Source organism: Cyanobium sp. Alchichica 3B3-8F6, from assembly GCF_024346435.1.
Classification (GTDB): Bacteria; Cyanobacteriota; Cyanobacteriia; order PCC-6307; family Cyanobiaceae; genus Cyanobium_A.
The window spans coordinates 55155-165118 of record NZ_JAGQCZ010000003.1 but is presented as its reverse complement, the minus strand read 5'-3'; the positions used below and the strand labels follow the sequence as shown (position 1 = coordinate 165118).

At 66.8% G+C, this 109964-nt stretch carries 106 protein-coding genes, 1 tRNA gene and 2 pseudogenes (2 of these 109 cut by a window edge); 61 read left to right on the top strand and 48 right to left on the bottom strand.

All coding sequences use genetic code 11. From position 1 onward, the window contains the following. The 4 genes from ureC to KBY65_RS04090 form a co-directional block, all read left to right on the top strand. Positions 1-1253 carry the 3' portion of an urease subunit alpha gene (gene ureC / locus KBY65_RS04105; protein ID WP_094558906.1) on the top strand. It extends 460 nt beyond the left edge of the window, so only the last 1253 of its 1713 coding nucleotides appear in the window; its start codon lies off the left edge, out of view; its stop codon occupies positions 1251-1253. A 91-nt stretch (positions 1254-1344) separates the two neighbouring features. Then, positions 1345-2796, top strand: coding sequence for a circularly permuted type 2 ATP-grasp protein (locus KBY65_RS04100; RefSeq protein WP_094558907.1), 1452 nt, complete (start codon positions 1345-1347; stop codon positions 2794-2796). Continuing rightward, complete coding sequence (locus tag KBY65_RS04095) at positions 2790-3749, top strand: alpha-E domain-containing protein (RefSeq protein ID WP_094558908.1); 960 nt, start codon at positions 2790-2792, stop codon at positions 3747-3749. The genes KBY65_RS04100 and KBY65_RS04095 overlap by 7 nt, the downstream gene beginning before the upstream one ends. After that, complete coding sequence (locus KBY65_RS04090) at positions 3734-4639, top strand: transglutaminase family protein (RefSeq protein ID WP_254988312.1); 906 nt, start codon at positions 3734-3736, stop codon at positions 4637-4639. Before KBY65_RS04095 ends, KBY65_RS04090 begins: the two co-directional genes overlap by 16 nt. On the opposite strand, the gene KBY65_RS04085 is transcribed toward KBY65_RS04090, so the two are convergent. The 4 genes from KBY65_RS04085 to KBY65_RS04065 all read right to left on the bottom strand — a co-directional run bounded on the left by KBY65_RS04085 (position 4596) and on the right by KBY65_RS04065 (position 9009). Then, positions 4596-5072: a redox protein gene (locus KBY65_RS04085; RefSeq protein ID WP_094559194.1), complete on the bottom strand. Its 477-nt coding sequence runs from the start codon at positions 5070-5072 to the stop codon at positions 4596-4598. The genes KBY65_RS04090 and KBY65_RS04085 overlap by 44 nt on opposite strands. Before the next feature lie 161 nt (positions 5073-5233). Then, complete coding sequence (gene cobA / locus KBY65_RS04080; RefSeq protein ID WP_254988311.1) at positions 5234-6022, bottom strand: uroporphyrinogen-III C-methyltransferase; 789 nt, start codon at positions 6020-6022, stop codon at positions 5234-5236. Continuing rightward, on the bottom strand, positions 6019-7383 hold the full coding sequence (locus KBY65_RS13860) for a CbiX/SirB N-terminal domain-containing protein (protein ID WP_094558911.1): 1365 nt from the start codon (positions 7381-7383) through the stop codon (positions 6019-6021). Before KBY65_RS13860 ends, cobA begins: the two co-directional genes overlap by 4 nt. Before the next feature lie 78 nt (positions 7384-7461). After that, on the bottom strand, positions 7462-9009 hold the full coding sequence (locus KBY65_RS04065) for a ferredoxin--nitrite reductase (RefSeq protein WP_255000605.1): 1548 nt from the start codon (positions 9007-9009) through the stop codon (positions 7462-7464). A 249-nt stretch (positions 9010-9258) separates the two neighbouring features. On the opposite strand from KBY65_RS04065, the gene KBY65_RS04060 reads away from it, so the two are divergent. From KBY65_RS04060 to KBY65_RS04040, 5 genes and pseudogenes are all read left to right on the top strand, one after another. Beyond that, positions 9259-10299, top strand: a complete 1041-nt coding sequence (locus KBY65_RS04060) for an anthranilate phosphoribosyltransferase (protein WP_254988353.1) — start codon at positions 9259-9261, stop codon at positions 10297-10299. Between the two features lie 162 nt (positions 10300-10461). Next, positions 10462-11778 (top strand): CmpA/NrtA family ABC transporter substrate-binding protein, encoded by a 1317-nt coding sequence (locus tag KBY65_RS04055; RefSeq protein ID WP_094558914.1) that lies wholly within the window; start codon positions 10462-10464, stop codon positions 11776-11778. Between the two features lie 66 nt (positions 11779-11844). Next, entirely contained in the window at positions 11845-12675 is an 831-nt protein-coding gene (ntrB, locus tag KBY65_RS04050; RefSeq protein ID WP_094558915.1) for a nitrate ABC transporter permease, read from the top strand. A gap of 1 nt (position 12676) precedes the next feature. Continuing rightward, positions 12677-13477 (top strand): annotated as a pseudogene (locus KBY65_RS04045) (nitrate ABC transporter ATP-binding protein); the annotation flags it as partial. A gap of 5 nt (positions 13478-13482) precedes the next feature. Next, entirely contained in the window at positions 13483-14316 is an 834-nt protein-coding gene (locus KBY65_RS04040; RefSeq protein ID WP_094558917.1) for an ABC transporter ATP-binding protein, read from the top strand. A gap of 30 nt (positions 14317-14346) precedes the next feature. Here KBY65_RS04040 and KBY65_RS04035 read toward each other — a convergent pair whose 3' ends face one another. Then, complete coding sequence (locus KBY65_RS04035) at positions 14347-16491, bottom strand: molybdopterin oxidoreductase family protein (RefSeq protein WP_255000604.1); 2145 nt, start codon at positions 16489-16491, stop codon at positions 14347-14349. A 32-nt stretch (positions 16492-16523) separates the two neighbouring features. Between KBY65_RS04035 and KBY65_RS04030 the strand changes: the two genes are divergently transcribed. Further along, positions 16524-17027 carry a nitrate reductase associated protein gene (locus KBY65_RS04030; protein ID WP_254988308.1) on the top strand — a complete coding sequence of 168 codons (504 nt, stop codon included), beginning with the start codon at positions 16524-16526 and terminating at the stop codon, positions 17025-17027. A gap of 18 nt (positions 17028-17045) precedes the next feature. Here the strand turns inward: KBY65_RS04030 and cynS are convergent, their stop codons facing one another. After that, a complete protein-coding gene (gene cynS / locus KBY65_RS04025) occupies positions 17046-17501 on the bottom strand; it encodes a cyanase (protein ID WP_094558919.1) in 456 nt (151 codons plus the stop codon). 73 nt (positions 17502-17574) lie between these two features. Here cynS and KBY65_RS04020 point away from each other — a divergent pair, with 73 nt between their 5' ends. After that, positions 17575-18168, top strand: a complete 594-nt coding sequence (locus tag KBY65_RS04020; RefSeq protein WP_255000603.1) for a molybdenum cofactor guanylyltransferase — start codon at positions 17575-17577, stop codon at positions 18166-18168. 33 nt (positions 18169-18201) lie between these two features. On the opposite strand, the gene KBY65_RS04015 is transcribed toward KBY65_RS04020, so the two are convergent. Continuing rightward, positions 18202-18621: a nucleotidyltransferase domain-containing protein gene (locus KBY65_RS04015; RefSeq protein ID WP_094558921.1), complete on the bottom strand. Its 420-nt coding sequence runs from the start codon at positions 18619-18621 to the stop codon at positions 18202-18204. A 49-nt stretch (positions 18622-18670) separates the two neighbouring features. Between KBY65_RS04015 and KBY65_RS04010 the strand changes: the two genes are divergently transcribed. Then, on the top strand, positions 18671-19744 hold the full coding sequence (locus KBY65_RS04010) for a GTP 3',8-cyclase MoaA (protein WP_255000602.1): 1074 nt from the start codon (positions 18671-18673) through the stop codon (positions 19742-19744). Between the two features lie 61 nt (positions 19745-19805). On the opposite strand, the gene KBY65_RS04005 is transcribed toward KBY65_RS04010, so the two are convergent. The 3 genes from KBY65_RS04005 to moaB all read right to left on the bottom strand — a co-directional run bounded on the left by KBY65_RS04005 (position 19806) and on the right by moaB (position 23189). Next, complete coding sequence (locus tag KBY65_RS04005) at positions 19806-20339, bottom strand: HPP family protein (protein WP_255000601.1); 534 nt, start codon at positions 20337-20339, stop codon at positions 19806-19808. Next, positions 20336-22591, bottom strand: a complete 2256-nt coding sequence (locus KBY65_RS04000; RefSeq protein WP_409996619.1) for an FdhF/YdeP family oxidoreductase — start codon at positions 22589-22591, stop codon at positions 20336-20338. Before KBY65_RS04000 ends, KBY65_RS04005 begins: the two co-directional genes overlap by 4 nt. Positions 22592-22664: 73 nt before the next feature. Continuing rightward, positions 22665-23189 (bottom strand): molybdenum cofactor biosynthesis protein B, encoded by a 525-nt coding sequence (gene moaB, locus KBY65_RS03995; protein ID WP_094558923.1) that lies wholly within the window; start codon positions 23187-23189, stop codon positions 22665-22667. Between the two features lie 67 nt (positions 23190-23256). Between moaB and KBY65_RS03990 the strand changes: the two genes are divergently transcribed. Both KBY65_RS03990 and KBY65_RS03985 read left to right on the top strand, forming a co-directional pair. Beyond that, positions 23257-23517, top strand: a complete 261-nt coding sequence (locus tag KBY65_RS03990; RefSeq protein WP_254988305.1) for a MoaD/ThiS family protein — start codon at positions 23257-23259, stop codon at positions 23515-23517. Next, positions 23510-23986, top strand: coding sequence for a molybdenum cofactor biosynthesis protein MoaE (locus KBY65_RS03985; protein WP_254988304.1), 477 nt, complete (start codon positions 23510-23512; stop codon positions 23984-23986). Before KBY65_RS03990 ends, KBY65_RS03985 begins: the two co-directional genes overlap by 8 nt. A gap of 9 nt (positions 23987-23995) precedes the next feature. Here the strand turns inward: KBY65_RS03985 and KBY65_RS03980 are convergent, their stop codons facing one another. The 4 genes from KBY65_RS03980 to moaC are packed head-to-tail and all read right to left on the bottom strand — an operon-like array spanning position 23996 to position 26343. Then, positions 23996-24277 carry a type II toxin-antitoxin system YafQ family toxin gene (locus KBY65_RS03980; RefSeq protein WP_094558926.1) on the bottom strand — a complete coding sequence of 94 codons (282 nt, stop codon included), beginning with the start codon at positions 24275-24277 and terminating at the stop codon, positions 23996-23998. Next, positions 24274-24543, bottom strand: a complete 270-nt coding sequence (locus KBY65_RS03975; RefSeq protein WP_094558927.1) for a prevent-host-death protein — start codon at positions 24541-24543, stop codon at positions 24274-24276. The genes KBY65_RS03980 and KBY65_RS03975 overlap by 4 nt, the downstream gene beginning before the upstream one ends. A gap of 44 nt (positions 24544-24587) precedes the next feature. Beyond that, the gene (locus tag KBY65_RS03970; RefSeq protein ID WP_255000598.1) at positions 24588-25838 is read right to left on the bottom strand and encodes a molybdopterin molybdotransferase MoeA; all 1251 of its coding nucleotides are present in this window, start codon (positions 25836-25838) and stop codon (positions 24588-24590) included. Further along, a complete protein-coding gene (moaC, locus tag KBY65_RS03965) occupies positions 25831-26343 on the bottom strand; it encodes a cyclic pyranopterin monophosphate synthase MoaC (protein ID WP_255000597.1) in 513 nt (170 codons plus the stop codon). The genes KBY65_RS03970 and moaC overlap by 8 nt, the downstream gene beginning before the upstream one ends. A gap of 107 nt (positions 26344-26450) precedes the next feature. On the opposite strand from moaC, the gene KBY65_RS03960 reads away from it, so the two are divergent. The 5 genes from KBY65_RS03960 (at position 26451) to KBY65_RS03940 (ending at position 32256) form a co-directional block, all read left to right on the top strand. Further along, positions 26451-26933, top strand: coding sequence for a hypothetical protein (locus KBY65_RS03960; RefSeq protein WP_094558930.1), 483 nt, complete (start codon positions 26451-26453; stop codon positions 26931-26933). Between the two features lie 70 nt (positions 26934-27003). Next, positions 27004-28278 carry an MFS transporter gene (locus KBY65_RS03955; RefSeq protein WP_255000596.1) on the top strand — a complete coding sequence of 425 codons (1275 nt, stop codon included), beginning with the start codon at positions 27004-27006 and terminating at the stop codon, positions 28276-28278. Positions 28279-28314: 36 nt separating this feature from the next. Then, positions 28315-30459: a polyphosphate kinase 1 gene (ppk1, locus tag KBY65_RS03950; protein WP_255000595.1), complete on the top strand. Its 2145-nt coding sequence runs from the start codon at positions 28315-28317 to the stop codon at positions 30457-30459. Positions 30460-30662: 203 nt separating this feature from the next. Continuing rightward, positions 30663-31577, top strand: a complete 915-nt coding sequence (locus KBY65_RS03945) for a sigma-70 family RNA polymerase sigma factor (protein WP_409996618.1) — start codon at positions 30663-30665, stop codon at positions 31575-31577. 4 nt (positions 31578-31581) lie between these two features. Further along, entirely contained in the window at positions 31582-32256 is a 675-nt protein-coding gene (locus KBY65_RS03940; protein WP_255000594.1) for a diacylglycerol/polyprenol kinase family protein, read from the top strand. Here the strand turns inward: KBY65_RS03940 and KBY65_RS03935 are convergent. Beyond that, the gene (locus tag KBY65_RS03935) at positions 32249-33331 is read right to left on the bottom strand and encodes a 3-deoxy-7-phosphoheptulonate synthase (RefSeq protein ID WP_255000593.1); all 1083 of its coding nucleotides are present in this window, start codon (positions 33329-33331) and stop codon (positions 32249-32251) included. The two genes, KBY65_RS03940 and KBY65_RS03935, sit on opposite strands and share 8 nt — an antisense overlap. 118 nt (positions 33332-33449) lie before the next feature. On the opposite strand from KBY65_RS03935, the gene acnB reads away from it, so the two are divergent. Continuing rightward, positions 33450-36065 (top strand): bifunctional aconitate hydratase 2/2-methylisocitrate dehydratase, encoded by a 2616-nt coding sequence (gene acnB, locus KBY65_RS03930; protein ID WP_255000592.1) that lies wholly within the window; start codon positions 33450-33452, stop codon positions 36063-36065. Between the two features lie 102 nt (positions 36066-36167). Continuing rightward, complete coding sequence (locus KBY65_RS03925) at positions 36168-37724, top strand: B12-binding domain-containing radical SAM protein (protein WP_254988293.1); 1557 nt, start codon at positions 36168-36170, stop codon at positions 37722-37724. Positions 37725-37739: 15 nt separating this feature from the next. Here KBY65_RS03925 and purU read toward each other — a convergent pair whose 3' ends face one another. Beyond that, on the bottom strand, positions 37740-38615 hold the full coding sequence (purU, locus tag KBY65_RS03920; protein ID WP_255000591.1) for a formyltetrahydrofolate deformylase: 876 nt from the start codon (positions 38613-38615) through the stop codon (positions 37740-37742). 134 nt (positions 38616-38749) lie between these two features. Here purU and psbQ point away from each other — a divergent pair, with 134 nt between their 5' ends. The 3 genes from psbQ to pstS are packed head-to-tail and all read left to right on the top strand — an operon-like array spanning position 38750 to position 41439. Then, positions 38750-39271 carry a photosystem II protein PsbQ gene (gene psbQ, locus KBY65_RS03915; protein ID WP_255000590.1) on the top strand — a complete coding sequence of 174 codons (522 nt, stop codon included), beginning with the start codon at positions 38750-38752 and terminating at the stop codon, positions 39269-39271. Positions 39272-39323: 52 nt separating this feature from the next. Further along, positions 39324-40391 carry an NAD(P)/FAD-dependent oxidoreductase gene (locus tag KBY65_RS03910; protein ID WP_255000589.1) on the top strand — a complete coding sequence of 356 codons (1068 nt, stop codon included), beginning with the start codon at positions 39324-39326 and terminating at the stop codon, positions 40389-40391. A gap of 55 nt (positions 40392-40446) precedes the next feature. Beyond that, a complete protein-coding gene (gene pstS, locus KBY65_RS03905) occupies positions 40447-41439 on the top strand; it encodes a phosphate ABC transporter substrate-binding protein PstS (RefSeq protein WP_094558938.1) in 993 nt (330 codons plus the stop codon). Positions 41440-41454: 15 nt separating this feature from the next. Here pstS and dnaK read toward each other — a convergent pair whose 3' ends face one another. Further along, on the bottom strand, positions 41455-43368 hold the full coding sequence (gene dnaK / locus KBY65_RS03900; RefSeq protein WP_254988290.1) for a molecular chaperone DnaK: 1914 nt from the start codon (positions 43366-43368) through the stop codon (positions 41455-41457). 113 nt (positions 43369-43481) lie between these two features. On the opposite strand from dnaK, the gene KBY65_RS03895 reads away from it, so the two are divergent. The 4 genes from KBY65_RS03895 to KBY65_RS03880 all read left to right on the top strand — a co-directional run bounded on the left by KBY65_RS03895 (position 43482) and on the right by KBY65_RS03880 (position 45835). Continuing rightward, positions 43482-44393, top strand: a complete 912-nt coding sequence (locus tag KBY65_RS03895) for a shikimate dehydrogenase (protein WP_255000588.1) — start codon at positions 43482-43484, stop codon at positions 44391-44393. A 27-nt stretch (positions 44394-44420) separates the two neighbouring features. After that, entirely contained in the window at positions 44421-44882 is a 462-nt protein-coding gene (locus KBY65_RS03890; RefSeq protein WP_094558941.1) for a Tic20 family protein, read from the top strand. A gap of 78 nt (positions 44883-44960) precedes the next feature. After that, positions 44961-45323: a 30S ribosomal protein S6 gene (gene rpsF, locus KBY65_RS03885; protein ID WP_255000587.1), complete on the top strand. Its 363-nt coding sequence runs from the start codon at positions 44961-44963 to the stop codon at positions 45321-45323. Between the two features lie 263 nt (positions 45324-45586). After that, positions 45587-45835 (top strand): hypothetical protein, encoded by a 249-nt coding sequence (locus tag KBY65_RS03880; protein ID WP_094558943.1) that lies wholly within the window; start codon positions 45587-45589, stop codon positions 45833-45835. Here the strand turns inward: KBY65_RS03880 and KBY65_RS03875 are convergent. Together KBY65_RS03875 and KBY65_RS03870 are read right to left on the bottom strand one after the other, a co-directional pair. After that, entirely contained in the window at positions 45832-47040 is a 1209-nt protein-coding gene (locus KBY65_RS03875; protein ID WP_254988285.1) for an argininosuccinate synthase, read from the bottom strand. The genes KBY65_RS03880 and KBY65_RS03875 overlap by 4 nt on opposite strands. A gap of 18 nt (positions 47041-47058) precedes the next feature. After that, on the bottom strand, positions 47059-47286 hold the full coding sequence (locus KBY65_RS03870; RefSeq protein ID WP_255000586.1) for a hypothetical protein: 228 nt from the start codon (positions 47284-47286) through the stop codon (positions 47059-47061). An 80-nt stretch (positions 47287-47366) separates the two neighbouring features. Here KBY65_RS03870 and KBY65_RS03865 point away from each other — a divergent pair, with 80 nt between their 5' ends. The 3 genes from KBY65_RS03865 to KBY65_RS03855 are packed head-to-tail and all read left to right on the top strand — an operon-like array spanning position 47367 to position 49046. Continuing rightward, the gene (locus KBY65_RS03865) at positions 47367-47642 is read left to right on the top strand and encodes a DUF3134 domain-containing protein (protein WP_094558945.1); all 276 of its coding nucleotides are present in this window, start codon (positions 47367-47369) and stop codon (positions 47640-47642) included. Between the two features lie 55 nt (positions 47643-47697). Next, positions 47698-48786, top strand: coding sequence for a phospho-N-acetylmuramoyl-pentapeptide-transferase (gene mraY / locus KBY65_RS03860; protein WP_255000585.1), 1089 nt, complete (start codon positions 47698-47700; stop codon positions 48784-48786). Positions 48787-48809: 23 nt separating this feature from the next. Continuing rightward, a complete protein-coding gene (locus tag KBY65_RS03855; RefSeq protein WP_254988282.1) occupies positions 48810-49046 on the top strand; it encodes a hypothetical protein in 237 nt (78 codons plus the stop codon). On the opposite strand, the gene KBY65_RS03850 is transcribed toward KBY65_RS03855, so the two are convergent. Beyond that, the gene (locus tag KBY65_RS03850) at positions 49043-49216 is read right to left on the bottom strand and encodes a cytochrome B6 (RefSeq protein WP_198953804.1); all 174 of its coding nucleotides are present in this window, start codon (positions 49214-49216) and stop codon (positions 49043-49045) included. The two genes, KBY65_RS03855 and KBY65_RS03850, sit on opposite strands and share 4 nt — an antisense overlap. 69 nt (positions 49217-49285) lie before the next feature. On the opposite strand from KBY65_RS03850, the gene purT reads away from it, so the two are divergent. Together purT and KBY65_RS03840 are read left to right on the top strand one after the other, a co-directional pair. Further along, positions 49286-50485 carry a formate-dependent phosphoribosylglycinamide formyltransferase gene (purT, locus tag KBY65_RS03845; RefSeq protein WP_255000584.1) on the top strand — a complete coding sequence of 400 codons (1200 nt, stop codon included), beginning with the start codon at positions 49286-49288 and terminating at the stop codon, positions 50483-50485. Between the two features lie 67 nt (positions 50486-50552). After that, positions 50553-51596 carry an LCP family protein gene (locus KBY65_RS03840; protein ID WP_255000583.1) on the top strand — a complete coding sequence of 348 codons (1044 nt, stop codon included), beginning with the start codon at positions 50553-50555 and terminating at the stop codon, positions 51594-51596. Here the strand turns inward: KBY65_RS03840 and KBY65_RS03835 are convergent. From KBY65_RS03835 to recN, 5 genes are all read right to left on the bottom strand, one after another. Continuing rightward, positions 51593-53317 carry an HAD family hydrolase gene (locus KBY65_RS03835; RefSeq protein ID WP_315860028.1) on the bottom strand — a complete coding sequence of 575 codons (1725 nt, stop codon included), beginning with the start codon at positions 53315-53317 and terminating at the stop codon, positions 51593-51595. The two genes, KBY65_RS03840 and KBY65_RS03835, sit on opposite strands and share 4 nt — an antisense overlap. Before the next feature lie 9 nt (positions 53318-53326). Beyond that, complete coding sequence (locus tag KBY65_RS13920; protein WP_315860027.1) at positions 53327-53731, bottom strand: glycosyltransferase; 405 nt, start codon at positions 53729-53731, stop codon at positions 53327-53329. A gap of 124 nt (positions 53732-53855) precedes the next feature. Beyond that, positions 53856-56855, bottom strand: coding sequence for an excinuclease ABC subunit UvrA (gene uvrA, locus KBY65_RS03830; RefSeq protein WP_255000582.1), 3000 nt, complete (start codon positions 56853-56855; stop codon positions 53856-53858). 39 nt (positions 56856-56894) lie between these two features. Continuing rightward, positions 56895-57863 (bottom strand): oxidoreductase, encoded by a 969-nt coding sequence (locus KBY65_RS03825; protein WP_255000581.1) that lies wholly within the window; start codon positions 57861-57863, stop codon positions 56895-56897. Positions 57864-57893: 30 nt separating this feature from the next. After that, positions 57894-59582, bottom strand: coding sequence for a DNA repair protein RecN (recN, locus tag KBY65_RS03820; RefSeq protein WP_255000580.1), 1689 nt, complete (start codon positions 59580-59582; stop codon positions 57894-57896). A 120-nt stretch (positions 59583-59702) separates the two neighbouring features. Here recN and KBY65_RS03815 point away from each other — a divergent pair, with 120 nt between their 5' ends. The 8 genes from KBY65_RS03815 (at position 59703) to purF (ending at position 71018) form a co-directional block, all read left to right on the top strand. Further along, positions 59703-61583, top strand: a complete 1881-nt coding sequence (locus KBY65_RS03815) for an ABC1 kinase family protein (protein ID WP_255000579.1) — start codon at positions 59703-59705, stop codon at positions 61581-61583. Between the two features lie 31 nt (positions 61584-61614). Next, positions 61615-62232, top strand: a complete 618-nt coding sequence (locus tag KBY65_RS03810) for an alpha/beta hydrolase (RefSeq protein ID WP_255000578.1) — start codon at positions 61615-61617, stop codon at positions 62230-62232. A gap of 86 nt (positions 62233-62318) precedes the next feature. Next, complete coding sequence (gene thrC, locus KBY65_RS03805; protein ID WP_255000577.1) at positions 62319-63377, top strand: threonine synthase; 1059 nt, start codon at positions 62319-62321, stop codon at positions 63375-63377. Positions 63378-63777: 400 nt separating this feature from the next. Further along, the gene (dnaN, locus tag KBY65_RS03800; RefSeq protein WP_254988268.1) at positions 63778-64923 is read left to right on the top strand and encodes a DNA polymerase III subunit beta; all 1146 of its coding nucleotides are present in this window, start codon (positions 63778-63780) and stop codon (positions 64921-64923) included. A gap of 5 nt (positions 64924-64928) precedes the next feature. Further along, the gene (locus KBY65_RS03795) at positions 64929-65720 is read left to right on the top strand and encodes an RNA methyltransferase (RefSeq protein WP_255000638.1); all 792 of its coding nucleotides are present in this window, start codon (positions 64929-64931) and stop codon (positions 65718-65720) included. A 149-nt stretch (positions 65721-65869) separates the two neighbouring features. Then, the gene (locus KBY65_RS03790) at positions 65870-66982 is read left to right on the top strand and encodes a hypothetical protein (protein ID WP_255000576.1); all 1113 of its coding nucleotides are present in this window, start codon (positions 65870-65872) and stop codon (positions 66980-66982) included. 65 nt (positions 66983-67047) lie between these two features. Beyond that, positions 67048-69432, top strand: a complete 2385-nt coding sequence (gene purL / locus KBY65_RS03785; RefSeq protein WP_255000575.1) for a phosphoribosylformylglycinamidine synthase subunit PurL — start codon at positions 67048-67050, stop codon at positions 69430-69432. A 71-nt stretch (positions 69433-69503) separates the two neighbouring features. Next, entirely contained in the window at positions 69504-71018 is a 1515-nt protein-coding gene (gene purF / locus KBY65_RS03780) for an amidophosphoribosyltransferase (protein ID WP_255000574.1), read from the top strand. On the opposite strand, the gene KBY65_RS03775 is transcribed toward purF, so the two are convergent. The 3 genes from KBY65_RS03775 to queG all read right to left on the bottom strand — a co-directional run bounded on the left by KBY65_RS03775 (position 71015) and on the right by queG (position 75539). Continuing rightward, positions 71015-73510: a DNA topoisomerase (ATP-hydrolyzing) subunit A gene (locus KBY65_RS03775; protein ID WP_255000573.1), complete on the bottom strand. Its 2496-nt coding sequence runs from the start codon at positions 73508-73510 to the stop codon at positions 71015-71017. The two genes, purF and KBY65_RS03775, sit on opposite strands and share 4 nt — an antisense overlap. Before the next feature lie 76 nt (positions 73511-73586). Further along, positions 73587-74519: a tetratricopeptide repeat protein gene (locus tag KBY65_RS03770; protein ID WP_409996621.1), complete on the bottom strand. Its 933-nt coding sequence runs from the start codon at positions 74517-74519 to the stop codon at positions 73587-73589. Positions 74520-74591: 72 nt separating this feature from the next. Then, positions 74592-75539 (bottom strand): tRNA epoxyqueuosine(34) reductase QueG, encoded by a 948-nt coding sequence (queG, locus tag KBY65_RS03765; RefSeq protein WP_094558959.1) that lies wholly within the window; start codon positions 75537-75539, stop codon positions 74592-74594. A gap of 47 nt (positions 75540-75586) precedes the next feature. On the opposite strand from queG, the gene KBY65_RS03760 reads away from it, so the two are divergent. From KBY65_RS03760 to KBY65_RS03730, 7 genes are all read left to right on the top strand, one after another. Beyond that, a complete protein-coding gene (locus KBY65_RS03760; RefSeq protein ID WP_255000570.1) occupies positions 75587-76237 on the top strand; it encodes an HpsJ family protein in 651 nt (216 codons plus the stop codon). Positions 76238-76294: 57 nt separating this feature from the next. After that, entirely contained in the window at positions 76295-77020 is a 726-nt protein-coding gene (locus KBY65_RS03755; protein WP_254988370.1) for a DUF502 domain-containing protein, read from the top strand. Positions 77021-77035: 15 nt separating this feature from the next. After that, positions 77036-77677 carry a transcription antitermination factor NusB gene (gene nusB, locus KBY65_RS03750; RefSeq protein WP_254988372.1) on the top strand — a complete coding sequence of 214 codons (642 nt, stop codon included), beginning with the start codon at positions 77036-77038 and terminating at the stop codon, positions 77675-77677. Between the two features lie 7 nt (positions 77678-77684). Next, positions 77685-79238 carry a signal recognition particle-docking protein FtsY gene (gene ftsY, locus KBY65_RS03745; RefSeq protein WP_255000569.1) on the top strand — a complete coding sequence of 518 codons (1554 nt, stop codon included), beginning with the start codon at positions 77685-77687 and terminating at the stop codon, positions 79236-79238. Between the two features lie 68 nt (positions 79239-79306). After that, positions 79307-80707 (top strand): PP2C family protein-serine/threonine phosphatase, encoded by a 1401-nt coding sequence (locus tag KBY65_RS03740; protein ID WP_255000568.1) that lies wholly within the window; start codon positions 79307-79309, stop codon positions 80705-80707. Positions 80708-80755: 48 nt separating this feature from the next. Beyond that, complete coding sequence (argH, locus tag KBY65_RS03735) at positions 80756-82150, top strand: argininosuccinate lyase (RefSeq protein ID WP_094558965.1); 1395 nt, start codon at positions 80756-80758, stop codon at positions 82148-82150. 58 nt (positions 82151-82208) lie between these two features. After that, the gene (locus KBY65_RS03730) at positions 82209-82721 is read left to right on the top strand and encodes an RNA recognition motif domain-containing protein (protein WP_094558966.1); all 513 of its coding nucleotides are present in this window, start codon (positions 82209-82211) and stop codon (positions 82719-82721) included. Here the strand turns inward: KBY65_RS03730 and dusA are convergent. Beyond that, positions 82718-83743 carry a tRNA dihydrouridine(20/20a) synthase DusA gene (gene dusA, locus KBY65_RS03725; protein WP_255000567.1) on the bottom strand — a complete coding sequence of 342 codons (1026 nt, stop codon included), beginning with the start codon at positions 83741-83743 and terminating at the stop codon, positions 82718-82720. The two genes, KBY65_RS03730 and dusA, sit on opposite strands and share 4 nt — an antisense overlap. A gap of 98 nt (positions 83744-83841) precedes the next feature. Between dusA and KBY65_RS03720 the strand changes: the two genes are divergently transcribed. Further along, positions 83842-85053 (top strand): NAD(P)/FAD-dependent oxidoreductase, encoded by a 1212-nt coding sequence (locus KBY65_RS03720; RefSeq protein ID WP_255000637.1) that lies wholly within the window; start codon positions 83842-83844, stop codon positions 85051-85053. A gap of 9 nt (positions 85054-85062) precedes the next feature. Here the strand turns inward: KBY65_RS03720 and KBY65_RS03715 are convergent, their stop codons facing one another. Genes KBY65_RS03715 through KBY65_RS03705 form a run of 3 tightly spaced genes read right to left on the bottom strand, consistent with a single transcriptional unit; the run spans position 85063 to position 89209 of the window. Continuing rightward, positions 85063-86322, bottom strand: coding sequence for a type II secretion system F family protein (locus KBY65_RS03715; RefSeq protein ID WP_255000565.1), 1260 nt, complete (start codon positions 86320-86322; stop codon positions 85063-85065). A gap of 21 nt (positions 86323-86343) precedes the next feature. Then, positions 86344-87423 (bottom strand): type IV pilus twitching motility protein PilT, encoded by a 1080-nt coding sequence (locus KBY65_RS03710; protein WP_255000564.1) that lies wholly within the window; start codon positions 87421-87423, stop codon positions 86344-86346. A 7-nt stretch (positions 87424-87430) separates the two neighbouring features. After that, positions 87431-89209 (bottom strand): GspE/PulE family protein, encoded by a 1779-nt coding sequence (locus KBY65_RS03705; protein WP_255000563.1) that lies wholly within the window; start codon positions 89207-89209, stop codon positions 87431-87433. Between the two features lie 88 nt (positions 89210-89297). On the opposite strand from KBY65_RS03705, the gene grpE reads away from it, so the two are divergent. From grpE to rsgA, 4 genes are read left to right on the top strand one after another with little or no spacing between them, the layout of a single operon-like run. Continuing rightward, entirely contained in the window at positions 89298-89990 is a 693-nt protein-coding gene (gene grpE, locus KBY65_RS03700) for a nucleotide exchange factor GrpE (protein ID WP_255000562.1), read from the top strand. After that, positions 89990-91111 (top strand): molecular chaperone DnaJ, encoded by a 1122-nt coding sequence (gene dnaJ / locus KBY65_RS03695; protein WP_094558972.1) that lies wholly within the window; start codon positions 89990-89992, stop codon positions 91109-91111. The genes grpE and dnaJ overlap by 1 nt, the downstream gene beginning before the upstream one ends. Then, the gene (locus KBY65_RS03690) at positions 91108-91368 is read left to right on the top strand and encodes a sulfurtransferase TusA family protein (RefSeq protein WP_233128380.1); all 261 of its coding nucleotides are present in this window, start codon (positions 91108-91110) and stop codon (positions 91366-91368) included. The genes dnaJ and KBY65_RS03690 overlap by 4 nt, the downstream gene beginning before the upstream one ends. Then, positions 91358-92476: a ribosome small subunit-dependent GTPase A gene (gene rsgA, locus KBY65_RS03685; protein ID WP_255000560.1), complete on the top strand. Its 1119-nt coding sequence runs from the start codon at positions 91358-91360 to the stop codon at positions 92474-92476. Before KBY65_RS03690 ends, rsgA begins: the two co-directional genes overlap by 11 nt. Here rsgA and KBY65_RS03680 read toward each other — a convergent pair. The 3 genes from KBY65_RS03680 to murC are packed head-to-tail and all read right to left on the bottom strand — an operon-like array spanning position 92451 to position 95204. Next, a complete protein-coding gene (locus KBY65_RS03680) occupies positions 92451-92792 on the bottom strand; it encodes a YbaB/EbfC family nucleoid-associated protein (RefSeq protein ID WP_094558974.1) in 342 nt (113 codons plus the stop codon). The genes rsgA and KBY65_RS03680 overlap by 26 nt on opposite strands. A gap of 35 nt (positions 92793-92827) precedes the next feature. Beyond that, on the bottom strand, positions 92828-93739 hold the full coding sequence (gene murB, locus KBY65_RS03675) for a UDP-N-acetylmuramate dehydrogenase (RefSeq protein ID WP_094558975.1): 912 nt from the start codon (positions 93737-93739) through the stop codon (positions 92828-92830). 4 nt (positions 93740-93743) lie between these two features. Continuing rightward, complete coding sequence (gene murC / locus KBY65_RS03670; protein WP_255000636.1) at positions 93744-95204, bottom strand: UDP-N-acetylmuramate--L-alanine ligase; 1461 nt, start codon at positions 95202-95204, stop codon at positions 93744-93746. A gap of 191 nt (positions 95205-95395) precedes the next feature. On the opposite strand from murC, the gene gap reads away from it, so the two are divergent. Further along, the gene (gap, locus tag KBY65_RS03665; protein ID WP_094559209.1) at positions 95396-96418 is read left to right on the top strand and encodes a type I glyceraldehyde-3-phosphate dehydrogenase; all 1023 of its coding nucleotides are present in this window, start codon (positions 95396-95398) and stop codon (positions 96416-96418) included. 63 nt (positions 96419-96481) lie between these two features. Here gap and KBY65_RS03660 read toward each other — a convergent pair whose 3' ends face one another. Continuing rightward, on the bottom strand, positions 96482-97513 hold the full coding sequence (locus tag KBY65_RS03660) for a peptidylprolyl isomerase (protein ID WP_255000558.1): 1032 nt from the start codon (positions 97511-97513) through the stop codon (positions 96482-96484). A gap of 186 nt (positions 97514-97699) precedes the next feature. On the opposite strand from KBY65_RS03660, the gene efp reads away from it, so the two are divergent. After that, positions 97700-98260: an elongation factor P gene (gene efp / locus KBY65_RS03655; RefSeq protein WP_094558977.1), complete on the top strand. Its 561-nt coding sequence runs from the start codon at positions 97700-97702 to the stop codon at positions 98258-98260. A 5-nt stretch (positions 98261-98265) separates the two neighbouring features. Continuing rightward, positions 98266-98751: an acetyl-CoA carboxylase biotin carboxyl carrier protein gene (gene accB, locus KBY65_RS03650; protein WP_094558978.1), complete on the top strand. Its 486-nt coding sequence runs from the start codon at positions 98266-98268 to the stop codon at positions 98749-98751. 18 nt (positions 98752-98769) lie between these two features. On the opposite strand, the gene pdxA is transcribed toward accB, so the two are convergent. Both pdxA and KBY65_RS03640 read right to left on the bottom strand, forming a co-directional pair. Next, the gene (gene pdxA / locus KBY65_RS03645; protein ID WP_255000556.1) at positions 98770-99819 is read right to left on the bottom strand and encodes a 4-hydroxythreonine-4-phosphate dehydrogenase PdxA; all 1050 of its coding nucleotides are present in this window, start codon (positions 99817-99819) and stop codon (positions 98770-98772) included. Between the two features lie 108 nt (positions 99820-99927). Continuing rightward, positions 99928-100878, bottom strand: coding sequence for an SDR family NAD(P)-dependent oxidoreductase (locus KBY65_RS03640; protein WP_255000555.1), 951 nt, complete (start codon positions 100876-100878; stop codon positions 99928-99930). A gap of 35 nt (positions 100879-100913) precedes the next feature. Here KBY65_RS03640 and KBY65_RS03635 point away from each other — a divergent pair, with 35 nt between their 5' ends. After that, entirely contained in the window at positions 100914-101177 is a 264-nt protein-coding gene (locus KBY65_RS03635; protein ID WP_143592817.1) for a hypothetical protein, read from the top strand. On the opposite strand, the gene KBY65_RS03630 is transcribed toward KBY65_RS03635, so the two are convergent. Next, positions 101123-101545, bottom strand: a complete 423-nt coding sequence (locus tag KBY65_RS03630) for an HNH endonuclease (protein WP_094558981.1) — start codon at positions 101543-101545, stop codon at positions 101123-101125. The two genes, KBY65_RS03635 and KBY65_RS03630, sit on opposite strands and share 55 nt — an antisense overlap. Before the next feature lie 74 nt (positions 101546-101619). Between KBY65_RS03630 and KBY65_RS03625 the strand changes: the two genes are divergently transcribed. Continuing rightward, the gene (locus KBY65_RS03625; protein WP_255000554.1) at positions 101620-103209 is read left to right on the top strand and encodes a DEAD/DEAH box helicase; all 1590 of its coding nucleotides are present in this window, start codon (positions 101620-101622) and stop codon (positions 103207-103209) included. Between the two features lie 5 nt (positions 103210-103214). Here KBY65_RS03625 and KBY65_RS03620 read toward each other — a convergent pair whose 3' ends face one another. Both KBY65_RS03620 and KBY65_RS03615 read right to left on the bottom strand, forming a co-directional pair. After that, positions 103215-103496 carry a hypothetical protein gene (locus KBY65_RS03620; RefSeq protein WP_094558983.1) on the bottom strand — a complete coding sequence of 94 codons (282 nt, stop codon included), beginning with the start codon at positions 103494-103496 and terminating at the stop codon, positions 103215-103217. Positions 103497-103596: 100 nt separating this feature from the next. Next, positions 103597-104049, bottom strand: a complete 453-nt coding sequence (locus KBY65_RS03615) for a DUF6554 family protein (protein ID WP_233128383.1) — start codon at positions 104047-104049, stop codon at positions 103597-103599. A 144-nt stretch (positions 104050-104193) separates the two neighbouring features. Between KBY65_RS03615 and KBY65_RS03610 the strand changes: the two genes are divergently transcribed. Continuing rightward, the gene (locus KBY65_RS03610) at positions 104194-104451 is read left to right on the top strand and encodes a hypothetical protein (protein WP_094558984.1); all 258 of its coding nucleotides are present in this window, start codon (positions 104194-104196) and stop codon (positions 104449-104451) included. A 44-nt stretch (positions 104452-104495) separates the two neighbouring features. Further along, positions 104496-104741 carry a hypothetical protein gene (locus tag KBY65_RS14030; RefSeq protein ID WP_369802005.1) on the top strand — a complete coding sequence of 82 codons (246 nt, stop codon included), beginning with the start codon at positions 104496-104498 and terminating at the stop codon, positions 104739-104741. Between the two features lie 454 nt (positions 104742-105195). Here KBY65_RS14030 and KBY65_RS03600 read toward each other — a convergent pair whose 3' ends face one another. The 7 genes and pseudogenes from KBY65_RS03600 to KBY65_RS03575 all read right to left on the bottom strand — a co-directional run bounded on the left by KBY65_RS03600 (position 105196) and on the right by KBY65_RS03575 (position 109644). Further along, entirely contained in the window at positions 105196-105669 is a 474-nt protein-coding gene (locus KBY65_RS03600) for a DEAD/DEAH box helicase (RefSeq protein ID WP_255000553.1), read from the bottom strand. A 6-nt stretch (positions 105670-105675) separates the two neighbouring features. Further along, positions 105676-106398: a DEAD/DEAH box helicase family protein gene (locus KBY65_RS14025; RefSeq protein WP_409996620.1), complete on the bottom strand. Its 723-nt coding sequence runs from the start codon at positions 106396-106398 to the stop codon at positions 105676-105678. Between the two features lie 309 nt (positions 106399-106707). Then, positions 106708-107245, bottom strand: a pseudogene (locus tag KBY65_RS14020) (TOTE conflict system archaeo-eukaryotic primase domain-containing protein); the annotation flags it as partial. Between the two features lie 123 nt (positions 107246-107368). Then, the gene (locus tag KBY65_RS03590; protein WP_255000550.1) at positions 107369-107650 is read right to left on the bottom strand and encodes a type II toxin-antitoxin system RelE family toxin; all 282 of its coding nucleotides are present in this window, start codon (positions 107648-107650) and stop codon (positions 107369-107371) included. Further along, positions 107640-107894, bottom strand: coding sequence for a type II toxin-antitoxin system Phd/YefM family antitoxin (locus tag KBY65_RS03585; RefSeq protein ID WP_254992760.1), 255 nt, complete (start codon positions 107892-107894; stop codon positions 107640-107642). The genes KBY65_RS03590 and KBY65_RS03585 overlap by 11 nt, the downstream gene beginning before the upstream one ends. A 466-nt stretch (positions 107895-108360) precedes the next feature. Beyond that, a tRNA-Gly gene (locus tag KBY65_RS03580) sits at positions 108361-108432 on the bottom strand. 60 nt (positions 108433-108492) lie between these two features. Next, on the bottom strand, positions 108493-109644 hold the full coding sequence (locus KBY65_RS03575) for a pyridoxal-phosphate-dependent aminotransferase family protein (protein ID WP_255000634.1): 1152 nt from the start codon (positions 109642-109644) through the stop codon (positions 108493-108495). A 75-nt stretch (positions 109645-109719) separates the two neighbouring features. Between KBY65_RS03575 and cbiD the strand changes: the two genes are divergently transcribed. Further along, positions 109720-109964 carry the 5' portion of a cobalt-precorrin-5B (C(1))-methyltransferase CbiD gene (gene cbiD, locus KBY65_RS03570; protein ID WP_255000549.1) on the top strand. The gene runs 937 nt beyond the window's last position, so 245 of the gene's 1182 nt are visible here — the first part of the coding sequence; its start codon is at positions 109720-109722; its stop codon lies beyond the right edge, outside the window.

The following is a 109964-nucleotide window of genomic DNA, read 5'->3' as shown; positions in this document are numbered from 1 at the left end:
CCACCCTGCTGGGCGGCGGCACGGGCCCGGCCACCGGCACCAACGCCACCACCTGCACCCCCGGCGCCTTCCACCTGGCCCGCATGCTGCAGGCCGCCGAGGGGCTGCCGGTGAACCTGGGCTTCTACGGCAAGGGCAACGCCTCCACCCCCGAGGCGCTCGAGGAGCAGGTGCGGGCTGGCGCCTGCGGCCTCAAGCTGCATGAAGACTGGGGCACCACCCCGGCGGCGATCGACTGCTGCCTCACGGTGGCCGACCAGCTCGACGTGCAGGTGTGCATCCACTCCGACACCCTCAACGAGGCGGGTTTCGTGGAGGACACCATCCGGGCCATCGGCGGCCGCACCATCCACACCTTCCACACCGAAGGGGCCGGCGGCGGCCACGCCCCCGACATCATCAAGATCTGCGGCGAGGCCAACGTGTTGCCCAGCAGCACCAACCCCACCCGGCCCTACACGGTGAACACCCTCGAGGAGCACCTCGACATGCTGATGGTGTGCCACCACCTGGATCCCAAGATCCCGGAGGATGTGGCCTTCGCCGAATCGCGCATCCGCCGCGAAACGATCGCCGCCGAAGACATCCTCCACGACCTGGGCGCTTTCTCGATCATCGCCAGCGACTCCCAGGCCATGGGCAGGGTGGGCGAGGTGATCACCCGCACCTTCCAGACCGCCCACAAGATGAAGGTGCAGCGCGGCCCGCTGCCGGAAGACAGCTCACGCAACGACAACACGCGCCTGAAACGCTACATCGCCAAAACCACGATCAACCCGGCGATCGCCCACGGGCTCGACTCCCAGATCGGCTCGGTGGAGGTGGGCAAGCTGGCCGATCTGGTGCTGTGGAAGCCGGGCTTCTTCGGCGTGAAACCGGAGCTGGTGATCAAGGGCGGCTCGATCGTGTGGGCCCAGATGGGCGATGCCAACGCCTCGATCCCCACACCTGGCCCGGTGCACGGCCGGCCGATGTTCGCCGCCTTTGGCGCGGCCCTAGCCCCCAGCTGCCTCACCTTCTTGAGCCAGGCGGCCCTCGATGCCGATGTGCCCCGCCAGCTGGGCCTGAAGCGGCCCTGCGTGCCGGTGGTGAACACCCGGAGCGGCATCGGCAAGGCCGCGATGAGGAACAACACTGCCCTGCCCAAAGTGGAGGTGGACCCCCAGACCTACGAGGTATTCGCCGACGGCCAACTGCTCACCTGCGAGCCCGCCGAGGTGCTGCCGATGGCCCAGCGCTACTTTCTTTTGTAGCGAGATCTGCTGTTGCTGATCTTTCGTAGCAACCCACACCGGCACTGACCCCCACGGCTGGACATGATCCCGCCACGCCCAGTGGTCCGGCATGTTTACCGAATACAAACCCAGTGGGGGCTACGACGAATACTTCAGCGCCGTCGATGTGCCGCGCAGCGCCCTGAGCCCCCTGCTGTCCTCCCTGGGCCAACTGGGCCTCGATGAACTCAACCGCAACCACGCCGCGGCCGGCGTGCTGCTGCGGCGCCTGGGGGCCACCTTTCGCCTCAACGGCTCCGGCAGCCATGTTGGTGAGCGCATCCTTCCCTTCGACCCCCTGCCCCGCCTGATCAGCAGCGGCGACTGGCGGACCCTGGAGCGAGGCCTGTTTCAGCGCCTCGAGGCCATTGACCTCTTCTTGGCCGACGTCTACGGGCCCCAGCGGATCCTGGGCGACGGCGTGATTCCCCGCGAAGACGTCGAAAGCTCCCAGGGCTGGCGCCCCCAGCTGCAGGGATTCGAGCCGCCCCTGGGCCGCTGGTGCCACATCTCCGGCCTGGATCTGGTGCGCGACGGCCAGGGCACCTGGCGCGTGCTGGAAGACAACCTGCGCTGTCCCTCAGGCGTGGCCTACTTCCTGGAAAACCGGCGGGTGATGAAGCGGATGTTCCCGAGCCTGTTCTCAGGGCGCACGGTGCAACCGATCGACGACTACCCCTCCCACCTGCTGCAGACCCTGCGGGAGCTCGCCCCCTGGACCGACACCCCCAAGGTGGTGCTGCTCACCCCCGGGGTGTTCAACAGCGCCTATTTCGAGCACAGCTACCTGGCCCAACAGATGGGCATCCAGCTGGTGGAAGGGCGCGATCTGGTGTGCCAAGACGACCGGGTGTGGATGCGCAGCACTGCCGGCCTCGAACCGGTGGATGTGATCTACCGGCGCATCGACGACGACTTCCTCGATCCAGCGGTGTTCCGCAGCGATTCGATGCTGGGAGTGCGCGGCCTGATGTCGGCCTACCGGGCCGGCCGGGTGGCGATCGCCAATGCGCCCGGCACCGGCGTCGCCGACGACAAGCTGATCTACGCCTACGTGCCGGAGATGATCCGCTACTACCTGGGCGAAGAACCGATCATCGAAAACGTGCCCACCTATCTCTGCTCCCGGGAGGACGACCGCACCTATGTGCTGGCCCACCTGGGTGAGCTGGTGGTGAAGGCGGTGGCCGAGGCCGGCGGCTACGGCATGTTGATTGGCCCCCATGCCAGTGGCGAGGAGATCGCTGAATTCGCCGCCAAGATCCAGGCCGATCCCCGCAATTACATCGCCCAGCCCACCCTGGAGCTCTCCACCGTTCCGTCGTTGAGCGAGGGCGAACTGTTCCCCTGCCACGTCGATCTGCGGCCCTACGTGCTGCGCGGCAAGGGGGCCTGGGTCAGCCCCGGCGGCCTCACCCGCGTGGCCCTGCGCCGGGGTTCGCTGGTGGTGAACTCCTCCCAGGGGGGCGGTTGCAAGGACACCTGGATCGTCAGCGAGAACGAGGAGGCCTTGCCATGCTGAGCCGCGTTGCCGATTCGCTCTACTGGATCAACCGCTACGTGGAGCGAGCCGAAAACATCTCGCGCTTTGTGGAGGTGAGCGAAGCCATGGCACTCGACTGCCCGCCCGGCAGTGCCGAGCCCTGGTTGCCCTTGGTGGATGCCAGTGGCGAACGGGAGCTGTTTGATCGCCTCTATCCAACCGGTGGAGCCGACCAGGTGGTGGAGTTTCTGGTGCGGGCCGAGGACAACCCCAACAGCGTGGTGAACTGCATCGCCATCGCCCGGGAAAACGCCCGTCAGATCCGCGAGGTGATCACCACCGAAATGTGGGAGCAACTCAACGACATCTATTGGACCCTGCTCGACAACGAGGGCTTCTGGAAGCAGCCGCCCCAGGAGCAGCTGCGCGACATCCGCCGCGCTTGCCAACTCTTCTATGGCATCACCGATGCCACCCTCAGCCGCGACCTCTCCTGGCAGTTCAGCCGGCTGGGACGGGTGCTGGAGCGGGCTGAAAAAACGACCCGCATCCTCGATGTGAAGTACTTCCTGCTGCTGCCCTCCCCCGATGAGGTGGGTGGCGTGCTGGATGAACTGCAGTGGATCTCCCTGCTGCGCAGCGCCGGGGCTTATCAGATGTTCCGCCAGTCGCGCCAGCAGGCGATCGAACCCAAAGCGGTGGCGTCCTTTCTGCTGCTCGACCCGATCTTCCCGCGGTCGGTGCGCTACTGCCTCGAGCGCATCAACGAAGCCCTCAAGATCGTGCGCGGCCAAGCAGTGCCTGGGGCTCCGGATGATCTGGAATGCCTCAGTGGGCTGACCCTGGCCCGCTGGAGCTACACCTCCATCGACGAGCTGATCGCCGGAGGACTGCATGAATCGATTGACGCCCTGCAGAGCGACCTCAACCGACTCCATGATCTGATCGAGCAGCGCTACTTCATCGCCGAGCCCGCATGCGTGCCCGCGTAATCCACACCTTCACCTACCGGTACAGCGCACCCGTGCTGCTGGGACCACACCGCTTCTGCCTGAAGCCCAGGGGCCATGGATTCCAGCGACTGTTGGATTTCCAGCTGGCCATCAGCCCGGAGCCGGGGCGGCTCTATCCCCTAGTGGCGGCCAGTGGTGATGAGATTTTGCGGGCCCGCTTCAGTGGTGCCGCAGACGCCTTCACCGTGCGGGCCAGCAGCCTGGTGGACACCGAAACAGCGCCGCTGCTGCAGGCCTGCCTGGAAGACAACGAGCCGCTGCTGCCCTATCCGGTGGGCCATCTGAACGGCGACCTGGCCGGCAGCCTCGAGGGCTGGCTACCCAATGGCCAGCACGATCCCGCGGCGGTGGACGTGGCCCAGGAAGCCCTGATGGGGAGCGATCAGCGGGCCTTGATGTTTCTGCAGCAGCTGGTGGAAATGATCCAAGACCGGGTCAAATACACCCAGCGCCACGTGGGCCCCGCCTGGCCTGCCGGGCGCACCCTCAAGGAGCGGGTGGGCTCCTGCCGCGACCTGGCCATGCTGATGGTGGAATCCTGCCGCTGCGTCGGGCTGCCGGCCCGCTTCGTGAGCGGCTACCACCTGGTGGAGCCGAAACCCGAGCGCTACGACCTACACGCCTGGGCGGAGGTGTACCTGCCCGGCGCCGGCTGGCGGGGCTTCGACCCCAGCGGCATAGGTGTGATCGACGATCGCTACATCACCCTGGCCACCTCCTCCAAGCCCGAACTCACGGCCGCCATCACGGGCAGCTTCTCCGGCCCCGCCGGCGTTGAAAGCGCCCTGGAGTGGAGCATTGAAGCGGAGATTGAGGAGCCGGCGCTTACCAGCTCACTCCATGCAACTTCGGCAGGGGTGCCGTCTTGAAGGTGGTGGCAAACAGCCGGGGAATGCGACGGCTGTTGTAAACGCGGAATTCGCGCAGCACCGATGCACCCTCCTCGCGCACGGCCTGGTTGAGCACCACCGAGCCATCGTGATCGGACACCGAGCGATGGAAGGTGCCGGGGGGAATGCGCAGGATGTCGCCACCGGTCTCGAGGCGCACGATGTGGAAGGGATAGTTCCAGCCGAAATTCACCAGATAAAAGGTGCGCCCGCCATGCAGGGCCAGCAGGTTGTCCTCCTGGTGGGGATGCAGATAGAACTGCCAGGCACCAGTCTTCTCCTCATCGGGGGGGCTAACCGCCGGACCGGAGTGGATCACCAGATCGCGGGCATTCGAGCTGGCGACGGTGATGTCGAAAAAGCGAACTGCCGGGGTATCGCGAAACTTCTCATAGGGGACCAGCTCAAACATCGGCGCCGTCTTGGGGGTGGCGGACATGGGAAGAGGTGCCGACCAACCGGCACCAAAGCAATGGCTTAATGAACCGTACGACCCCTGATCCCGGCCGTTGCATCGACTACCCAATCCCCGTTCCCACAGGCCAGTTCCCTGGCTGGTTGCGCGTGGCTGGCTCAGAAGGGGATCGGCATCTCCACCGCCGCCGGCTCGGGAGCACAGGACGCCACCCGTTGATTCACCACTTCCCCGATCACCACGATCGAGGGGGAGGCCAACTCCGCGCGGCACACCTCAACCGCCAGCTGGGCCAACTCGGCAATCACCCAGCGCTGGCCGCGCACCGTGCCCTGTTGCACCGCAGCAGCGGGCGTCGACGGATCGAGGCCACCGGCGATCAACTCTTCGCAGATGTGGGGCAGGTTGTGCAGCCCCATGTAGATCACCAGGCCGTCGCTGCTGCGGGCTAGGCCGCGCCAGTCGACGCTGGGCCGGGCCTTGTCGATCTCCTCATGGCCGGTCACAAACGTGACGGAGCTGCCGGCCCGCCGGTGGGTCACGGGAATGCCCACGTAGGCCGGAGCAGCGATGCCCGCGGTCACCCCCGGCACCACCTCCACGGGCACCCCCTGGCGCTCCAGGTGGGCGGCCTCCTCACCGCCGCGGCCAAACAAAAACGGATCGCCGCCCTTGAGGCGCACCACGCAGCGGCACCGGCCCGCCAGCTCCACCAGCACCGCATTGGTGGAGGGCTGGGGCACCGAGTGGTGGCCGCGGCGCTTGCCCACGAAATGCTTCTCGGCGCTGTCCGGCACCAGGGCCAGCACCTCGCGCGGCACGAGCGAGTCGTACACCAGCGCGTCGCACTGCTGCAGCAGGCGCTGGGCCTTCACCGTGAGCAGATCGGGATCCCCCGGGCCCGCCCCCACCAGATACACCGTGCCCGGCGGGTTGGCGCCGCTCATGGCAGGGCCTCCAGCTCGGCCAGCAGCAGCTGACGAAAGCGAGCGCGCTGCAACAACGGCGGACCCACCAGGGAGGCGAGGCTGTCGGTCAGCCGGTTGGCGGCCAGGGCCAGGGGCAGCAGGGGCGGCGGTGCTGGAGCGCCGGCGATCGGGGCTGGGATCAGGCTGCTCAGGAGACCCTCGCCACTGGGGTCACTGTATGAAGCGGGCACGCAGCGGGCGCCGGTGCACGCCTCCAGATGGGCGAGGAAACGCCGGGCCAGAGGGCCCTCCAGGGGATGGTGCAGCAGCAGGGGCTGGGGGGGCGGCTGAGCGGGTGGCTGGGCCGCTCGCTCGCACAGCTCCGCCATCTCGGCGGCCAGGGCGCGTTGCCAGGCGGGCCAGGCGCCTAAGAAAGGCAGCCGCCGCACGGGGCCCTGAAGCCGCCAATGGGCGGCAATGGCGGGAATGTCGTGGCGCACATGGCCGCCTGGCAGGAGCATCAGGGGCACCAGGGTGAGCGGCAACGCGCTGGCCTCGCCCACAGCAGCAGGTCGCCCGGGGGGCTCGCCGGTGAGGGCCTGTAGCAACACCGGCGCTCGCCGACGCCGCTCCAGCTCAGCCGCCAGCTCCAGCAGCTCCGGAGGCACCACCCCGCCGGCGCGGCCGTGCACCACCAGCAGCAGGGAGCTGGCCAGGGCCTGGGGGAGGGACAGAGCCGCCAGCCGCCGCTGACGCCGCTGCTCCACCGCAGCATCCAGGGGCACACCTGCCAGGGCGACCAACTGGGCACGGGCCGCGGGCAAACGGGCCAGCAAATCGACGGCTGCAGCGGCGAGCGACGAATCGTGGTCGGTGGCGAGGCGGCGCAGCCAGTTGGCCAGGGCGGCCTGCGGCCAGGCACTGAGGCCAACGGCCAACCCCTCCAGGGCCGCGCGCCGCACCGCACCGGGCTGCGGAGCCAAGGCCCAACGGGCCAAGAGCGCCCCGTCCTGGGGCTGGCGCTGGAAGCCCAGCAACGGCAACAGGCAAGCGCTCATCTCAGGGGCTCCAGACTGGTCTGGACTGGCCAGGCGATCCCGCAGCCAGGCCGCCAGCAAAGGATCGCGAACCCCGCCGATCAGTGCCGGCCAGCGGGGATCAGGGCTGGGTAGCTGCCACCACCAACGCAGCAGGCGCAGGGCCGATGGCCCATCTAGGCGTTCTGCCAGCACCGTGAGGACGTCGACATCGACGGCAACGGAGCCAGCCTCAATCGCGGCCACCCAGCCAGCGGCTTGCCACCCGGACGTCCGGCGCCAGCGCTGCAGCTCCGGCAAGCGATCCGGATGGCCGCAAGGTGGCAACCGCAACGGCGCATCGGCGTGGTTCAAACGATGCATACCGCCGGGTCGGGAAAGCTTGGCAAAATGGCGAGGCTGCGGTGCTGGATCTGGCCCCGGAGAGGTTGGATCAACAATTCACGCTGGCATTGGCCGGCGGCGGGCGCCGAAGCGCTCCACCAGCAACTGCTCCAGCACATCCGGCAGGTCGCTGAGCGGCACGCCCTTGTCGTGCAGCTCGGCCAGCTTCGGCTCGGCATCCATCGAGCCGCCCAGAAAAATCTTGGCGGCCTCCACCATCTCGCCGTCCTTGCGGGCCTTGGCACCCATCAGGCCGATCTGGCCCATGTAGGGCTGGCCGCAGGCGTTGGGGCAGCCGGTCCAGTGCATGCGCACCGCATGGGGCAGCTCGACGCGCTGCTCCAGCTCCTCCAGCACCGCCTGGGCCGCGCCCTTGGTGGGGATCAGAGCGAAGCTGCAGTAGGCGTTGCCGGTGCAGCTCACCGCCTCGGCCTGCAGGGGCGAGGGATCGGGGCGGAAGCGCTGCAGCAGCGGTTCGGCCAGCAGGGCCTCGAGACGCTCGGCCGGCACATTCACAATCAGGGCGTTCTGGGCCTCGGTGAGCCGCAGCTCGCCGCTGCCATAGATGCGGGCCAGCCGGGCCAGCTCCACCATCCCCTCGGCATCCAGGCGCCCCATCGGCACATGCAGCCCCGCCCAGTGCAGGCCCTGCTGCTTTTGAGATTGCACACCCAGGCCATCGCGGGGCGCCCGGGTCACCAGATGGCTGCCGTCGTGGGCGGCAGCGGTGGCGGGATCGCCGCCTAACTCCGCCCAGGTGCTGAGCACCGCCTGGCGATAGCTCTCCACACCCAGCTGGTCGATCAGATACATCAACCGGCTCTTGTTGCGCTGCTGGCGATTGCCGGAGCGCTCGTAGTGGCGCAGCACCGCCAGGGTGAAGCCGGGTAGCTGCTCGGCCGGCAGCCACAGCCCCAGCGGGATCGCCAGTTCGTTGCGCTGGGCCGAGAAGAAACCGCCCACCATCACCGTGAAGCCCAGCGCGCCGTTGTGGTGGGCCGGCAGGAAGGCCAGGTCGTTGTGGAGCAGAAAGCTGTCGGGGGCGCCGCCGACGGCCACGTTGAACTTGCGGGGCAGGTTGCGCGGGCCGGCCGGACCCAGCAGCGCCGCCTGGATGGCGTCCACCAGGGGCCGGGTGTCGACGATTTCCTCAGGATCGATGCCGGCCAGGGGATTGCCGGTGACGTTGCGCGGGTTGTCGTGGCCCGACTGGCGGCTGGTCAGTCCCACCCGCTCCAGCGCCGCCATCAAGGGCGCCATGTCTTCGAGCAGCAAGCCCCGCAGCTGGATGTTCTGGCGGGTGGTGAGGTCGGCACTGCCGTGCTCGCCGCAGCGGTCGATCACATCGGCCAGCACCGCCAGCTGCTCGGCGCTGATCACGCCATTGGGCAGGCGCAGCCGCACCATAAAGCGCCCAGGGGTCACCGGCCGGAAGAAGATGCCCAGCCACTTCAGCCGGATCGTGAGGGTGGCCTCGTCCAGGGCTTCCCAGCCCTGGCGGCCCAGCTCCTCCAATCGGGGCGCCAACTCGAGGCCGCAGAGATCGGCTTTGGCCTGCTCCACCTTGCTGAGCACAGGCGGGGAAGAAACAGAAACGCTGGTCATTGGCGGCAGCGGGGGCGCAAAGGAACGTCGGACGTCCCAAGCAGGCCGGGAAGGGCCTGTGGGACCCGAGCAAGCGCCGATGAGAGCTACGCCGTCGGGAACAAAAACAGGGAAGTGGCACCCATGGCGGCGGCGCAGACTTCCGTGCTGGATGATTTCCTTGCTGAAAATCAACGAGATTGTGCGCTGAGGCGCCCGCTGTCCGTGTCGCAACCGCTACCGAACATCAGCAGCCGCCGAGACCAACAGCTGCAGGCCCTCGGAGGGGCTCGGGCCCAGTTCCGCGAGCTGATCGGCAAGGTGGGCAGTGGCGAACACACCAGCACCGGACTCAGCCGGGACGAGGCCCGCATCGCCACAGACCTGATGCTCCAAGGCAAGGTGAGCGAAGCCCAGCTGGGTGCCTTTCTGATCGCCCACCGCATCCGCAGGCCGCTGCCCATTGAGCTGGCGGGCATGCTCGATAGCTACAGACAGAACGGCCCGGTGCTGGAAACCCCAGGCAAGCGGGCGCTCAGTTTCGGGGTGCCCTACGACGGCCGCAGCCGCACCGCACCGCTGCTGCCGCTGCTGGCGCTGCTGCTGGCCAGCAGCGGGCTGCCGGTGGTGCTGCATGGCGGTGATCCGATGCCGGTGAAATACGGCGTCACCCTGGCGGAACTGTTTGCAGCGCTCGGCATCACCTGGCGCGGGCTCACACTCACTGCTGTGCAGGAGAGGTTGGATCTGCACAACCTGGCACTCACCCACCAGCCCGACCACTTCCCGGCGGCCGAGCGCCTGGTGCCGGCCCGCGATGAAATCGGCAAGCGTCCGCCGGTGGCCAGCCTGGAACTGCTGTGGACACCCCACCGGGACCAGCATCTGTTGATCAGCGGCTTCGTGCATCCCCCCACGGAGAAGCGGGCCTGGGAAGCGCTGGAGCTGGCCGGCGAGGCCGACGTGCTCACCGTGAAGGGACTGGAGGGGTCCACCGACCTCCCCTCCAGCCGCGCCGGCATCACCGCCCGGCTGCGCCAGGGAAGCGTGGAGAGGCTGTTGCTGCACCCGCGCGACCACGGCCTCCATGGCGATGACGTGGCCTGGGAAAGCCTGGCAACCTGGCAAGCGCAGGCGCTGGCTGCGCTGACAAGCGAAGGCCCCCTGGCCGGGCCACTGCTCTGGAATCTGGGCGCTTACCTCTGGCTCAGCGATCAGATCGACAGCCTGCCCGCAGCCCTCGAGCAGGCCCGCGCCCTGCTGGCAGCCCGCAGTGGCGAGCGCCTCCGGCAGACATTGGCCAATCGGTAGCAACCGCCACTCTCCCCTGGCGGGCCGGCGTGGTGTCTTAGTTGGGTCGGTCAGCTCATGCGCCGACCTGACCTTTTGGCCGGTTCGGTGCGCTTTGTTGTGGAGCCCGACCGGAGTGCAGTTCGCCATCACTCCGGCAGCATCCACGCCGCTCCGCAACACATGTCCAATTTTTCGCGCCGCAAGTTTCTGCTCACTGCCGCTGGCTCGGCGGCCGGTGCCCTCTGGCTCGCCGCCTGTGGCGGCCCTGGCAAGAAACCTGAAATTCAAGCCACCAGCTCGGCCAGCGGCGTTGACGCTCCCGAAGTCCCAGGCGCCACCCTGGGCTTCATCGCCCTCACCGATGCCTCCCCGCTGATCATTGCCTCCGAGAAGGGTTTCTTTGCCAAACACGGCATGCCCGAAGTGAAGGTGGTGAAGCAAACCTCCTGGGCTGGCACCCGCGACAACCTGGAACTTGGCAGTGAACGGGGCGGCATTGACGGCGCTCACATCCTCACACCGATGCCCTACCTGCTCACCACAGGTTCCATCACCAAGAGCCAGAAGCCGTTGCCGATGTATATCTTGGCTCGGCTCAATGTGAATGGCCAAGGCCTCTCACTCTCCAATGAATTCCTGGCCGAGAAGGTCACCATCAAAGACCCGAAGATCAAACAAATTGCCGAGAGGAAAAAAGCCAGCGGCAAACTGCTGAAAGCCGCCATGACTTTCCCAGGTGGAACGCATGATCTATGGATGCGTTACTGGCTGGCAGCCAATGGCGTGAATCCGGCCACCGAAGCCGACCTGGTGGTGGTCCCACCAGCCCAGATGGTGGCCAACATGCAAACCGGCACCATGGACACGTTCTGCGTGGGCGAGCCCTGGAACCAGCGCACCGTAAATCAGAAGCTTGGCTATACAGGAGCCATCACCGGCGAACTCTGGAAAGACCATCCTGAAAAGGCCTTCTCGATGCGCTCCGATTGGGTGGACAAAAACCCCAAGGCGGCAAAGGCCTTGCTGATGGCCGTCCAGGAGGCCCAGATCTGGTGCGAGGACCCTGCCAATCTCGATGAACTCTGCGAGATCACCTCGAGAGACCGCTACTTCAGGTGCAGCGTGGAAGACATCAAGCCCCGACTGGCCGGCAGCTTCGACTACGGAGACGGGCGCAAGGTGGCGAACACTCCGCTGAAAATGCACTTCTGGAGTGACCAAAACTCTCACTCCTTCCCCTACAAGAGCCACGATCTTTGGTTCCTCACCGAGGACATCCGCTGGGGCTATCTGCCCGCAAACACCGACACCAAGGCCTTGATCGACCGTGTGAACCGCTCCGATCTGTGGCGTGAGGCCGCCACCGCCATCGGTCAGGCGCAGGCCATTCCCGCCAGCGATTCCCGCGGCAAGGAAACGTTCTTCGACGGCGTGGTGTTCGATCCGGCAGACCCCAAGGGCTATCTGGCCAGCCTCACCTTCAAAACCTTGAAGTAGATCGCCGGCGCCCATCGCCGGCCCACCCCATCACCCCTTCCAGCTCACGCGTTCCCCTTCCCATTGATGACCACGACGCTCAGCCCAGGACAGCGGCGCAGGCGTTCCGGCCTGCCTGCGCTCAAGCAGGCCCTGCCCTATCTCCTCTGCATCGGCGCCTTTCTACTGGCCTGGCAGATCCTCTCCGCCTTTCTCGGCCAAGCCCGTCTTCCAGGCCCGATCAACGTGATTGCGAACACCTGGGATCCCTACATCAGCCAGCCCTTCTTTGATGAGGGCGGCACCAGCAAGGGCCTGGGCTGGCAGATCCTGATCTCCCTACAACGGGTGGCTGTGGGCTATGGCCTGGCTGCCTTGGTGGGCATCGGCATTGGCGGCTTGCTCGGCCTCAACCGCTTCGCCGGCAAGGGCTTCGATCCGGTGGTGCAGGTGCTGCGCACGGTGCCGCCATTGGCGTGGTTCCCCATTTCGCTGATGGTGTTTCAGGACGCCAACACCTCGGCCATCTTCGTGATCTTCATCACGGCGATCTGGCCGATCATCATCAACACCGCTGTGGGCATCCAAGAGATCCCCCAGGACTACACCAACGTGGCCCGGGTGCTGCGCCTGAGCAAGCGGGCCTACATCCGCAACATCGTGATTCCAGCCACGGTTCCCTACGTGTTCACGGGTCTGCGGATTGCCGTGGGTCTGGCCTGGCTGGCCATCGTGGCCGCCGAGATGCTCAAGGCCGACGGTGGCATCGGCTATTTCATCTGGGATGCCTACAACGCCGGTGGCGAATCAAGCTCCAGCCAAATCATCCTGGCCATTCTCTACGTGGGGGTGGTGGGTCTGCTGCTCGACCGACTGGTGGCCTGGGTGGGCCGCAAGGTGAGCAAGGGGGCCAGCTGAGATGGCCACCGGACTGCTCACGGTTGATGCCGTCACCCAGACCTTCAACCTCGATGACGGCGGCCGATACGTGGCCCTGCAGGATGTGAATCTCGACATCCGCGCCGGCGAGTTTGTCACCCTGATCGGCCACTCCGGCTGCGGCAAGAGCACCCTGCTCAACCTGATGGCTGGCCTCAGCCAGGCCACCGAGGGCGGCATCCTGATGCATGGCCGCCAGGTCGCCGATCCGGGGCCGGAGCGGATGGTGGTGTTCCAGAACTACTCGCTGCTGCCCTGGCTCACGGTGCGCCAGAACATCGCCCTGGCGGTGGACACCGTGTACCCCAAGCTAAACCCAGCCGAGCGGCGGGAGATCGTGGAGCGCAACATCCAGCTGGTGAATCTCACCGCTGCAGCTCAGAAATTCCCAGCCGAACTCTCCGGCGGCATGAAGCAGCGAGTGGCGATCGCCCGGGCCCTGGCGATCCGGCCCACGTTGCTGCTGCTGGATGAACCGTTCGGCGCCCTCGATGCCCTCACCCGCGGCAACCTGCAGCAGCAGCTGATGCAGATCTGCCAGGAGTCGCAGCTCACCGCCGTGATGGTGACCCACGACGTGGATGAAGCCCTGCTGCTCTCCGACCGGGTGGTGTGTCTGCGCAACGGCCCGGCCGCCGGTATCGGCCGGATCGTGGACGTGCCGCTGCCACGCCCCCGCGACCGGCTGGCGGTGATGAACCATCCCGATTACTACCACCTGCGCGCCGAGCTGATCCATTTCCTGCAGGAGCAGCGCCGTCTCAAACAACAAGCCGCCGCCCACTGATGACCACCACCACCGCTGCCAGCAAAGCCAGCTCCGCCGCCACCAGCCAAGCATTTCTGGAATTCCGGGATGTGGGCCAGGTGTTCCACACCCGCCGCGGCCCCTTCGAGGCCCTGCGTGACATCAACCTGCAGGTGCGCCAGGGGGAATTCCTCTGCGTGATCGGCCATTCCGGCTGCGGCAAGAGCACCCTGCTGAACATGGTGTCGGGCTTCCTGCAGCCCAGCAGCGGGGCCGTGACCCTGGATGGCATCCCGATCGAGCGGCCCGGCCCCGATCGGATGGTGGTGTTCCAGAACTATTCCCTGCTGCCCTGGCTCACCGTGTGGCAGAACGTGGAGATGGCTGTGAAGGCCGCTCGCCCGGAGCTGGATGCCCCCAGCCGGCGCGAGGTGGTGAGCCATCACCTGGAGATGGTGGGACTGATGGAGGCCAGCAGCAAGCGACCAAGCCAGCTTTCCGGCGGCATGCGCCAACGGGTGGCGATCGCCCGAGCCCTGGCCGTGACCCCGGCGGTGCTGGTGCTGGATGAACCCTTCGGGGCGCTGGATGCGATCACCAAAGAAGAGCTGCAGGAAGAGCTGCTGGCGATCTGGCGCGAGCAGAAGCCCACGGTGCTGATGATCACCCACGACATCGATGAGGCGCTGTTCCTTGCTGATCGCATCGTGATGATGACCAACGGGCCCTCAGCCACCATCGGCGAGATCCTGGAAGTGCCCTTCGAGCGGCCCAGGAGCTACGAAGCGATCCAGGACGATCCCCGCTACGGCCAGCTGCGCAACCACGCCCTCGACTTCCTCTACCGCCGCTTCGCCCACGAGTTGGACTGAGGCAGCGATCACTGGGGACAAGATCGAAATTCAGGCGGGGGCCAGCGCCACCGCTGCCCCCTTCAGTTCGGGCTGCTTGGAGATCGGGCAGCCCAACTCGTGCATCAACCGATTGGCCTCGCAGGCCAGCTCCCCCTGGGAGGCGCCCCAGTGCATGGGCAGGAACACCGTGCCCGGGCGGATGCGTGCACTGAGCTGCACCTTCACCAGCAGGGCGCCGCGGCGGGAGCGCACCTGCGCCATCCCCCCCTCCTCCAGCCCGGCCTGGGTTGCATCGTGGGGGTGCACCTCCAGCAGTGGTTCGGGGTGGGCCTTGGCCACCCGCGCCACATGGGCGGTGCGGGTCATGGTGTGCCAGTGGCCCAGCAACCGGCCCACGGTGAGCACCAAGGGATAGGCGGCATCGGGGGGTTCGGCCAAACCCAGCGGTGGATCGGCCCAGAGGCGCGCCCGGCCAGAGGGGGTGGGAAAGCGACGGCCATCGCAGCCGGTTTCGGTGTAAAGCCGCTCCTGGCCACCGCCCGGCTCCGTGCCGCCAGGAAACGGCCATTGCTGGGGGCCGTGGTCGGCCAGGAGCTGGTGGCTGAGGCCACTGCTGTCGCACAGTCGGCCGGCGGTGAGCGCCACGAATTCGGCATACACCTCGGCCGCCGTGCCGTAGTTGAACTGCTCCACAAAACCGAGCCGCCGGCCCAGCTCGGCAAAGATCGCCCAGTCGGGGCGAGCCTCACCCGGGGGCTCGCGAAAGGCGCGGCAGAGGGTGACGCGGCGCTCGGAATTCACCATCACCCCCTCCTTTTCGCTCCACTGGGCAGCCGGCAACACCAGGTGGGCCACCGCCTCGGTTTCGGTGCCGGCGTAGGCCTCGCTGAGCACCACCAGCGGGCAGCTGGCCACCGCCGCCCGCACCCGATCGAGGCTGGGCAGGCTCACCAGCGGGTTGGTGGCCGCCACCCACCAGAGGTCGAGCTCGCCCCGCTCCATCGCCTCGATCTGCTGCCACACCGCCAGGCCGGGCTCGGGCACGATCGATCCGGGCGCGACACCCCAATGGCGCTCCACCTCAGCGCGGTGCTCCGGATCGCTCACAGTGCGGTAACCGGGCAGCAGCTGGGCCAGGCCACCCACCTCGCGGCCGCCCATGGCGTTGGGTTGGCCGGTGAGCGAGAAGGGTCCAGCGCCGGGCCGGCCGATCTGGCCGCTCACCAGGTGCAGATTGCAGATCGCCGCCACGGTGGCGGTGCCCTCGCGGCTCTGGTTCACCCCCATCGACCACAAACTCAGCGCGGCTGCGGCCTCACACCACCAATCGGCCAGCTGGCGCAGATCCGCTTTGGCGATGCCGCACACCGCCGCCGCCCGGGCCGGCTCCCAGGCCCGCCAGAGCGTCTCCAGCTCGGTGAAGCCCTCGGTGTGGACCGCCACGAAGGCCTGGTCCACGCCACCCCGCTGCAGCAGCAGGTGGCCCAGCCCGCAGAGCAGGGCCAGGTCGGTGCCCGGGGCGATCGCCAGGTGCAGATCGGCGGCGTCGCTGGCGGCGGTGGCGCGCGGATCCACCACCACCAGCCGCGGCCCGGCCCCCTTGCGCCGGCGCTTGAGCAGCCGCTGGAACAACACCGGATGGCACTCGGCCGTGTTGGTGCCGATCAGCAGCACCAGGTCGGCCAGGTCGAGGTCGTCGTAGCAGCAAGGCGGACCATCGGAGCCGAGGCTGCGGGCGTAGCCCGCCACCGCCGAACTCATGCACAGCCGCGAGTTGGCATCGAAGTTGTTGCTGCCCAGGGCACCCTTGAGCAGCTTGTTGGCCGCGTAGTAGTCCTCGCAGAGAAACTGGCCGGAGCCGTAGATCGCCAGCGCCTGGGGCCCCTTGCTGGCCAGGGTGGCCTGGATGCGCTCCACCAGCAGGCTGAAGGCCCGCTCCCAGCTGATCGCCTCGAAGGGCTGGTCGGTGCGGGCGCGCCAGAGGGGCGTGGTGAGCCGGTTGTGGTGCAGGGTTTCGCCAACGGTGGCGCCCTTCACGCACACCTGGCCCAGGGACGAGGGGTGGTGGCGGTCGCCGCGGGCGGTGCAACTGCCGCCGGGTTCGGCTGGCGCTTTGAGCTCCAGGCCGCAGCCCACGCCGCAGTAGGGGCACTGGGCCCGGGCGACTGGGCTGGCGGAGGAGTCAGTTGCCATGGGGCCATTGGACCAAGGCGGAGCGTCCGATGATGGTGGCGGTTGTTACCGCGATTCCCCTGAGCTCCCCCCTGGCCAGCGCCTGCTTCGGCTTCGAGGCCGACTTCACCGCCGACCTGCGCTGCATCCCGATGGCGGTGCGGCGCAAGCTGGATCTGGCCGGCGTGAAGCTCAAGCTGCAGCACTGGAGTGAGCTGGGCGAAACCGAGCGCCAGGAGCTGCTGGCCTGGGCCGACGATGCCGCCGCCATCGAGGCGCTGCATGCGCACCTGCTGGCGCGCACCGCCGGTCTCAGCGCCGGCCAGGCCAAGGAGCTGCCGCGTCCCAGCGGGGAGCCCTGGCAGCAAAGCGAGGAGCTGCCCGCAGTGCTGGCCGCCTCCTGCACCCAGCTGGGTCTCGGGGTGCGGGCCGGCGACTGGGCAGAGCTCACCGAGCTGCAACGCTTCGCCCTGGTGAAACTCAGCCACCCCGGCCACGAACACCGCAACCTGCAGCGGGCGCTGGCCGAGTTCGGGTTGCTGGCTGAGGCGCGCTGAACAGTGGCGCCCTGAGCCTCACCACTTGCGATAAGGCAGAAACTTGCCGTTCATGGTCACCACCACCCGATCGCCCTTGGGGTCCTCCTGCTTGGCGACGGTGAGGCTGAAGTCGATCGCCGACATGATGCCGTCGCCGAACTGCTCCTGAATCACGTCTTTGAGCGGCAGGCCGTAAACCTGGAGGATCTCGTAGAAGCGATAGAGCAGCGGATCGGTGGGGATCACCGGATCGAGGGCCCCTTTGATGGGATAGGTGATGAGGGCCTCCAGCAAGGCTGAGCGCTCGGGCTCGCTCACCTGCAGAGCCTCCAGCAGGGCCTGGGCCTGATCGGCGGAAGCCGTGGCCTGGCCGTAGAGCAGGCTGGCCGTCCAGACCTCGTCCTGACCCAGGCGAGCACCGAGGTCGGCGAAGCTGAGACCGCTGCGGCGCTTGGCGTCGAGAAGAGCCGTGGTGTGGGGAGGCAGAGCCATGGAGCGATCGAAGGAGCGGCGGGACCCTATGGGGGAACGGCGACCTGCCTGGCAGCCGTTGTTACAGGGGCCCTTGCGCACCTGCCTGCTGAGCGGCGGCGAGAGCCGGCGCATGGGCCGCGACAAGGCGCTGCTGCCCCACCCTGAAGGCGGCACGTGGCTTGAGCGCACCTTGCGCCTGCTGGCCCAGCTGGAGGCGCCGATCACCCTGCTGAGCCGCCATCCGGCGCACCTGGAGCTGGCCCCGCCTCCGATCACCGCCCTCGCTGAACCGCCCCCCTGGGAAGGCCCCCTGCTGGCCCTGCACCGGTTGATGCAGCGCCACCCCGACGAGCGCCTGCTGCTCTGCCCGGTGGACATGCCGGATCTCAGCCTCGCGGCCCTGCACACTCTGCTGGCGGCGGCGACTGGCGAGGCAGATCCCCCCCGACTCCACCTGGCCCATGACGGCGAGCGCCTGCAACCGCTGCTGGGCCTCTACCCGAGCAGCGCCCCAATCCGGGCTCACCTGGCCGCGGCGGTGGAGCGCGGCGAGCGGCGGCTGCAGAGCTGGCTGGCCTCGCAGCCTTACCAGGCGGTGCCGCTGGATCCTCTTGCCATCCGCAACGTGAACCGGCCGCAGGCCGATCAGCCGATCGATTCGCCCAGCGCCTCAACCACCCGCTGACATCGATCCAACTCCGCCTCCAGCAGCGCGTCTTCAGCCGGCGACATAGAGCACCCGGCCCTCACGGGCCACATCGCCGAACACGTGCCAGCGGGAGCCGCTCAGTCGTTCGGCATCGGCAACGCCCGCCACCACCAGGTCGACTCCCACTCCCAGCCGACCCAGCGCCCGATCGAAGCGCTGCCAATACGCAATTTTTTCAGCGGGAGTGAGCTGGGGCTGGCGCACGATCACCGCCAGATCCAGATCCGAATCAACTCGGGCTTCCCCACGCGCCCGCGAGCCAAAGGCGATCACCGCTTGCACATCGGGCTCAACGCACAGACGCGCTAAGGCCTCGCCACACCTCTGGGGATCCAATCCTGTGCCCAAGTCCGGCGACACCTTCAACTCCTGGGGCTTGCGCCAGGGAATGGCCGGTGGGCGGAACGGCGTGGCAGCGGAAACAACCATGCCGAAACGCTACCGCCAACATCAGGACTGCAGCCATAGCGTGGCTGCCATGGCTAGCGCCACCGACCAGCTCAACCGACCCCTCGGGGTGCTGCGGCTGTCGCTCACGGCCCGCTGCAACCTGGCCTGCCCCTACTGCCTGCCCGATGGGGTGGAACCGCCTGGCCTGCTGACGCTGGCGCAGCGCCTGGCGGTGATCGAGGCAGCGGTGAAGCTGGGGGCCCGCAGCCTGCGGCTCACCGGCGGCGAACCCTTGCTGCACAGCGGCCTGGAGGAGCTGATCGCCGCGGTGCAACAGCTACGCGCCACAGAGCCCGAAGGCCCCGGCCTGCGCGAGATCGCCCTCACCAGCAATGGCGCCCTGCTCAGCGCCGAGCGGGCCCGGGCCTTGCGCGGCGCCGGCCTCGATCGCATCACCCTGAGCCTCGATGGCACTACGGGCGCGGCAGTGGCCCGCATGGCCGGAGTCAGCAACGGCAAAGCCCTGCTGGCGAAGGTGCTGGCAGCGATCGAGCACGCCTGCGCCGCCGGCTTTGATCCGGGCCGCGGAGCGCTCAAACTCAACGCCGTAATCCAGCGCGGTGCCAATGACGACCAGCTGCTGCCCCTGGCGGCCCTGGCCCGCGAGCGGGGCCTGGAGCTGCGCCTGATCGAATTCATGGACGTGGGCAACCGCAACGGCTGGCGGCCCGAGGCGGTGCTGAGCGCCGCCGAGATGGTGGAGCGGATCAGCGCGCGCTGGCCGCTGGAGCCCCAGGGGCGCGCGGCCCACGCCACCGCCAGCCGCTGGCGCTACAAGGATCGCGAGCCAGAAGGCGGCGGCGTCCTCGCCGTGGTGGCGTCGGTGAGCGCCCCCTTCTGCGGCGACTGCAACCGCCTGCGCGTCACCGCCGACGGCATCGCCTACACCTGCCTGTTCGCCGCCCCCGGCAGCGGCCTCGACCTGCGCCCCTGGCTGCAGCCCACCAGCTCCTCAGAGGCGCTGCGCGACGTGATCGCCGGCCTCTGGAGCCGCCGGTCCGACCGCTGGAGCGAGGAACGGCAGGAGGTCTGGGCCCGCGGCACCCCCCCGGACCCAGTGGGAGCGCCCCCCCATGCGGAGATGGCCTACCTGGGTGGTTGAGATCAATGGTGGTTGAGATCAATGGTGGTTGAGATCAACCGGCCTCCACGCACCCGGAGCGTTACAGCCAGTGGTGCGGGTAGGGCAGAGCACCTTTCACCCAACGGCTGAAGACCGCGGCGATCAGCACCAGCAACAGCGAACCGCTCAGCACGGGCGTCAGCACAAATGGAGGGGCGGCCCCCAGCGCCACGCCGAGAAAAGCGAGGCCGCCGGCGGGCGGATGCAGGCAGCGCAGCTGCTGACCCAGCAGCACCGTGAGCGCCACCGCCAGGGCGATCACCAGCGGCCCCTGGCCCAGCCAGGCCACTGCCGCCACGCTCACCAACGCTCCCACCAGGTTGCCGAGCACGATGTTGCGCGGTTGGGCCAGGGGGCTGGCTGGGTAGCCAAACAGCAGCACCGAGGAGGCCCCCAGCGGCGCCGCCAGCAGCACCATGCCGCTCCAGGCACTGAGCAGGCCCAGCAGGGAGAGCGCCAGCAGCGCCCCCAACCAGGTGACCGACAAATGGCGGCCCCGAAAGCGCGGCTGGTAGTCCCGCCCGCGACGCCGCTGCTCCTCCAGCCAGGTCTGCAGCATCACGATTCGCGTCATGCTCCACGCACCAGCACCGGTACCCGCTTGAAGGCCGGGGTGCCGCTTTCGGGATCGCTCACGGCCCGCATCAGCACGTTGGCCTCCGGATAAAACATCAAAGCCGCTCCGCGGCGCACCGAGCCGGGGATCAGCTCAATCCCTTCCAGCTGGCCTGCTTCGCCCTGCACGGTCACCCATTGGTGGGCCCACAGACCACAGGCAACCAGATCCTCCGGGTTGACCAGAATCGTCTGACGGTGGGTCATGCCCCGATAGCTGTCGCCCGGTTTGTACACCACGGTGTTGTGCTGGCCGTAGCTACGGGCGGTGATCAAGCTGAGCACCAGGCCCCGCTCACAGGGGGCCAGGCCGCCGAAATGCTCCGGACTGGGCAAGGTGAGATCCGGCAGGGGCGTGGCGGCGAGTTGGGCGCGACCCGTGGCGGTGGGGAAGCGCGGCTCCTGGAACACCCGACCCGCCACCTCAAACTCCCGCTTGCTGGCATCGATGTCGGCGATCGCCCCATAGCCGGGCACGGTGCGGGCGATCAACTCGCGCACATACACGGGCTCCTGCAGGCACCGCCAGTCGATCGGCTCGCTGCCGTGCAGGCGGTGGGCCAGCTCGGCCAGGAAAGCCACCTCGCTGATCAGGTCCCCACCGCGCAGGTGGGTGCGGCCGGGCTCATTGAGCCGCACCCAGTTGTTGCCCGATTCCACCGTGGTGCGATGGGGCGTCTCGAAGCGGTTGAACACCGGCAGCAGCAAGGTCTGGCGGGCGCCGAGGCCATGGAAATGGCCGGTGTTGGGCTTTGTAGCCAGGTAGGCGATCGTGTCGATGCGGCCGAGGGCGCGCTGGGCCTGGGCGCTATCGGGATTGGCGCCGAACAGATTGCCGCCCAGGCACAACAGGGTGTCCACTTCACCCCTCTCGGCCGCCTCGATCAGGGCGCGAGTGTCGTAGCCGGGGGTGCGGCTGAGCGGCCGGCCGAGCAGCTGCTCAAGTGCCAGCCGCATCGGCTCACGCAGGTGCACCGACACCCCCATCGAGCCGAAGCCCTGCACGTTGGAATGGCCGCGGATCGGCATCGTGCCCGCCCCGGGGCGGCCCACGTTGCCCGTGAGCAGGGCGGTGTTGGCGATCGCCTGCACGTTGGCGGTGCCATTGGCGTGGTGGGTGATGCCCATCGCCCAGGCGAACACCACCGCCTTGCACGCAGCCAGCCGGGCGGCGGTGTGCTCGAGCTCCTCGCGGCTGAGGCCGCAGCAGGCACTGATCGCCTCCCAGCTGGTGGATTCGATCTGCTCAAGCAACGGCTGCCAGTCGTCAGCGTGGGCCTTCACAAACGCAAGATCGATGGCGCCGCGCTCCAGCAGCGCCTTCTGGATCCCCAGAAACACCGCCGTGTCGGAACCGGGGATCGGCTGCAGAAACAGCGAGGCGATCTCACTACCACCGCCGAGCATCGAGCGGATCGGGAAGGCGGGCGAGCCGAACTTGAGCAGCCCGGCCTCCAGCACCGGATTGATCACGATCACCGTGCCGCCGCGCTCGCGCAGGCGGATCAGCTCGTTCATCAGGCGCGGATGGTTCGCCGGCGCGTTGGAGCCCACCAGCACCACGCCATCAGCGTGCTGGAGGCTCTCCAGGTTCACCATCGAGGTGCCGCTGCCGAACACCCTGGTGAGGCCGATGGTGGAGGGGGCGTGGCAGAGGTCGGAGCAGTCGGCCAGGTTGTTGCAGCCGCGGGCCCGCAGCAGCAGCTGCAGCAGGTAGGCGGCCTCGTTGGAGGAGCGGCCGGAGCTGTAGGAAGCCACCCGCGCCGGCGCCGGCGCGTGGAAGGCCTCGGCCACCAGCGCGTGCACCTCCTCCCAGCTGATCGGCTCGTAGTGCGTGCTGCCGGCGCGATGGATCAGGGGCCGATCGAGGCGCCCCAGGCGATCGCATTCGGCGGAGCTGAGCTGCTGCAGCTCGGCCAGGCTGCGACCGGCAAACACCTCAGCGGGCACCGCTGGCTGCAGTTCTGCCTGGATCGCCTCCACACTCTTGAAACAGCGCTGCAGCGGCTCGCCCAGTTCATCGCGAAAGCCGCCGTTCTGGCCGCCGGTGCCCCAGGCGCACGACAGGCAGGCGCTCTGATGGCTGAGGGTTTGCCAGAGGCGCAGACCCGTGGGCGAGAAGGTGGCGCGGGCCCAACCATCGATCAACGGCCAGCCGCCGCCGCTGCTGCCATCCTCCAAAGCCGATGGCAGATCCGACCCCGTCGGCAAACCAGTGGCTGGCGATCCAGACTCCTCAGGCGCCATGGCCACGGATGCCGGTTTCAGTGGCACGCTAGAGAGATCAGCCCTGGCCCGCCGGCTGATCCGGCGATTCCCCCAGCCGCGGCAACAGCTGCACCAGGTTGCAGGGGCGGGTAGCGGCATCGAGCTGGGCGCAGATCAAGCGGTCCCAGGCGGTTTCCACCGCGTCCAGGGAGCCCGGCAGCACGAAGATCACCGTGCCGTTGGCCACCCCCGCCAAACAGCGGCTCTGCAAGGTGCTGGTGCCGATCGTCTCGAACGACAGCACCCGGAACAGCTCGCCGAAGCCCTCAATCGTCTTGTCCAGCAGGGGAACCACCGCCTCCGGCGTGCCGTCGCGGCCGGTGAGGCCGGTGCCGCCGCTGCTGATCACCACCTGCACCGCCTCATCGGCGATCCAGCGGCTGAGTTCGGCGCGAATGCGATAACGGTTGTCGGGCACCAGTGCCCGCTCCACCAGCCGGTGGCCGGCCGCCTGAAGCCGCGCCAGCAGGGCATCACCGGAGCGGTCGTCCGCCAGGGTGCGGGTGTCAGACACCGTGAGCAGGGCGATGGCGAGGCTCAAAGCGGATCGAACAACGCGAGAGCCATCGTGACAGTGGCGCGCGGGAGCGCTAGTTAGCGTTGCGGCCATGGGTGAGCCATCGGCCGCAGGAATCCGCATCCGCCTGTTCGCAGGGCTGCGAGAGCAGGCGGGCTGGGCCGAGCGGCAGTGGACCGCAGACGCCTTGGTGGAGGCGACCCTCACCCCGCGCCAGCTCTGGCAGACGCTGCAATTGCCGGGAGAGCTGAACAGCGTGCGCGTCGCCATCAACCAGCAGTTCGCCGCGGCCGACACCCCCCTACTCCCCGGCGATGAGCTGGCTTTCCTACCTCCGATCAGCGGTGGCTGACGCTGAGGGCCTGCAGCTCAAGATCGATCTCCACTTGGAGGCCTTCGAGCCGCTCGCCTGCCTGGAGCAGTGGCAGCGCCAGCTCGCCGCCAGCGGCCCCAGCACCAACGCCAGCGCTGCCGAGAGCGTGTTCATCGGTCGAGTGCGGGCCGCGGCCGCCGATGGAACGCCCCTGCTGGCCCTGGAATTGGAGCACTATCCGGGCATGACCGAGCGCCAGCTGCAGCAGCTGGCCACAGGCTGCTGCGCGCGCCATGGGGTGGGCAGCTGCCTGGTGCAGCACCGCATCGGCCGGGTGCTGCCGGGTGAAGCGATCGTGCTGGTGGCCATCGGCGCCGACCGCCGCGGCCCCGCCCAGCGCTGCTGCCAGGAGCTGCTGGAGGCGCTCAAGCACGACGCACCGTTCTGGAAACGGGAGTGGCGCCGCGATGGCACAGGCGAGTGGCTCACGAGCAACACGCCGCTGTGAGCCTGCCCTTCAGCCCCGATACACCGTGTCATGGCTGCCGATGTCAATCGGAATCAGACGCTGGCCTTCGATCAACAACTCCAACGTGATCCTGTAGCTGATGTTGATCGACACGGAATGCAGCCCGCTCAAGCGTCCCTTCAGGGCATGCAGGCGCAAGGACGGGTGACCTGGATTGACCTCCAACAGCAACAGCGTCTTGCGGTACGCATCCCGCAACTCAGGATGGCGACGCAGGAAACGCGCGGCTCTGCGGTTGTACCGCTCGGTGAACAGGAGCGTCCAACTCAAGGCAGCTCAGCCGCCAGGGCATCCAGCCGCTGCAGGTGGGCCTCTACGGATTCTGCGATGCAACGTCCGGCCGCCACGTCGTTCCGCGTCTCCAAGAGGGCCAGTTCCAGCTCCAGATCCCGCAAGCGCTGAAACTCCTCGGCCTCCATCACCACATAACGCAAGCGGCCACGCACCGAGACGCCTGCTTCGCGCTCGTGCTCCAGCGCTCGCGTGATCGCCCCCACCCCCGCAGTCTTCAACGCATTGGCCGAGAGGATTTCCATCGCACGGTTGAGCGGCTTTCAAAGCATACGAACAACCGCACGCTTCACAGCACCGGCAACCGCAACAACTGCGCCCACAGCTCCGTGCCGGCCTCCAGGGCGCCCAGCTCCGCCGGGATCTCCAGCAGCAGATCGGCCCCCTGCAGCGAGCCGATGCGTGAGGAGGCCTGCGACCCTTCCACCCGGGCCCACAAGCCCCCGTCGGCGGCCACCACCAGCCGGGCCCGAGCCAGCTCCGGCCGGCCAGCCCCGCGCCGCAGCGCCGCCTCCAAGCGCACCTTCAGGCGCGGCAACAGTTGGATCTCCGCTCCCTCCAGCCTTTGCAAGGCCGGCCACAGCAGCTGAAGCGCCGTGATCGCCGCCGCCACCGGGTTGCCCGGCAAGCCAAAGAAGGGCACTCCCGCCACCTGGCCCCAGGCGAAGGGCCGGCCGGGCTTGAGAAACAGTTTCCAAAAACTCACCTGACCCAGCTCCGCCACCAAGGGGCGGATCCAGTCGCTGTCGCCAGCCGACACGCCGCCGGTGCTCACCACCACATCACAGCCCGCCGCCAACTCCCGCAATGCCAGCCGCAACGGCTCCGGCTGGTCGACGACCACCCGCTGATCGGCAACGGCGTAACCGAGCCGCTGGAGCAAAGCGCTGAGCAGCACCGAGTTGCTCTCCCAGATCTGCCCCGGCCCCCGCGCCACCCCCGGCGGCAGCAGCTCATCGCCGCTGATCAGCAAGCCGATCCGCGGCCGGCGCGTCACCTGCAGCTGCTGCACGCCGCAACTGGCCAGGCGGCCGAGATCGGCAACACCTAGCCGCTGTCCTGCTGGCACAAGCTCCTGGCCCGCAGCCGCCTCCTCGGTGGGTTGGCGAATCCAGGCATTGGCGCCGCCGGGCTCCAGCAACTCCAGCCGATCGCCATCCACCGCCACCAACTCCTGGGGCAGCACCCGATCACTGCCCTCGGGCACCACCGCACCAGTGAGAATGCGCACCGCTTCTCCCGTCCGCAGCACCGGCCCATAGGGCGCCCCAGCCGCGGAGACCCCCACAAGACGCCAAGAGCAACCCAACGGTGGTGGATCCGATCCAGCAATGGCGTAGCCATCCATGACCGAAGCGCGAAACCCCGGCACTGCAGCAGGGGCGATCACCGCCGCCGCCGTGGTGCGGCCCAGGGCGTGGCTGAGGGCGAGGGATTCGCTCGCGGCGAGGGGCTGGAGCTGCTCGAGGATCAAGGCGCGGGCCTGATCCAGCGGCAAGCCCTCGCGGCCATAGGGCTCCGTGGCAGGCCCATCAGCCATCGTCCTGACCCCCAGGGCGCACCCAATCCCCCCCGCGCCCTCCGGATTTGCGCACCAGCCGCACCGGCCCGATCGTCATCGCCCGGTCGGCGCTCTTGAGCATGTCGTAGAGGGTGAGCAGGCCCACCTGCACGGCGGTGAGGGCTTCCATCTCCACGCCGGTGGGGCCGGTGGTGCCCGCCGTGGCCTCACAGCGCAGGCCCACAGCCGAACCATCCGGCAACGGCGCCTCGGCGATCACCACCTCCAGGCAACTGAGCGGCAGCGGGTGGCAAAGCGGGATCAATTCGGCGGTGCGCTTGGCCGCTTGGATCGCCGCCACCCGCGCCACCGCCAACACGTCGCCCTTGCCGGCCCTCCCCTCGCGCACCAGCGCCAGGGCCTCCGGAGCCAGGGCAAGAAAACCTTCGGCAACGGCCTGGCGCAGCGTGGCCGGCTTGGCCGCCACATCCACCATGTGCGCCTCACCGCGGCTGTTGAGGTGGCTGAGCTGGAGGGGAGTCAACTCCGATGCAGCCATGGCCGCCTTGCAACCGACACCCAAGCATGAACCGCAGATGACAGCTGCAGCAGTGGCTCGCCCAATAACGTGAGGGTCCCTGAGCCCACGCCATGACCGCCCGCCCAGCCACCGCAGCCCTGTCGCTGCTGCTGGCCGCCGGTCTAGGTCTGCTCGCCGCACCGGAAACCCAGGCAGGCCCGCTGCTGCGCCGGGCCCAGGAACGCAAGGCCTGCCAGGAGTTCGCCGGCAAGCTCCAGGCCGCCTCCGGCAATGCCCAGCAGGCCCAACTGGTGTATCAGCAGGGGGTGCTGAAGCTGGTGGAAACCTTCGGCGAAAACCCCTGCGGCGACATCCCCGCCCCCACAGCTACTGCCCCGGCGGCAGCGCCCACTCCAGCACCGGCCACCCCCGCGGCTGCGACCACCATCCAGCCCACGAATCCCCAGCAGGCTCAAGCCTGCCAGGAGTTTGCAAGCAAGCTGCAGGGCGCCCAGGGCAACCCAGCCCAGGCCCAGCAGATCTATGCGATGGGCAGCCAGAAACTGAGCGGCATGTTTGGCCCCAACCCCTGCCCGCAGATCAAGGCCCCCTGAGCGCCAGCCCCCGCCGCCGGCACCGCTCCATCCCGCACACCAGCCCCACACGCACCCGGTCGCTCCCCTCTTGTCGCTCTCCCGCCCCTCCACCTTCTTCTGCGCCTTTCTGACGCTGCTCAATGACCGGCTGGGGGAGTCGATCGTGTTCCCGCTGCTGCCGTTTCTGCTGGCGGGCTTCACCAATGACGGCCGCGTGCTGGGTCTGCTGGCGGGCAGTTATGCCATCGCCCAGTTCGCCTTCACGCCCCTGATCGGCGCCCTCAGCGACCGCTTCGGCCGCAAACCGGTGATCAGTGTCTGCGTGGCGGGCTCGGTGCTGGGCCTGGCCCTGTTTGCCCTCACCATCAGCCTGCCCTGGGCCACCCTGTGGCCCGCGGCCCAGGCTGCCGGGCTGCCCCTGGCGCTGCTGTTCGGGGCCCGGCTGATCGACGGGGTGAGCGGCGGCACCGCCGCAACCGCGAGCGCCGTGCTGGCCGACATCTCGCCGCCGGAAAAGCGAGCCAAGGCCTTCGGCCTGATCGGCGTGGCCTTCGGCCTGGGCTTCATCCTCGGCCCGGCCCTCGGTGGCCTGCTCAGCCGCCTGAACGTCACCCTGCCGCTGCTGGTGGCGGTTGCCATCGCCATGCTCAACCTGGTGCTGGTGCTCACCGTGCTGCCGGAAACCCACCCGCTGGAAGCCCGCCGAGCGATGCCGCGCAAACGGGATCTCAACCCGTTCGCCGCGCTGCAGCGGGTGTTCACCAACCCCCAGGTGCGGCGCCTGTGCGTGGCCTTCTTCCTGTTCTTTCTGGCCTTCAACGGCTTCACGGCCGTGCTGGTGCTGTATTTCAAGCAGGCCTTCAACTGGGGGCCCGGGCTGGCGGCGGCGGCCTTTCTCGTGGTGGGCGTGGTGGCCACGGTGGTGCAGGGGGGGCTGATCGGACCGCTGGTGAAACGCTTCGGCGAATGGCGGCTCACCCTGGCCGGCCTTGGCTTTGTCATCGCCGGCTGCCTGCTGATCCCGATGGCCACCCGCGCCAATGCCCAGCCGGTGGTGTTCAGCGCCGTGGCGATCCTGGCGCTGGGCACCGGCCTGGTCACCCCCTGCCTGCGCAGCTTGGTGTCCCGGCGGCTCGACAGCGAGGGCCAGGGTGCCGCCTTGGGCAGCCTGCAGGGGCTGCAGAGCCTGGGCAGCTTCCTCGGCCCACCACTGGCGGGCCTGGCCTACGAAACCACAGGGCGGCAGAGCCCCTTCTGGCTGGGCATCATCCTGCTGGTGGGCGTGGCCCTGCTGGTGGCCGGCGGCCTACCGGGCCGGTCGGCAGTGGGGATGGAAGCTGGAATACACAGCTCAGACGGTTGAAATTGCTACGTTGCGCCTCATCAGGGGCGGGTTGGCATGGCGGAATCAAAGGCTGACGCGCAGGTCGCTCCGGAGCTCTACATCAACCGCGAGCTCAGCTGGCTGGAGTTCAACTCCCGGGTGTTGGCCCAGGCCCTCGACGAGCACACCCCGCTGCTGGAGCAGGCGAAATTCAGCGCCATCTTCAGCAACAACCTCGATGAATTCTTCATGGTGCGGGTGGCTTCGCTGAAGTCGCAAATTGAAGCGGGCGTCAGCACCCTCAGCGACGACGGCCTCACCGCCCAGCAACAGCTCCAGGCGATTCGCGCCAAGCTGCGGCCGCTGCTGGAGATGCAGCAGAAGCACTACCGCCACTCACTCAAAACCCATCTCGCCGACTACGGCGTTCACCTGATCGACTACGCCAACCTCAACGGCGATCAACGTGAGTGGCTGGACAGCTATTTCCAGAACGCCATCTTTCCAGTCCTGACCCCCCTGGCGGTGGATCCCTCCCACCCCTTCCCGTTCATCAGCAACCTGAGCCTCAACGTGGCCGCCCTGGTGCGCGACCCCGACTCTGGCCAACAGGAATTCGCCCGGGTCAAGGTGCCGCAGAAAAACCTGCCCCGCATCGTCCAGATCCCGCCCAACCTCAGCGGCAAACAACCCGAGCCCGTGTACACGGCCGTACCGCTCGAGCAGGTGGTGGCCTTCAACCTGGGCCTGCTGTTTCCGGGCATGCACGTGGAGGGGCACTTCTTCTTCCGTGTCACCCGCGATGCCGACCTCGAACTGCGCGACCTCGAGGCCGACGACCTGATGGAGGCCCTGGAGGAGGGCCTGCGCAAACGCCGCCGCGGCGGCGAAGTGGTGCGCCTGGAGGTGGCCGATGAGATGCCCGAAGCGGTGGTGCAGCTGCTGATGGAGGGCACCGCCGTGGAAGCCGAAGACGTCTACCGGATCAACGGCCCCCTGGGCCTCGACGACTTGATGAGCCTGTTGGCCATCCCCTTGCCCCAGCTCAAGGAAAAACCCCACAAGGGCCGCACCACGCCAGCCCTGGCGCGCACCCAGAAGGGCCAACTCGAAGACGGCTCGATCAAGGCCGAGGAGTTTGAAAGCATCTTTTCGGTGATCCGCCGCGGCGATGTGCTGCTGCATCACCCCTACGACCTGTTTTCCACCTCCGTGGAGGAATTCCTCAACCAGGCCGCCGACGACCCCTCGGTGTTGGCCATCAAGATGACCCTCTACCGCACTTCCAAGGATTCGCCTGTGGTGGGGGCCCTGATCCGGGCCGCCGAAAACGGCAAGCAGGTGATGGCCCTGGTGGAACTGAAGGCCCGCTTCGACGAAGACAACAACATCCAGTGGGCCAAGCAGCTGGAGGCTTCAGGCGTGCACGTGGTGTATGGCGTGCTGGGCCTGAAAACCCACACCAAAATCCTGCTGGTGGTGCGCAAGGAAAAGGAGCGTCTCAACAGCTACGTGCACATCGGCACCGGCAACTACAACTCCAAAACCTCCAGCCTCTACACCGACATTGGCCTGCTCACCGCAAGGCCGGAATTCGGCGCCGATCTGGTTGAGCTGTTCAACTACCTCACCGGCTTCTCCAAACAACAGAGTTTCCGCCGGCTGTTGGTGGCGCCGGTCACCCTGCGCAACCGCATGGAGGGCCTGATCCGCCGCGAGATCGAGCACGCCCAGGCAGGCCGCGGCGGCCACATCAGGGCCAAGATGAATGCCCTGGTCGATCCGGCGATCATCGCCCTGCTCTACGAAGCCTCCCAAGCGGGGGTGACGATCGAACTGGTGGTGCGGGGCATGTGCAGCGTGCGGCCCAACCTGGAAGGGATCAGCGACAACATCAGCGTGGTGAGTGTGATCGGCCGCTTCCTCGAACACTCACGCCTGTTCTGGTTTGCCAATGGCGGCGAACCTGAATTGTTCATCGGTAGCGCCGACTGGATGTCTCGCAACCTGGACCGGCGGGTGGAAGCCGTCGCTCCCATCGAAGATCCGCGGCTGCGGCATCAGCTTGAACAGGTGATCGATCTCTACCTTCAGGACACGGGTGCCTGGCACATGGACAGCCAGGGACATTTCAGTCAGCGACAGCATGCTGGTGAACCAAGCCTCGCTCAACAGTTGATGGTGCGTCGCTGGCGAGGCGGCTTGGCAGCCGCCAACTGATGCCGCAAAAGCACAGGCATCCGTGTTAATCGGCAGCAATCCATACAGGAATTCTTCCAAATCAAACCGTTGCAGCGTGCGTTGCAGTGCTACATTCCGGCCAAATCCAATACGGAGGCTTGGGTGTGGGGACGCCTTTGCAATCCGCTTCAGCTGTTGTTGACAACAACGGCTCGAAGCTTTCAGCAACGAAACTGCCAAAGGTGCGCGCAACCGGGTCCCGGGCAGGCGGTCGTCTCAGTGCCGATTCAATTGGTTGGTATCTGAGCACCATCGGTCGTGTGCCCCTGCTCACGGCCGCCGAAGAAATCGAGCTGGCCCACCATGTGCAGGCCGGTAAACGGCTGCAAGAACTGCCCGCCGAAGAGATCACGCCCAAACACAAGCGCCAACTGCGGATGGCCCAGCGGGCCCGCGATCGAATGATGGCGGCCAACCTGCGCCTGGTGGTGAGCGTGGCCAAAAAGTATCAAAACCAGGGCTTGGAACTGCTCGATCTGGTGCAGGAGGGGGCGATCGGCCTGGAGCGTGCCGTCGACAAGTTCGACCCGGCCATGGGCTACAAGTTTTCGACCTACGCCTACTGGTGGATCCGCCAGGGGATGACCCGTGCCATCGACAACAGTGCCCGCACGATCCGCCTGCCGATTCACATCAGCGAAAAGCTCTCGAAGATGCGGCGCATCAGCCGGGAGCTCTCCCACCGGCTCGGGCGCCAGCCCAACCGACTGGAGCTGTCCCATGCCATGGACATGGCTCCCCAGGACCTCGAGGAGCTGATGGCCCAGAGCGCCCCCTGCGCCTCCCTGGATGCCCACGCCCGCGGCGATGAAGATCGCAGCACCCTGGGCGAACTGATCGCCGATCCGGCCAGCAACGAGCACATGGACTCGATGGACCGGCACATTCAGAAGGAGCACTTGGGCGCCTGGCTCTCGCAGCTGAATGACCGAGAGCAGAAAATCCTCAAGCTGCGGTTTGGGCTGGAGGGATCGGAGCCCCTCACCCTGGCGGAGATCGGCCGACTGATCAACGTGTCACGGGAGCGGGTGCGACAACTGGAAGCCAAAGCGATCATGAAATTGCGGCTGATGAGCAACGTTCAGCAGGCCGCCTGAGCCGATGGTGGGCGGATGGCCGCAGCAGCTGCTGGGTGTTGCGGCCATCACCAGCTGGCTGGCCCTGCTGGTGATGGCCGCGCTGCAGGTGCGCCGCCGCTGGAACGGCCAGCGGGAATGGAGCCGCAAGCTGGTGCACATCGGCACCGGAGCCGTGGTGCCGATCGCCTGGGCCCTGGGCATCGACCGCCTGATCGCGGTGCCGGCGGCAGGCGTGATCACCCTGCTGGCCGCACTCAACCACCGCTTCCGGCTGCTGCCTGCCATTGAAGATGTCGGCCGCGCCAGCTACGGCACCATCGCCTACGGGGCCTCGATCACCCTGCTGTTGCTGCTGTTCTGGCCGCAGCAACCGGCTGCAGTCGCAGCGGGCGTTCTGGTGATGGCCGTGGGGGACGGCCTGGCCGGATTGGTGGGGCCGCTGGTGGCCTCCCCGAGCTGGCACATCTGGGGTCAGCGCAAATCAGTGGTGGGCACCACGGCCATGGCCCTGGGCAGCCTGGCGATGCTGCTGGTGGTGCGCCAACTGGCCCAGGCGGCAGGGCTGCCCCAACCGGCGCTGGGCGCCTTGCTGGCCATCGCCGCCGCGGCGGTGCTGCTGGAGCAGGCAGCCGTGCTGGGCCTCGACAACTTCACCGTGCCCTTGGCGGCTGGCTGGTTGTGGGCACGGCTCAGCTGAGCAGCAGGGGGCGGGCCGCCTGGGACTGCCGCACCGCTTCGGCCAACGTGTCGAGCACCGACTCGGTGGTGGCCAGATCGATGCAGGCATCGGTGATGCTCTGGCCGTAGGTGAGCTGGGCAAGATCGGTGGGGATCTTCTGGTTGCCCGCCACCAGATGGCTCTCGAGCATCACCCCCATCACGTGGGTGGAACCCGCGCGCAGTTGCTCCGCAACCTGAACCGCCACCTCGCCCTGACGGCAGTAATCCTTGTTGGAGTTGCCGTGGCTGCAATCCACCATCACCCGGGGGGGCAGGCCCGCCTTGGCCAGCTCCGCAGCGGCTTCCTCCACGGCCTCAGGGTGGTAGTTGGTGCCCCGCTTGCCGCCCCGCAGCACCAGGTGGCCATCCGGATTGCCGGTGGTGGTGACGATCGCGGCTTGGCCCTCCCCATTGATGCCGAGAAAGTGATGGGGCCGGGCCGCGGCCTCCATGGCATTGACCGCGGTGATGGCACTGCCGTCAGTGCCGTTCTTGAAACCAATCGGCATTGACAGACCCGAGGCCATCTCCCTGTGGGTCTGGCTCTCGGTGGTGCGGGCGCCGATGGCGGTCCAGCTGATCAGATCGGCGATGTACTGGGGCACAACCGGATCGAGCAACTCGGTGGCCGCCGGCAGACCCATCTCCGCCAGGTGCAGCAGCAGGCCGCGGGCTAGCCGCAGGCCCGTGTTGATGTCGTAGCTGCCATCGAGATGGGGGTCGTTGATCAACCCCTTCCAGCCCACGGTGGTGCGGGGCTTCTCGAAGTACACCCGCATCACGATCTCGAGCGCATCCTGGAAGCGCTCTTGGGCCGCAGCAATGGCCGTGGCGTACTCCTTGGCCGCCGCCACGTCGTGCACCGAACAGGGCCCGACGATCACCAACAGCCGGGAATCACGGCCATGCAGGATCGCCTGAGTCCGCTGGCGGGCCTGCTGCACGGTGGCCGCCGAGCGCTCCGTAATCGGCAATTCGCGATGCAACAGCGCCGGGGGTACCAGCGGCCGTGTTTCCACCACATGCAGGTCGGAGGTGGTGGTGGTGGTCATGGGCCTGATGCCGTGGAAACGGCGCCGCGCAGGGGTTTCCACCCTAGTCAGCAGCGATTGCGACCAAACGCTGGACCGGCCGCCAAGAACAATGGATATCAGATTGACGCGATCGGGCATGTCTGCAGCCAGCTTCCTCTCCAGCTACCGCGCCGCCGCGGCCGAGCGCGAGGCCCTGGGCATTCCGGCCCTGCCGCTCAGCGCTGAGCAGACCGCGGCCCTCACCGAGCTGCTGCAGGCCCCGCCCGCCGGCGAGGAATCCTTCTTGCTGCACCTGCTGAGTGAGCGCATCCCCCCCGGCGTGGATGAAGCGGCCTATGTGAAAGCCGATTGGCTCAGCGCCGTGGCCCAGGCCAAAACCATCAGCCCCCTGGTGAGCCCCGTGGAGGCCGTGCGCCTGCTGGCCACGATGATCGGCGGCTACAACGTGGGCGCCCTGATCGCACTGCTAGCCAGCGCCGATGCCGCCATCGCCGAGGCGGCCGCCACAGGTCTGAGCCGCACCCTGCTCGTCTACGACGCGTATCAAGATGTACTGGAGCTGGCGGAAACCAACGTTTACGCCAAGCGCGTCATCGACAGCTGGGCTGCCGCCGAGTGGTTCACCGCCAAGCCCGAGCTGCCAGCTGAGATCACCGTGACGGTGTTCAAGGTGGAGGGCGAAACCAACACCGACGACCTCTCCCCCGCCACCCACGCCACCACCCGCCCCGACATCCCCCAGCACGCCACAGCGATGCTGGAAACCCGCATGCCCGGCGGCCTCGAGCTGATCAAGGAGCTCAAAACCAAGGGCCACCCGGTGGCCTATGTGGGCGATGTGGTGGGCACGGGGAGCTCCCGCAAATCCGCGATCAACTCGGTGCTGTGGCACACCGGCACCGACATCCCCCACGTGCCCAACAAGCGCGGCGGCGGCGTGGTGCTGGGCGGCAAGATCGCGCCGATCTTCTTCAACACCGCCGAAGACTCCGGCGCCCTGCCGATCGAATGCGACGTGAGCGCCCTCAACAGCGGCGATGTGATCACGATCCGCCCCTACGCCGGCACGATCGAGCGCGCCGCCGGGGAACCGGGAGCCGGGGAGATCGTGGCCCGCTTCGAGCTCAAGCCGAGCACGATCACCGACGAGGTGCGCGCCGGCGGCCGCATCCCCCTGCTGATCGGCCGCTCCCTCACCGACAAAGTGCGCGCCCAGCTGGGGCTGGCCGCCAGCGATCTGTTCATTCGGCCGGTGGCCCCGACTGACACCGGCAAGGGCTTCACCCTGGCCCAGAAGATGGTGGGCAAGGCCTGCGGCCTGGCGGGCGTGCGCCCCGGCACCAGCTGCGAGCCGCTGATGACCACCGTGGGCTCCCAGGACACCACCGGGCCGATGACCCGCGATGAGATGAAGGAGCTGGCCTGCCTGGGCTTCTCCGCGGATCTGGTGATGCAGAGCTTCTGCCACACCGCCGCCTATCCCAAGCCGGTGGACCTCAAGACCCACGCCGAACTGCCCGACTTCATGGCCTCGCGCGGCGGAGTGGCCCTGCGCCCCGGCGACGGCATCATCCACAGCTGGCTCAACCGCATGCTGCTGCCCGACACGGTGGGCACCGGCGGCGACAGCCACACCCGCTTCCCCCTGGGCATCAGCTTCCCGGCCGGCTCCGGCCTGGTGGCCTTCGCCGCCGCCATCGGCGCCATGCCGCTGGACATGCCCGAATCGGTGCTGGTGAAATTCACAGGGAAGCTGCAGCCAGGCGTGACCCTGCGCGATGTGGTGAACGCCATCCCCTATGTGGCCATTCAGCAGGGGCTGCTCACGGTGGCCAAGGAGGGCAAGCAGAACGTGTTCAACGGCCGGATCATGGAGATCGAGGGGTTGCCCGATCTCAAGCTCGAGCAAGCCTTTGAACTCACCGACGCCACGGCAGAGCGCTCCTGCGCCGGCAGCACCATCAAGCTCTCGGTGGACACGGTGAGCGAATACCTGCGCAGCAACGTGGCACTGCTGAAAAACATGATCGCCCGCGGCTACGGCGATTCCCGCACCCTGGCCCGCCGCATCCAGGCGATGGAGGCCTGGTTGGCCGATCCGGTGCTGCTCGAGGCCGACGCCGATGCCGAGTATGCGGCGGTGATCGAGATCGATCTGGATGCGATCAGCGAGCCGATCCTGGCCTGCCCCAACGACCCCGACAACGTGAAAACCTTGAGCGAGGTGGCGGGGGCTCCCATCGATGAGGTGTTCATCGGCTCCTGCATGACCAACATCGGCCACTACCGCGCCGCCGCCAACGTGCTCAAGGGCCAGGGCGAGAACGCCGCCCGCCTCTGGGTGTGCCCGCCCACCCGCATGGACGAGGAGATGCTGAAGAAAGAGGGCTACACCGCCATCTTCGAGGCTGCCGGCTCCCGCATGGAAATGCCCGGCTGCTCCCTATGCATGGGCAACCAGGCCCGGGTGGACGACAACACCACCGTGTTCTCCACCAGCACCCGCAACTTCAACAACCGACTCGGCAATGGTGCCCAGGTGTACTTGGGCAGCGCCGAACTGGCGGCGGTGTGCGCCCAGCTGGGCCGCATCCCCACCAAAACCGAGTACCTGGCCATCGCGGCCGAGAAGATCGATCCCTACGGCGCGGAGCTTTACCGCTACCTCAACTTCGACCAGATCGAGGGCTTCGAAGACCAGGGCCGGGTGGTGAGCTCCGAGGACGAAGCGAAGGTGCTGGCGGAGGTGTGAACTGTTGGGTGAGACGCTGGAGGTCCCCGTCCGGCGTCTCACCTGAACCAGGAAACCCTGCTGTTTGAGCCCGCCCAACCTGAGGCCGGTGCTCTCAAGGCGGTGCTGGCCTTTCCCAGCACCTACACGGTGGGCATCACCAGCCTGGGCTACCAGGTGGTTTGGGCCACCCTGGCGCAACGAGCCGACGTGGATGTGCGCCGCCTATTCACCGACCAGGGCGACCCGCCGCACCGGATCTGTGATCTCTTTGGCCTGTCACTGAGCTGGGAGCTCGACGGCCCGGTGCTGCTGGATCTGCTAGAGCAGCAGCGCATTCCGATCTGGGCCAGCGAACGGGGCGACAGCGACCCGATCGTGTTCGGCGGTGGCCCCGTGCTCACGGCCAACCCCGAGCCCCTGGCACCCTTCTTCGATGTGGTGCTGCTGGGCGATGGCGAACTGCTGCTGCCCGCCTTTGTGGATGCGCTGCAACAGCACCGCGGCGCCCCGAGGGCCGAACGGCTGCGGCAGCTGGCCCAAGTGCCGGGCGTGTACGTGCCCAGCCTCTACGCCCCTCGCTACTCCAGCGAAGGCCAACTGCTGGCCGTAGAACCGATCGAACCGGGCATCCCAGCCACGGTGGCCAAGCAAACCTGGCGCGGCAACACCCTCAGCCATTCGGCCGTGATCACCCCGGAGGCGGCCTGGCCCTCGATCCACTTGGTGGAAGTGGTGCGCAGCTGCCCGGAGCTGTGCCGCTTCTGCCTGGCCAGCTACCTCACCCTGCCCTTCCGCACCCCCAGCCTCGATGACGGCCTGATCCCTGCGGTAGAGAAGGGGCTCACCGCCACCCAGCGGCTGGGCCTGCTGGGGGCCTCGGTGACCCAGCACCCCCAATTTGCCGACCTGCTGGCCTGGCTGGATCAGGATCGCTTCGAAGGCACCCGGGTGAGCGTGAGCTCAGTGCGGGCCGCCACGGTGACGCCCGAGCTGGGACGGATCCTGGCCAAGCGGGGCAGCAAGTCGCTCACGATCGCCATTGAGAGCGGCAGCGAACGGATGCGCCAGGTGGTGAACAAGAAGCTCGCCACCGAAGAGATCTACGCCGCCGCCTGCTACGCCAAAGAAGGCGGCCTCACCGGCCTGAAGCTCTACGGAATGGTGGGGTTGCCCACCGAGGAAGACACGGATGTGGTGGCCACCGCCGAACTGCTGCTGGCCCTGAAAAAAGCAACGCCGGGGCTGCGGCTCTCCCTGGGCGTGAGCAGCTTCGTGCCCAAGGCCCACACGCCGTTCCAGTGGCAGGGGGTGCGGCCCGAGGCCGACAAGCGCCTGAAGCTGCTGGCCAAGCGGCTCAAGCCCAAGGGCATCGAGCTGCGCCCTGAAAGCTACGGCTGGAGCGTGATCCAGGCACTGCTATCGCGCAGCGACCGGCGCCTGGCCCCGGTGATCGCCGCCGCCAGGGGCCGTCACGAAAGCCTGGGGGGCTGGAAGCAGGCCTACCGGGCCGCGGTGGAGACCAGCCGCTCCGGACCCGAAGCTCCACCTCCCTGGGACGACGTGATCCACATCACCTGGAATCAAGATCGCGTCTTGCCCTGGGTGCACCTGGAAGGCCCCCTACCGACAGCCACCCTGGCCAAACACCGCAGCGAAGCCCTGGGCGAATCGCGCTGAAGCCCGACCCAAGCCTCAATCAAACACCGCCGTCCGCCCGCGATAGACCATCACCTGACGGCAGAGGTGCAACCGCAGGGCCCTTGCGAGAGCCAGGCGCTCGCAATCGCGGCCCTTGCGGATCAGGTCGTCCACATCGTCGCGGTGGCTCACATGCACCGTGGCCTGCTCGATGATCGGGCCGCCGTCGAGCTCTTCGGTCACGTAGTGGGCGGTGGCACCGATCAGCTTCACGCCCCGCTCCCAGGCACGGTGATACGGCTGGGCGCCCTTGAAGGCCGGCAGGAAGGAGTGGTGGATGTTGATCACCTGGTGCCCCTGCATGCCCTCGCCGCGGAAGCGGGCCAGAAACCCCGGGCTGAGCACCTGCATGTACTTGGCCAGCACCACCAGCTCGATCTGGTGCTCGACCAGGAGCTGAAGCTGGGCCTGCTCGGCCTCGTCTTTGCTGCCAGCACTCACCGGCAGATGCACGTAGGTGGCGCCGAAACCCTCGGCCACCGCGCGCAGGTCGGGGTGGTTCGACACCACCAGCGGCACAGTCATCGGCAGCTCGCCGGCGCGGGTGCGCCAGAGCAGATCCACCAGGCAGTGGTCCTGCTTGCTCACGAAGATCGCCACCCGCGGCAGCTCATCGGAGAAGTGCACCTGGCCCTCGCCGCCCAGGCGCTCGGCCAGGGCCGCCACCGCTGGCGCAATCGCCTCCCGCGGCAACCCAAAGCCCTCCAGCGCCCACTCGATCCGGCTGAGAAACAGGCCGGCGCCCAGATCGGTGTGGTGGTCGGCATGGAGGATGTTGCCGCCGTTGGCCGCCACCCAGCCCGAGAGCTCGCTCACCAGGGCGGGGCGATCCGGGCAGATCACCTGAAGGATGGCGGTGGGTGCAGACATGGCCGCGCGCGACGTCAACTGCAGACGTAGCACCCCGAGGTGTCGCAAACAGGTTGCGAGGGGCTACAGAGAGGGGCTTTGGGCCAGGGGGCACCGATACACTCAGCCCCACGAATCAGGTGTTGGTGATGGTGATGGCTTCTGCACGGATCCCTGCGGTGATCTCTGCGGCGACCGCTGCGCTCGCCCAGCAGTTGCGCCGCTTTGTCGTGATCGCGCTCGCAGCAGTGCTCTGTCTGGGCCTCACGGCCTGCGACGGCGGCCAAAGCAAAAAGGCCCCAACCATCAGCCCGGAGGATATGGCCCTAATCGAGCGGCAAGCCGAGGGCTTCCTGGCCGCCCGCAACCGCCTGCCCGAACTGGCCGCCCTGGTGAATGAGCGCAACTGGGTGTTCACCGCCAACCTGATCCACGGCCCCATGCAGGAGGTGGGCCGCGAAATGAGTTACATCAACCAGCGTCTGCTTCCCGCCGACCGCCCCGAGGCTGAACAGCGCGCGGCCGCTCTCAAAACCGCCCTGGCCCAGCTCGATGAAGCCGCCCGTCTCCAGGACGGCGACAAGCTGCGCAAGGCCTACATCAAGGTGGCCAGCGGCTTTGGCCTGTATGCCCAGGTGCTGCCCGCCCAGGTGCAGGAAGACCTGAAGCAGGTTTGATCGTTTGATCGCGCCGGGCGGCCGGATCCGCCCACCCCGATCGGTCGTGGTTGTGGGAGCTGGCCTTGTGGGTCGAGCCTGTGCCTGGCAGCTCCAGCAGCGCGGCCACCAGGTGCAGCTGCTCGATCCCGGCCTGAACGGCAGCCCAGATCCCAACTCCGGCAGCTGGGCGGCCCTGGGGGTGCTGATGGCCCAGGTGTTTCACCGCAGTAGCGGCCGCGGCTGGCGCCTGCGCCAGCGCAGCCTGAGCCTCTGGGGCGACTGGCGCCAGCAGCTGGGAGCCCAGGGCTGGCCACTGGCCTGGCGACCGGGGCTGCTGCTGTTGGCCAGCGGCGCCGACGATCTGGAGCGCCAGCAACGCCTGGTGGCCAGCCGCCAGCGTCAGGGCCTGCCCTTGGAGCTCTGGGGCCAAACCCAGCTCGACGCCCTGGCACCGGCCCTGCCGGCAGGGGCCGTGGGCGGCCTCTATTCCCCCGCCGACGGCCAACTGGATCCGGCCACAGCCATGGCTGCCCTGCTGGCAGACGGGCTGCGGTTGGGCCTGCAGCCGATCTGCGATCGCGCCGAGCAGCTGGAACGGCATGCCGGCGGCTGGACGGTGCACACCAGCGGCGGCCAGACCCTGCGGGCCGATGCGGTGGTGGTGAGTGCCGGGGTGGCCAGTGCGGGCCTACTCGCATCCCTCGGCCACAACCAGCCCCAGGAGCCGGTGCTGGGCCAGGCGCTGGAACTGGAGCTGGCAGCCCCCACCAGCTGGGACACGCCTGGGCCCTGGCCCGGAGCCGTGGTGTGGCAAGGAGTCAACCTGGTGCCACAAACCAACACCGGCGATCCTGGCAGCGGGCGGCTGTGGCTGGGGGCAACCCTGGAGCCCGGCGATCAGGCCGATCCAGCCGCCCTGGCCCACCTGCGCGCGTTGGGCGGCGCGGCCCCCGCCTGGCTCGAGCAGGCCGCGGTCATCCGGCGCTGGCAAGGCCACCGAAGCCATCCGATCGGCCAACCCGCCCCACTGCTCGCCCAGCTGGAACCGGGCCTGCTGCTGGCCAGTGGCCACTACCGCAACGGCGTGCTGCTGGCCCCGGCCACGGCGGAGTGGGTGGCCGATCAACTGGAGCCCTAACCTGCCGGCGTGGCGCCTCAGCCACTGCCACCAACCCGTTTCGATCGCTCTCTCCATGGCCGTCGCCCGCTTTCGCCCCACCGCGCTCACCGGGGCCGTCTTCGGCGTGGCGGCTGTGGTCAGCCTGAGCAGCTGCGGTGGCAACGGCCCGACGCTCCAGGCCGCCGGAGCCAGTTTCCCGGCGGGTCTCTACCAGCGCTGGTTTGCCGATCTGGCCAACCAGGAAAAGATCCGCGTCAATTACCAGTCGGTGGGCTCAGGGGCTGGCGTGCGCCAGTTCCAAGCGGGCACCGTGGATTTCGCCGCCAGCGACAAACCCCTGGAGGCCAGCGAAGCCGCCGCCATCAAGCGCGGGGTGGTGCAACTGCCCCTTACCGCCGGCGCCATTGCCGTGGCTTACAACCTGCCCGGCTGCAACCTCAAGCTCAGCCAGACCCAGCTGGTGCAGATCTTTGAAGGCAAGATCAAAAACTTCCAGCAGCTGGGCTGCGCCAACCAGCCGATCCAGGTGGTGGTGCGCTCCGACGGCTCCGGCACCACCTACAACTTCACCAACTCCCTGGCCGCCTTCAGCCCCGGCTGGAAGCAGGGCCCCGGCGTCGGCAAATCGGTGAACTGGCCCACCGGTGTGGGCGCCAAGGGCAATGAGGGCGTCGCCGCCAGCCTGCTGCAAACCAAGGGCAGCCTCGGCTACGTGGAAGCAGCCTATGTACGGGGCGTGCTCCAAGCGGCCGCGATCGCCAACCGCTCGGGCGCCTACGCCCTGCCTGATGCCGCCAGCGCCAGCGAGGCGCTGGCCACGATCAACCTGGGGGCTGACCTCACCGGCAGCGATCCCAACCCCAGCGCCGGCTACCCGATCGTCACCTTCACCTGGGTGCTGCTCTACAAGACCGGCAACGGCGCCAAGCTGCCCGCCCTGCAGAGCACCTTCAACTACGCCCTCAGTGCCGCGGCCCAGCAGCAGGCTCCGGCCCTCGGCTACATCCCCCTGCCCGCGCCGGTGGTCACCAAGGTGAAAGCGGCCCTGGCCGGCGTGGGCGCCTGAAACCAGGGCTCTGGGTCACTTGCTCTCAGTGAACTCGGCGTCGATCACGTCGTCGCTGGCGGAACCGCTGCCCGCCTCGGCGCCCGCACCGTTGCCTCCGGGAGCAGCGCCGCCGGCTTCAGCACCCGCAGCCTGCTGATACACGGCAGCACCGGCGGCATAAAGGGCCTGCTGCAGGGTTTCGAGTTCCGACTTCATGGTGTCGAAGTCGTCCTTCTCAATCGCCTCCTTGAGCTTGACGGACAACGCCTCCACCTTGGCTTTGTCCTCAGCGCCCACCTTGTCGCCCAGTTCGCCGAGTTGCTTCTCAGCCTGGTAGACAAGGGTTTCGGCCTGGTTCTTGAGGTCGATTTTCTCGCGCTTCTCCTTATCGACCGCGGAGTTGGTTTCCGCGTCCTTCACCATCTTCTCCACCTCGTTTTCACTGAGGGTGGAAGCACCGGTGATGGAGATGCTCTGCTCCTTGCCGCTGCCCTTGTCCTTGGCGGTCACGCTGAGGATGCCGTTGGCGTCGATGTCGAAGGTGACTTCGATCTGCGGCACGCCGCGGGGGGCAGGGGGAATGCCGTCGAGGCGGAAGGTGCCGAGGGACTTGTTGTCGCTGGCCATTTCGCGTTCGCCCTGAAGCACGTGGATCTCCACGTTGGTCTGGCCGTCCACCGCCGTGGAGTAGGTCTCCGTTTTCTTGGTGGGAATCGTGGTGTTGCGGGTGATCATCTTGGTCATCACACCGCCCAGGGTCTCCACACCGAGGGAGAGCGGGGTGACATCGAGCAGCAGGATGTCCTTCACCTCACCGGCCAGCACACCGCCCTGAATGGCGGCGCCCACGGCCACCACTTCGTCGGGGTTAACGGTCTGGTTGGGGTCCTTGCCGGTGACGCGCTTGACCAGCTCCAGCACTGCCGGGATGCGGGTGGAGCCACCCACCATGACGATCTCATCGAGCTCGCCGGAGGAGAGCTTGGCGTCCTTGAGGGCCTGCTCCACCGGCACCCTGCATCGATCAATAAGTTTGGAGGCCAGCTCTTCAAACTTGGCCCGGGTGAGGGTGAGGTCGAGGTGCTTGGGACCTTCAGGGGTTGCCGTGATGAACGGCAGGTTGATCTCGCTCTGGGTGGCACTGGAGAGCTCGATCTTGGCCTTCTCGGCAGCCTCGGTGAGGCGCTGCAGGGCTTGCTTGTCCTGGCGCAGGTCAATGCCCTCGTTGGCCTTGAAGCTGTCGGCCAGGTGATCCACGATCACCTTGTCGAAGTCGTCGCCGCCCAGGTGGGTGTCCCCGGAGGTGGAGAGCACCTCAAACACGCCATCGCCCACCTCCAGCACCGACACGTCGAAGGTGCCGCCGCCCAGGTCGAACACCAGGATGCGCTCGTTGCTCTTGCGGTCGAGGCCGTAGGCCAGAGCCGCCGCCGTGGGCTCGTTGATGATGCGCAGCACCTCAAGGCCGGCGATCTTGCCGGCGTCCTTGGTGGCCTGTCGCTGGGAGTCGTTGAAGTAGGCGGGCACGGTGATCACCGCCTGGGTGACCGTTTCACCGAGGTACTTGCCGGCATCTTCGGCCAGCTTGCGCAGCACCTGGGCGCTCACTTCCTCGGGGGCGAACTGCTTGTTCAGCACCGGGCACTTCACCTTCACATTGGCGCCGGCCTTCTCCACGCCATAGCTCACCTCTTTCGACTCTTCGTTCACCTCATCAACGCGACGGCCGATGAAGCGCTTCACCGAATAAAAGGTGTTTTCGGGGTTCATCACCGCCTGGCGCTTGGCGATCTGGCCCACCAGCTGATCCTGGTTTTTGGTGTAGGCCACCACCGAGGGGGTTGTGCGGAACCCTTCAGCGTTGGCGATCACCGTGGGCTTGCCGCCCTCCATCACGGCGACGCAGCTGTTCGTGGTGCCGAGGTCAATACCGACGACCTTGCCCATGGGTTACCACCTCCTTACGGTGAATGAATCGGACTGGATGCATCTTCAGCAGCTGGGGCCTTCCCAGGCGAGGTGTGGTTCCCGAACAGCCCCTGCCGCCAACGCTTTCGTCCATGCCCACGCCGATCTCCGGACACACCGCTCTGGCTGGAGTTCTTGGGGATCCGGTGCGCCATTCGCTCTCGCCGGCAATGCACAACGCCGCCCTGGCGGAGCTGGGCCTCGACTGGGTTTACCTGGCGCTGCCCGCGCCGGCGGAGGAGCTGGAAACGGTGGTGCGGGGGCTGGAGGCCCTGGATTGCCGCGGCCTCAACGTCACCCTGCCCCACAAGCAGGCCGTGGCCCGGCTGTGTCGCAGCCTTTCTCCCCTGGCCGAGCGGGTGGGGGCGGTGAACACCCTGGTGAGGCACCCCGAGGGCGGCTGGCTGGGGGATAACACCGATGTGACGGGCTTCCTGGCCCCCCTGCGAGCCAGCGGCAGCTCCTGGCACGGCCGGCGGGCCGTGGTGCTGGGCTGCGGCGGCAGCGCCCGGGCCGTGGTGGCCGCCCTGGTGGAGCTGGGCTGCGGCGCCATCACGGTGGCCGGCCGCAGCAGCGCCCGCCTGGAGGGCCTGCTGAGCCCCTGCCGCAGCTGGGCGCCGCAGGTGCAGGGGCTGGCCTGGGATTCACAAACCGAAAGCCTCCAACACGCCCTGGCCCAGGCTGATCTGGTGGTCAACACCACACCGGTGGGCATGGCATCAGCCACCAACCCAGAGGCGGCCCAGCAGAGCCCACTCACGCTGGCCGAGCTGGAGACACTCCGGCCCGGCAGCACCGTCTACGACCTGATCTACACGCCGCGGCCCACGGCCCTGCTGCAGGCGGCCAGCGCCCGGGGCTGCCAAAGCCTCGATGGACTGGAGATGCTGGTGCAGCAGGGAGCAGCCGCCCTGCGCCTGTGGAGCGGCCTTGAAACGGTGCCCGTGGCCGCCATGCGAGCCGCAGCTCTGGCCCAGCTCGGCGGCGGCAACAGCCGCCCTTAGCCTTGGGGCCGCGGCAAGGTCCAAGCGATGCAGGCTCCACCGATCTGGCAACGGCTACTGGCCGCCCTGGCCTACCTGCTGCCCTGGAGCGACGCCTTCCCCTTTGGCCGCGCCCTGTTTGGCCTGTTTCCGGCGCTGCAGTGGCTGGGGGTGCCGGTGCTGCCGGTGGCACTGCTGGAGCAGGTCGTGCCCTTTGGCGGCCTGGTGCTGTTCCTGGTGCTGTTCCTGGCGGTGGTGCGCAACAGCCAGGTGCCCTACCTGATCCGCTTCAACGTGCTGCAGGCGATCCTGATCGACATCGTGGTGGTGCTGGTCACCCTGGCCTTCCAGGTGCTGCAGCTGGGCGCCCTGGATTTCGTCGGCAAAACCCTCAGCAACACTGTGTTCATCGGCATCCTGGTGCTGGTGCTGTTCGCGATGATCCAGAACCTACGGGGCAAGGACGCCGACATCCCCAGCCTCTCTGAGGCAGTGCGGATGCAGCTGTAGGGTGGTTGATCCGTCGCTGGTGGGCGCCTGCCCGCTGGCCGCTGCCCCAAACCCTGAGGCGACACCTTCAAAGCGACCATGACGCAGCCCTATTACGAGTCCATGTACATCCTTCGTCCGGACATTCCGGAGGAAGAGGTAGAAACCCATGTCGCCAAGTACCGCGACCTGGTGACTGAATCCGGTGGAGAAGTGCTCGATTGTCAGATGCGCGGCAAGCGCCGTCTCGCCTATTCGATCGCCAAGCACCGCGAAGGCATCTACGTGCAGCTCAACCACAATGGCGACGGCCAGCAGGTGGCACCCCTCGAGCGCGCCATGCGCCTGTCGGAAGATGTGATCCGCTACCTCACCGTCAAACAGGACGGCCCCATGCCGGCCCCACGCACCCTGCCTGGCGCCGTCAGCGAAGCCGCCCCCATGGAACCGGCCGCGGTTTGACCGCAGGGCATCCAACCCTGCTTGTGCAAAGCCGGGCGTGACCGTAACCTCCATCCATGGAGTCGGATTGCAGTCCATCTGAATCGAATTTGCAGGCAGAGCCGACCACAACATCGGCTGCTGAGCATGGTGCCGGCCCCCTGATCCCTCCTCCACCGAAGTGGCAGTCTTCTGTCCCTTCGGTTTTTTCATGGCATCAGCAGCAGGAACGCCGGGAGGCGCTGGAACAGGAACTCGCCAAGACCCGTGAGGAGCTTCAGGCGATGCAAACGCTGCTTGAAGAGCTGCCTGCCCTGTTTGAAGACAAATTCCGGCAGCGCCTGCAACCCAAGTTGGAGCAGCAGCAACGGCTGCTCGAGGACAACGCCACCCTGCGCCAGCACCTGCTTCAGCTGCAACCGGCCAGGGATTCAGGGCGTCAACCGCTGCTGATGCCCCGTCAACAGGAGCGGCCGCGGATGCGCCAAGCCCTGCGGCATGCCTTTGGACTGAACAGCAACCGAGCGGCCTAACGCTGACGCTGGTTGGCCGCCCAAAGGCGGGTGGGCAGGCCCCACACGTAGATGAAGCCTTCGGCAGCCCGATGGTCGAACTGATCACCGGCGTCGTAGGTGGCCATATCGGGCACGTAAAGGCTGTTGCTGGCGCTGCTGCGACCCACCACGGTGGCGTTGCCCTTGTGCAACTTGATCCGCACGCTGCCGTTCACCACCGCCTGGGTGCGCTCGATGAAACCATCGATGGCGTCCTTGAGCGGGCCATACCAAAGGCCCTGGTACACCAGATCGGCCCACTGCTGCTCCAGCTGTCGCTTGCTGCGCAGCACGTCGGCCGCCAGGGTGAGGCTCTCGAGCTCCTGGTGGGCCCTGATCAACAGCAGCAACCCCGGAGTTTCGTAGATCTCGCGGCTCTTGATGCCCACCACCCGGTTCTCAATCATGTCGAGCCGGCCAAAGCCGTGGCTGCCAGCCAGGGCGTTGGCGCGGCGGATCAGGCTCACCGGATCGAGGCGCACGCCGTCGATGCTCACCGGATTGCCCTGCTCAAAGCCGATCTCCACCACCTGGGGCACCGCCGGGGCGTCGTCCACCGAGCGGGTCATGGCGTAGATCTCCTCGGGCGGCTCCACGTTGGGATCCTCCAGGGGGCCGGCCTCGATCGAGCGACCCAGCAGGTTGAGGTCGATCGAATAGGGCGACTTCTTGCTCACCGGCGAGGGAATCCCGCAGCGCTCGCCATAGGCGATTGTTTCCTCGCGGCTCATGCCCCACTCGCGCGCCGGGGTGAGCACCTTCAGATCAGGCGCCAGGGCGCCGATGGCCACATCGAAACGCACCTGGTCGTTGCCCTTGCCAGTGCAGCCGTGGGCCACCGCATCGGCGCCCACCTCGCGGGCGATCTCCACCAGGCGACGGGCGATCAGCGGCCGGGCCAGGGCTGTGCTGAGCGGGTAGCGGCCTTCATACAGAGCATTGGCGCGGATCGCCGGGAAAGCGAACTCGGTGATGAAGGGCTCGATCAGGTCGCCCACAATCGACTGGCTGGCGCCGGAGTCGAGGGCTTTCTGGCGGATCGGTTCGAGCTCATCACCCTGACCCAGGTCGGCGGCGAAGGTGATCACCTCCTCCACCCCCCACTCCTGCATCAGGTAGGGAATGCAGACGCTGGTGTCAACACCACCGGAATAGGCCAGCACCGCCTTCTTCGCCCGACCCATCAACGCCGCTCCATGTGCTCAGTCGGTCGATTCTCCCCTGTCGGGGTCGGGCAGCGACCAGCGGGCCAGCAACCAGAGCCCCACGACCAGGGGCGGCACCAGCACCAGCAGCCACACCAGCGCCGGCTGCACCGGCAACGGGGCTGGCCAGCGCTGGCCGGCGGCAGCCAGCAGGGCACTGATCGCCAGGGCCAGAGACCACAGCCGCAAAACCCCCGTCAACGGGCTGGTAACCATCGGTGCCATGGGGATTTTCAACGCTGACGCTATGGTGATCCATTGGTCTAGCTGGGCCTTCTTCAGCGGGCCCGTCGTCAGCAACACCTATGAGCACACTCGCGACCAGTGGCAGCAGTCGACTCGACACCATCAACCCTTCACTGACCCGCTACGGGCGCAGCGAGCCGGCCCCAGTGCTGCCGCTGCGGGATGAGCCCGACCTGCTGAGCTGGCTCGAAACCAGTGGACGCTTGGTGGCCGACGAGGAAACCGCCAGCACCGACGTGAGCACGGTGGAAGAGGAAGAGCTCTCGGCGCTGATGGGTGAGAAGGAGGACTACAACAAGGACGACGAGCAGCAGGACGAAAACTGGGAAGATTGAAGCTGGGGCGAACGGCGCCGACAAGGGAAACTGGGACGCTCGTCGTCCCAAGTCCTTGCTTGCGTCCTCCAAGCCCAGCAGTCTGGTCAGCGCGATCCTGCTGGCCCTGGTGCTCCTGCTGGCCTGCGTGGTGTGCGACTGGCAAGCCCGCGCAGCCCAGCTCACCCCCCCCCTGCTGCTGGCCGGCCTGATCAGCGCCGGCGTCACGGCCTGGGGGATACCGCGGCTGCGGGAGCTCAAGCTCGGCCAGGTGATCCGCGACGAGGGACCCCAGGGTCACCTGAGCAAAGCGGGCACCCCCACCATGGGTGGGCTGCTGGTGGTGCCAGTGGGGGTGCTGGTCGGTGGCCTGATCACCCCGAGTGATCCACGGCTGCTGGCCGTCGCCGCCGTCACCCTGGCCTATCTGGCCATCGGCGCCATCGACGACTGGCGCAGCCTCACCCGCCGCACCAACACCGGTCTCACCCCCCGGGGCAAACTGCTGCTCCAGGCGGGAGCGGCCCTGCTGTTTTTGGTCTGGGCCGCCACTGGTCAGTGGCTGGGGGGCGCCTCACCCGGCGACATCGCGCTGCCCCTCGGCTGGGTGCTGCCGATCGGAGTGCTGATCTGGCCGCTGGGATTGTTTGTATTTCTGGCCGAAAGCAACGCCACCAACCTCAGCGACGGCCTCGACGGCCTGGCGGCGGGTTGCGGCGCCGTGGTGTTCACCGGCCTGGGGCTGCAGCTGATGCTGCGCGGCCATGAAGGCGATGCCTCCCTGGCCGGCTTCTGCGCTGCGATGGCCGGCTGCTGGCTGGGCTTTCTGGCCCACAACCGCCATCCCGCCCGGCTGTTCATGGGCGACACCGGCTCCTTGGCGATGGGGGCCGCCCTCAGCGCTGTGGCCCTGCTCTCCAACAGCCTCTGGCCGCTGCTGGTGATGGGCGGGGTGTTCCTGGCCGAATCCCTCTCGGTGATCCTGCAGGTGTGGGTGTTCAAGGCCACCAAAAACCCCAGCACGGGCCAGGGCCGGCGGCTGTTTCGGATGGCGCCGCTGCACCACCATTTCGAGCTGGGGGGCCTGAACGAACAGGTGGTGGTGATCCGGTTCTGGATCGCCAGCCTGCTACTGGTGGGAGTGGGTTTGGTGCTGCTGCCCTGAACCCTGCCATCGCCCCTGATCCCATGGCCTACTTCACCTGGAAGGACACCGGCCTCAGCTCCGACTGCGCCAGCCTCGCGGCCATGGCCTCCCGATTCGAGGAGGCAGCCGCCCTGATGCGGCGCATGGCCAGCGAAGGGTTCCAGCTGGAACGGCACAGCGATGGCCAGCACATCACCCATCGCGACCCAACGGTGTTTGAGGCCTACGGCTTCATCAACGAGGAATCGCCCGTGCGCCAGCTCACCCTGCTGCCCTAGTTGCGACGCAGGTAACCCACCACCCACACCACCACAAAGGCCAACGAGGAGAGTCCGAGATAAATCAGGGCCCACTTCTGCAGGGTGGCGATATCCCAGCCGAACAACAACCCGTTGGCGGCGTCCCCGGCTGTGCTGAAACCCAAGGGCAAATCCAACAGCCAACCCATCAGTGCGCCCTCGGTGTGCAGGAAGATCGGTTCCATCTTGCTGTCCGGTACCCGTCCCGGACACCGACCATGCCCTCACCTGCCCCCACCTGCCTGCCCACCACCCTGATGCTGCTGGGCAGCGGCGAGCTTGGCAAGGAGGTGGCCATCGCCGCCCAGCGCCTGGGCTGCCGCGTGATTGCCGTCGACCGCTACGCCGGCGCCCCGGCGATGCAGGTGGCCGATGCCACCGAGGTGATCGCCATGACCGATGCGGAGGCCCTCAAGGCCGTGGTGCGCCGCCACAAGCCCAACCTGGTGATCCCGGAGATCGAAGCCCTGGCGGTGGATGCCCTGGCCGAACTGGAGGCCGAGGGCATCACCGTGATCCCTACCGCCAGGGCCACAGCGGTGACCATGAACCGCGACCGGATTCGCGATCTGGCTGCCACGCAGCTGGGCCTGCGCACCGCCCGCTTCGCCTATGCCCACAGCGCCGCCGAACTGGCCGCCGCCGCCGCACCCCTGGGTTGGCCGGTGGTGGTCAAGCCGGTGATGAGCTCCTCCGGCAAGGGCCAGAGCGTGGTGCAGGGCCCTGAGGGCATCGCCGCGGCCTGGGAAGCAGCCATGGCCGGCGCCCGGGGGGAGGGGTCCCAGGTGATCGTGGAGGAGTTTTTGCACTTCGAGCTGGAGATCACCCTGCTCACCGTGAAGCAGTGGACGGGGCCAACGCTCTTCTGCCCGCCGATCGGCCACATCCAAGAGAGGGGCGACTACCAATGCAGCTGGCAGCCGGCCGCCATGCCCGCCGAAGCCCTGGCGGCCGCGCAGGCGATGGCCCAGGCCGTCACCGACAACCTGGGCGGCGCCGGCCTGTTCGGCGTGGAGTTTTTCCTCTGCCGCACCGCCGCTGGAGAGCTGGAGGTGGTGTTCTCCGAGCTCTCGCCCCGCCCCCACGACACCGGCCTGGTGACCCTGGTGGGGCAGAACCTCAGCGAATTTGAATTGCACCTGCGGGCGGTGCTGGGATTGCCGATCCCGGCCATCCGCAGCCTTGGGCCCGCCGCCAGCCGGGTGATCCTGGCCGAAGCGCCTGGCACCCCGGTGACCTACGCCGGCCTCGCTGAGGCCCTGGCGGAGGAGGACACCCAGGTGCTGCTGTTCGGCAAGGCCGAAGCCCGGCCCCAGCGGCGCATGGGCGTGGCCCTGGCCCGCAGCAGCAGTGAAACGGAAGCCCGTCGCAAGGCCGATGGCGCCGCGGCCCGGATCCAAGTGCGACCCTCCAACTGAACAACCGACGCTGACCCCCTGGTGCGGCAGGGATCCGGCCCTTAAGGTGCGCCCAGCAAGAGCCGTCATGAGTCAGGCCCAACCCCGCCCGCGTCGCAACCGACGCGACAGCAGCCGCGGGGCTGTGGTCACCGACCTGCGCAACCTGCGCGAAAAGCGCCAAACTGCCCGCGAAAAGCGCGAAACAGCCCGCGAGCAACGCCAGCCTGGGCGCCAGCAACGCCAAACGACCACGGGTCAGATTTCTCCGTCGGCCCGGCGGCGCCGGCCACCGCTGCTGCCCTTTGCCCTGGGGATCGCTCTGGGCTACGGCCTGGCCGGGCCCCTGCCCCAACTGGTCTCGGGAGCAATGGCAGCGCTGCTGCAAGGGCCCCAGCAGCTCACCAGCCTGATCAATCCCTTCAGCCTGGGCGCGCGGCGCATCGTGGTGATCGGCACCGACAAGGTTGGCGAGAACACCGATGTGATGTTCACCGTGGAGCTCAAAGACGGGCTCACCCAGCTCACCCAGGTGCCACGGGACACCTTCGTGGAATCAGCCGACTACGGCGTGCTCAAGGCCAATGCTCTGTTTGCCTTCGGCGGCATCGGGGCCCTGAAGCAAGAGCTCACGACCCTGATCGGTGCCCCGGTCGACCGCTACATGCGCGTCAACCTGCGGGCCGTCGAGCACCTGGCCGACGCCCTCGGCGGCGTCGAGGTGGATGTGCCCAAGCGGATGTACTACGTCGACAACGCCCAAAACCTCTACATCGACCTCTACCCCGGGCGGCAGGTGCTGAAGGGCGAGCTGCTGGAAGGCTTCCTGCGCTTCCGCAACGATGAAATGGGCGACCTGGGCCGGATGGAGCGGCAGAAACTGGTGCTCGCCGAGGTGTTCCGCAAGCTGGCCCAACCGGCCACGCTGGCCCAACTGCCGCAGCTGCTGAAGATCGCCGGCGACGATGTCAAAACCGATCTCTCCCCGGTGGAGATGGGCCAGCTGCTCACGGCCATGGCCGGCACCAAGTTGAGCACCCGTCAGCTGCCGGGCCGGCTGTTCTGGCACAACGACCTGAGCTACTGGATGCCAGACGGCAACAGCCACTACGCGGGCGTCGACAGCCCCTAACGCCGCAGGAAGCGGTGGTGATCGAGACCCTCCAGCAAACCCCAGGCCTGGGGGGTGGAGGCGAAGAACACACGCCGGTGGTTGCGCAGGCTTTCCAGGGCCGGATCGTGATCATCCGGCACCACCCCGCAGGGCAGGCCCCGCAGCAACTCCCCATCCCCCTGCTGGCTGGCCTGCACCAGGATCGCGGTGAGGGGCAGCTGCCAGCGCAGGGCGATGTAACGCAGAGCCTCGGTTTTCGAGGCGGTGGGCGGCAGCACGTCGAGGTACCAATGCTGGAACAGGTGGGGACGGGCCGGCAGATGGTGCTGCTGCAAGGTTTGGCGCACCACCGGCAGGATGCCCTGGTCGAGTTCCTGCAACAGAAAACTCACCTTGAAGGGTCCCTGCTGGGCGGGGTCCTGCAGCCGTAGCCGCGGTTCGAGAGCCGCCATCGCCGTCACGACGGCGCCCCGACTCCAACGGCGGCCGATGTGGCGCTGCCAGTGATGGTCGGGCACAGGGCCCTGGGGCGAACGGGTGTGAATTTCGGTACCGGCCTGGGTGATCCACAAACAGGGCTCAGGGAGATGCAACTCCGCGAAACGCTGCCGGGCCGCCCGGATCGCGCGGCCGCTGGTGACACCAATGCCCAGCTGGGGCTCGGCCTGCAGGCGACGGCGCAACTCCGCCAGGCTGCCAGCATCGGGATGGGCCAGGCTGGCGTCCAGATCCAGCACCAGCAGGCGCTCGGGGCACACCGACAGCCCCGTTTCTCCCTGTTGAAACCAACGGCTGGGCCGCAGGCTGGCGGCCTGATGGGCAGCAGCCGTCGCGGCCCCGAGATAGTGGTTCACATGGGCATCCCAGCTGAACGAGCGGCTGACGGCCTCCACTCCGTTGTCACGCCAACGGCGCCAGCGCTCCGGGCAGGCCAGGCTGTCCTCCAGGGCCTGCTGCAAGGCATCCAGATCGGACACGTCCACCAACAAGCCGTTCTGGCAGCGGGCCAGGATGTCCTTGGGGCCACCGTCATCGGTGGCAACGATCGGCACGCCGCAGGCCGCGGCCTCCAGCAGGGTGAGGCCGAAGGGTTCGGTGAGGGCCGGATTAACGAACACGCCGCCCAAGCGTGAGGCCCAGCGGTAGATGGCCGGAATCTGGTGACGCTCGTGCTGCTTCGGGTAGGCCACCTGGCCGTAGAGATCGAAGCGATCCACCAGTTCAAACACCTGTTGGAACACCTCCCGCTGCTGCTTCTCGAGCTGGCGGGGGTCGTTGCGACAACCGAGCAACAGCACGAGGTTGTGCTGCCGGCGCAGCCGCTCAGAGCGACCAAACACCTCCACCAGGGCCGGAATGTTCTTGCGGTGGTCAGCGCGACAGATGGCGAGCACCGGCGGCTTGGCCGGATCGCGCAGAAACGGCTCAATCAGCGTTTCCACGGCGGGTTTCAGAAGACCCGCCTGGGGCGGAAAGAACTGGCGCATGTCCACGCCAGGCGGAATCACGGCGGCCTGCTTCGCACAGAAACGGCCGTAGCGGGCGTACTGCACCTCCAATTCCTGGCGGGTGCTGGTCACCACCAGATTGCTGTGGGCCAGGGCCAGCTCCTCGGCATCGATCCGCCGGGCCATGGCGTAATGCTCCTCGATCTGGCGGGGATCGAGGCCGGCATCAATCAACCGCCGCCGCTTCTCCCGGCCCAGGGAATGGCCCGTGAACACCAAGGGAATGCCCAAGCGGCGCCGCTACAGCGCCCCCACATAACCGGCATCGGCGTAGTGGGCATGGATCCAATCAGGCAATTGATCCTGCGTCCGCAGGCTTTCGGCCAGGGCATCGGCCAGTTCATCGAGATGGGGCCAGAGCAGCTCCTTACGCAGGTAGCGGCGTGGACCGAAGCTCAGACGCCGAATGGCGGCGTGGGGGCCGAGCGACTCCCAGGCCTTGGCGTAATCCGCCGAGACGCGACGATCCTGGATCAGCCGCGTCACCACCTCCAGCCGCTCCACCTCCGGCCGCAGCGCCAGGCTGCGGGCCAGCTCCAGCACGTAGGTGGTCTGGCCGCCGGTGTCCGCATCCCGGCCCAATTCGAGGTCGTGGCCTCGAAGCAAACCATGCAAATGCAGATGCAGAACGTAGAGACCAGCCATGCCAGATCAGGTCCGCGGAATCACTCTGGTGCGGAAGCAAGTACACCTATCGATAGCCGCGCCAGGGCGATCTGTCTGAATCAGATCGGTCAACAGGGGGCAGAAACAGCTGCCAGGACAAGGATCAATCCACCACCACCTCAGGAGGATGCTGCTTGAGCACCTGCTTGAGATACCGCCCTGTGTGGCTGGTGGAATGCTCAGCCACCTCCTCTGGGGTGCCCGTCACGACGATCTCTCCTCCCTTGTCTCCCCCTTCTGGGCCGAGATCCACAATCCAGTCGGCACAGCGGATCACATCGAGGTTGTGCTCGATCACCAGGATTGAGTTGCCCTTGTCCACCAGCCGCTGCATCACGTCCATCAGCTTGTGCACGTCGTAGAAGCTGAGGCCTGTGGTGGGTTCGTCAATCAGGTAGAGCGTTTTGCCGGTGGCACGCCTGGAGAGCTCGGTGGCCAGCTTCACCCGCTGGGCTTCACCACCGGAGAGGGTGGGGGCGGGCTGACCCAGCTTCACGTAACCCAGGCCCACATCCACCAACGTACGCAGCCGATCCGCAGCCTGGGGAATCGCCGAGAACACATCAGCAGCCTGCTCCACCGTCATCTCGAGCACCTCAGCGATGGTGAAGCCCTTGTAGGTCACCTGCAGGGTCTCGCGGTTGTAGCGGGCGCCCTTGCATACATCGCACTGCACATACACATCCGGCAGGAAGTTCATTTCAATCACGTTCACACCCTGGCCAGCGCAGGCCTCACAGCGGCCGCCCTTGACGTTGAAACTGAACTGACCCACCTGGTAGCCGCGGGCCTTGGCCTCCACCGTGGCGGCAAACACCTGGCGGATCGGATCGAAGGCGCCGGTGTAGGTGGCGGGGTTGGAGCGGGGCGTGCGCCCGATCGGGGATTGGTCGATCACGATCACCTTGTCGATCGCCTTGATGCCGCGCAGCTCACCCAGACCCGACGGAAAGGGCACCTTCAGGCCCAGCTGGTGCTCCAGGGCCGGGTGCAGCAGCTCATTCACCAAGGTGCTCTTGCCGCTGCCACTCACACCGGTGACGCACACCAGCCGGCCCAGCGGGATCTCCACATCGAAGCCGGAGAGGTTGTTGCGGGCGCAGTCCACCAGGGTGATCCGGCGACTACCGCTGACGCGGCGCTCCGCCGGGGTGGGAATCGCCCGGCGACCACTCAGGTAGGCCCCGGTGAGGGAGTCCTCGGCGGCCAGCAGGTTGTCGAAGCTGCCCTCAGCCACGATGTGGCCCCCATGCACCCCCGCCCCCGGACCGATGTCCACAATGTGATCAGCAGCTCTGATCGTGTCTTCGTCGTGCTCCACCACGATCAGGGTGTTGCCCAGATCCCGCAGTTTCAGCAGGGTGTTGAGCAGCCGGTCGTTGTCGCGCTGGTGCAGACCGATGCTCGGCTCATCGAGCACGTAGAGCACACCCGTTAATCCCGCACCGATCTGGGTGGCCAGCCGGATGCGCTGGGCTTCACCACCGCTGAGGGTCATCGCCGGGCGATCCAGGCTCAGGTAATCGAGCCCCACATCCAGCAGAAACTTCAACCGCAGGCGGATCTCGCGCAACACCAGATCGCCGATCTGGATCTGACGGGGCGTCAGCAAGGGCTCGGCCCCCGCGCTGGCGCCCACGCCCATCAGCGCCTCAATGCGGCTGAGGGTGTCACCCACACTTACGGCCGTGAGTTCGTGAATCGCATAGGGGCCCACCCGCACCGCCAGAGCTTCCGGCCGCAATCGCAGGCCATGGCAGGTGGCGCACGGCACCAACTCCAGGAATTTCTCCAGCTTCTGGCGGATCGACTCGCCGCTGGCGTCGCGCAGCTGGCGCTCGAGGATCGGCAGGATCCCCTCAAAAGGGCGCTCGAAGCCGGCGCTCTTGCGGTAGCGACTATCAGCCTGAATCAGGATCGGCTCACGGCTGCCGTTGAGCAGCACATCGCGCTGCTCGTCGCTGAGCTGGTTCCAGGGCGTCTTGATCTCGAAGTTGAACGCCTCACCGACGGAATAGAGCAGCGAGAAGTAATAAGAGTTGTCCTTGTCGGCCCAGGGGGCGATCGCCGCGTACACCGGCAGGTTCGGATCGGGCACAACCCGTTCGGCAGTGAACTTGCGCAGGTGGCCAATGCCGTGGCAGTCGGCGCAGGCGCCGTAGGGGCTGTTGAACGAAAACAGCCGCGGCGAGAGCTCCTCCATCACGGCTCCGTGCACCGGGCAGGCGAAGTTCTCCGAGTAGAGACGCTCCTGCTCCACCTCTTCGGGCAGCTCCTCACCGGCCTTCGGCACCACCTCCACCAGGGCCAGGCCATCGCCGCGCTTGAGGGCGGTTCGCAAAGAATCAGTCAGCCGTTCCTGCACCCCCTCGCGGGCCACCAACCGGTCCACCACCACCTCAATGTTGTGGGCGTGGTTCTTGTCGAGCTCGATGTTGTCGGCCAGCTCGCGCACTTCACCGTTGATGCGCACCCGGGCGAAGCCCTCCGCCACCAGGCCCCCCAGCAGCCTCACGTGGGTGCCCTTCTTGCCACGCACCACCGGTGCCAGCAGCTGGTAGCGGGTGCCCTCCGGCAGGGCCAGGATCTGATCCACCATCTCGTCGATGGTCTGGGGCCGGATCGAGCGGTCGCACTGAGGACAGTGGGGTTCGCCGGCGCGGCCGAACAGCAGGCGCAGATAGTCCTGGATCTCCGTCACCGTGCCGACGGTGGAGCGGGGGTTGTGGCTGGTGGATTTCTGGTCGATCGAGATGGCCGGCGACAGCCCCTCAATCGCATCCACATCGGGCTTGTCCACCTGCCCCAGAAACTGGCGCGCGTAGGCCGACAGGCTCTCGACGTAGCGGCGCTGGCCCTCGGCGAAGATCGTGTCGAAGGCCAGGGAGCTCTTGCCGCTGCCGCTCACGCCGGTGAACACCACCAGGCGGTTGCGGGGGATCGTCAGATCGACGTTCTTGAGGTTGTGCTGGCGGGCACCCCGCACCCGGATCACATCCTCCAACGTGCCACCGCTCAGCACCCGGCTGGGATCGAGGGCCTTCTCATGAATCGTCTGGGCGAGGGTTCTGCTGGGTCCAGCAGAGCTCTTGGCGCGGGGCATCCAGACGGCTCGGGAACAGCCAATTGTACGGACGCCGGCTCAGGCCTCAGGGGCGAAGGCTGGGCAGGCTCGGCGGCAGAGCTCCTCGCTCACCTGCCAGAGGCGCTCTCCCTGGGCCAGATCGAGGGCCGCCGGGGCCGGCCGCACCGCCGCCGGCCAACCGCGCATGCCGCCGAACTGGTTGGGACCGTAGTGACCAGCAGGCTCGACTTCCGCTGCGGTGGCGGCAAACAACTGGGGCAGGGCCCCCTGGGCGGCACTCTGGAACAGGGGATCGAGCAACCGATAGATCGTGCCCTCAAAGCGGGCGCCGCTGGCGGCGATCGAGGCGGGCTGCAGGTTGGTGCGGGCCAGGCCTGGATGGGCTGCCGCCGAAAGCAGCCCGGGGAAACGCCGCTGAAGTTCGTGGGCCAACACCACATTGGCCAGCTTGCTCTGGCCATAGGCAGCCCAGCGGTCGTAGCGCCGCTCACCCTGGAGATCGTCGAAATCCAGCCGGCCGAAATACTGCGCCCCTGAGGTCACCTGCACCACCCGCGCCCCGGAGCTGGCCTCGAGCAAGGGCAGCAGCAACCGGGTGAGGGCGAAGTGGCCCAGGTGATTGACGCCGAACTGCAGCTCGAAACCCTGACGGGTGAGCTGGCGGGGCGGGGCCATCACCCCGGCGTTGTTGAGCAGCAGATCGAGGCGGCCATGGCGCTCGGCCACCGTGGCGGCAGCCCGCACCACGCTGTCGAGGTCGGCCAGGTCGAGCTCCAGCAGCTCTATCGCGCCCGTGCCGCTACCAGCGGAGCCGGCGCCAGCCAGCAGCTCCAGACGGGCAGCCTCAGCCCGCTCCAGGCTGCGGCAGGCCAGCAGCACCGTGGCCCCCCGAGCCAGCAGGGCACGAGCACTCTCCAGGCCCAGGCCGCTGTTGGCGCCGGTGATCAGGGCCAGCCGACCGCTCTGGTCCGGAATGGCGGCCCCACTCCAGCGGGCCGGAACGGCAACAGCCTGAGATGGCGCCATCGAGCTCATGCAGCAAACGCTGGGGCGGTTCTAGCGACCGTGCTGGTCCAACAGGCTCGCGGCATAGCTGCGGGCTTCGCCGGAATCGCCGCCGGCCAGTTCCGCCAGCTCGGCCTGGCGGGCCTGAGTGTCCCGCAGGTGGGACACCCGCGTGTGGGTGATCCCCTCCAGCACCTGCTTCGACACCCGGAAGTGGTGGTCGGCCGCCGCGGCCACCAGCGGCTGGTGGGTAACGCAGAACACCTGGCGCTGCCGGGCCAAACGCTGCAGCAACTCAGCCATGGCACCGCTCACCCGACCGCTGACACCGGTGTCGATCTCATCGAACAGCAGGGTGACGTGGGAATCGGCGGCGGCCAGGCAGGTTTTCAGGGCCAGCAGAAAGCGCGACATCTCACCGCCGGAGGCCACCTCCGCCAGCGGCGCCAGCGGCACGCCGGGGTTGGCGGAAAACTGAAACTGCACCACATCAGCGCCCTCCTCCCCCGGCTGCCCGGGCGTGATCGCCACCGCAAACCGCACGTTGGCCAGGCCCATGGGGCGCAGCGCCTCCATCAGCTGTTCTTCCAGCTGCCGGGCCGCCGCCTCCCGGGCAGCCGTGAGCCGCCCATTGGCCTGGTCGCGGGCCTGGCGGGCCGTGTGCTCCGCCAACTCCAGGGCCTCGAGGGAGGCCTCAGCGCCGCCGGGGGCCAGCTGCTCCCGCAGGCGATCGCGCAGGGCGATCAGCTGTCCCAACTCCTGACCATGGCGCCGCTCCAGACCCTTGAGCTGGGCGATGCGCTCCTGCAGGGCCTCGAGGCTTTCGGGATCACTTTCAAGAGCGGCGCCATAGCGCTCCAGGTCGCGCACCAGATCCTGAAGCGCCGCCAACCCATCGGTGCAGCCGCTGCGCAGGGCGCCGACGTCGCCATCGAGGGCTTCCATCTGAGCCAGTTCCTGCTCGCAGGCGGCCAGGTGATCCAGCACCGACGGCGCCTGATCGGCCCCCTCCAGCAACCGGCCCAGCAGCACCATCACACCCTCCTGCAGCCGCACCCCGTGAGCAAGGCGGTTTTCCTCGGCCTGCAACCGCTGCCGCTCCAGGGGATCCTCCAGCTGGGCCGCCTCCAGATCGGCGAGCAGCTGCTCCTGCTGGGCGCGCTGCGCCTGCACCTGGTCCCAATCGGCCCGCGCTTGCTCCAACGTCGCCGCCGCCTGTTTCCATTGGCGCCAGGCCGCCGCCACCGGATCCAGCAGGGCCTGAATGCTGTCACCGGCAAAGCGGTCCAGCCAGCGCCGCTGCTGACCCGGCCGGGCGAGCTGCTGGGTCTGGCCCTGCACGGTGAGATCGAGCAGCAGGGGGCGCAGCTCCTGGATCTGGGCGCGGCTCACCACGACCCCGTTGAGGCGGTTGCGGCTGCTGAGGCGTTCGTCGCTGAGGCGCCACTCCCGGCTGAGCAGCAGCTCCTCCTCGTCAGCGTCCAGCTCCTGCTGCCGCATCCAGGCCTGCAGAGGCGGCGTCAGCGTGAAGCTGGCCTCGATCACGCCCCGCTCCGCCCCCCGGCGCAGCAAACGGGCACCGGCACTGCCCTGGGCTCCACCCAGCAGGGCATCGAGGGCATCGAGCAGGATCGACTTGCCAGCACCGGTCTCGCCGGTGAGCACGGTAAAACCCTCGCGGAAGCTGAGCTCGAGCCGCTCGATCAGGGCGATGTTGCTGAGGCGCAGTCCAGTCAGCACAGGCGCGGGAGGCGGCAGTCAGCGGCCACCGGGTGTTGAAGCCGACCGTAGCGGCTGTGTCTTTCGTTTAGAAGAGGGGGACGACCTTCAGATGGCCCCCCTGGCGGCCTGGCCCCCAGCATGGCGAGCGCCTCTCCTGAAACCTCCGCCGAACTCAGCGACTTTCTGGAGGTCGCCGGCCTACTGGAGTACGACCCAGCCACCATCACCCGCATCTATGCGGGCCACCCGCAACGGCTGATCCGGCGGCTCTGGGAAACCCTCGTGCCGATCGGTCTTTATCTGTTGGGGGTTGGTTTCGACTGGTTCACAGGTCGGCTCAAGAGCCCCGGCCGGGCCCGCGACCGCGCCAAGGAAGCCGCCGATCTGGTGGCCTCCCTGGGCCCCGCCTTCATCAAGGCCGGCCAGGCCCTCTCGACCCGGCCCGACATCGTGCCGCCGCTGCTGCTGGAGGAACTTGCCCAGCTGCAGGACCAACTGCCCGGCTTCGACTCGGCGCTGGCCATGGCCTGCATCGAGGAGGACCTGGGCGCCCCGGTGCTCGACGTCTACGAGCAGCTCGACGCCGAACCGATCTCCGCTGCTTCCCTCGGCCAGGTGCACAAGGGGGTGCTCAAGGGCGGCCAACCGGTGGCCGTGAAGGTGCAGCGCCCCGGCCTGCGCGAGCAGATCACGCTCGACCTCTACATCGTGCGCAACATCGCCGCCTGGCTCAACCAGAACATCGGTCTGATCCGCAGCGATCTGGTGGCCCTGATCGATGAGCTGGGCAAGCGGGTGTTCGAGGAGATGGACTACTTCAACGAAGCCGCCAACGCCGAACGCTTCGCCGAACTGCATGCCCACAACCCCCGCATCGCTGTTCCCCGCATCTACCACCAGGCCACCAGCCGCCGGGTGCTGACCATGGAGTGGATCGAGGGGGTGAAACTCACCAACCTCGAAGCCGTGCGCGGCATCGGCGTCGACCCCGACGACATGGTGAGCGTGGGGGTGAACTGCAGCCTGCAGCAACTGCTGGAGCACGGCTTCTTTCACGCCGACCCCCACCCCGGCAACCTGCTGGCCCTGTCGGATGGCCGCCTGGCCTATCTGGATTTCGGGATGATGAGCGAGGTGAGCCGCGAGTCGCGCACCGGCCTGATCCAGGCGGTGGTGCACCTGGTCAACCGCAGCTTCAGCAAGCTCAGCAAGGATTTTGTGAGCCTGGGCTTCCTGGCCGAGGACGTGAACCTTGAGCCGATCGTGCCCGCCTTTGAAACGGTGTTTGGCCAGGCGATCGAGCAGGGCGTCAGCCGCATGGACTTCAAGGCCGTCACCGACGACCTCAGCGGCGTGATGTATCGCTTCCCATTCCAGGTGCCGCCTTACTACGCCCTGATCATCCGCTCGCTGGTGACGCTCGAAGGCATCGCCCTCAGCGTGGATCCTGAGTTCAAGATCCTCGGCGCCGCCTATCCCTATTTCGCTCGGCGACTGATGGAGGATCCCGATCCCAGCCTGCGCCAAAGCCTCAAGGAGATGCTCTTCGACGGCGACATCTTCCGCTGGCAACGGCTCGACAACCTGATCACCAGCGCGTCCCAGGGTGCCCAGCTGGATCTGGACGGGCTGCTCGATCAAGTGCTCAGCTTCCTGTTCTCTCCCAACGGCGGCCTGCTGCGCCAGCAGCTGGTGGACGCAATGGTGGCCCGCATGGATGCGGTGGCCTGGCAGACCACACTGCGGCTGGGAAAACGCCTGCCGGAACGCCTCCAACCACCGGGCCTGCGGCGCCACCGGCTCAGCGAGGCCAACGAACCGCTGCTCGATCTCGAGCCGGTGCGGCAGTTGATGGGCATCCTTCAAGCGCTGCCGGGCTTTGAGCCCCAAATGGTGCTGCGGCGTTTGCCCCGACTACTTGGGGAACCGCAACTGCGCCAGATGGGGGTTCAACTGGCCCGCGGATTGGCGGAACGGGGGGTGGTGCGGCTGGTGCGCGATGTGCTCGTTCCGGCCTGACTACAGAAACAACCGCCGTAGGCTGGGTCGCATGCAAAGCGCCTTCCGCCACTCAAATCCAGGCCGCAAGCGTCAGGGCCTGGCCGCGATTGCCCTGGGCTTCAGCCTGATGGGTTTGCTGCCCTCAGCAACACTGGCTCCGGTGGCCGCGGCGGAAAACCTGGTGTTTGTCAGTGGTGCCTTCCGGCGCTCCATCGCCGTGGCTGAGCTGGAGCACCTGGCCCAAACCGGCGAGGCCCAAGGGCTGCTGGTCGACGTCTTGCGCCTCAGCAAACAAAATCCCAAGGACGTTGCCAAGCTGCTGAACCAGTCGATCAGCCTGCCGGTCACCCTGGTGAGCCGACTGCTGAACACCCGGATCGGTGAAGCGATCCTGGAGCGTCTGGCCCAAATTGTGTACCCGCTCAAGGCATCCAAGGTTGGTGTGCCCGCCCTGCGCTCAGCGATGGTGATGGGAGTGGTGGCTGGCAACGGTTCGATCTCGCCGCTCACCTTTTTCCAGGCCTATCCGGCCCAAGAGATGGAGGTGAGCATCCCCGCCCTGATGAACCTGCTGAGCAAGGCCAATTCCATCGCCGACCTGGTGCGCTTCTTCTCCGAATCACCGCTCGACGGCTTGCGGGGCGATGCCTCTGGAGCCGCGCCGTAGATTCACCCCAGCCACTGCTCTAACCCGTGCCCTTGCTCCGTTCCCTGAGGCGTTTGAGCAAGGGACCCTTCGGACCCCGTCCGACGATGCAGGATTGGCCCGGTTTGATCGAGGCCTACCGGCGCTGGCTACCGGTGTCCGGCAAGACGCCAGTGATCAGCCTGCATGAAGGGGCCACGCCGCTGATCCCAGCCCCGGTGATCGCCGAACGGATCGGTAGGGGCGTCAAGGTGTTTCTCAAATACGACGGCCTCAACCCCACCGGATCCTTCAAGGATCGGGGCATGACCATGGCCATTTCCAAAGCCAAGGAGGCGAGCTCGGAAGCGGTGATCTGCGCCAGCACCGGCAACACCTCAGCCGCCGCCGCCGCCTATGCCCGCCGGGGTGGGATGCGCGCCTTCGTGCTGATTCCCGATGGCTACGTGGCCCAAGGAAAACTGGCCCAGGCCCTGCTCTACGGCGCCGAGGTGATTGCCATCCAGGGCAACTTCGATCGGGCCCTGGCAATCGTGCAGGACGTGGCCAACCAGTACCCGATCACCCTGGTGAATTCGGTGAACCCCTACCGGTTGCAGGGCCAGAAAACGGCCGCCTTCGAAGTGGTGGATGCCCTGGGGGAGGCCCCGGATTGGCTCTGCATTCCCGTCGGCAACGCCGGCAACATCAGCGCCTACTGGATGGGGTTTAACGAATACCGAAACGCCGGGCACTGCCGCAACCTGCCGCGAATGATGGGGTTCCAGGCAGCAGGATCGGCACCCCTGGTGCTCGGCCACACGGTGGATCAACCGGACACCATTGCCACGGCGATTCGGATCGGCAACCCGGTGAACCGCGACAAGGCGCTGAATGTGAGGAGCGAGAGCGGCGGCGGTTTCATGGCCGTCACCGACGCCGAAATCATCGAGGCTTACAAGCTGCTGGGCGGCGGTGAAGGGGTGTTCTGCGAACCCGCCAGCGCCGCTTCGGTGGCGGGCTTGCTCAAGCGGAAAGACGAGGTGCCTGCGGGAGCCACGGTGGTGTGTGTGCTCACCGGCAATGGTCTGAAGGACCCGACCACGGCCATCGAGCACAACGACGCCCGTTTCCACACCGGCCTGGAGGCTGATACGGCCAAGGTGGCTGCCGTGATGGGCTTCTAACTCGGCCGCTTCGGGGCTAACCAATTGGCAAAGCGTCTGAGGGAAAGCGTGGGAAAAACTCCTTTCTGCCGGGGAGAAGCGCATGCCCAAGAACAGCGATGGAGCACCCTCTTTTTCCACAACACTGGGAAAAGGTGGAAAAACCGATCTTTCCCGCAGGTCCGGTTCAACAAGCCCCAGCCCTCGAAGCCGCACATCCCTCTTGCCTCCAGTGTTTTCTGGGTTTTCCCCGTTTCCCCCCAGCCCCTACGACGACGGTTTCATTCTTTCTGATGGAATCCATTAATCCCATGATCGAAAAGGCTGTTGAAGCCGGTTCACCGACGTTGCGGAATCAGCCGGCCTGTGGAAGCGTGGGGGCTCCCCGTTTCCAGCCGTCAGGCTTCTCGACACCCACACCATGAAGCTGGTCTGTTCCCAGTCCGAACTCAGCACCAGCCTTCAGCTGGTGAGCCGGGCCGTGGCCAGCCGGCCCACCCATCCGGTGCTGGCCAACGTGCTGCTCACCGCCGATGCGGGCACCGGTCGGCTCAGCCTGACCGGCTTTGACCTCAGCCTCGGCATTCAGACCAGCCTGCCCGCCAGCGTTGAAACCAGTGGTGCCATCACCCTGCCGGCTCGGTTGTTTGGTGAAATCGTGTCGCGGCTCTCGAGCGACAGCCCCATCACCCTGCACTGTCCGGAAGGTTCCGAACAGGTGGAGCTGACCAGCTTGTCGGGCAGCTACCAGATGCGGGGTATGCCGGCGGAGGATTTCCCCGACTTGCCCCTGGTGCAGAGCGGCACGCCGATCCGGCTGGAGGCGGATGCCCTGGTCAAGGGTCTGCGCGCCACATTGTTTGCCAGCAGTGGCGATGAGGCCAAGCAGCTCCTCACCGGAGTGCACCTGCGACTCGACCCCAGTGGCCTCGAGTGTGCAGCCACCGACGGCCATCGCCTGGCCGTGCTCTGCCTGCCCCATGCCAGCGCCGCCGTCGAGGGGGATGGCGGCGATCCCTTTGCCGTTACCGTTCCCGCCCGCTCTCTGCGGGAGCTGGAGCGCCTGCTCTCCGGTCGCCAGTCCGCCGAGCCGCTGAGCCTGTTCTACGACCGTGGCCAGGTGGTGTTCCTGTGGGCTGATCAGGTGCTCACCAGCCGCAGCCTTGATGGCACCTACCCCAACTACCGCCAGCTGATCCCCGACAGCTTCAGCCGCACCATCGCCCTCGATCGCCGCGCCCTGGTGTCTGGCCTGGAACGGGTGGCGGTGCTGGCTGATCAGCACAACAACGTGGTGAAGCTCAGTGCCGAACCGGCCACGGGTCAGTTGCTGATCCAGGCCGATGCTCAGGATGTGGGCAGTGGCTCGGAAGGCCTGGCAGCGTCGATCACGGGGGACGCCATCCAGATCGCCTTCAACGTGCGTTATCTGCTCGATGGGCTCAAGGCCATGGCCTGTGATCAGGTGCTGCTGCAGTGCAATGCACCCACCACTCCGGCAATCCTGACGCCGGCGGAGGGAGATCAGTTCACCTATCTGGTGATGCCCGTTCAGATTCGTAGTTGACCGTGGTGGCTCTTCCGGAGCAGTTGCTGCTGAGCGAGCTGCTGCGTCGGCGGGTTCGTTGTGATCAGGGCCTCGACCACGGCGCCGGCTTTCAGGTGTGGATGCATCCACCGGTGCATCGGGTGCTGGGTTGGGTGTCCAAGCCTTCGGCCTTTGGTTCCCGCCGGCTGGTGTGGCGGCTCAACCAACTGCGCGGACTCACCGACCTGGAGGTGCTGGTGCAGGGAGAGCCTGCTGAAACCGAGCAGGACGTGGTGGAGCGGCTCCCCAACCTGATTGAGGCGGTGGTGCTCGATCGCCGTCAGCAGCCCATCGGCAGCCTGGCCGATGCCGCCATCGAGCTGCGCACGGGCCGCATCCGTCATTACTTGGTGAGCCGCAGCGATCCCCGCTTGCCCGGCAGCAGCCGCTGGCGCCTGAGCCTGGATCGCTTGGTCGATCAACAGCCTGGTCAGGTGTTTACGGCCCTGGAAAGCCTCGACGACCTTCCCCTGGCCCGGGCCAGTGTGCGCCAGGAGTTCTTGCGTCGCTCCCGCCGCTGGCGCGATCAGATGCAGGAGGCCGGCAGCCGCGTTGAAGAGCGGCTGGAGGGGTGGTTGGAGGAGCCGCCTTGGAATGAGCCGCTGGACGACTCCAGCCAGGCCGATGCTTGGGAGGAGGAGGAGGAGGCTTTTTTACGCGACAGCTCGGACCAGCGCCTTGAGTCTGAAATTTGGGACGGCTGGTCGGACCCCGATGCTCCAGCGGATCGCGGCTGGCCAACCGAGCTTGAGGATTCGAGGGACCCTTGGGTGTGAATCTGCAGGTTGGATAGGGTGATGGTCTAGGCCACGTTCTGTTTTGGCGTTCTGGGGAAGACCTGATGTGTTACCGATGCCTAGTTGCTGGTTTCGACACGATTTCCCTATCCAAAACCCATTGGACTTCCGATCAACTCAACTTTCGGTTGATCCCTCCCCAGCAGCTTATCTCACCAGACTTCCAGCGTTTCACCAGCCAGCAGGTGGTACGCGATGGCGTGATGGATGTTTATTTGCATCGGCCATCTGGACGAACTGAGATCAATGGAGGCGGTTTTGATCGTCAAACGATCCAGACTCTGCACTTAGATGACGATCTTTATGGTTTTTTGCTAAATGCCCTGGTTGAGTTAGATGCTTTAATTGATCTAGATTTTCGGTTGGTGAATAACCCGGATTTTGCCGATCTTTCTTTTTATCTTGATAGTGAAATTAATCTTGGTGACTCTGACGGGCTGACATTAGGTATTGCTCTCACTAACAATGTAGATGGCCGTGGTTTTTGGGAGGTAATGCTCAATACACCAGCGTTTGGTCGGGATGCTAATTATTTGCGTTATGCCGCTCTGCACGAAATCGGACATGCGCTCGGATTGGAGCATCCTTTTGATGATAGTGATGGAGATTTTTTTCTAAGTCGTGATCCTTGGTTGAGTGCTTTTCCGGAAGACACGGTGATGGCTTATCGCTCTCCTCAAGGTGGTGTTTGGCCTACCGCTTTCAGTGCTAATGATCTGGCTGCGCTGCGTTTGATCTGGGGCGTTGAATTCGAGGTTTCAAAAGTTCCCTTGGGGCAGCGGTTGATCGGTACTGACAGCGATGACATTCTCATCGGTGGGCCCGGGCCAGATCTTTTGCGTGGTGAGTTCGGCAATGACCAGTTGATTGGTGGTGGCGGTGGCGATGAGTTGTGGGGTGGTTCTGGTAGCAACCTCTTCCGCAGTTCCGCAGATGGTGTGGAAGATTGGATATTCATCAGCCGCGACGGTTCCCGCAAGATTTCTCAGGCGGCCGCCAGCGTTGACGTGATCCGAGAACTGGGTTCCGAGGATCGGATTGGCATCCTTGGGGCGCGTACCAAGCAGTTGCGGTTTAAGCCTGTGAATTTGGAGAGTGCGAGCTGGGGGCCTGTGGATGGCATTGGAATTTTTGCCATGAACAGGCTGGAGGCCATCTACACAGGCGGGGACCTCACCCGTACGGAGTTGCGCGGGGTGACCGTGGGACTCGCCGCAAACTTCACGGGTGATCTGGCTTGAGCACCGTCCGGTTCGGGGCTTGGGTCACCGTTCGGTGAAACTGGGTTCAACTTGCCCTGGTGTCTGTGGCCGCTGCTGCTGACTCGTCCTCCACTGCCTTTGCAGCTCCCAACTATGCGGTTGCTGAGGCCCTGAAAAAGGAAAACCTGAGCCAGGCCGACTACGACGAGATCTGCCGCCGCCTTGGCCGTGCCCCCAACCGGGCCGAGCTGGGCATGTTTGGGGTGATGTGGTCGGAGCACTGTTGCTACCGCAATTCGCGGCCGCTCCTGCAGGGCTTCCCCACCAGCGGGCCGCGCATCCTGGTGGGGCCCGGCGAGAACGCCGGCGTGGTGGATCTGGGTGAGGGCCAGCGCCTGGCCTTCAAGATCGAGAGCCACAACCACCCCTCGGCGGTGGAGCCGTTCCAGGGCGCGGCCACGGGCGTGGGCGGCATCCTGCGCGACATCTTCACCATGGGTGCCCGGCCGATCGCCCTGCTCAACGCCCTGCGCTTCGGCCCGCTGGAAGACGAGCGCAACGTGGGCCTGATGGAGGGGGTGGTGGCTGGCATCGCCCACTACGGCAACTGCGTGGGCGTGCCCACCGTGGGCGGCGAGGTGGCGTTCGATGCCAGCTACTCCGGCAATCCGCTGGTGAATGCCATGGCCCTGGGGCTGATGGAAACCGAGGAGATCGTCTGCTCCGGCGCCGAGGGCGTGGGCTTTCCGGTGGTGTACGTGGGCAGCACCACCGGCCGCGATGGCATGGGCGGCGCCAGCTTTGCCAGCGCCGAGCTCACCGAGGCCTCCCTTGACGACCGCCCTGCTGTGCAGGTGGGCGACCCCTTCCTGGAGAAGGGCCTGATCGAGGCTTGCCTGGAGGCCTTCCAGAGCGGCGATGTGGTGGCCGCCCAGGACATGGGCGCCGCCGGTCTCACCTGCAGCTGCTCGGAGATGGCCGCCAAGGGGGGCCTGGGCATCGAGCTGGATCTCGACCGGGTGCCCGCCCGCGAGGCCGGCATGACGGCCTACGAGTTTTTGCTGAGCGAATCCCAGGAGCGGATGCTGTTTGTGGTGAAGCCCGGCCGGGAGCAGGCGCTGATGGGGCGTTTCACCCGCTGGGGGTTGCAGGCCGCCGTGGTGGGCCGGGTGCTGGAAGACAACGTGGTGCGGGTGCTCCAGAACGGTGCGGTGGCCGCCGAGGTGCCCGCCAGCGCCCTGGCCGACGACACGCCGATCAACCACCATGAGCTGATCAGCGAACCTCCCGCCGAGATCCAGGCCCACTGGCGCTGGAGCGAGGCTGAGCTGCCCGCCGCCAGTGCCGCGGGCATTAACGGCCTCAGTTGGAACGACGCCCTGCTGCAGCTGCTCGACGATCCCACCATCGCCTCCAAGCGCTGGGTGTACCGCCAGTACGACCACCAGGTGCAGGCCAACACCGTGGTGCCCCCCGGCGGCGCCGATGCGGCCGTGGTGCGGTTGCGCCCCCAGCAGGGCGAGGGCGCCATGGCGGCGGCCACGCGTGGGGTGGCGGCGGTGGTGGACTGTCCCAACCGCTGGGTGGCCCTCGACCCCGAGCGCGGCGGCATGGCGGCGGTGGCCGAGGCGGCCCGCAACCTCAGCTGTGTGGGCGCCGAGCCCTTGGCGATCACCGACAACCTCAACTTCCCCTCTCCCGAAACCCCCACCGGCTATTGGCAGTTGGCAATGGCCTGCCGCGGCCTCTCGGCTGCCTGCAGCGCCCTGGAGACACCAGTCACCGGCGGCAATGTGTCCCTCTACAACGAGACCCGCCTGCCCAATGGCACCATGCAGCCCATCCACCCCACGCCGGTGGTGGGCATGGTGGGCCTGGTGCACGATCTCGCCCAGGTGCGCGGCCAGGCCTGGCGTGCGGCCGGCGACGCCATTTGGCTGCTGGGGGTGCCGCTGGAAACAGGCGAGGCTCCAGCCGATCTCCGCCTGGGCCTGGCCGGCAGCAGCTATCTGGAGCGGCTGCATGGAGCCGTCACGGGGCGCCCGCCCGAGATCGATCTGGCACTGGAGCGCTCGGTGCAGGGCTTCCTGCGTCAGGCGATCGCCCAGGGCTTGGTGGCTTCCGCCCACGACCTCAGCGACGGCGGCCTGGCGGTGGCCGCGGCTGAGTGCTGCATGGCCACCGCCGAGCTCCTCGGTGCTGAGTTGGAGCTGCCCGCCAGCAGCGCCCGCACCGATCGGCTGCTGTTTGCCGAGGGCGGCGCCCGCATCCTCGTGAGTGTGCCGCCTGATCAGGCCGAGGCCTGGCAGCAGGCCGTGGCTGCTGCAGGGGTGCCCGCCGAGCGGATTGGTGTGGTGACAGCTGCGGCCAATCTGGTGATCAGCCAGGGCGGTAGCGCGGTGGTCCACCAGAGTCTTCAGGCTTTGCAAACCTGCTACGAGCAGGCCATCCCGCGGCGCATGGGCGTTGATCTGCCCCCCACGGCTTGAGTGGGGCGTGGATCGGGCGCTCTCATGCAGAATGAATCTGCACCACGATCGTTGATGGGCCTGTGCTGGTGATGCATTCGGAGCCCAACGATCAGGCAGCAGAGCACGATCTGGACCAGCGCCCCGACAAGCCCGAAGAGGCCTGCGGCGTCTACGCCGTGTTGGCACCAGGGCAGCCGGTGGCCAACCTCACCTATTTCGGGCTCTACGCCCTTCAGCATCGCGGCCAGGAATCAGCCGGCATTGCCGTGTTTGATGCCAACCGCAAGGTGCGGCTGCACAAGGACATGGGCCTGGTCAGTCAAGTGTTTGACCAGGCCGTGCTGGAGCGCCTCACCGGCGATCTGGCCATTGGTCACAACCGTTATTCCACCACCGGCAGCAGCAAGGTTTGCAATGCCCAGCCGGTGGTGCTCAACACCCGGATCGGGCCGTTTGCCCTGGCGCACAACGGCAACCTGGTGAATGCCGGCGAGCTGCGGCACGACCTCGCCGCCATCGCCAGCGAGCTCACCTCCACCACCGATTCCGAGCTGATTGCCTTTGCCGTCCAACAGGCGGTGAACCGTGGCCTCGATTGGGACCGCGCGATCCGGCAGGCGGCGGAGTGCTGCCGCGGCGCCTTCAGTCTGGTGATCGGCACCCCGGAGGGGCTGTTTGCCCTGCGCGATGGCCACGGCATCCGGCCCCTGGTGTTTGGCCATATCGGTGGACCCAGCGAGGCCCAGTGGGTGGTGAGCAGCGAGTCGTGCGGACTCGACATCATCGGCGCCGCCTTCGATGGCGACGTGGAGCCTGGGGAGATCATCCACTTCCGCCAGGGGGATCCCAACCCCAGCTGCAGCCGGTGGTGTGAGCAGCCCGCGAAGCTGTGTGTGTTCGAGATGATCTATTTCGCCCGGCCAGACAGCCGCTTTTTTGGCGAGTCGCTTTACAGCTACCGGGTGCGGATCGGCGAGGCCCTGGCCCGCGAAACGCCGGTGGACGCCGACATCGTCATCGGCGTACCCGATTCCGGCATCCCGGCGGCGATCGGCTACTCCCAGTTCAGCGGCATCCCCTTTGGCGATGGCCTGATCAAAAACCGCTATGTCGGCCGCACCTTCATCCAGCCCACCCAGGCGATGCGGGAGGCGGGAATTCGCGTGAAACTCAACCCCCTGCCCGATGTGCTGGCGGGCAAGCGTGTGGTGGTGATCGATGACTCGATCGTGCGGGGCACCACCAGCCGCAAGTTGGTGCAGGCCCTGCGGGATGCCGGCGCCACGGAGGTGCACATGCGGATCAGTTCACCGCCGGTCACCCACCCATGTTTCTACGGGATCGACACCGACACCCAGGATCAACTGATTGCGGCTCGACTCACCCTGGCTGAAATCACAGCCCATCTGGGGGTGGATTCCCTGGCCTACCTGAGCAAGCAGGGCATGGTGGACGCGGCTCTGGCCAATTCCGCGAACTTCTGCACCGCTTGTTTTGACGGCGCCTATCCGATTGAGATGCCCGAGCAGGTGCGCTCCAGCAAGCTGATGCTCGAGCCGGCCGGCATTGCGGCAGCTGTTTTGCGAGAGCACCCAGTTTCTTAACGGATTAAGGGCACCAGCTGCTGCAGCACCTGGCCTGGCGGCAGGGCGATTGAGATCCCGATGCCGCTGCAGTCTTCGGCCTGCAGCTGGCTTAGGTCGAGCCTTGCGCTCCAGCCCTTTTCGGTCAGCAGGCTCAGCACCGCGGCGTCGGCTGGCTGCAGGTCGATCACGCGATCTCCCCGTTGTTGCAGTCGCAAGCCGATCTGACCCATTTCGCCGCGCTGGCAAAGCCGCAGGTTGGACACCTCTAGCCGCTTCACCTGCCCCCCCTCAGTTGCCAGCAGCACCGAGGCGCTGGCAGTGCTGGCTGCAACGCAGGCGGCACCCACCACGGCTTCCCCAGGCAGCAGCCGCATCAGCATGGGGCCCTGGGCGGCGCGGCCCATCAGCGGTAATTCGGTTTCGTTGAAGCTGAGGCGCAGCATCCGGCCGGTGCTGCTCGCCACCACCAGCGTGTCGCCCTCGTGGCCACTCACCACTCGCCGCAGGCTGACGCCCTCCTTGAGCTTCAGCACCGTGGCCGCCCGCCCCGACAACTCCTGAAAGTCTTCGACGGGCAGCCGTTTGAAGCGGCCGTCGCTGCTCAGCAGGCCCAGGCTGCCCTGGGCGGGCAGGGGCAGCACCTGCACCACCGGCTCTCCCTCGAGGCTGTCGGGAAGGAAGCGCTCCAGCTTGCCCGGCTGTTGCCCGGCTAATTCCCAGCGCAGCAGGGCGACTCGCCCGCTTCCCGTGAAGGCCAGCAGCAGCGGTTGTTCGGCAATTGGCAGGATTAGGCGGGCTGGGGAGGGGTGCTCCCCCAGCGCGATGGCCTCATCGAGGTGCAGCCGTCCCAGCATCTGGGAGCTGAGGATCTTCACCGCCCCATCCGCCTGGATCAGCAGCCGGCTTTCCGGGGCCAGGGCTGCAAAGGCCTGCTGGCGCTGGAGTTCGGCGTTGGGACGGATCGCCGCCGCCCGCTGGGCCACCAGCGCATCGCCTCCCTCCACCAAGCGGGTGCGCCGGGGTGTGGCAAAGCGCTTGCGCAGCGCCTTCAACTCCGACACCAGCGTGTCGAGCAGCACCGTGCGGTCGTCGAGCAGGTGACGCAGCCGGCCCCGCTCCTCGATCAGCTCGGACGCTTCTTTGCGCAAACTCTCCTGCTCCAGGCCTGTCAAGCGCCGCAGGGGCATGGCCAGCACCGCATCGGCCTGGCGCTCGCTCAGGTTGAGTTGCACCTGCAGGGCAGCCCGGGCGCTGGCCGCATCGCTGGCGGCGGTGATCAGGGCGATCACGTGCTGAAGCGCATCGAGGGCCTTGATCAGGCCTTCCACCACCTCGAGCCGGTCTTCGCAGCGCTTGAGGGCGTGGCGCGTGCGCCGGATCAGGGTGAGTTCCCGGTATTCCAGGAATTCCTGCAGCAGCCGCCGCAGGCTCAGCTGAACCGGCTGACCGTTGACCAGGGCCAGCAGGATGGCGCCGAAGTTGCTCTGCAGGGCCGTGCGCCGCTGCAGATCGGCCAGCACGGTTTCCGGGTTGGCATCGCGGCGCAGCTCCACCACCACCCGCATGCCTTCGCGATCGCTTTCGTCGCGGATGTCGGCGATGCCGCCGATCTTGCCGTCGTTCACCTGCTCGGCCAGCTTCTCGATCCAGCCCGCCTTGCTCAGCTGGTAGGGGAGCTCGGTGATCACCACGGCGCCGCGCTTGTGACGGCCTTTGCCGGGTTGCACCTCCTCGATGTGGGCTACACCCCGCATCGGGATGCTGCCGCGGCCCGTGAGGTAGGTGTCTCGCACGCCCTGGCCCACCAGCACTTCGCCACCGGTGGGGAAATCGGGGCCGGGCACCAGTTGCAGGAGTTTGCCGTCGGAGAGATCTGGCTTGCGCACCAGGGCGATCAGGGCATCCACCACTTCGCCAAGGTTGTGGGGCGGGATGTTGGTGGCCATGCCCACGGCGATGCCGGTGCAGCCGTTGAGGATCAGAAACGGCAGCTGGGCTGGCAGCACCGTGGGCTCCTGCTGGGAGCCATCGAAGTTGGCGGCGAAATCAACGGTGTCGGCCCCGATCTCATCGAGCAGGCCCTCGTTGGCGATGGGCGCCAGCCGCGTTTCGGTGTATCGCATGGCCGCCGGCGGATCGTCGTCGACGGAGCCGAAGTTGCCGTGGCCATCGAGCAGTGGGTGGCGGCTGGCGAAGGTCTGCACCTGACGCACCAGCGCGTCGTAGACCGCCTGGTCGCCGTGGGGGTGGTATTTGCCAAGCACGTCGCCCACCACACGGGCGCATTTGCGGTAGGGCCGATCCGGGGTGAGGCCCAGTTCGTGCATCGCGAAGAGGATGCGGCGCTGCACGGGCTTGAGGCCGTCGCGTACATCCGGCAGGGCCCGCCCCACGATCACGCTCATCGCGTATTCGAGGTACGAGCGCTGCATCTCCTGGTGCAGCGCAATCGGTTGAATGCGCGGGTCGTTGCCCGGTCCGCTCCGCTCCCCTGGGCGCTCCTCGGCCATCCGGTGTCGTGGTCTGGGGTCGGAAGGTGGGGCTCAGCCTACAGATGCTGTCGAGGGCTGCCGCTTCCAGCGGGACTTACTCCTCCTCGCTGCTCTCGCCTTCCGGGCTGGCATTGGCGAGGGCCCGATCCACCACGGCTTTGAGATCGCCCTGTTGCAGCAGCTCCTGGGTGGTGCTGCGCAGTTTGGATCCCCAGAGTTGTTCCTTCTGGTAGCTCTCCAGCACGTAATTGGGGTCGTTGTCGAGGGCTTTGCCGGCCAGCTCCAGGGCTTCGCTGCGGCCGGCCGCCCCCTGGGCGAACAGTCCTGCGGCCAGCGCCAGCATCGGTTCTGCCGCATCGGGCTTGATGGTCAGAACCCGCCGCCAGCGCTGGATGGCGTCTTTGGTTTTGCCCTGTTCAAACAGCACCAGACCCTGGTTGTTGAGGGCTTCCCAGAAGTTCTTGTGCAGGGAGGAGGCCCGCTCGAAGGCCGCCAGGGCCTGTCCGCTCTGGCCGAGCAGGATGCGGGCGTTGCCCAGGTCGAAGTAGGCACCGGCATTGCCTTTGTCGAGCTTCAGCCCCTGCTCCAGCAGGCCGATCGCATCCTCGGGTTTGCCGGCCCGAAGGGCCAGGGAGCCCTCGGCAAACCAGATGCCCGGGTTGCGTGGATCCAGTTGCTTGGCCTTGGCCAGCGATACGCCGGCTTGTTTGAGCTGGTTGCTGCGCAGCTGGGCCTCGGCCAGCAGCACCCAGCCGCGGGGGTCGTCGGGCAGCAGTTGCACGGTGAGGGCCGCCAGACGGGCGGCATCACTGGCCTGGCCCAGCCGCAGCAATCGAGCCGCTGCCTGGGCAATGCCCAGACCGGCGCCTTCCAGCTCCTGGCGTTGGGGGACGTACACGTAGGGCACCAGCGCCCGGGCGGGCAGAACTGGCGTCAGCAGCAACCCCAGTGCACCCACCAGAACCGCGCTCGACCGGTGAGCCTTCCAGAGGCGGGTTGTTGTCAAACCAGTGAGCCACTGGCCCATGCGCCTCTGGATGCGCCACGGGTCGATGCGCAATTGGCGCGGTGCCATCGCTTGGGGACAGATCCGCTCAGCCTAGGCAGTGCCGCCCTGGCTGACCCGCAGGTTGCGTCGCCACATCCAGGGTTTGATGCGGCGCAGGGCCGAGGCCCGCAGGCGTTGATCCCAGTCGGCATCGCTCCAGAGCAGGGCCTCGTCAGCCTGCAGATCGAGCAACCAGGGCCGGGGCTGCAGATCCGGATCATCGCTGCTCTCCAGCGGTTGTTGATTCCACGGGCAAACCTCCTGGCAGATGTCGCAGCCGGCCACCCAGCCCTGCAGTGCCGTGGCCATGGCCGCGGGCAGCTCTGGATCCCGATTCTCAATCGTGTGGAAGGCGATGCAGCGGCGGCTGTCCACCACGAAGGGCTCGGTGATGGCGCCGGTGGGGCAGGCCGGCAGGCAGCGGCTGCAGCTGCCGCAGAGGGGTGTGGCGGGGGTATCCGCCGGCAGATCCAGGCTGGTGAGCAGGTGGCCCAACAGCAGCCAGGAGCCGCGGCGGCGGTGGATCAGGTTGCCGTGTTTGCCGATCCAGCCGAGGCCGGCCTGCTCGGCCCAGGCTTTGTCCATCAGCGGGGCGCTATCGACGCAGGCCCGCCAGCGCACCCCGGGCACCTGCTGCTCCAGCCAGCGGCCCAGCCGGCGCAGCCGCCCCTCGATCAGCCGGTGGTAGTCGCGGCCCCAGCCGTAGCGGGCCACCTTCAGGGAGCCGGGGGCGCGCTCGGCCGCCACGTAGTAGTTGAGCCCCACCGCCAGCAGGCTGCGCACCCCCGGCAACAGCTGCTCCACCGCGCGCCGGCGCGGGTCGGCCATCCAGGCCATGTCGGCCTGATAGCCGGCCGCCAGCCAGCGCTCCAGGGCCGCCGTCCGCAGGCTTAGGCGCTCCCCGGCGGGCACGGCGGCGAGGCCCACCGGGTCAAACCCCAGCTGCCGGGCCTGCTCTTTGAGCTGGTGTGCCAGCTCGTGATGGGCGTGCTGCGTCATCGCCCGTACAGTTGCGCCGTCTCCTCAATCTGCCGCGAGCCCCTCCTGTGAGCACTGCCTCCTTCGGCCGCCTGGGCCATCTGCTGCGCTGGCTCGGCCTCACCCTGGTGGTGTTGCTGGTGCTTCAGCTGCTGGTGCTCTTGGGCTCCTGGAACTGGGGCGAGGAGGGTTACCGCCAGCTGCTGATGGACCGGTTGGTGACCCAGTCGCCGATGGCGTTGGTGGGCCTGCTGCTGATGCTGTTCGGCAGCCGCCTCGACCATCCCGCCGCCGGCCGCACGCCCCTGCGCTGGCTGGTGGCGGTGCTCAGCATCCTGCTGGCTCTGGCGATGCTCGTGGCGGTGCCGGTGTCGATCAGTGGCGACCGCGCCCTTTCCGACCAGGCCGACCAGCAGCTCGAGGCCCGCAAGGCCCAGCTGGCGGCGGCCCGCTCCCAGATGGACAACCCCCAGGTGATCGACCAGTTGATTGCCCAGGCCGAGCAGGCTGGCCAGATCCCTGCCACCGCAACGGCCGAGCAGAAGCAGCAGGCCGCCAAGGCGTTCATGGAGCGCCAGCTCAAGCAGGCCGACGACCAATTGCAGCAGCAGCAGCGCGCCCGGGATCTCACCGTCAACCAGCGCCGCTACGGCGGCACCGGCACCGCCGTGGTGCTGGCCATCGGCTTTGTGCTGGCGGCCCTGGTGGCCCTGCTTTGAGCCTGGCTGGCTAAGTTGCCAACAGGTAGCGAATGGGCCGGACGTCCGGGTTGTCAGTTGGTTCAATCCAGTCCCAAATCTGATCAGCCCCTGGGGGACCGGCTTCAGGCCGACCTCAAGAATGACCTGATCGCCGGCCTGCTGGTCGTCATTCCCCTGGCGACCACCATCTGGCTGGCGACCACGGTGAGCCGCTTTGTGCTGGCGTTTCTCACCTCGATCCCGAAGCAGTTCAACCCGTTCAACACTCTCAACCCGTTGCTGCAGGAGCTGATCAACCTGGGGGTGGGTCTTCTGGTGCCCCTGCTCGGCATCCTGTTGATCGGCCTGATGGCCCGCAACATCGTCGGGCGCTGGTTGTTGGAGTTTGGCGAGGGCACCCTGCTGCGGATTCCCCTGGCGGGCTCGGTCTACAAGACCCTCAAGCAGTTGCTGGAAACTTTCCTGCAGGGCAGTTCCAGCAAGTTTCGCCGGGTGGTGCTTGTGGAATATCCGCGGGAGGGGTTGTTTGCCCTGGGTTTTGTCACCGGTGCGATCGGCACGGCGCTCCAGGCTGGTTTCAGCGAACCGATGCTGAGCGTGTTCATCCCCACAGCCCCCAATCCCACCACCGGCTGGTACACCGTGGTGCCCGAGCGGTCGGTCAAGGACCTGGACATCTCGGTGGAGGATGCTTTCCGCACGATCATTTCCGCCGGCATCGTCAATCCCGACGAGCGCTCCACGCCCAACCGCAGCTTCTCCAGCCTGCTGGCTCAGCTGCGCACCTCCCAACTTTCCTGAGGCCAAGTCGTTTTGATGCAGAGCCGCACCCTCTCGCGCGAACTGGCCCTGCTGATGCTCGGCCAGACCAGTGACCGCGCCGGCGCCTCCTCCGTAGCCCAGCCCATCGCGATGGAGGGTCTGTTGCAGCAGGTGCTCGCCACCCTCAGCCAGCACGTGCGCGAGGCCCTCGACCGCTCTGCTGAGGACCTGCAGGCCGCCCAGCAGGACCTGCTGGACAGTGAGCTGCAGGACCAGGGCGAGCAGCAGTTGCCGCGGGTGCGCCAGCACCTCAATGCCGGACTGGCGGCGGCGGAGCAGGCCATCAACCGCCTTTCCGCCAGCCTGGAACTGCCCCGGCTGTTGCTTCTAGCCGACCAGGACGAGGTGCGCCGCGGCGCTATCGACCGGGTGGAGGCGGTGCTGCGCGATCGGGAGTCCATCGATGCCCGACTCGACGGGGTGATGGAGGGCTGGCGGCTCACCCGCCTGCCTCGCATCGACCGCGACATCCTGCGTCTGGCAGCCGTGGATCTGGACCGTTTCCGCACCCCCGCCGCGGTGGCCTGCAACGAGGCCGTGGAGTTGGCCAACCGCTACAGCGACGAGCAGGGCCGCCGCATGATTAACGGCGTGCTGAGGCGCTTCACGGCCGCCCGGCCCGTGGCGGAGGCCTGAGGGCGCCATGGTGTACGACTGGTTCAATCGCACCGGGCCTGACGCAGCCGACGGCGAGACGCCGCCCAGCCAGGCATCTGGGCCTTCGCTTGCCCCGGATGATCCGACCCCAGCGGCTTCTGCTGCTGCCCAGCCCGAAGGCAGCTCGGCTGATCCCAACCCGGATCCCAATGCGGAGGCCCTCGAGTGGGCGCGTCAGGCCTACGCCCGCCTGAAAGCTCAGCAGGAAGCCCAGAAGCAGGCCCAGCAGGAGCCTGCGCCGAACCTCCCTGCCGAACCGCAGGCCGGTTCCCAGGCAGATCCTCAGGCGGATCTCCAGACGGATCTCCAGGCACAACCGCCCCTGTCCAGCTCCCGTCCCGATCCTGTACAAGCTGTACAGAATCCTGCAGAGGGCTTCACTGCGCCGGCTTCTGCTGAGCCATCTCAAGGCCTGTCGCTGTTGGAGCAGGCCGCCGCCCAGCGGGCTGAGCGCCAGCAGGCCATCACCGCCAGTGCTGCCGTCGCTCCGGTCGAGGCAGCCCCCGCAGACTCCGCCGAGCCCAGCCTGGGCGACTTCGACACCACCTTCACCTGGTCGGCGGAGGTGCTGGCGGCCCAGGGCAAGCGGGTCGATCAGGTGTCGCTCGAGGAGATCGACTGGCTGGGGCGCCTGCGCCAGGGCCTGGAGCAGACCCGGCAGGGTTTTGTCACCCAGCTGCTGGACACCCTCGGCGACGATCCGCTCACCCCCGAGGTGGTCGACGACCTGGAAACCACATTGCTGCGGGCCGATGTGGGCGTGCAGGCCACTGATCAGGTGCTGGACGCCCTGCGCAAACGCATGAACGAGGAGGTGGTGGATCCGGCCGAGGGGCTGCGCTTCCTCAAGGAACAGCTCCAGGACCTGCTGGATGCCCCGACCCGGGCCAGCGGTTCCCCCCTGCTGGCCCCCGAACGCGATCGGCTCAACGTGTGGCTGATGGTGGGCGTCAACGGCGTCGGCAAGACCACCACCCTCGGCAAGCTGGCCAACCTGGCGGTGCGCAGCGGCTACAGCTGTTTGATTGCCGCCGCCGATACCTTCCGGGCTGCGGCGGTGCAGCAGGTGCAGGTGTGGGGCGACCGCAGCAACGTGCCGGTGATTGCCAATCCCAGCGCCAACGCCGATCCGGCCGCCGTTGTGTACGACGCCATCGGTGCTGCCCAGGCCAAGGGCACCGAGCTGGTGCTGGTGGACACGGCCGGCCGCCTGCAGACCAAGCACAACCTGATGGAGGAGCTCAGCAAGGTGCGCCGCATCGTCGACAAGCTGGCGCCGGAGGCGGTGGTGGAGTCGCTGCTGGTGCTCGATGCCAGCCAGGGCCAGAACGGCCTGCGCCAGGCCATGGCCTTTGCCAAAGCAGCTGGGCTCACGGGCGTGGTGCTCACCAAGCTCGATGGCAGTGCCCGTGGTGGGGTGGCCCTGGCGGTGGCCTCCGAGGCGGGTCTGCCGATCCGCTTCATCGGCGCCGGCGAAGGCATCCGCGACCTGCGGCCCTTCAACAGCTTCGAATTTGTGGAGGCCCTGTTGGCCCGTTAAGCCGATCAGGCACCGCCGGATTCGAGAGCTATCTTGCGGGCTCGCCGCGGCCGTCCCGTGAGCAATCGGTGAGCAACAAGCCGCCCCCCCACCCGCTCCAGCAGGCCGCGTCTGCCGCCGCCCCGGTGCTCTCGGCTGCGGCCTCGCTGCGTCAGTTGCTCGACAGCCTCAACCGGGAGCAGCGGCGCAACCAGGAGCTGCTCGCCTCGTTGGCCTTCGCCCTGCGCAGCTTCACCAACCTGGGCCGGTTTCTGGAGCTGGTGCCCGTGGTGGCTACCCGCCTGGTGGAGGCGAAAGGGGCCGTGCTGGTGGTGTTCCACGAGGACGGTCGCCTCTGGCGCGAGCAACTGCAGGCCACCCCGGTGGAGCGCTGCGCTGAGTTGGTGCGCCAGTTGGCGGCCCTCGGTGATGCCGAGCTGGCGGCCCTCAGCGGCGAAGCGGCGGTGGTCGCCCTGCTCGACCAGCGCATCGGCCGGCTGCTGGGGGGGGAGCAGGTGTTTGCCACGTCGGTGGTGTCCCGCAGCCTGCAGCGGGGTCGTTTGTATGTCTTCAGTGGCCGCAAGGGGTTTGCCTGGAGCGAAGTGCACCGCCGCCACCTGCAGCTGGTGGCCGATCTCACCGCCGTGGCCCTGGAAAACGAGGCGCTGCTGCAAACCATGCGGCGCCACGAGCGCTTGGACCGTCAGCTCAGCATTGGCGCCGAGATCCAGGCCCAGCTGTTGCCGGATCGCTGTCCGCTGATCGACGGCGTGGAGCTGGCGGCCCGCTGCCGCCCCGCCTTCCAGGTGGGGGGTGATTACTACGACTTCATCCCCACCCGGCCCCAGCTGTTGGGCCGCCGCCGTGAGCAGGCTCGCTGGGCTCTGGTGATGGGGGACGTGATGGGCAAGGGAGTGCCGGCCGGCCTGCTGATGACCCTGCTGCGCGGCATGTTGCGGGCCGAGGTGCTGAGCGGCCACTCCCCCGAGCGGATCCTCCACGACCTCAACCAGCTGGCCCAGGAGGACCTGGCCCAGTCGCACCGGTTCGTCACCCTGTTCTATTCCGACTACGACCCCCGCACCCGCCTGCTGCGCTTTGCCAATGCGGCCCACAATCCGCCCTTGATCTGGCGCCGCCAGCGCAACCAGGTGGAGCGCCTCGATGCCCCCGGGCTGCTGATCGGTTTGCAGAGCGAAGCCGATTACGGGCTCGAGCAGACCGTGCTCGATCCAGGCGATGTCCTGCTCTATTACACCGATGGCGTGACGGAAGCCACGGGCTTCAGTGGCGACCGTTTCGACGAGGAGCGGTTGGTGCGGCACCTGCAGGGGGCCTGCCGCTCCGGCATCGGCGCCCAGGGGATTCTCGATCAGCTGTTCGCCCGGCTCGATCGTTTTGTGGGGGCCGATCGGCAGCTCGACGATGACGCCTCGATGGTGGTGCTCAAGGTGCGGGAGGAGGTGATGCTGCCCTCCCTGCCAAGCTGATTGCCTGCGAAGCAAACCTTCTGCCCCGCGCAGCTTGCCAAGTCCCGAATGGCCGTTGATTCCACCGCCTCCACCTGGAGCCAGCGCTTCGAGCAGGGTCTGCATCCGGCCATCGAGCGTTTCAACGCCTCGATCGGCTTCGACATCACGTTGTTGCAGCAGGACCTCGATGGCTCGATCGCCCATGCCCGCATGCTGGGTCGCTGTGGCGTGATTGCCGAGGACGAAGCCAGCCGGTTGATCGAGGGGTTGGAGGCGATCCGCGCTGAAGCCGCCAGGGGTGACTTCAACCCAGGGCTGGAGGCCGAAGACGTCCATTTCGCCGTGGAGCGGCGCCTGATCGAGCTCCTGGGGCCCCTGGGCAAAAAGCTCCACACCGGCCGCTCCCGCAACGACCAGGTGGGCACTGATCTGCGCCTTTGGTTGCGGGGCCAGATCGACGCCATCGATGCGGCGCTGCTGCGTTTTGAGCGGGCCCTGCTGGCCCAGGCCGAGCGTCACAGCAGCGTTTTAATCCCCGGCTACACCCACCTGCAGCGGGCCCAGCCGGTGTGCCTGGCCCACCACCTGCTGGCCTACATCGAGATGGCAGAGCGGGATCGCTCCCGGTTTGCCGATGTACGCCAGAGGGTCAACATCTGCCCGCTGGGGGCGGCGGCCCTGGCCGGCACTCCCGTGCCGATCGATCGGCGCCAGACGGCCGAGGAGCTGGGCTTCGAGGCCATCTACGCCAACAGCCTCGATGCGGTCAGCGACCGGGATTTTGCGGTGGAGTTCATGGCGGCCGCCAGCCTGGTGTTGGTGCACCTCAGCCGCCTCAGTGAGGAGGTGATTCTCTGGGCTTCCGAGGAGTTCGGCTTCGTGGGCCTCACCGACCGCTGCGCCACCGGCAGCAGCCTGATGCCCCAGAAAAAGAACCCCGACGTTCCGGAGCTGGTGCGGGGCAAGAGCGGCCGCGTGTTCGGCCACCTGATGGGGCTGCTCACCATGATCAAGGGCCTGCCCCTTGCCTACAACAAGGACTTCCAGGAGGACAAGGAAGCCCTGTTCGATGGGGTGCGCACCTGTCTTGATTGCCTGGAGGCGATGGCGATTCTGTTTGAGGAAGGTCTGGAGTTTCGGCCCCAGCGGCTGGAGGCGGCGGTGGCGGCGGATTTCTCCAATGCCACCGATGTGGCCGACTATCTGGTGGCGAAGGGTGTGCCCTTCCGCGAGGCCTATCAACTGGTCGGCGGCCTGGTGAAGGGATGTCTGGCGGAGGGGATTTTGCTGCGGGACCTGCCGCTGGAGCGCTGGCAGCAGCTCCATCCTGCTTTTGAAGCCGACATCTACGCCGCCATCACTCCCCAGCAGGTGGTGGCGGCCCGCCGCAGTGAGGGCGGCACCGGTTTCGAGCAGGTTCAGCAGCAGTTGCAGCGAATCCGGATCCGTGTTGCCCCCTGAGGGGAAGTAGGCCTCGCCGGGGGTCTTAGGCTGTTTTGGTTAGCGGCCCCTCTGGTTCGTGAGCATTTTTGTCGGCAACCTTCCCTTCCGCGCTGAGCAGGACGACGTAGCGGAATTGTTTGCACCCTTCGGTGAAGTGGTCAACTGTTCGCTGCCCCTCGAACGCGAGACCGGGCGCAAGCGTGGTTTTGCGTTTGTGGAAATGTCGGATGACACCGCGGAAAGCAAAGCCATTGATTCGCTGCAAGGCGCCGAGCTGATGGGCCGCCCCCTGCGCATCAACAAGGCGGAGCCCCGGGGAGCTGGTGGTGGCGGAGGAGGAGGAGGTCAGCGTCGTGGTGGCTACGGCGGTGGCGGCGGCTATGCAGGCGCTGGTGGTTATGGCGGCGGCGGGGGCTACAACCGCGGAGATAGCGGCGGGGGCTACGCCGGTGCCGGTGGTGGTGGAGATCGGGGTTCAGGGGCTCGGGGCTGGGAAGACCGCAGCTACGGCGCTGGCAGTGCTGCGCCGAGCGATGGCTTTGATGCCGGCCGCACCCGGCGCCGCCGCAGTGGCAGCGCCGAGGGTTAATACCCCCGTTCCTCCAGGGCCCGAGCGGCGGCCTCCAGCACCTCAGCACCGGCCTGCCGGTCTCCGGCGGCTTGGGTGAGCTGCTGGCGCCAGCGCCGGGCGCCGTTCACACCCTCCACCACGTGCACCAGGTGGCGCGCGATCGGCCAGAGCCGCTCGCCCCGGCTGCGCCACTGCTCGGCGTAGGGAATCAGCCCGCGCACCACGTGCGAAGCGCTGGCCGGAGGCCGGCTGGTGTCGGCGAACACCCGCTGATCCACTGCAGCCCACTGCAGGGGATGGGCATAGGCGGCCCGGCCCACCATGGCCCCATCCAGCTGCTCCAGGTGTGTCAAACAGCTCTCCAGGCTCTCCAGGCCCCCGTTGAGTTCGATGGTCAGCCCGGCCCGATCCCGTTTGAGCTGGTGCACGATGTCGTAACGCAGGGGCGGAATCGTGCGGTTTTGCTTGGGATCCAGCCCCTCCAGCCACGCCTTGCGCGCGTGCACCGCAAAGCGCTGAGCTCCCGCGGCAGCCACCGCATCCACGAAGGCCAGCAGCTCGGCGTAGGAGTCGCGGTCGTCGATGCCAATCCGGTGTTTCACCGTCACCGGCAGTGGGCTGGCGGCGGCCATGGCGGCGACGCCGCGTGCCACTTGGTCGGGTTCGGCCATCAGGCAGGCTCCGAAGCGACCCTTCTGGACTTTTTCGCTGGGGCAGCCCACGTTGAGGTTGATTTCGTCGTAGCCCCAGTCGGCCGCCAGCTGGGCGGCCTCCGCCAGCAAGGCCGGATCATCTCCGCCCACCTGCAGGGCCAGGGGTTTCTCGATCGGATCGAAGCCCAGGAGCCGCTCCAGCCGGCCCCCCGGCGCGCTGGCTCCGGGTTCCAGGCGGGCGTGGTGCAGGGCCTGGGCCACCACCATTTCGGTGTACAGCAGGCTGCGCCGGGTGATCTGCCGCATCAACACCCGGAAGTGCCGATCTGTGTAGTCCATCATCGGAGCCACACTGAAGCGAAAGCTGGCTGGATCGGTCTGGCCCATCACCCCATGCTGCCCACCCGTGTCCCCCGCCCTGCTGCTCCGTGAGCCTCCCGAGCCATGCCGCCGTGGTGGTGGCAGGTGGTGGCGCCGCCGGATTCATGGCCGCCATCGCAGCCGCTGAGGCGGGCGTCCGCAACATTGTTCTGCTCGAGGCCACCGCCGAGCCGCTGCACAAGGTGTTGATCAGTGGCGGCGGGCGCTGCAATGTCACCCATGCCTGCTGGGATCCGCGGGCGCTGGTGGGTCACTACCCCCGCGGCGGCCAGGCCCTGCGGGGCCCGTTCTCTCGCTTCGCCACGGGCGATGCGGTGGCCTGGTTCGACGCGCACGGCCTGGAGCTGGTGGAGGAGGCCGACGGCCGGCTGTTCCCTCGCTCCAACCGCTCCGAGTCGGTGGTCGCCACCCTGCGCCGGGCGGCCCTGCAGGCCGGCGTGCAGCTGCACACCGGGGTGGCGCTGCAGCAGGCCAGTCCCCGGGCTGGGAGCGGTTTTGACTTGCGGCTGCGCGGTGGCCAGACGATGGCCGCCGATCGGCTGGTGTTGGCCACGGGGAGTCACCCCAGCGGCCGCCAGCTTGCCGCCGCCCTCGGCCATGGGCTGGTGTCGCCCGTGCCGTCGCTGTTCACGCTCGCTCTGGCGGGCGATCCCCTGCTGGAGTTGGCGGGAGTGGTGATGGATCCCGTGGAGCTGGCCCTGCATCTGCCAGCGGATCCGCAAGCCGGCGGCGGTGGCGCTGAACAGTGTTTCCGCCAGCGCGGGCCGGTGCTGATCACCCACTGGGGGTTGTCCGGTCCGGCCACCCTGCGTCTCACCGCCTTTGCCGCCCGGGCCCTCAAGGCCGCCGGCTACCGGGGGGAGTTGCGGCTCGACTGGAGCGGCGGCCAGTCCCAGCAGGATCTCGACGCCCTGTTTGCCGAAGCGAAGCGGGTTCAGGCCAAGCGGCAGCTGGCCAATTGGCGGCCCTGGCCCGCCCTCAGCCGGCGCCTCTGGCTGGCCCTGCTGCAGCGCCATGGCCTCGATCCCCAGCAGCGCTGGGCCGACCTGGCCAAGCGACACCAGCAGCTGCTGATCACGGCGCTGCGCGACACCCGGGTGGCGGTCACGGGACGGGGCCCCTTCGGCGAGGAATTCGTGACGGCGGGCGGCATTCCCTTGGGGGAGGTGAATCTCGCGACGATGGAGAGCCGCCAGCACGCCGGCCTCTACCTGGCGGGTGAACTGCTGGATGTGGATGGCGTGACCGGGGGATTCAACTTTCAGCACTGCTGGAGCAGTGGTTGGCTGGCCGGTCAGGCTCTGGCAACTGAATAACCCCCAGCACTATTTGATATTTTCAAAAACGGCAAACATGGGCATATACATTGCCAGAAGAATGGAGCCAACGATTCCGCCCACTAGCACGATCATGGCTGGCTCCAACATCGAGGTGAGGGCTTTGACAATGGCCTCCACTTCGTCTTCGTAGAAGTCGGCAACCTTGGAGAGCATGGCATCCATCTCGCCCGTTTCTTCGCCGATCGAGAGCATGCTGATTGACATATCTGGAAAGACATTCATGCGTCCGAGGGCCACGCTCAATGGAATGCCCTGGAGAACATCTTCGCGACTGTTGGTGATCGCGTCTGAAATGATGGAGTTGTTGGTGATTTCTCGCACAATGTCCAGCGACATCAAAATCGGGACACCAGCTCGGGTTAGGGAGCTGAAGGTTCGGCAGAATTGAGCTGTGGCTGTCTTTTGAATCAGTTCGCCAAACAGAGGAAGTTTGAGAATGATGGCATCCACCCGGCGACGGCCAATGGGAGTGGCATAGAATTTGCTGAAGAGATAGACGAAAACAATCAGACCGAGCCCTAGGTAGAGCGAAAAGGTTGAGCGCAGAAGACTGCTGAGATCCACCATCATTTGGGTGAACCAAGGCAGATCGGCGCCCAGGCTGTCAAAAATCTCAGCGAAAGTAGGAACGAGGAAGATTGTCATTCCTAGAAAAACTGCAACAGCGATGACAAGCACTGCCACCGGGTAGCCCAGGGCGCCTTTGATCTGGTTCTGCAACTTGGCGTTGTCCTCCAGCAGCTTGGCCAGCCGCCTGAGCGATTCATCAAGGACGCCACCGGCCTCACCGGCTTCCACCATGGCGATGCTCAGCTTGTCGAACACCTTGGGCCAACGGCGCAGCGCTTCACCCAACGACATTCCTTGGTTTACTTCTAGACTGACCGACTGGAGGGCACGTTTGAACAACGGCATCTTCTGCTGGGATGCCATCAGGTCGATGCTGCGCACAATCGGTACCCCGGCATTGACGAGGGCGGCCATCTTGCTGGCAAATACAGCTTTCTCCTTGATGCCGGGCTTGGCCTCCAGCAGTTCATTCAGCTTGGAAAACCTCAGCTTGTTGTTCAGTTGGGCAGCTGCACTTGAGCTGGTGGCGGTCGCATTTGGTTTGACTTTGATTTTGGTGGCTCGAATGCCCCGCAGGCGCAGGCTGCGTTTGGCCTGGATTGGATCGGCTGCCTCAACGTCGATCAGCGCCGACTTGCCCTGGGGATTGATGTAGGTGGCGATGAATGTGGCCATGGCTCTGGGGGTGGCCGAAGATCAGCTCAGTTGGGTCACGAGGCGTTTGAGTTCCTCGGGCCGAGAGGTTTTCAGCAGGGCTTCGTCCATGGTCACCTGGTTGCTGAGCACCAGATCGCCCAGGGCTTTTTCAAGGGTTTGCATGGAGAGCTGGCCACCGGTCTGGATCTGGGAGTAGAGCTGAGCCGTTTTGCCCTCCCGAATCAGGTTGGCGGTGGCCGGCGTGTTGATCATGATTTCCTGGGCCATCACCCGTCCAAATTGACCAGGACTTGGGTTGTGGCGTTTGCAGAGGGTCTGGGCGAACACGGCCACGAGGCTGCTGCTCAGCTGGACGCGAATCTGGGTCTGCTGGCTGGGTGGAAAGACGTCCACCATGCGATCGACCGTTTGGGCTGCGGAACTGGTGTGCAGGGTGCCGAACACCAGGTGACCGGTTTCTGCCGCTGTGATGGCTAGCTGGATGGTTTCCAGATCGCGCAGTTCTCCCACCAGGATTACATCCGGATCTTCCCGCAGGGCGGCTTTCAGGGCGTTGGCAAAGCTACGGGTGTCGTCGTTGAGTTGACGCTGGTGGATCACACTCTTGACAGGTTTGTAGCTAAATTCGATCGGATCTTCGATGGTGAGGATGTGTTCAGCACGTGTTTGGTTGATGTGCTCCAGAATGGCAGCCAGGGTCGTTGTTTTGCCTGAGCCGGTGGGTCCGGTAACAAGAATTAGCCCCTTTGGCATGTGACTCATTTCCTCAACAATTGGAGGCAGACCGAGGTTTTCCAGGGTGGGTACGCTGTTGCCGAGAGCTCTCAGGCAGGCAGCATAGGTCCCCCGCTGGCGATACACATTGACCCGGAATCGTGCGACCCCTTTGAGACCGTAGGCGCAGTCCAGTTCCCAGGTTTGCTCGAGTTGTTTGCGCTGGGCATTGTTGAGCATTGAGAAGATCAGCTTGTTGCAATCTTCTTCAGCTAATGGTTCATCCTGTAGGGCCCTGAGTTGACCATTGAAACGCCCGTAGGGTGGCACCCCGGCGCTGATGTGGAGATCACTGCCACCATCTCTCACCAGTTGGCTCATCAGGTCTTCGATCATCACGGCCATGGGGCGTTCAGCGGCTGGTCAGACAGTAGGGACATTCAAGCCATTCATCCTGCAGTCCTGCACCGCAGCAGTTGCAGGTGAGCGTGCTGAGCGAGCGAGACCGACGTTCTGATTCGAGCCCGGAGTCGGTCAACAGCATGCGCTCAACTTCCGCCAACGTTGTGAGACCTTCTCGGACGAGTTGGAGTCCATAGCCTAAAAGGGTTTTCATGCCGCCTTCCAGGGCCATCCGGCGGATCACATCTGTGGTTTCCCGTTTGGCCACAGCCGCAGCGAGCGTGTCGTTCATTCGTAGAACTTCGTAGACACCGACGCGCCCCTTGTAACCAGACCCGTTGCAGGTTGGGCAGCACCCCTCCTGGCTGTTCTGCTGGGTGTTTGCCCGAAAGAAGTTCACATTCGTTTCGTGGCTGCTCAAGAGGCCAAAACGGCCGAGATCTTCATGGCTGGGCTTGTAAGGTATGCGGCAATCGGGGCACACGCGTCGTACCAGCCGCTGGGAGACGATGCCCAGCAGCGAGGCGCTCACCATGAAGGGCTCCACGCCCATTTCGTCCAGTCTGGCGATAGCACTGGCCGTGTCGTTGCAGTGCAGAGTGGTCATCACCAGGTGGCCGGTGAGTGCGGCTTCAATCGCGGTTTTTGCTGTCTCTAAGTCGCGCGTTTCTCCCACCAAGAGCACGTCCGGGTCTTGACGCATGAAGGCACGTAGGGCTGTGCTGAAGTCGAGGCCCTTTTCGCGGTTGACCTGGGTTTGGGTGATGCCGTGGAGGGTGTATTCGATCGGGTCTTCAACGGTGGAGATGTTGATGCCGGGGTCGTTGCGTTCCGACAGCAAGGCGTAGAGCGTGGTCGATTTGCCCGAGCCGGTTGGACCCGTGACCAAAAGCATCCCGTAGGGCTTGGAACCCAAGTTCCGCACGATTTTTCGGGCTTCTGAGTCGGTGATGAGCGTATCCAGGCCCAGTTGGGTGGCGCCGCTGTCGAGCAGCCGCATGCAGATCTTTTCGCCGTTGCGGCTGGGCAACGTGCTCACCCGGAAATCCATTTTGCGGCCCCGAAACAGGCGTCGGACCCGGCCGTCTTGGGGCAAGCGCCGTTCGGCGATGTCCAAGTCAGCCATGATCTTGATTCTTGAGGTCACGGCCGGCGTCAGGCTCTTCGGCAGATCGTCAAACTGCTTCTGCAGCACCCCGTCAAGGCGAAAGCGGATCTCCAGGGAGTTTTCCTGGGGTTCCACATGTATGTCACTGGCTCCCGAAGTCAGCGCCTCGATCAGAATCCGGTCCACCAAGCTGATGATGGGGGAGGCGTTCGCGCTCGCTGTCGCGGTGTCGTCGATTTCGAGGTTTTCGATAGCGGCGGTCTCCTGGAGATCGCCGTCCGATGCACCGGGGATGTCCAGATCCTGGGTGAGGGATCGGGGGGCGTTCGTGGCGGAGGGCTTGGCGTGGAGAACTGCGGTCAGGTTGCTGGCCAAGGCCAGCTGGAGATCGGCGCCGAACCCCGCCCGTTGCAGTTCCTCGCGTAGCTCCTGGCGCTGCTGGGGGGTCCAGTGGCTGGGAACAGCCACGACCAGCCGGCCATCGGACTCGTGGAGGGGTAGGGCCCCCAGCTCGCGCCAGCGATCGGTGCACAGTCCCTTGCCGCTCAGAAGCAGGTCTTGGCCGACAGCTTGCAGCTGGATGTCCTCCAGCACCGGTTCGCCCATCAGCAGTTCCACCTCCAGGCGTTGCTGCTCCTCGCTGGCGGCTTCAGGAACAGGACGCGAGGGTGTGAGAGTCATGGCGTCAGGAGGTGCGGGCTTCCGCCGCTTGTGGGAGGTGGGCCCTGAGCTTCAACATGTCTAGAAACAAAGTCTGACCATGTCAGCCATGAGCGGGGACACCTCGATGAGCGGTGATAGCAATCCGGGAGCCGAGGTCTCCCATCCCGGCGAATCCATCGAGACCCCGCCCAGCCCGGGGAGTGCCTCAGAACAGGCCGTGGACGCCGATCAGACTGATGGAGCTGAGGCCACTGGTTTGGACCGGGCCGCCCAGCTCGAGGTCCAGCTGGCAACACTGAAGACCGAGCACGAGGCCCTCAATGGCCAGTACATGCGGCTGGCGGCCGACTTTGACAACTTCCGCAAGCGTCAGAGCCGTGACAGCGAGGACCTGCGCCTGCAGATCACCTGTTCAACGCTCGGCGAAATCCTGCCGGTGGTCGACAACTTCGATCGAGCCCGTCAGCAGCTCAACCCCCAGCATGAGGAGGCCCAAAGCCTGCACCGCAGCTACCAGGGCCTCTACAAGCAGTTGGTGGATGTGTTCAAGCTGCTCGGCGTCTCGCCGATGCGGGTGGAGGGTGAGCCCTTCGACCCCAGCCTGCACGAAGCGGTGCTGCGCGAACCGAGCGACGCCCACTCGGAAGATGTGGTGATCGAGGAGTTGCAGCGTGGTTACCACCTCAATGGCCGGGTGCTGCGGCATGCCCTGGTCAAGGTGTCGATGGGCCCTGGTCCGGCCGATGCTGGTGCAGCGACCGTTTCGGAGAGCGGCCCGGTTGAGGAGCAAGGCGGCTGATGGCCGACTACTACGACCTGCTGGGCATCGCCCGCGATGCTGATCCCGACACCCTCAAGCGGGCTTACCGGCGTCTGGCGCGTCAGTACCACCCGGATGTCAACAAGGATCCGGGCGCTGAGGACAAATTCAAGGAGATCGGCCGGGCCTATGAGGTGCTGAGCGATCCCCAGACCCGCGCTCGCTACGACCAGTTTGGTGAGGCGGGCCTGGGCGGCGGCGGTGGCATGCCCGACATGGGCGACATGGGCGGCTTCGCCGATCTGTTTGAAACTTTCTTCAGCGGTTTTGGCGGTGCCTCCCCCGGTGCGTCGGGCCCCCGGCGCCGAGGGCCCCGGCAGGGCGACGACCTGCGCCTCGATCTCAGCATCAGCTTCCAGGAGGCCGTGTTCGGCATCGAGAAGGAGGTGCAGATCCGCCATCTCGAAACCTGCACCACCTGCCAGGGCTCCGGTGCGAAGGCGGGCAGCGGTCCCACCAGCTGCGGCACCTGCGGTGGCGCCGGTCAGGTGCGGCGCGCCACCCGCACTCCCTTCGGCAGCTTCACCCAGGTGGCGGCCTGTCCCACCTGTGAAGGCTCAGGTCAGGTGATCGCCGACCCCTGCAGCGCCTGCGGCGGCCAGGGGCTCCAGCAGGTGCGCAAGAAGCTGCGGATCAACATCCCCGCCGGCGTCGATTCGGGCACGCGGCTGCGGGTCGCCAATGAAGGCAACGCCGGCCAGCGGGGTGGCCCGGCCGGCGATCTGTATGTGTTCCTGAGTGTGCAGTCGGCCTCCGGCTTGCGCCGCGATGGCATCCACATCCACTCCGAGGTGACCCTCAATTACCTCCAGGCCATCCTGGGCGACACCATTGAGGTGACCACGGTCGATGGCCAGGAGCAGCTGGAGATTCCAGCCGGCACCCAGCCTGGTGCCGTGCTCACCCTGCAGGGCAAGGGGGTGCCCAAGCTCGGCAATCCCGTGGCCCGCGGCAACCATCTGGTGAGCATCAAAGTGCAGTTGCCCACCAAGCTCAACAGCGAGGAACGGGAGTTGCTGGAGCAGCTGGCCGGCCACCACACCAGCAAAGGGCAGAAACACCCCCACAAGAGTGGCCTGTTTGGAGGTTTGTTCGGTTGACGCTGGGGTGCGCTGATGACGAACCGGCCGCCCAGCTCGACTTGCGGGGCACCCCCTGCCCGCTCAACTTCATCCGCACCAAGCTCGCCCTGGAGCAGGTTGCCCCTGGCAGCTGTCTCCAGGTGGATCTCGATGCTGGCGAGCCCCAGCAGCTGGTGACCCAGGGCTTGGAGAGTGCCGGCCACGGGGTCGACTGCCAGCCCCATCCTGACCAGGACGGGGCGGTGCGGCTGCGGATCCGGCGCCATGGGGGCTGAACCCGGGCACAGCGAACCCGGGCTGGTGGTGGCCCTGCTGGCCAATTACTGCTGGGTCGAGCTGGAGCGGGCGGGCCCGAGTGGCGTGAGCCGGTTGCTGTGCACCCGCCGCACCCGGCTGGGCAAGAGTGGCCAGACCATCGCCGTGGGCGATCGGGTTCGGGTTGACGGCATCGATTGGTCGGCAGGCCGTGGGGCCGTGGCGGCCCTGGAGCCCCGCAACGGCCTGTTGGAGCGGCCCGCGGTGGCCAATGTGGCGCGGGTGGTGGTGGTGGTCGCCTTGGCTGAGCCCGCGCTCGACCCCCTGCAACTCACCCGCTTCCTGCTCACCGCCGAGGCCACGGGCCGGCCGGTGTTGTTGGTGTTTTCCAAGGCCGATCTGGTGCCCCCAGACGTGGCCGACGACTGGTGCGGGCGGGCCAGCGCCTGGGGGTACGAGGCCCTGGCGGTGTCCACCCGCACCGGCCAGGGCCTGGAGCGGCTGCAGCAGCGTCTGGCCCAGCCGGGCATTGCCGTGCTCTGTGGCCCCTCCGGGGTGGGCAAAAGCAGCGTGCTCAACGGGCTTTGCCCGGAGCTGGGTCTGCGGGTGGCGGCGGTATCGGGGCGGCTGCAGCGGGGGCGGCATACCACCCGCCATGTGGAGCTCTTCCCCCTGGCGCCCGGGGCCCTGTTGGCCGATACGCCCGGCTTCAACCGTCCGCGCCTACCCGCTGATCCCGCCGCCCTGGGGGCCTTGTTCCCAGAGATCCGGCAGCGGCTCGGTTCCGCGTCCTGTCGGTTCAGCAATTGCCTGCACCAGGGTGATCCGGGCTGTGCCGTGGGCTGCGACTGGGAGCGGTACGGGCTGTATGGCCAATGCCTCGCCGATCTGCTGCTGGAGGGCGAGCGGGCCGGCCGCAGCCATGGCCGGTCCGCGGAGCCCGGTCTGCGTCGCCGCAGTCAGGGGTTGGAGCCGCGCTTGGCTCCAGGCTTGCGTCAGTCTTCCCGGCGGCGTCAGCGCCAACAACTGCTCGACGGGGAACCAGACCAGGAATCAGACGGGCAATCGGGTGCCGAAGACGGGCAAGACCCCAGCAGCGAGCTCAGCTCCCCAGACCCGGCAAATTGAGATTGAGACCGCCGGTGAGCTCTTCCATTCGGCCTTTCATGGTGCCGGTGGAGAGCTCATAGGCCGCCTTCAGGGCTTCGAGCACAGCGGCCTCGCTGGCTGCGGCCCCTTCGGCCACCAGCTCCGGCGCCAGCTGCACCCGCAGGGGCTGCTGGTTGCCGGAGAGCCAGACGCTGGCTCGGCCATCGCTGCTGCGGCCTTCCAGTTCCATGCCATCGAGCTCCTCCTGGAGCTTCTGGGCGTTCTGCTGGAGTTCCTGGGCCTTCTTGAAGGCCTCGGTGAGCTGACCGAAGTTGGGGAGTCCGAAGCCAGCCATGCCAAGGGAGGTGTTTGTTGCAGGCTAAGGGTCGGCTAGGGGGCTGGCTGGAAGCCCAGCCGTTTCACTTCCGGGTGAAGGGCGATGCCGTGGCTGGCCATCACCCGATGTTGCACCTCCAGGATCAGGGCATCGATGTCGGCGGCGGTGGCCTGGCCCGTGTTGACGATGAAATTGGCATGGATCGGCGACACCTGGGCCTCACCGATTTGCAGCCCCTTGAGTCCCAGCTCCTCGATCAGGCGCCCGGCTTTGTGCGGTTCTGGGTTGCGAAACACACTGCCGCAACTGGGTTGCTGGTAGGGCTGGGTGCTGGTGCGGCTGTGCAGGTTGGCGCTGGTGCGCGCCGTGATCGCCACGGGATCGTGGCCGGGCTCCAGCTGGAAGCAGGCCGACAGCACGATCCAGGATTCGGCCTGGAGGCGGCTGTGGCGGTAGGCGAACGCCAGCTCGTCGGCCGGCAGTTCGAAGGGCGTTTCGGGTTGGGCGGGATCCAGTACGCGTACCGTCCGCAGCCAGTCGGCGGTGCAGCCACCCTGGGCTCCCGCATTCATCACCACAGCCCCCCCCACGGTGCCGGGGATGCCCACCGCCCACTCCAGCCCGCTGAGCCCCAGGCGGGCTGCCTTGCGCGCCAGGCTGGGAATCGGCTCGCCGGCCTCCGCCTCCACCAGGCCGCTGCTGGCCTCAAGCCGGCTGCCTTGCAGGCGGCGGTTGCAGAGGGTGAGGCCCGGCAGCCCGGCATCGGCGATCAGCAGGTTGGAGCCGGCGCCGATGCAACGCAGGGGCAGGCCCTGGATCTGGGCCCAGGTCGCCAGAGCGATCAGCTCGTCCTGGGTGCCAGGTTCGGCGAACCACTCGGCCGGGCCCCCCACTTTCCAGGTGGTGAAGGCGTGCAGCGCCACGGCCTGGCGCAGCGCGGGAGGGCAGCTGGAGGCCGCAACCATGGGGTCAGGCCGCCAGGGCGGTGTCCGCGTCGGCCGTGCTGCCATGAGCATCTGGTTGCCATTGGCCGAGGCGATCCCAGAGGCTGTTGACATCGCCTGCCCCCATCGCCAGCACCAGGTCGCCCTCGCGGCTGGCGCTGGCCAGCTGGGCTGCCAGTTCCTCGAGGCTGCCGGCCACTTGAACCGGCAGCTGCGGCGCCCGTTTGCGTACAGCGTCAGCCACCGCCGCGCTGCTGATGCCCGGGATCGGGGCCTCACCGGCCGCGTAGAGGGGCGCGATCAGCACGGAATCGGCCTCACTGAGGGCCGCGGCGAAGCCCTCCAGAAACTGGGCTGTGCGGCTGTAGCGATGGGGCTGAAACACCGCCACCACACGCCGAGGCGCCACGGGCAGGGAGCTGCATCCGCTCGTCACCATCAGGCGGGCCATGGCCAGGGTGGCCGCCACTTCGCTGGGATGGTGGGCATAGTCGTCGACCACCAGCCGGCCTTCCCAGAGCCCGCGGAAATCAAAGCGACGCCCGGGGGTTTTCAGGGCGGCGACGGCCTGGCGCAGCTCGGCAAACGACACCCCCTCCAGCCGGCAGGCGGCCATGGCGGCGACAGCATTGCTGAGGTTGTGGCGGCCGGGCAGGGGCAGCTCGAAGCAGCCCACCGCGACGCCGTCTTCGTAGAAGTCGGCCACGGTGCCGTTCCCACGCTCTTCGCGGGCAATCGCGGCAAACGAGACCCCTTCAGACGTTTCGATCGACCACCAGTGCGCCGGTTTGAACCGTTCCCGCAGGATCGGACAGTCCCGGTTGGCCAGCAGTCGCTCGGTGTTGCCGGCAAACCGCTGCAGGGTATGGATCAGGGCCTCGAGGTCGGGGTAGTGGTCGGTGTGATCAAGCTCAACGTTGGTGAGCACGCCCAGGGAGGCGCGGAATTTCACCAGCGATCCATCTGATTCATCAGCTTCGGCCACCAGCAGGCGCCCTTGCCCATGGCGGCCATTGCTGCTGAAGGCGGGCACGATGCCACCGATCACGGCGGTGGGGTCGTGGTGGGTGGCGGCCAACAGCGTGGCCACCAGAGAGCTGGTGGTGGTTTTGCCATGGCTGCCAGCCACGGCGATCGAAGCCTGGCTGTTGATCAGGGCGGCCAGCACATCGGAGCGATGGCAGATGGCCAGCCCCACGCGACGGGCTTCGACCAGCTCCGGATTGGTCTCCGGAACGGCGGAGCTGATCACCACCCGGGGAGCGACGGAGGTGCCGCTGCGGATTGCAGCCACGGTGGCGGCGCTCTGCTCGAGGAACACCCGCACGCCCAGCCGGCGCAGGCGGTCGAGCACGGCGTGATCGCGGGGATCCGAGCCGCTTACCGCATAGCCCCGTTCCGCCAGGATCCCAGCCAGGGCCGACATGCCGATGCCGCCAACCCCGATGAAATGAAGCGGCTGGTGGCGATCGAGCAGGGGTGCCAAGGGCAACTCCGGTTCAGGGCTTCGGTGAGCACGAAACTAAGCCGACAACGGCCCGTAAACCCTTACGAGATGCTGCGCGTCTGTGCATGGTCCGTCGTGAACGCCCCGTTTGCAAGAGGGGAGAGCGGATCAATTTCTGTATGATCTGCAGCCAAAACCACCTTTGCTAGCGGCTTTTGCCGTTTTCGGCCATGACTTTGCGCGTTGCGATCAATGGATTTGGCCGGATCGGTCGCAACTTCACGCGCTGCTGGCTGAGCCGTGGGGCCAATACCGGCATCGAACTAGTGGGCATCAATGGCTCCGGTGACACCAACACCAACGCCCACCTGCTCAAGTACGACTCGATGCTGGGCCCCCTGCGGGGCGTTGACGTCACCACGACCCAAGACACGATCGTTGTCAACGGCAAGACGATCAAAACCTTCTACGACCGCAACCCTGCCAACCTTCCTTGGAAGGAATGGGGCGTCGATCTGGTGATCGAGTCCACCGGCGTGTTCAACGACGATGTGGGAGCCAGCAAGCACTTTGAAGCTGGTGCCAAGAAGGTGATTCTCACGGCTCCCGGTAAGGGAGCCAAAGTCGGCACTTTTGTTGTCGGCGTCAACGCTGATCAATACCGCCACGAAGACTGGGACATCCTCAGCAATGCCAGCTGTACCACCAACTGCATGGCTCCCGTCATCAAGGTGCTGGACCAGGAGTTCGGCATCATCAAGGGCACGATGACCACCACCCACAGCTATACCGGCGACCAACGCATTTTGGATGCGGCCCACCGCGACCTGCGCCGTGCCCGTGCCGCTGCGGTGAACATCGTGCCCACCAGCACCGGGGCCGCCCAGGCTGTGGCGTTGGTCTACCCGCCGATCAAGGGCAAGCTCAGCGGCATTGCCATGCGGGTGCCAACCCCCAACGTGTCGGTGGTCGACATGGTGCTCGATATCAGCCGCGACACCACCAAGGATGAAGTGAACGCTGTGCTCAAGGCGGCATCGGAAACGTCCATGAAGGGCATCATCAAGTACTGCGATCTGCCCCTGGTGTCAAGCGACCACGGTGGCACTGATGAATCCACGATCATCGATTCTCTTCTCACCCTGGTGATGGGCGGCAATATGGTCAAAGTCATCGCCTGGTATGACAACGAATGGGGTTACAGCCAGCGCGTTGTCGATCTCGCCGAAATCGTTGCCAAGAACTGGAAGTGAGTTGAGCCGATCAGCTCTGGTTCAAAGCCGCCCCACAGGGCGGCTTTTTCATGCCCGTTCGTTTCAACCTTGGGGCTTGAGGTTTTCGCCACCTGCCAGCACCCGAGCTTTGACGATCCCGTCATCGGCGGTGAGTTCCTCGAGCACGTCAAAGCCATCCACCACATAGCCAAAGGCGGCGTAGCGGCCATCGATCAGATTGAGGCCGGCGGGGGTCAGTTCCGGTTCGAACAGAAACAGGAAGAACTGGGAGGAACCATCGTCGAGCACTTCGTCGGAGTGGGCCCAACCGAGGGTGCCCTTGGTCGAGAAGGGCAGCTCCGGGGCAGCCTTGAACAGGCCCAGGTCTTCGAAGGTCTCGTTGTAGAAGGGCGCCGGCTGACCGGGAACCTTGATCTCCAAGGGGACTCGGCGCACGGATTTGGTGTTGGGGTCGATGAATCCGTCTTCCGGGCCGGCTGGATCACCGGTTTGCAGCACGTAAAAGTCTTCGGCGCGGATGAAGGGCAGGCCGTCGTAGAAGCCGCGCTGCACCAGATCCACGAAGGCGCCGGCGGTCAGGGGCGCGTTGTAGCCGTCCACCACGGTGGTGAGGTCGCCCTTGGTGGTGGTGAGCTGCACGGTGGCCCGGCCCAGCAGCCGCGGCAGACCAGCAAATTCGGCTGGAATCTCAAAGGGGAAGGGGCCCACCAGCAGGTCTTCCGCGTCCCCGATCGTGGCGAGGGCATCGCGGCGGGCGGCCAGGAAGGGATCGCGTTCCTGCTGTTCGGCGGCCGCGGCGAGCACCTGCAGCTGGTCTTCCAGCTGGTCGAGCAGGGTGGCGGCCTGGGGTCTGGTGTCGTTGGAGAAGCCCTCCAGGATGGCGGCCTTGCGGGTGCCGAGCAGGGAGCCGCAGCGCCGCACCGTGCTGTTCAGGGCTGGCCAGCGCTTGGCCCGGAGGTCGTCGCTGGTGCTCTCCAGCCGGTGCTGGAGATCCTGCAGGTCGGGGGCCTGGATCGGCAGGGCATTGCGCAGCAAAGCCGCCGGATCAGTGACGGCATTGCCCTGGGGCAGGTCTGCCCAGGCGGCGGGGGCTGACAGCGTCAGGAGCACCATCAGGCTGATCAGGCCGGCCCATAGAGGCGCCCATCCGGACCGATGCGTCCACCCGGATTGGCGCCGTACCATGGCAATGCTGTGTTGTTGAGCGGACTTTGGCACAACTCTCCAGCCCTCGGGATGCCCGGCGTCGGGCCCGCTCTGGTAGCCAGCCGTACAATCGCCCAGATCTGAACTGCCGGAATGATCTCCAGCAACGACTTTCGCACTGGTACTTCAATTGAGCTGGATGGCCAGGTCTGGAGGGTCGTTGAGTTTTTGCACGTGAAGCCCGGCAAGGGATCGGCTTTCGTGCGCACCAAGCTCAAGGCGGTGCAGAGCGGCAACGTTGTGGAAAAGACCTTCCGGGCGGGCGAGATGCTGCCCCAGGCCGTGCTCGAGAAGAGCACCCTCCAGCACACCTACATGGAGGGCGACGACTACGTGTTCATGGACATGGGCACCTATGAGGAAACCCGGCTCACCGCCAAGCAAATCGGTGACAGCCGCAAGTACCTCAAAGAGGGCATGGAGGTGAACGTGGTGGCGTGGAACGGCAAGCCTCTCGAGGTGGAGCTTCCCAACTCGGTGGTGCTCGAGATCACCCAGACCGATCCTGGCGTCAAGGGCGACACCGCCACCGGCGGTACCAAGCCCGCCATTGTCGAAACCGGAGCTCAGGTGATGGTGCCCCTGTTCCTCTCGATCGGCGAGAAGATCAAGATCGACACGCGCACCGACAGCTACCTCGGTCGGGAGAACTGATCGCCATGCAGCTCAACCAAGACCAGCTACACCAGCTCCTGGCCCTTCTGGGAGACAGTGACATCCAGGAATTAAAGCTCGAGGGCGACGATTTCCGTCTGGAGGTGCGTCGCAATCTCCCCGGCGTGGCACCGGCGGCGGTGGTTCAGGCCGCAGCGGCTCCTCCCCAAGCGATGTCACTGCCCGCGGCCGCTCCCCTGCCCGCCACCCCTTCAGCCCCGCCTCCGCCCGCCGCGGCCAGCCGCGGCGATCTGCTGGAGGTCACGGCTCCGATGGTGGCGACGTTCTATCGGGCCGCGGCTCCTGGCGAGCCTCCGTTCGTGGAGGTGGGTGCTCGCATCAAGGTGGGCCAAACCGTCTGCATCCTCGAGGCGATGAAGCTCATGAACGAGCTCGAGTCGGAGGTGGGTGGCGAGGTTGTCGAAATCCTGGTGGAAAACGGCACCCCAGTGGAATTTGGACAGGTGCTGATGCGGGTGCGGCCGGCCTGATCGGTTGCGCTTAAATCCTCAGCCCAGATCCCGGGCCGTGCGCAGGGCTGCCGTCATGCTGTCGGCCCTGGCCAGGCCCTGGCCGGCGATGGCGAAGCCGGTGCCGTGATCCGGCGAGGTCCGCAGAAATGGCAGGCCCAGGGTGGTGTTCACCGCCGCATCAAAGGCCAGCAGCTTCACCGGAATCAGGCCTTGGTCGTGATACAGCGCCAGGTACCCATCCGGTCCCGAGCCTGAGCCCCTCCAGGCGCTTGCTGCGCTGAGCCAGCAGGTGTCGGGCGGCAGCGGCCCCTCCAGCCGCACCTGGGGATGCCGCTGGCGCCAGGCGTCCAGGGCCGCTTCCAGCCAGGTGGATTCTTCGCCGCCCAGTTGACCCGCCTCCCCCGCATGGGGATTAAGCCCGGCCACCACCAGGTGGGGGGAGGCGCTGAAGCGCTGGCAGAAGGCCAGCAGGGCATCGAGCTTGCGCTGCACCAGGGCTGCATTGAGCTGCAGGGGCACGGCGGCCAGGGGGATGTGGGTGGTGGCCAGCAGGGTGTTCAGGCGCCACTGGCCTACGGGCGCCAGGGCGGTGAACAGCATCGAGGCCTCCGGGCTGCCTGTCAGTTCGGCCAGCCGCTCGGTCTGGCCTGGGTAGGTGTGACCCGCGGCATGCCAGCTGGCCTTGGCGATCGGCGCGGTGACCAGGGCCTGGCAGCGACCGCTTTGCACCAGCTCGACGGCGTCGGTGAGCCAGGCGAAGCTGGCGTCCCCGCAGGCCGGCGTGCTGAGGCCAGGCCGGCAGGCCTCCGCCAGGGGCCTGTCGATGATCTCGAGCTCAGCGGGATCCCGCAGCGGTTCGAGGCCGTTGCTGGCAGCTGCGTGGCGGCGCAATTGCTGGTAGCTGGTTTCCAGCCAGCGGCGACAGCCCACCAGCAGGGGCTGGCAGGCCTCGGCCGAGGTCCATTCCGGTTGGGCCAGGGCTTTGAGGGTCACCTCGGCACCGATGCCGGCGGGATCCCCCAAGGCAATGGCCAGCCGGACGGGCCTGGGGTTGGATGGGGCCTGGCTGCTGGTGGACGAGCCCATGCTGCGCTGGTTGGTGCTGGGGGGGTTGGTGCTGGGTCTGGGGACGGGATTCAGCAAGGGCTGGCTTGAGCTGCGCTGGGGTCGCTTGCTGGGCGACCTGGGCTTGCCCTATGTGGCGGATCCTGGTGATCTGGGGGACTGCCCGCCCCCCCGGCCTTCAGCCGCTCCTGCTCCCCCTTCCTCAGCCAGGCAGGCTCGGTAGCCCTCCCGGTAGCTGGGGTAGCGCAGCACGTAGCCGAGGCTCTGGCGCAGCAGCTGGTTGCTGGCTCTCCGGTTTTCGGCCCAGAAGCTGCGGGCCATGGGGCTCATGCTGGCGGCAATGGTGTCGTAGCGCTCCATCGGCGGCAGGGTTTGCCCCAGCAGGTGGGCGGCGTAGCCCAGGGTCTCGCTGGAGGGGCAGGGGCAGTCGTCGGCCACGTTGACCACAGGCGGGCGTTGCTCCAGTAGCAGGTTGAGGCAATGCAGCAGGCAGCCGACGATGTCATCCACGTGCACGCGCGAAAACACCTGGCCGGGCTTGTGGATCAGGCGGCTCTGGCCGGCCCGTAGGGCCGCAAACGGCGAGCGGCCGGGGCCGTAGATCGCCGGCAAGCGGAACAGCTGCACAGGCAGCCCACTGGCCAACCAGGCCTGCTCCGCCTCGAGGCGGAGCAGGCTGCGGCCGGCTCGGGCGGGGGTGGGGGCGGTTTCGTCCACCCAGGCCCCGCCGGTGTTGCCATAGACGCCGGTGGTGGAGAGGTAGCCCAGCCACTGCAGTGGCAGCTCCCGCAGCATCGGCCCCAGCAGCCGCAGCACCGGATCGCCCAAGCCCGGCTCCGGGGGCACCGACACCACCACGTCGGTGGTGTCGGCCAGGGCTGCGGCTGGCGGCAGGACGAGCGCTTCGGGATCGCTGTTGAAGGGGAGCCAGGCCAGGCCGCCCGCGTCTGGGCGCGGTTGACGGCTGGTCAGCTTGACCGCCATGCCCTGTTGGCGGGCTGCCCTGGCGAGACGCACACCGGTGTAGCCACCGCCAATCACCAGCAACCGCCGCTCGGACTTGACAAGCTCCCGGGTCATGAGTACATCTGTATCAACGCTTTGCAATGCTCGCCATGACAGCTTCTCTCGCTCCCACTTCTCTGACTCCGGCTTCCCTCTCCCGTCCCCGCATCGCCCGGGTCTCCCGTTCCCTGCGCAGCCAGTCTGGGCCGTTGTCCGCCTCCCCGTCGCGTCCTGCTGCTTCGGGTGTCATGGTCCCGGCGGCCCTGGCCGCGGTGTTGCTGGTGGTGGCGGTGGTGCTGGCCCCCGAGCGGCCCCAGGATCAGGAAGCCATCTGCCAGCGCCACAACGGGGTGGACGCCTGTCGCGTTTGGTGAGGCCCTGGAGCCGCCTGGGGCTGGTCGGGATGGGCCCACTGCAACAGGCGTAGGGCTAGGCGCAGATCTCCGTCGGTCCAGGCCCGGATGGCCATGGCGCGGCGCGGGTCGTAGAAGGGCTGGCGGCGATACCACTCAAAGGCGTCGGCGTCGCCTTTGTGGCCGTTGCAGGCCAGGCAGGCCGGTACACAGTTTTCGGTCACGCTCAGACCGCCCCGGCTTTGGGGATGCACGTGGTCGATGGATTCCGACCGCTCGCCGCAATAGATGCAGCGTTGGTCGGTGGCGTAATGCAGGGATTGGCGCCAGCGTCTGACGCGCAACTTGGGGCAGAGATCTTCAAGGAAAACCGCATCCCTGGCCTGCATCGGCGCGTCTCGGTTGGCGGCAGTTTGCCCCCAGCGTCTGGGCTGTCAATGTGTCGAGGGTTGCACTTCCGCGGATGCGCTGTCTGCTGCGGTTGGGGGCGACGGGCCAGATCGAGGTGGTCAGTCCCTACGACGCGGTGACCCAGGCCCAGTTGCGGGCGATTCGCCCCCGGGGCGTCTGGTCGGGCCGGCAGCGCTGTTGGCACTTTCCCCTGGAGGCCGCCCCAGCGCTGCAGCGGGTGCTGGCGGGCTGCTTCCCCGTGGAGCCCGAGCTGGCCCAGTGGCTGGCCTGGATGGAGCAACCGCTGCCCCCTCTGCCACTCCACCGGCAGCTGGTGGCGGCGGCCGATCTGCAGCGGCCCTTGCCGGATGGTCGTCAGCTGTTTGCCCACCAGCGGGCGGCGGTGCGGTGGTTGCTGGCCCGGCGTGGGGCGGTGCTGGCGGACGCCATGGGCCTCGGCAAGACCCTCTCCGCTCTGGCGGCAGCCCGGGCGATGGTGCGGCTGGCGGATTGCCGCATCCTGGTGATTGCCCCGGTTGGTCTGCATGGTCATTGGCAGAGCGAGGCGGCGGCCCTCGGCCTGCGGCTGGAGCTGCACAGCTGGGCGCGCCTGCCGCAGGCGCTGCCCCCGGCTGGCACCGTGCTGATTGCAGACGAGGCCCATTACGCCCAGAACGGCCAGACCCGACGCAGCCAGGGGCTGTTGCGGTTGGCCCGTCACCCCCGCTTGCGGGCCATCTGGCTGCTGACGGGGACTCCGATGAAAAATGGCCGGCCGGCCCAGCTGTTTCCACTGCTGGCCGCCATCGGCCATCCCCTGGCCCGCGACCAACGGTCCTTCGAGGAGGTGTTCTGTCAGGGCCACTGGCGCGAGCAGGGGGGACGCCGCCTCTGGCAGGCCAGTGGCGCCAGCCATCTCGAGGAGCTGCAGCGGCTGGTTCGGCCCCTGGTGCTGCATCGGCGCAAGCAGGATTGTCTCGATCTGCCCCCCAAGCACCGGCAGCTGTGGCCTGTGGCGTTGGACGACCTCCAGGCCCGTGGCTTTCAACACCGCCTGCAGATCAAGGTGGACGACTACCGCCGCCGAGCAGCTAGCGGTGAGGTGCGCCGCGATGCCGAGGTGTTGGCGGTGCTGACGGCCCTGCGCCAGATCGGCTCCGACTACAAGCTGCCGGCCACCTGCTCGTTGGTGGCGTCGTTGCTGGCCCAGGGCGAGGCGGTGGTGGTGTTCACCGCTTTCGTGGCCACCGCCCAGTTGCTGCATCGCCGTTTCGCCGCCAGTGCACTGCTCACCGGGGCCCTGCCGCCGGCCCAGCGGCAGGCGCAGGTGGATGCCTTTCAACGGGGCGATCACCCCCTGCTGATTGCCACCTATGGCACCGGCGGGCTGGGCTTCACGCTGCATCGGGCCCGGCATGTGGTGTTGGTGGAGCGCCCCTGGACGCCGGGTGATGCGGAGCAGGCCGAAGATCGCTGCCACCGCATCGGCATGGGAGCCGCCCTGACCAGCCACTGGTTGCAGTTGGGGGTGGCCGATCAGTTGGTGGATGGCTTGATCGCCAGCAAGGCCGAGCGCATTGCCCTGTTGTTGCAGCGCCGCCCCCATCAGCTCGAGCGCCGCAGTTTGCCGGCCATGGTGCGCGATCTGATCGATCGCTGGTAATGGTTTCAGCGGCCGGGGCGTGGTTCCCGGCAGAGCTCCTGGCGCAAGGTCAGATCGGTGCGCAGCTGGGGGTCGAGGCGGTTGGCCGGCAGCGCGCGGGCCAGGGCTGCCGCCCGGGCGATGTCGGCGCAGGCGGCCACCTCGTTGCCCGCCAGGCTGTGCAGCAAATAGCGGTCGTTCAGCGGGGCGGGGTTGGTTGGGAAGGCGGCCACTACGGCGTCGCAGCGGCGGATCTGCTCGGCCAGCTGGTCGAGCTGCACGGCCTGGAGACAGTCATCGCTGCGCACCTGCCGCTGGGGCAGGGGTTCCTCCGCACAGCCCGTGGCCAGGAGCAGCAGCCCGCTCAGGCCGGCCAGGCTGATGCGCCGCCATGGGTCATGGGCCGACCTATTGCCCGAGTCGATCGCTGCGGGTGACGCCGCTGGGGGCCGTGTTGGTGCTGGCCTCTGGCTTGGGTTCGGGCTTTGTGAACAGGTCACCGAGATACCGGCCGCAGTCGGGAAAGACACTGGGGTTCTGGACCACCGCTTCGGTGATCATCACCGCGGCGTGCTCCGGCGAGGTCTTGAACAGCTTGTCGCTCTGGCGCTTGATCACGGCATAGGCCGCATCCCAGCTCACCTGATGGTTGTTGCCGCTGTTGCGCATGAAGCAATAGATCTGGGCGCCCTTGCCACCGGGCCCGGCGTTGGCGGCAGCGGTGTTGTTTTCCGCTGTCTGGGCCCGAACGGGCAGGCCACCGAGGCCCAGTCCCGCACCACCAAGGGCGCTGATCAGGCCCACGCGGAGCAGGGCCCGGCGCAGCCGAGGACACAGCGGAGAAGACAGGCTCAGAGCCATGGCTGGGGGCAACGTCGAACAACCTGGCCCCAACGTATCGATCGGCCCGGCCTGGGTCGAGCCCTGGAGCAGCAGTCTGGTCTTGGCTTGGTCTTGGCCGTGGCGGCTGGGTGTGTTGTCATCGGTTCCTCTGCTCGTTGCACCGTGGTTTCTGAGTCCGTGTCCTTCCGCATCAGCCGCAACGCTGAAGATCTGGCCCACACCGTGCATGCCCTGTCGCAGCGGTTGGTGAAGTTGGAGCAGCGCCTGGAAGCCCTGGAGCTGCAACTGGATCGCCAGGTCGAACGGGATCCGCAGGAGATCAGCAGTCTCGACAATGTGGAGCGGTTGTTGCTCGACTGCCGCGCCCTGCTCGAGATGGCAGAGCCGGCCGAGGACGTGTCCTACGCGACGGCAGCTTGAACACGGGGGCTGGCCAGCGGTGTCACAATGGGAAGAAAGTGGACATGGCTTACCCCACTGCTTCTCATCCGGGTCCGTCTCACCTTGGCTCCCAGCACGGATCCTCCAGCCGTTTCACCCAAGCTTCTCGCCCTGGATTTCCCCCCTCGTCTGGTGAGGGAGAGCATCAGTTGGAGAAACTAGAATTTGCCCTGGCTGTGGCCCTCACCCGCGGCGATCTTCAGCGCTCCCAGGCTCTGAGAGATCAAATTGCGGCATTGGGTGGCAATCAGGAAGAGCCCGGTACGTGATGGCTGATCCCGTGGCCTGAGAGCCCATCCAGGCCACGGTTTGGGGTTCGCCCTTCTTGGCGACAACTTTTGACAGCAGGCGTTGCGATGACAGCTATTTTTTCCACGCCCATGCGATCGCCATCGGCAGCTCCCATTCCTGACGAGCGTCGCGGCCAGCTGAAGCAAGCCATTCGAGACCATGAGGCCCGGGCTCAGCTCGCGGCTGAACAGGGGGATCTGGCTCAGTCTGCGCGCTTCATTTTGGCGGCTTTGGACGGTGAACGCCGCATGGCATCAACGGGTCCCCAGGTGCTGCAACTGATCAAGCCCCGGAGCTGAGGTGCTTTGTTGCTTGTATCAGATTGTTGCTTGAATCCGGCGCTATTTCTAACGACTGCGAAATAAAGCTGTTTGCGAACCGAAGCGGGTGACCGGACTCGAACCGGCGACGTTCAGCTTGGGAAGCTTTCGATCAGGCGCTTGCCATCGATAGCTGATCTGTAAGCAGCGCATAGCCCATGGCCCGATAGCCCCGCAACCTGCGCTCCCACATCCGTTGTGTGATCGGATGGCCGAGATCAAGCCAATCGATGATGCGCACGCTTGTCTTGCCGCTCTGTTGTCGATGCAGGCGGCCGGCGTATTGCTGCAGTGTGCCCTTCCACGACACGGGCATCGCCAGCAGCAGCGTGTTGAGTGGCGGATGGTCGAAGCCTTCACCCACCAGACGGCCGGTGGCCAGCACGATGCGGGGTGCATCAGGAGGTAACGCTTCCAGCGCCGCCAGGGTGGCGCTGCGCTGGCGTGCGCTCAGCCGCCCATGCAAAAGGAACAGGTTCGGCACCTCCCCAGCCAGAGCAGCGGCGATCGGCGTGATGTGATCGGTGCGCTCGCTCAGGAGCAACAAGCTGCGGCCGTCACCCCAGCAGGCGAGAGCCTCCTCCACGATCTGCTAGGTGCGGCTCACCAGCTCCAGGATCTGGGGCGCTCCGGCAGGCCGCTGGGCGGTGTGGCGAATGGGGCCGCACTGCATGAACAGGATTGGCTGCAGGCCGTCGCGGCGCACCAGGGTGGCGGACAGCCCCAGCACGTAGCGGGCCTTCACCTGGCGCAGGATGGCCTCAAAGGACGCCGCCGCGATGTGGTGGCATTCGTCGACAATCACCTGCCCGTAGGTCTGCACCAAGGGATTCACCTCGCCCTTGCGCACCAGCGACTGCATCACGGCGATGTCGAGTTGGCCGGTGGGCTTGGCTTTGCCTCCACCGATGTAACCGATCGCCCCAGGAGCGACATCCAGAAAGGTGTGGAGCCGCTCCTGCCATTGGCGCAGCAGCTCCGCCCGATGCACTAGCACCAGGGTGTTCACGCCCCGCCGAGCCAGGATCGCTGCTGCCACAACCGTTTTTCCGAAGGCCGTCGGTGCCCGCAGCACGCCGATGTCGTGGCGCAGCATCGCGTCCACGGCGGCCTCCTGGTCACCCCGAAGTTCGCCCGTGAACACCAGCTCCAGCGGTGTTCCGTTCTGGCGCTCATCCACCAGCTCCCAGCTGATCCCCTGCTCCTGCAGCAGGGTCTGTACTGGTTCCAGGCAGCCCCGGGGCAGGGCGATGTGCTGGGGAAAGTTTTCGGCGCAGCCGATCACCCGCGGCTTGTCCCACACCGACAGGCGCATCGCCTGGGCTTTGTAAAAGGCCGGGTTGGCGAAGGCGGCAAGGCGGATCAGGCGATTGAGCAGTGGCTGCGGCAGGCTCGAGCGCTCCACATAGAGGCGATCAGCCAGGGTGAGCGTGACGGAAGTGGGCAGCGGTCCTCTGAGCCGCGATAGCGGCACCGCTGACTTCCATGGAGTCGCCAGGTCCTCCTCATCGATGAACGCCAGATCGAGGGGATGGCCACCGCCGGTGGCGCTCTGGATCAAGGTCTGCAGCCCGGCCACCGATAGCCTCCGCAGGGCTGCCAGATAGGCCCACTGATCGGGATAGGGCTGCAGGTCGTCATCCACGAACACGCTGCAGCCCCGCTGCCGGGGTTCCTTCTGCAGCGGGAGGGCGATCAGGTTGCCGAAGCCGCCTTTCGGCAGGATGTCCTGGTTGGGAAACAGCCGGTCGTAGGAGCTCAACTGCAGCTGACGCGTGGCGTTGCAGGTGTGGCTGATCAGGGCCGCCCCCAGCTGGCGGGCCTCCCGCGCCGATACGGCCTCCTCGGTCATTGTCCAGCAAAGGGTAGAGGCCGATGGTGTGGTCTCCGGCCAGATGGCCGTAGATCTCTGCATCGCTGAGCGGCAGCAGCTCGCGATGGTTGCAGTCGCGGCAGGAGATCCGTGGCTTCTCGCAGATGCCTGGGCGCCACTCATTGGCGCAGGCCGGTGCATAGCCCGAGCGCCCGTTGCTGTTGCTCTGCCAGCGCAGGGCGTAGACGTCGTCGCGACCGCGGAACAGGTGCCGGAACAGCGCCACCTTCTCCTGCGTGGAACTGGGGCCGTTGGCAGGTGCTGCCTTCGCAATCGGCGCGGTTTCCATTGGGGCAGGTTCGCCGGATCGCCAGGCGATGCCGTGGGCCTCCAGAAGCCCAATCAAGCGGGCGTTCTCCCGGCGCAGCCGATCTAGATCAGAGGGTTTGGCGTCGGCCATGCGGCATGCGCTTCAGCGCTGATCGGCATGCTGGTAGACAACATTGCGCTCCCGCTTGCCCACCGCCACGACAAGGACGAGGAGCTCATGGTCACGCACCTCGTAGACCAGACGGTACCCGGCGGCCCGTAACTTGATCTTGTAGCGGTTGGAGGATCCACGCAATTTGCTCGCTGGGATCCTGGGCTCAGTCAGCCGCTCGGCCAACTTGTTCTTGAACTGCTCCCGGATTCCTGGCGTCAGCTTCCGCCACTCCCGAAGGGCTTCCGGGTGAAAGGCCAGCTCAAAGGGCATCGAGGCTGACCCGCACCGGCTCCTGGCCGTCTGTCAGCCGGGCATCGGCGATGCGGCCCAGCTCCAGGTCGTCCACCAGATCCATCAGTTCTTCGTAGGCCCTGGCTGGCACGCAGTAGAAGGCCGGCTCGTTGCGGTTGAGCACCGCGACGGCCATCCCCTCTCCTGCCGCCAGGGTGGCCATGGGGTTTTTCTTGTGTTCCGAGATGCTCACGGCTGTTTCGGCGAGTACGCGGTGGGCCATCAGCGGGACAGGAAGGCAATACACCACACTCTAGGTCTCCAGCTAGGTCGCTGGAAAGGTCTCTGGACAGGTCTGGATCGAGTGGGTGGTGCCCGGCTGGTCTCCAGCAATTTTGGAGACCGTTCTGGGGAATTGTTTCCCTGTACTTGCACTGTCAGGCGACCGGGCGTTGATGCTGAAGCGGCTTGCCCTGATCACCTCCGGATACGATGTTGGGACGAATTCAGTTGACAACCTCGGCCCAGCCGAGATTCCGGACGATCCACTGCGGGACGGCCCATGAGTTCACCCCGCGCAGGTGAATACCTGACTCATCAATGGCGCAGTCGTGAGAGAAGCTCTGTGAGAAGGTCGCTGCCACTCCCTGGCATTGCCTGTCATCGCCCGGTTCCCACTGGCCTTCTGCCAGCTGATGCGAGAACGGCCGTACGCTTGGCCTTCAGCGATTTCTCAGTACTGAACGAGAAGCGGGTGACCGGACTCGAACCGGCGACGTTCAGCTTGGGAAGCTGACATTCTACCACTGAATTACACCCGCAGAAGTGAAGTAAAGCCGTTTGGAATTTGCTTCACTTCACCAATGTACCCGGTCAGGACATCAGCCGGTCAGGGCTGCAGCGCAGGCGGCCACGCCAGCGCCTGGTGTGCCCTTGTGCAGGCCCAGATCGGCGAGGGTGGCTTCGATGGCGGCCACGGCGGTGAGCACGTCGCGATCGCACACGAAGCCCAGGTGGCCGATGCGAAACACGTGACCCTTGAGATGGTCCTGGCCGCCGGCCAGCAGGATGTCGAACTTCTCCTTCACGGCCTTGCGCAGGGCCTCGGCGTCGATGCCCTCGGGGGCCACGGCGGTGATGGCGGGGCTGCCCGTGCCCTCAGCGGCGTAGAGGGGCAGGCCGATGGCCTTCATGCCGGCCTGGGCGGCGGCGCGGTGGCGGCTGTGGCGGGCAAAGATCGCCTCCAGTCCCTCGGTCTGCATCATCTCCAGGGCCGCCTCGAGGGCGAAGTAGAGGTTGATGGCGGGCGTGAAGGGGTTGCTGTCGGCTTGGGCCGATTTGCGGTACTTGCCCAGATCCAGATAGAACTTCGGCAGGTCGGAGCGCTCGTAGGCGGCCCAGGCGCGCTCGTTCATGGCCACGAAGGCCAGGCCCGGCGGCATCATGTAGCCCTTCTGGGAGCCGGATCCGATCACATCGAGGCCCCAGGCATCCATCGGCACGTTGCAGGCGCCGAGGCTGGTGACGCAGTCGGCAATCGTGAGTGCCGTGCCATGGGCACGCACGTGCTCGGCGATGGTTTCCAGGTCGTTGATCACGCCCGTGGAGGTTTCCGAGTGGGTGAGGATCACCGCCTTGATCGCCTTGGCCGTGTCGGCCTCCAGGGCAGCGCGGAAGGCCTCGGGATCGAGGGGCTGGCCCCACTCAGCCTTGATCACCTGCACATCCAGGCCATAGGCCTGGGCCACCTTCACCCAACGCTCCCCAAACTTGCCGTTGTCGCCGCAGAGCACCGTGTCGCCCTTGCTCAGCACGTTGATGATCCCGGCTTCCATGGCGGCGGTGCCGCTGCCGGTGATCACCAGCACGTCGCTGCTGGTTTGATGCAGCCACTGCAGCTGCTCGGTGGTGCGCTTGACGATCTTCTGAAAGTCGGCGCTGCGGTGGCCGATCGGGTGGCGGCCCATCGCCTGCAGGACGGTTTCCGGCACCGGGGTTGGGCCGGGGATCATCAGGGTGAGCTTGTCCTGCATGGGTAGGGGGGCGCTGCGGCGGGCGGCGGCGGACCGCACAATCGACCACCATAAAAAACAGTGCTCCCCAGGCCCTTGGCCGAGTCGATCCAACCCCAGAACACCGCCGGGGATTTCACCGGGGGTTACACCGGGGGCTACACCGTGCCGGTGTGGCTCACGGCGGCGGCGAGGGCAGCCCTGCTGACCCTGCGCAGTGAACCCTGGGAGCGGCTCCAGCCGCTCTGGCTTGATCCCGCAGCCGCCCCTGGTGCACCTGGTAGCGAGCCCCGGCGCGTGCCGGTGGAGGCGGCTGCCCCCCTGGCGGATGGCTGGGTGCT

What these genes read in the sequence shown, in the direction of transcription:
- KBY65_RS04100 (WP_094558907.1), top strand. Translation starts at nt 1,345, where the DNA reads ATGTTTACCGAATACAAACCCAGTGGGGGCTACGACGAATACTTCAGC.
- KBY65_RS14030 (WP_369802005.1), top strand. Translation starts at nt 104,496, where the DNA reads ATGGCTTACCCCACTGCTTCTCATCCGGGTCCGTCTCACCTTGGCTCC.
- KBY65_RS03575 (WP_255000634.1), bottom strand. Translation starts at nt 109,644, where the DNA reads ATGCAGGACAAGCTCACCCTGATGATCCCCGGCCCAACCCCGGTGCCG.
- KBY65_RS03970 (WP_255000598.1), bottom strand. Translation starts at nt 25,838, where the DNA reads ATGGCTGATGGGCCTGCCACGGAGCCCTATGGCCGCGAGGGCTTGCCG.
- KBY65_RS03825 (WP_255000581.1), bottom strand. Translation starts at nt 57,863, where the DNA reads ATGGCGCCATCTCAGGCTGTTGCCGTTCCGGCCCGCTGGAGTGGGGCC.
- dnaJ (WP_094558972.1), top strand. Translation starts at nt 89,990, where the DNA reads ATGGCCGACTACTACGACCTGCTGGGCATCGCCCGCGATGCTGATCCC.
- KBY65_RS03705 (WP_255000563.1), bottom strand. Translation starts at nt 89,209, where the DNA reads ATGACTCTCACACCCTCGCGTCCTGTTCCTGAAGCCGCCAGCGAGGAG.
- KBY65_RS03720 (WP_255000637.1), top strand. Translation starts at nt 83,842, where the DNA reads ATGGCCGCCATCGCAGCCGCTGAGGCGGGCGTCCGCAACATTGTTCTG.
- KBY65_RS03630 (WP_094558981.1), bottom strand. Translation starts at nt 101,545, where the DNA reads ATGCAGGCCAGGGATGCGGTTTTCCTTGAAGATCTCTGCCCCAAGTTG.
- KBY65_RS03775 (WP_255000573.1), bottom strand. Translation starts at nt 73,510, where the DNA reads ATGGCCGAGGAGCGCCCAGGGGAGCGGAGCGGACCGGGCAACGACCCG.
- uvrA (WP_255000582.1), bottom strand. Translation starts at nt 56,855, where the DNA reads ATGCCCCGCGCCAAGAGCTCTGCTGGACCCAGCAGAACCCTCGCCCAG.
- cobA (WP_254988311.1), bottom strand. Translation starts at nt 6,022, where the DNA reads ATGAGCGGCGCCAACCCGCCGGGCACGGTGTATCTGGTGGGGGCGGGC.
- murB (WP_094558975.1), bottom strand. Translation starts at nt 93,739, where the DNA reads ATGGTTGCGGCCTCCAGCTGCCCTCCCGCGCTGCGCCAGGCCGTGGCG.
- KBY65_RS03815 (WP_255000579.1), top strand. Translation starts at nt 59,703, where the DNA reads ATGGCGAGCGCCTCTCCTGAAACCTCCGCCGAACTCAGCGACTTTCTG.
- KBY65_RS04040 (WP_094558917.1), top strand. Translation starts at nt 13,483, where the DNA reads ATGACCACCACCACCGCTGCCAGCAAAGCCAGCTCCGCCGCCACCAGC.
- KBY65_RS03715 (WP_255000565.1), bottom strand. Translation starts at nt 86,322, where the DNA reads ATGGCCACATTCATCGCCACCTACATCAATCCCCAGGGCAAGTCGGCG.
- dusA (WP_255000567.1), bottom strand. Translation starts at nt 83,743, where the DNA reads ATGGGCCAGACCGATCCAGCCAGCTTTCGCTTCAGTGTGGCTCCGATG.
- KBY65_RS03640 (WP_255000555.1), bottom strand. Translation starts at nt 100,878, where the DNA reads ATGACCCGGGAGCTTGTCAAGTCCGAGCGGCGGTTGCTGGTGATTGGC.
- psbQ (WP_255000590.1), top strand. Translation starts at nt 38,750, where the DNA reads ATGGCTTCTGCACGGATCCCTGCGGTGATCTCTGCGGCGACCGCTGCG.
- KBY65_RS14025 (WP_409996620.1), bottom strand. Translation starts at nt 106,398, where the DNA reads ATGCGCCTGTCGGTGTGGGACAAGCCGCGGGTGATCGGCTGCGCCGAA.
- KBY65_RS04095 (WP_094558908.1), top strand. Translation starts at nt 2,790, where the DNA reads ATGCTGAGCCGCGTTGCCGATTCGCTCTACTGGATCAACCGCTACGTG.
- KBY65_RS04015 (WP_094558921.1), bottom strand. Translation starts at nt 18,621, where the DNA reads ATGGTTGTTTCCGCTGCCACGCCGTTCCGCCCACCGGCCATTCCCTGG.
- nusB (WP_254988372.1), top strand. Translation starts at nt 77,036, where the DNA reads ATGCAGAGCCGCACCCTCTCGCGCGAACTGGCCCTGCTGATGCTCGGC.
- KBY65_RS03935 (WP_255000593.1), bottom strand. Translation starts at nt 33,331, where the DNA reads ATGACCACCACCACCACCTCCGACCTGCATGTGGTGGAAACACGGCCG.
- gap (WP_094559209.1), top strand. Translation starts at nt 95,396, where the DNA reads ATGACTTTGCGCGTTGCGATCAATGGATTTGGCCGGATCGGTCGCAAC.
- KBY65_RS03770 (WP_409996621.1), bottom strand. Translation starts at nt 74,519, where the DNA reads ATGGGCCAGTGGCTCACTGGTTTGACAACAACCCGCCTCTGGAAGGCT.
- rpsF (WP_255000587.1), top strand. Translation starts at nt 44,961, where the DNA reads ATGACGCAGCCCTATTACGAGTCCATGTACATCCTTCGTCCGGACATT.
- KBY65_RS03895 (WP_255000588.1), top strand. Translation starts at nt 43,482, where the DNA reads ATGCCCACGCCGATCTCCGGACACACCGCTCTGGCTGGAGTTCTTGGG.
- pdxA (WP_255000556.1), bottom strand. Translation starts at nt 99,819, where the DNA reads ATGGGCTCGTCCACCAGCAGCCAGGCCCCATCCAACCCCAGGCCCGTC.
- acnB (WP_255000592.1), top strand. Translation starts at nt 33,450, where the DNA reads ATGTCTGCAGCCAGCTTCCTCTCCAGCTACCGCGCCGCCGCGGCCGAG.
- KBY65_RS13920 (WP_315860027.1), bottom strand. Translation starts at nt 53,731, where the DNA reads ATGGCTGGTCTCTACGTTCTGCATCTGCATTTGCATGGTTTGCTTCGA.
- dnaN (WP_254988268.1), top strand. Translation starts at nt 63,778, where the DNA reads ATGAAGCTGGTCTGTTCCCAGTCCGAACTCAGCACCAGCCTTCAGCTG.
- ntrB (WP_094558915.1), top strand. Translation starts at nt 11,845, where the DNA reads ATGACCACGACGCTCAGCCCAGGACAGCGGCGCAGGCGTTCCGGCCTG.
- purF (WP_255000574.1), top strand. Translation starts at nt 69,504, where the DNA reads ATGCATTCGGAGCCCAACGATCAGGCAGCAGAGCACGATCTGGACCAG.
- ftsY (WP_255000569.1), top strand. Translation starts at nt 77,685, where the DNA reads ATGGTGTACGACTGGTTCAATCGCACCGGGCCTGACGCAGCCGACGGC.
- KBY65_RS04065 (WP_255000605.1), bottom strand. Translation starts at nt 9,009, where the DNA reads ATGACCAGCGTTTCTGTTTCTTCCCCGCCTGTGCTCAGCAAGGTGGAG.
- argH (WP_094558965.1), top strand. Translation starts at nt 80,756, where the DNA reads ATGGCCGTTGATTCCACCGCCTCCACCTGGAGCCAGCGCTTCGAGCAG.
- accB (WP_094558978.1), top strand. Translation starts at nt 98,266, where the DNA reads ATGCAGCTCAACCAAGACCAGCTACACCAGCTCCTGGCCCTTCTGGGA.
- KBY65_RS03710 (WP_255000564.1), bottom strand. Translation starts at nt 87,423, where the DNA reads ATGGCCGTGATGATCGAAGACCTGATGAGCCAACTGGTGAGAGATGGT.
- KBY65_RS04090 (WP_254988312.1), top strand. Translation starts at nt 3,734, where the DNA reads ATGCGTGCCCGCGTAATCCACACCTTCACCTACCGGTACAGCGCACCC.
- KBY65_RS03590 (WP_255000550.1), bottom strand. Translation starts at nt 107,650, where the DNA reads ATGCCCTTTGAGCTGGCCTTTCACCCGGAAGCCCTTCGGGAGTGGCGG.
- KBY65_RS03975 (WP_094558927.1), bottom strand. Translation starts at nt 24,543, where the DNA reads ATGGAAATCCTCTCGGCCAATGCGTTGAAGACTGCGGGGGTGGGGGCG.
- KBY65_RS04055 (WP_094558914.1), top strand. Translation starts at nt 10,462, where the DNA reads ATGTCCAATTTTTCGCGCCGCAAGTTTCTGCTCACTGCCGCTGGCTCG.
- purU (WP_255000591.1), bottom strand. Translation starts at nt 38,615, where the DNA reads ATGTCTGCACCCACCGCCATCCTTCAGGTGATCTGCCCGGATCGCCCC.
- KBY65_RS03850 (WP_198953804.1), bottom strand. Translation starts at nt 49,216, where the DNA reads ATGGGTTGGCTGTTGGATTTGCCCTTGGGTTTCAGCACAGCCGGGGAC.
- ppk1 (WP_255000595.1), top strand. Translation starts at nt 28,315, where the DNA reads ATGGCGGAATCAAAGGCTGACGCGCAGGTCGCTCCGGAGCTCTACATC.
- KBY65_RS03960 (WP_094558930.1), top strand. Translation starts at nt 26,451, where the DNA reads ATGACCGCCCGCCCAGCCACCGCAGCCCTGTCGCTGCTGCTGGCCGCC.
- KBY65_RS03625 (WP_255000554.1), top strand. Translation starts at nt 101,620, where the DNA reads ATGCGCTGTCTGCTGCGGTTGGGGGCGACGGGCCAGATCGAGGTGGTC.
- KBY65_RS03615 (WP_233128383.1), bottom strand. Translation starts at nt 104,049, where the DNA reads ATGGCTCTGAGCCTGTCTTCTCCGCTGTGTCCTCGGCTGCGCCGGGCC.
- purT (WP_255000584.1), top strand. Translation starts at nt 49,286, where the DNA reads ATGCCCTCACCTGCCCCCACCTGCCTGCCCACCACCCTGATGCTGCTG.
- KBY65_RS03680 (WP_094558974.1), bottom strand. Translation starts at nt 92,792, where the DNA reads ATGGCTGGCTTCGGACTCCCCAACTTCGGTCAGCTCACCGAGGCCTTC.
- KBY65_RS03940 (WP_255000594.1), top strand. Translation starts at nt 31,582, where the DNA reads ATGGTGGGCGGATGGCCGCAGCAGCTGCTGGGTGTTGCGGCCATCACC.
- grpE (WP_255000562.1), top strand. Translation starts at nt 89,298, where the DNA reads ATGAGCGGGGACACCTCGATGAGCGGTGATAGCAATCCGGGAGCCGAG.
- cynS (WP_094558919.1), bottom strand. Translation starts at nt 17,501, where the DNA reads ATGGCTCTGCCTCCCCACACCACGGCTCTTCTCGACGCCAAGCGCCGC.
- KBY65_RS03585 (WP_254992760.1), bottom strand. Translation starts at nt 107,894, where the DNA reads ATGGCCCACCGCGTACTCGCCGAAACAGCCGTGAGCATCTCGGAACAC.
- KBY65_RS04035 (WP_255000604.1), bottom strand. Translation starts at nt 16,491, where the DNA reads ATGGCAACTGACTCCTCCGCCAGCCCAGTCGCCCGGGCCCAGTGCCCC.
- KBY65_RS03890 (WP_094558941.1), top strand. Translation starts at nt 44,421, where the DNA reads ATGCAGGCTCCACCGATCTGGCAACGGCTACTGGCCGCCCTGGCCTAC.
- KBY65_RS04010 (WP_255000602.1), top strand. Translation starts at nt 18,671, where the DNA reads ATGGCTAGCGCCACCGACCAGCTCAACCGACCCCTCGGGGTGCTGCGG.
- rsgA (WP_255000560.1), top strand. Translation starts at nt 91,358, where the DNA reads ATGGGGGCTGAACCCGGGCACAGCGAACCCGGGCTGGTGGTGGCCCTG.
- KBY65_RS04030 (WP_254988308.1), top strand. Translation starts at nt 16,524, where the DNA reads ATGGTGGCGGTTGTTACCGCGATTCCCCTGAGCTCCCCCCTGGCCAGC.
- KBY65_RS04005 (WP_255000601.1), bottom strand. Translation starts at nt 20,339, where the DNA reads ATGACGCGAATCGTGATGCTGCAGACCTGGCTGGAGGAGCAGCGGCGT.
- KBY65_RS03635 (WP_143592817.1), top strand. Translation starts at nt 100,914, where the DNA reads ATGACAGCTTCTCTCGCTCCCACTTCTCTGACTCCGGCTTCCCTCTCC.
- pstS (WP_094558938.1), top strand. Translation starts at nt 40,447, where the DNA reads ATGGCCGTCGCCCGCTTTCGCCCCACCGCGCTCACCGGGGCCGTCTTC.
- KBY65_RS03880 (WP_094558943.1), top strand. Translation starts at nt 45,587, where the DNA reads ATGCAAACGCTGCTTGAAGAGCTGCCTGCCCTGTTTGAAGACAAATTC.
- KBY65_RS03875 (WP_254988285.1), bottom strand. Translation starts at nt 47,040, where the DNA reads ATGGGTCGGGCGAAGAAGGCGGTGCTGGCCTATTCCGGTGGTGTTGAC.
- efp (WP_094558977.1), top strand. Translation starts at nt 97,700, where the DNA reads ATGATCTCCAGCAACGACTTTCGCACTGGTACTTCAATTGAGCTGGAT.
- dnaK (WP_254988290.1), bottom strand. Translation starts at nt 43,368, where the DNA reads ATGGGCAAGGTCGTCGGTATTGACCTCGGCACCACGAACAGCTGCGTC.
- KBY65_RS03840 (WP_255000583.1), top strand. Translation starts at nt 50,553, where the DNA reads ATGAGTCAGGCCCAACCCCGCCCGCGTCGCAACCGACGCGACAGCAGC.
- KBY65_RS03870 (WP_255000586.1), bottom strand. Translation starts at nt 47,286, where the DNA reads ATGGCACCGATGGTTACCAGCCCGTTGACGGGGGTTTTGCGGCTGTGG.
- KBY65_RS03810 (WP_255000578.1), top strand. Translation starts at nt 61,615, where the DNA reads ATGCAAAGCGCCTTCCGCCACTCAAATCCAGGCCGCAAGCGTCAGGGC.
- KBY65_RS03865 (WP_094558945.1), top strand. Translation starts at nt 47,367, where the DNA reads ATGAGCACACTCGCGACCAGTGGCAGCAGTCGACTCGACACCATCAAC.
- KBY65_RS13860 (WP_094558911.1), bottom strand. Translation starts at nt 7,383, where the DNA reads ATGCATCGTTTGAACCACGCCGATGCGCCGTTGCGGTTGCCACCTTGC.
- KBY65_RS03660 (WP_255000558.1), bottom strand. Translation starts at nt 97,513, where the DNA reads ATGGTGCTCCTGACGCTGTCAGCCCCCGCCGCCTGGGCAGACCTGCCC.
- queG (WP_094558959.1), bottom strand. Translation starts at nt 75,539, where the DNA reads ATGACGCAGCACGCCCATCACGAGCTGGCACACCAGCTCAAAGAGCAG.
- KBY65_RS03990 (WP_254988305.1), top strand. Translation starts at nt 23,257, where the DNA reads ATGGGTGAGCCATCGGCCGCAGGAATCCGCATCCGCCTGTTCGCAGGG.
- KBY65_RS03855 (WP_254988282.1), top strand. Translation starts at nt 48,810, where the DNA reads ATGGCCTACTTCACCTGGAAGGACACCGGCCTCAGCTCCGACTGCGCC.
- KBY65_RS04085 (WP_094559194.1), bottom strand. Translation starts at nt 5,072, where the DNA reads ATGTTTGAGCTGGTCCCCTATGAGAAGTTTCGCGATACCCCGGCAGTT.
- thrC (WP_255000577.1), top strand. Translation starts at nt 62,319, where the DNA reads ATGCAGGATTGGCCCGGTTTGATCGAGGCCTACCGGCGCTGGCTACCG.